Raw genomic sequence first — 115,343 nt, 5'->3', positions numbered from 1 at the left:
CTTCCAGCTGCCCGGCGCTCATTTCCTTTACAAGGCGGCCGCGGTCAAGAAAGCCGTAATGGGTGGCCAGCCGGGAAAGCTCGTCGAGAATATGGCTGGAAATCAGAATTGTAATCTGATGCTCCCGATTTAGCCTTAGGAGCAGTTCCCGCATTTCGATGATCCCCTGAGGATCTAAACCGTTGACCGGTTCATCCAGAATCAGAAAATCGGGGGATCCGGCCAGAGCCAGAGCGATCCCCAGTCTTTGGCGCATACCCAGAGAAAAATTGCGAACCTTCTTTTTTCCAGTGTCGCTGAGACCTACAAGCTCCAGCAGGCGAGCGATTCCTTCAAAGGATGGGAGACCGAGCAGCAGATATTGCTGCTTCAGATTTTCTTCCGCGGTCATATTCTGATAGACAGAAGGAACTTCCACAACCGCGCCGACGCGTCTGCGGATTTTTTCCAGCTCCCGGTCCCCGCTTCTTTTTCCGTAGAGCATATACGTTCCGCCGCTGGGCGTCTGCAGGCCGCAGACAAGGCGGATTAAAGTTGTCTTTCCCGCGCCGTTTCGGCCGACAAGCCCGTAGACAGAGCCCTTGGGCACATGCAGGGAAAGCTGATCCAGAGCCTGAAAACGGCCGTAGGATTTGCTCAAATTTTCGGTAGTTAAAACGTATTCCATTTCTTTACCTCCTGATATTGATGAACGGATTCTAACAGACGGAAGTTAAGAAAGCGGTAAAGAAACAGGTTAAGAAATCGTAAAGATTTATTCATGAGCATGCTCCTCAGACTCGTGCTCCCCGCTGAGTTTAAAGCCGATTCCCCAGACAGACTCAATATAATCCCGGCCGCAGGCGGCGCGGAGCTTTTTTCGGAGGTTGCTGACATGGACTTTCAGGGAACTTTCCATACAGTCCGGCGTTTCCTCACTCAAAGCGTCAAGAATCGCCGCCTTCGTAAACACCTGAGAAGGATTTCCCATCAGCAGCTTTAAGATAGCGAATTCTGTTCGCGTCAGCTTTACCGGAACGTCTCCCGCGAAAACCTCATGGGAAGCGGTATCCAGGGAAAGCCTTTCAAAGGAAAGCCGCGTGCGTCGGGGGCGAGAGGCGGTGTTTCGAAGCTGCACCGTGATTCTGGCCAGCAGTTCTTTCAGTGAAAAGGGCTTGCTCAGATAATCGCGGGCGCCGGAAAGGAGAGTCTCGACTTTGCTGTCAACGCCTGCTTTGGCGCTGATTACAATAACCGGAATTTCTTTGATTTGGGGAAGAAGTTCTTCTCCGGAATATCCCGGGAGCATCAGATCGAGAAGAATCAGATCCGGCGTTTCTTTTTCAAGAAGCAGCAGGGCCTCTGTCCCGGACCAGACCTGCAGAACCCGAAAACCCTCAGCCGTAAGGGCGTCGGACACCATATCGCTGATATGAGCGTCATCTTCAATGATCAAAATGGTCTTCATCTCACTTTCCCCCTTTTTCGTACCAAACATCAGTGCCAATATACCACGATCTTTTCCCGGAGGCAAGCGCGAACCTGCTTTCCGGGGGGCACATTGACAAAATTTCCGTTTTCGTTACAATCTAAAGAAGAGACATGCGGAGTCGACTTACAGGAAAATCAAAAATGGAGGGAAGCGTCATGGATGAAAAAGAAATGAGTATGCAGTATATCAGCGGGTATATCAAGCGGGCGCGAGACGCTCAGGCGGAGTTTGAGAAAATGAGCCAGCAGCAGGTGGACCTGGCGGTAAAAACCATCGGAAAGGTCGTATATGATAACGCCGAATACCTGGCGGAAATCGCGGTGGAAGAGACGGGAATGGGAAACGTACCCGATAAAATCGCCAAGAACCGGCAAAAATCAAAAATCGTCTGGAACAATCTCAGAGGGAAGAAATCCCGGGGGATTCTGGACACGGATGTAGAGACGGGAATTACGCGGATCGCCAAGCCTATGGGGGTTGCGGCCGCCATTACCCCCTGTACCAATCCTATCGTTACGCCTATGAGCAACGCTATGTTCGCGCTGAAATGCGGCAACGCCATTATTATTACACCCCATCATAAAGCGATTCGCTGCAGTACGAAAACCGTGGAGATGATAAACGCGGAACTTGCGAAGCTGGGGTATCCGCAGCATCTGATCCAGATCCTGGATCAGCATTCCAGAGAACATACACAGAACCTGATTTCCTCAGCGGATGTAGTCATCGCTACCGGAGGCGCGGGAATGGTAAAAGCCGCGTACAGCTCCGGCAGGCCGGCGTTGGGGGTAGGCGCGGGAAATGTGCAGTGTATTATTGACGAAGGATACGATTACAAAGAAGCGGTTCCCAAAATTATCGCCGGAAGAACCTTTGACTACGGAATTATCTGTTCCGGCGAGCAGTCTGTGATCTGCCCGGAAAGGGACTATGAGGCGATCCTGGAGGAATTTGAAGCAAACGGCGCCTATGTGGTAAGGGATAAAAAAGAACTGGAAGGCGTGCGAAGCGCATTGTTCCAGGAGGGAAAACCAAACCGCCACTCGGTAGGACAGTCACCGGAAAGGATTGCCGAGCTTGCCGGAATCCGTATTCCTGAAGGCACAAAGATTCTCGTGGCGGAGGCTGAGGGCACCGGACTTACGGACGCGCTGGGGGGAGAAAAGATGGCGCCTGTCATTGCCGCGTATAAGTATAAGACGTTGGATGAGGGAATCCGGATCGCCAGGGAAAATCTGGAGAAAGAAGGAAAAGGACACAGTGTCGCCTTCCATTCCGATTCGGAGGAGCATATTCTTCATGTAGGCGAAGAACTGTGCGTCTCCCGGTTTGTGATTAACCAGATCAGCGCCAGCAGCGCCGGCGGCAGTTTTTACAACGGTCTTGCGCCAACCAATACTCTGGGATGCGGAAGCTGGGGACACAACAGCATTTCGGAAAATCTGGACTACAAGCATCTGATGAATATTTCCAGAATCGCCAGATATATGCCGGATAATTACGTTCCCACGGACGAAGAACTCTGGGGATAGGCATCCGGAAAAAAAGAATACGAACGGAGAAACGCTTCCGCGGTATACACGCGGAAGTCTTTTTTTGATTCTCTTTTGGTTATCTTTAATCATAAAGGGAAAATTTCCGCGTCTTCAGAAGATGGGAACTCGTTTACAGTAGTTGTTGTTTTGTAGGAAAGGAAGGCTGGGATATGGAATATGAAAAATTTTACGGAGAAGCCTATTTCAAATTAAAGCAGACCGAAAGGCGGCTGCGGCAAGTGACTGCCCGTTACGTCTGCTTCCGCGCTGGAATGTGTGAATGACGCGGTCGGAATTCGAATCGTCTGCGCGGATGAAATTGCTTCGATTGATTTTTCCATGCAGACCATTCGGGATCTGATTCAAGAAGCGGAATGAGTGAGCAGCCAAAATAGCAATGCATAATTATTCATTAAAAAGATAAGTTTATTATAAAAAGAGAACAAACTTATAATGAGAAATAAGCAAAAATGAATTTAAGTCTCTGGAATAGAGAGTTTATTAACAAGATTTCTTTTATTCTGAATATAATAATATTTTTCATAATCATACACAATTGAAAGAGAGATAAACTCTTTGTGAAATCTGTAACTTACTACGTCTTCCGCAGTTGGACGAAAAAAGAAACATCGGTGCTTTTATTTATAAGCGTATAAAAAAGAGAGAAATATAGTTTGAAATTCAAAATAGATATATATAGGAAGAAAAGTTTTGCATTGTATACAAAAAATGAATTTGGACAGCAATTTTCTAGAATAACCGTAGCATTTTTATAAATAGTGTGGTAATATAATTCGTGTATGCGACTGAAAAAACTTTGGAAAGGAAGGTTTCAGAAATGGGTCAACAGAAAAGGCATTTGCAAAGTATCAAGGTCAGCCATGAGAAACATACTGCCGCGTGTGAGACTCAGGTAATGCCGATCCCTGATACGGTAAGCATTTCGATGTCTCAGCACATTGGCGCGCCCTGCAGCCCTCTTGTGAAAAAAGGGGACTACGTGAAAGTAGGACAGCCGATCGGTGATACCGATGCATTTGTAAGTGCTCCGATTCACTCAAGCGTTTCAGGAACGGTTACGGGAATTGAACGTATCCGGTCGGTGATGGGCGGAGAAGATCCGATCATTGTCATTGAGACAGACAAAAAGCAGGAGATCTGGGAGGAAGTAAAACCTCCGGAGATTAACAGCAGAGAGGACTTTATAAAAGCTGTAAGAAACAGCGGACTGGTCGGTCTGGGCGGAGCGGCGTTCCCTACGCATATCAAGTACAATCCGCAGAACCTGGAGGAAGTGGATACGCTGATTGTAAACGGCGCCGAGTGCGAACCGTTTATTACTTCCGACCACAGGTTGATGCTGGAAAATACCCAGGATATCATCGACGGAGCGCTCCTTGTGATGGAGCAGCTCGGACTGAAAAAAGGATATATCGGAATTGAAGAGAACAAGCCGGACGCCATTGCGCTGCTGGATAAAATGCTGGCGGAGCAGAATCATCCGGAACTGAAGACCGTAACGCTGCGGGCTCGTTACCCGCAGGGAGCGGAACGAGTACTGGTTTATGAGATTACGGGAAAGAAAATGGACGCGGGCGTGCTGCCGGCACAGTTGGGCGTCATTCTGTCGAATATTACAACGATCGCCTTTGTCGGGCAGTACTTTAAAGACGGTATGCCCCTTGTGTCCAAACGAATTACGGTAGACGGATCCGCGGTGGCGGAGCCGAAAAATATTATCGCCCCTATTGGGACCAGCATTTCGGATATTATCGGATTCTGCGGAGGATATAAGGCAGAGCCGAAAAAAATTCTGATGGGCGGTCCGATGATGGGGAGGGCGGTCTTTTCCGATCGAGTACCTCTTGTGAAAAATAATAACGCGATCCTGGCATTCGCGGGAGAACAGGCGCTGGTTCCGGAGGAAACCGGATGCATCAACTGCGGAAGGTGCCACAAAGCCTGTCCGTTCAAACTCCTGCCGACAGCGTTTGCCGACGCTTATGAAAACCGGGATACAGAAAGATTGAATCAGCTTCAGATTAACCAGTGCATGGAGTGCGGAAGCTGTGCGTATGTCTGCCCGGCCAAACGGCCGCTGGGCTTTATCAACAAACTCAGTAAGGCGCTGGTAAAAGAGGAGGCGAGCAAATAACATGGAAAAACAGTATTATGATAATCTGATCGTATCCTCTGCGCCTCATGCGGTTTCCAGTACGGATACAACGAAGATCATGGGAACGGTGCTGCTGGCCCTGCTGCCGGCGTTTGTGGTGGGAATCTATCAGTTCGGATACCGGGCTGCGGTTTTGACCGTTGTATGCATTGTCTCCTGTGTGGTTTTTGAATGGCTGTATAACAAACTGATGAAAAGAAAGCAGACGGTCGGCGATCTGAGCGCGGTTCTGACAGGCGTGCTGCTGGCCTTTAATCTGCCGTCCAGCTTTCCTTACTGGATGGCGATTGTAGGCTGCTTTGCCGCGATTGTAATCGTAAAACAGCTTTTTGGAGGAATTGGACAAAACCTGGTAAACCCGGCGGTAACGGCCCGTATTTTCCTGCTTCTTTCTTTTACGACGGAGATGACCAGCTGGCCGGTGCCAAGAGGCGCGGACGGCGTGGACGCCACGGTGGGACCGACTCCGCTGGGAATTCTATCCGAAGGCGGGGGACAGATGCCGTCTAATCTGGATTTGTTCCTGGGGAATGTCGGGGGCTGTATCGGCGAAGTCAGCGCGCTGGCCCTGCTGATCGGCGGAATTTTCCTGATTTGGAGAAGAGTGATTTCTCCGCTTATCCCGCTTAGCTATCTGGGCAGTGTGTTTGTGCTGGCGCTGGTGATTCCGGGGCAGGATCCGATTTTCCACCTCTGCGCGGGAGGGCTGATGCTGGGCGCGTTCTTCTGCGCGACGGATTATGTAACTTCTCCGGTGCTTCCAATGGGAAAAATCATCTTTGGAATCGGATGCGGGATCTTCACGATGCTGATCCGGGTGTACGGTTCTTATCCGGAGGGCGTTTCCTTTGCCATCCTGCTGATGAATGTGCTGACTCCGCATATTGACAACTTCTGCATCAGCAGGACCTACAAAAAGGGAGGAGGCAAGAAAGATGAATGAGAAATCAACCTACAAATCTTACATAGCCCCTGCGCTGGTGCTGGTAGTAATCTGTCTGGTTGTAACAGCGGCTCTCGCGGGCACCTACAGTATTACCAACCCGATCATTGAAGCGAATACAAAAGCCGCGGCTGACGAGGCCAGGGCACAGGTTCTGCCTTCCGGAGACAGCTTTACCCAATACGACGGCAAGCTGGTGGAAGGCGTGACGGAATGTTATATCGCGGATAATAAAACAGGGATGGCTGTAACTGCTACGTCATCCAGCTACGGCGGCCTTATTACCGTTATGATCGGAATCGATCAGGATGGAAAAGTGACCGGCGTAACGGTTACCGAGCACGCCGATACACCGGGGCTCGGAACAAAGGCGATGACAGAGGAGTATCTGGCAGGCTATAAGGGCAAGGACGCGCTGGAAGAAGACAATATAAAGAACGACAGCGGCGTGGACTACATTGCCGGCGCGACAATTTCTTCCAACGCCATTTATCAGACAGTAAAAGAGGCTCTGCAGCAGTTTCAGGAATGCGGAGGTGTTAAGTAATGAGTAAACTATCCATTGTAACAAAGGGTATTATCAAAGAAAACCCGGTACTGGTACTGCTTCTGGGAACCTGCCCGACACTGGCCGTAACAACGAGCGCGATTAATGGCCTGGGAATGGGTATTTCCGCAATGGTGGTACTGATCTGTTCCAATATTGTAATTTCCATTTTAAAGAAAGTGATTCCGAGCACAGTGCGGATTCCGTGTTATATTGTTGTAATCGCGGGATTTGTAACTATCGTGCAGCAGCTTTTGAAGGCTTATGTTCCGTCCCTGGACGCCGCTCTGGGACTGTTTATCCCGCTGATCGTAGTAAACTGTATCATCCTGGGAAGAGCGGAAATGTTCGCCAGCAAGAATTCGGTTGTGGATTCGGCGCTGGACGGTCTTGGAATGGGAATCGGCTTTACCCTTGCGTTGGGAATGATGGGGCTGATTCGGGAGCTTCTGGGAAGCGGAACGGCTTTCGGCATTACGATTACGGCAGACGTGCTGTCTCCGATTGGAATTTTCATGCTGGCTCCGGGAGGATTTTTCGTTTACGCGATTCTCATTGCCGCGGTTAACTGGGCGACAAAGGGAAAAGGCGTAAAGAAAAAGGAATTCGGCTGCCAGGGCTGCCCGATGGCGGCTACCTGCGGGGAACGCAGTGAAGAAAAGGAGGCTAGCGCATCATGACAGAAATTATTGTAATCATCATGTCCATTATTCTGGTGGATAATGTGGTATTATCCCAGTTCCTGGGAATCTGTCCGTTCCTGGGCGTTTCCAAAAAGATGGATTCTGCGGTAGGAATGGGGGTTGCGGTAACATTTGTTATGGTTCTGGCTACCGCGGCAACCTGGCCGGTTCAGAAATATCTTCTGGACGCGTATGACATCGGTTATCTGCAGACCGTTGTGTTCATCCTGATCATCGCGGCTCTGGTGCAGCTGGTGGAAATGACGCTGAAGAGGTATATGCCGCCGCTGTATAGCGCGTTAGGGGTGTATTTGCCGCTGATTACGACAAATTGCGCGGTACTGGGAATTACCATCACAAATATTGACGACGGTCTGAATTATGTCCAGTCTCTGTTCAATGCCTTTGGCGCGGGCGTAGGATTCCTCCTGGCAATGCTTCTGTTTGCCGGAATGCGGGGCAAACTGGAAAATTGCAAAATGGTTCCCGAACCGTTCCAGGGTGTTCCGATTACGCTGATTACCGCGTCGATTTTGTCCCTGTCCTTCATGGGCTTTTCCGGTGTCGTAGAAGGCTTGTTCGCGTAAGGAGGGGTGAGAGATGAATATTTTAATACCGGTTGTTATCGTAGTGGTAATCGGTCTGGTTGCCGGCGTGATCCTTACGATTGCTTCCAAGCTGATGTATGTTCCGATTGATCAGCTTGTGGCGGATATTCGGGAAGAACTTCCCGGCGCCAACTGCGGCGCCTGCGGATTCGCGGGGTGCGACGACTATGCCTCTGCTTTGGGAAAGGATAAGGGCGAGACTTTAAGCCCATCTATGTGTCCGGTAGGCGGTCCGGATCTGGCCGCGAAGCTGGCGGAGCTTTTGGGCGTGGAAGCGACAGCGGCAGATCCGAAGGTCGCGACGGTTCTATGCGGTGGAAACGCGGCGGCCGCGAAAAAGCTGATGGATTACGAGGGCATTGATACCTGTAAAGCGGCAAGCCAGTTTTACGGAGGGCAGTGGGCCTGCGGATACGGGTGTCTGGGCCTTGGCGACTGCGCGGCAGCTTGTGATTACGGCGCGATTTGCGTGGCCGACGGTCTTGCGGTTGTAGATCGGGAAAAATGTGTAGGCTGCGGTATGTGTACGAAAGCCTGTCCGAAGAATCTGATCGAAGTGCATAGTAAGAAGGATCTGATTTATGTGGCATGTAAGTCAAAGGCCGCGGGCGCGCAGACGAGAAAGAGCTGCAGCACGGGCTGTATCGGATGCAGGAAATGCGAAAAAGCGTGCAGATTTGACGCGATTGTGATAGAAAACAATCTGGCGAGAGTCGATTTTGAGAAATGTAAGAATTGCGGACTCTGCGCGAAAGAGTGTCCGACCGGCGCCATTGTAAATCTGCGGCCGAAAAAGCAGATTCCGGCAAAGAACGCCGCGGCAGAGGCTTAATTCTTTCCGCTGGGGAAGAGGGCTTTCGGGAGCCGCTTGAGAATCAGATAAGTCAGGATTCCGATGAAGAATCCGCTGATTAGCCCGGAGAATAAAAGAACCGGGAAATAGACGAACAGTTTTATATTGGAGACGATCAGGGCAGCTACCAGTAGCTGCCCTGTGTTATGGGCAACGCCGCCTGCCATGCTGACGCCGGTCTGGGAGAAAAGACCGGTTCTTTTTAGTCCATACATGACAAACAGGCTGAGAATCCCGCCGGCCAGGGAGTATAGCGCTCCGAAAAAGCCGTTGAACAAAAGTCCGGCAACGAGAATACGGACCAGATTGATGGCGAAGGTGTAACGGAATCCAAGGGTGTAGAGAGAAACCAGAATCACCAGATTGGCGATTCCCAGCTTGACTCCCGGCATTCCCGCGTTGAAGGGGATGATTGCTTCGATATAGGAAAAAATAAGCGCCAGCGCCGCCAGCCCCGCGGCCAATGTGACGCGGTACGCGGAAGAGGCGTAAGTTCTGTTTGTGTTCATATGGTTTCCTCCCTGACTGCCTATCGGACGACAGCGTCATACTCCGAACTGTCTCCGCGGATTTCGATGACGATTCTGTTTGGCAGACATGTGATGCTTTGTGATGTCTGTGAGATTTTTCCCTGCTGAATGCAGTCCTGTCCGCTGCAATCGGAAAAGGTCATTGAAACCTGACCGTCTTTTATGGTAATCTTATTAATATGGCCGCTGCGCTCAATGGTAACCGTGCGGTCCTCACTGAGGGGGTAATAGGCATATTCTTCTCCGTCTGCTGTAATGTAGACGGTCTGGCCGGTTTCTCCGCCTGTGAAAAACGCATAAGAAAGAGCCAGTCCGACCACAATCAGTACAGCGGCTAAAATAATATCTGCTTTACGTATCATAAATGAACTCCATGAGGTAAAAAAATATGCGGTTTATAAAAAAAATAACAGTTGTACTTATGTTATGTACGCTTCTCATTATACCACAAACCGGGTGTTCAAACGAAGAACCAGTTTCGGAAAATCAGTTTCTGCTGGATACCGTCTGTACGCTGACCGTGTACGGAATGGGAGAAGCGGATGCTCAGGCAGCGATAGATAAGGCCTTTGAATGCTGCCGGGATTACGAGAATATGCTGAGCAAAACGGTGGAAGGCAGCGATATTTACCGGATTAACCACGCGGGCGGTGAATTCGTCACGGTTGAGCCGGAAACCAGAGAACTGATCGAGCAAGGCATGGAATATGGTGATTTGTCAGAGGGCATGTTTGATATTACCATTGGAGCGGTATCGGAGCTTTGGGATTTCCACGCGGATCATCCGCAGGTGCCGGAAGCCGCGCGGATTGAAGAAGCCGTAAAGACTGTGGACTATAAGAAGATACAGATTAAGGGAAATCAGGTGCGCCTGGAGAACCCTGGGGCGCGGATCGATCTGGGGGGCATCGCCAAAGGATATATCGCCGATCGGATGACAGAGGTGATGGAAGAGGCCGGCGTGGAACACGCCACCGTTAATCTGGGAGGCAACCTGGTAGCCATAGGAGAGCGAGAAGAAGGAAGGCCCTGGCGGATCGGCATCGAGCTTCCTTATTCCAACGGATCGGAGATCCTGGGGAGCGTCGATCTCGCGGACAAGACCCTGGTGACATCGGGCGTCTACGAACGGTATTTTGAACAGGATGGAACGCTGTATCATCATGTACTGGACCCGAATACCGGATATCCCATCGACAATTCTCTGAATGCCGTGGTGATTCTCGGGAATAAGGGCCGATCCATGGAGTGTGACGTCTTAGGCACCGTCTGCCTCGCTCTGGGAGAAGAAAAGAGCCGGAAGCTTCTTTCCCGGATGGAGGGTCTTCAGGCCGCGTTTATTGATAAATCCAATGAAATTACGACATTTAACGGAATGGAGATTACTCCGGCTGAGTAAGGAAACGGGAGGGGATGAGAATGAGATTAAAAACTGGAGGCATATCGGGAATCGGTAATTTTTTCTATCGTAACCGTTATGTTTTTCTGGCCTTTTTCGTGCCGTTTTTTCTGTTGTTTATCGCTTACGCGGCCATGGGATTTTATCCGTTCGGAGAGAACCAGGTCGCGGTAATTGACATGTATCATCAGTACTATCCGTTTATCAGCGAACTGCATGAAAAGCTGCAGAACGGCGGAAGTCTGCTGTACTCCTGGAACGGGGGACTGGGAACGAATTTTCTCGCGCTGATGTCCTACTACGCGGCAAGCCCCCTCTATTTTCTGACGATTTTTGTTCCGGATGCCTGGCTGATGGAAGCGGTGACACTGATCATACTGATTAAGATCGGACTTGCCGGCGCCTTTATGGCGGTGTATCTGAGGGGTATGCACGGAAGATGCGATCTGGCGACAGTGGCCTTCTCTTCTATGTACGCGCTGTGCGCCTATGTGCTGGGCTATTACTGGTGCCTGATGTGGCTGGACGCGGTGGCGATTCTTCCTTTATGTATACTGGGCCTGAATCGGCTGATTGATCGGGGCAGCTTTAAGCTGTATACCATTTCCCTGGCGGCCTTGATGATAACCAATTATTATATCGGCGGAATGATCTGCATTTTTATCTTTTTTTATTTTCCGATCCTGTATTTTTCCAGGAGAAGACGGCCGGGCGCCAGAGGCTGCCTGCAGGTGACGGGAAAGGCGGTACTATGTTCCTTTACGGGGATTTTCATCGCGGGAGTGACGTTGCTTCCGACCTTCCTCAGTCTGCAGAATACCTACTACATTGATTCGGAAATGCCACGGGAAACGACCTTTTATCAGTCCCTTCTGGATCTGTTTACCAATCTGCTGCCCAATGTAGAGCCTACCGTCCGGGAGGGTCTGCCAAATGTGTACTGCGGACTGCTTTCGGTTATTCTGTTTGTGTTTTTTCTGCTCAGCAGACGGATTTCCCTTCGGAAAAAGCTGCTGAACTGCGCGCTTTTAGGGTTCCTGTTTCTTAGTCTCAACTGCAACAAGCTGGATTTTATGTGGCATGGGTTCCATTTTCCCAATCAGCTTCCGTACCGGTATTCCTTTGTAGTCTCTTTCCTGCTGGTAATTCTGGCGTATGAAGCGTTCCTCGGCGTCAAGAGGGTCAGCGGCGGGCAAATCGGCGCGGTATGCGCGGCGGGGACGGCGTATGTTTTCCTTGCCGAAAAGTTCTATGAGGGACAGCTTCGCCCGGAATTCGCTTATGTATGTCTGCTGCTGCTCTTTGCTTACTGTGGGTTCCTGACTGTTTACCGGCTCAAAAAATACCCGGAGACGCTGATGTGCTTTATTCTTCTGGTAATCGTCTCCGCGGAACTGATGAATCAGACTGCTATCGGCGTGGAGACGGTCAGCTATACGGATCGGAATGAATACTTCGCGGAGAGCCGGGAAGTGGAAGAGCTGGTGAGGGAAACCAGACAGAGAGATGATGGGTTTTACCGGATGGAGGTCGCCAATCCGCTGATTCTGAATTCGCCGATGCTGTATCATTATCCCGGGGTATCGGAGTTTTCCTCTACCGTGAACGGTTCGGTATCTTATCTTATGGACCGGATCGGCCTGGAAGCGGAAGACGCGAAAAACCGCTACAATTATGTAATGACCACTCCGGTGCTGAACGCGATGCTGAATGTGAAGTATATCATCAGCAGAGGCAGACCGGTGACCGGCGAAAGCGCTCTGGAACTCGCCGGCGGTAAAAATCTGACCGCTCTTTACGAAAATCCGTATGATCTGTCCGTCGGGTATATGGTAAACTCCGCTGTGGCGGAAGATTGGGATATTGAGCAGACGAATCCCTTCTCCGTGTTGGAGGAGTTTGTGAGACTGGCGACGGGAAGCGGAGAAACGATTTTCCGGCGTATTGATTCTCCGGTTCTTTCGGGAGAAGGTGTTTCTCTGGGAAACTATGAGGATGGGAAAGTGAATTGCGCTTCTGTGGATTCGGGTTCCCAGGGGACAGCAAAGCTTACGTTTACTTCCCGCAGCAGTCAGCAGGTATATGTTTATGTAGAGACTGCCGGCGCGGAGAGCATTACAGCCAGACGGGAAAACGGAGAACTGGTACAGCTGACCGAGGACTGCGGCGCCATCGTAAGTCTTGGAGAGTGTGAAGCGGGAGAACGCATTATCATTGATATTCAGTACGAAACCGGTCAGGCTGGAGATATTACAGCGTATGCCTGCGGGATGGATATGGACGCGTGGGATCGGGCCTACGCGCTACTGGATGATGAAACGCTCCAGGTGGATGCTTACAGCGATACCGAAATTTCCGGAACCATTCAGGTGAAAGAGAACGGCTTCTTTGTGACGTCGATTCCTTATGAGAAGGGCTGGACTTTGGAAGTGGACGGAGAAAAAGTGGAAACGGAAACCTTTGGCGGCGCCTTCCTCGCGGCGCATCTGAGCGCGGGTGAGCATGAGATCTGTCTGACTTACCTTCCGGATGGCTTTATCCCGGGAATTCTCGTCAGCCTCTGCGGAATCGGTATCCTTGTGGCACTTTGCTTTGTGCGGAAACGGCAGAACGGGGATGCTGATAATCATCTGTGTCAGAGTCTGATTCACTCCATTGAAGTAGGCTTTGATGGTATTGAGGGCCGGAGCGACAGCCGCTCCGGCCATGACCGTCAGCAGGGATAGGGATAAAATTGTAAGAGTAAGATTTTTTCGTCTGTTTTCTTTATAAATCATATAAAATCACTTTCCTTTCTGTATTATGCAATAAAAAATCAGAACAGACCGCATATTTGTAAAAGGAGATACGCTCCTTTTTCGAGTATAAAAGAAAAAGCGTAAGTCCGTTTGGACTTACGCTTTCGCTACACAACACTTGAATTATACCATATAGAACCAAAAAATCTCAAATACTTTTTGTGTGCGGCAGGATATTCGTACAGCAAGAACTCTGCGTGAAGGTGAGGGCATGCAGAAAGAAGCAGGGATAAAACATATAGTTAAAAAAATATCAATCACTTTCGTACAATAAAGCGAAAATGGACAAAAATAAAAGTGAATTTTAATCATAGAATTGTAATTCGGGTTTTGCAGAAATTCCGAAAAACCTTTAAAATTATAAAAAGAAAGCAAAAAAGTACATAAGTTAGGCTAGACAAACCGCAATTTGACCAGTAAAATTAAAAATGTGAGAAGAAAAAACGGATAAAGCATAGTAACGAAATTGCGTTAAACTAATAACAACGCATGCCAGAGTATTTCTTTTCAAAAGAACTCTATTCAGGAGGAAATTATGGACAATAAAGAACTGTATCAAAAAATTGATGAAATCATTAGTGCCCACAGCGGTGAAAAACCGATTGTTGCGATCCTGCAGGATATCCAGGAAGAATACCGGTACCTGCCCCGCGAATCGTTCGACTATCTGTCGGAAAAGCTGGGTGTAAGTCTCGCAAAGATTTATAGTATCGCGACTTTCTATGAAAACTTCTCACTTACACCGAAAGGCAAATATGTGATTAAAATCTGCGACGGCACAGCCTGTCATGTGCGGAAATCCATTCCGATTCTGGAAGCCCTGAGAAAAGAACTGGGACTGACAGACGGCAAGAACACAACGGATGATCTGATGTACACAGTTGAAACCGTATCGTGCCTCGGAGCCTGCGGCCTGGCACCGGTTCTGACGGTAAACGATAAGGTATATCCGGCAATGACCCCGGAGAAGGCGGTAGACCTTCTTTCGGAATTAAAGTAGGAAGGGAGCACAAAAATGGCAATTGAAAACAGAGAAATGCTGCAGAAATCCAGAGAAGCTTTTCTGGAACAGATCGATCGTCAGACAAAGAAAATTTATGTCTGCGGGGGAACGGGTTGTGTGGCCGGCGGGTCCATGGAGATTTATGAAAGATTAAAGGAACTGATTGAGGAAAAAGGCCTGAATTGTCAGGTGAACCTGGAAAAGGAAGAAGAGGGGAATCATATCGGCCTGAAAAAGAGCGGGTGCCACGGATTTTGTGAAATGGGACCGCTGCTCCGTATTGAGCCGGCAAAATTATTATATCTGAAAGTTTCATTGGATGACTGCGAAGAAATCGTAGAAAAGTCTATTGTCAAAGATGAGGTGATTGATCGTCTGATTTATTCCAGAGACGGCATCACTTACCCGGTACAGGAGGAAATTCCGTTTTATAAGAACCAGGAAAGAATCGTACTGGAAGACTGCGGACAGATTGACGCGGAATCCATCGAAGAATATATTGCGTACGGCGGTTACAGCTCGCTGGAAAAATGCCTGTTTGACATTACGCCGGACGACATTGTAAAAACAATTTATGACTCCAATCTGAGAGGAAGAGGAGGCGGCGGTTTCCCTGCGGGAAGAAAATGGACACAGGTGAAATCGCAGAAAGACCCGATTAAATATGTAGTCTGCAACGGTGACGAAGGAGACCCGGGCGCGTTCATGGACAGAAGTATCATGGAAGGAGACCCGCATAAAATGCTGGAAGGCATGATGATCGCGGGATACGCGGCAGGCGCGAAAGAAGGATATATCTATGTAAGAGCTGAGTATCCGCTGGCTGTACAGAGATTGGATAAGGCGATTACCGACTGCAGAAAATACGGAATTCTGGGGAAAAACATCCTGGGAACAGGATTCGACTTTGATATTCATATTGTAAAGGGCGCGGGCGCGTTCGTATGCGGTGAAGGCAGCGCGCTGACCACTTCCATCGAAGGGGACAGAGGTATGCCGCGTGTAAAACCGCCAAGAACGGTAGAACACGGACTGTTCGGCAAGCCAACCCTGCTGAACAACGTAGAAACCTTTGCCAATGTGCCGATCATCATTAAAAACGGAGCGGACTGGTATAAAGGCATCGGACCGGAAAAGAGCCCGGGAACCAAAGCGTTTGCTCTGACCGGAAATATTGTGAACACAGGACTCATCGAAGTTCCGATGGGAACCACCTTAAGACATATTATCTTCGACGTAGGCGGCGGCGTAAGAGGCGGAAAGAAATTCAAAGCCGTACAGATCGGCGGACCTTCCGGCGCGTGTCTGACGGAAGAACATCTGGATCTGCCTCTGGACTTTGACAGTCTGAAAAAGGCGGGAGCTATGATCGGTTCCGGCGGACTGGTTGTAATGGATGAAGACACCTGCATGGTCGAAGTAGCGAGATTCTTCATGAACTTCACCCAGAACGAATCCTGCGGAAAATGCGTGCCTTGCAGAGAAGGTACCAGAAGAATGCTGGAAATTTTGGAAAAGATTGTTGCCGGAAAGGGCGAAATGTCCGATCTGGATATGCTGGAAGAGCTGTCCGACACTATCACCTCCACGGCGCTGTGCGGACTGGGTAAAACAGCGGCAAATCCGGTTGTTTCCACGCTGAAATATTTCAGAGATGAGTATATTGAACATATTCAGGATAAGCACTGCAGAACCAAGACCTGCCAGGCGCTGAAGAAAATTTACATCGAACCGTCTCTTTGCAAGGGCTGCAGCCTCTGCTCAAGAGTATGCCCGGTTGACGCGATCAGCGGAAAAGTAAAAGAACCGTTCGAAATCGACCAGAGCAAGTGCATCAAGTGCGGTGCATGTCTGGAGTCCTGTAAATTCAAAGCGATCAAGGAGGCTTAATCACAATGAATACAATGAATAATAAAAAGTTTATGGTAATTGACGGTCTCCCTGTAGCGATTGAGGGAGAGAAAAATATCTTAGATGTAATCAGAAAAGCAGGAATTGACCTGCCGACTCTGTGTTACTATTCAGCTTTATCTACATACGGAGCTTGCAGAATGTGCGTAGTGGAAGGAAAGCATGGTGAAATCATGGCGTCCTGCTCCACTCCGCCACGCTCCGGTATGGAAATAAAGACCAATACACCGCGGCTTCAGAAGTACAGAAGAATGATTCTGGAACTGATGCTGGCGGACCACTGCAGGGACTGTACAACCTGCGAAAAAAACTTTGACTGTAAGCTGCAGGACCTGGCACAGCGCTTTGGTTTGAAAGATGTGCGCTTTGAGCCTTACAGCATCTGGGATGAGAAGGATGAATCCTCTCTTTCCATCAGCAGAGACCCGAATAAATGTATTATCTGCGGGGACTGCGTGCGTATGTGCTCGGAAATCCAGAATGTAGGCGCCATTGACTATGCGTACAGAGGATCCAATATGCAGGTTACCACGGCATTCAACATGCCAATCTCCGAGACGAATTGCGTGAACTGCGGCCAGTGCGCGGCAATCTGTCCAACAGGAGCAATTACAATTAAAAATGACTTAGACGCGTTGTGGGAAGACCTTTATGATGATGATACGATTGTTGTTGCTCAGATTGCGCCTGCTGTCCGAGTTGCGCTGGGAGATGAATTTGACATTCCAAAGGGTACCAATGTAATGGGAAAAATCGTCAGCGCCCTGAGAAGAATGGGATTTGACGAAGTTTACGATACCGCTACCGGCGCGGACTTGACAGTTATCGAGGAAGCGAGAGAACTGATGGCGAAGCTGGAAAAGGGAGATAATAAGCTTCCGCTCTTTACATCCTGCTGTCCGGCGTGGGTACGCTACGCGGAAATCAACCATCCGGAACTACTGGATAATGTTTCAAGCTGCAAATCTCCGATGGAGATGCTGGGTTCTGTTCTGAAAGAACGGGCAAAGCTCAATGAAAAAGGCAAAAAGCCGAAGAAGACAAAGGTTGTGGCGATTATGCCTTGTACAGCGAAGAAATATGAGATTCACAGAGATGATATGACTTACGGTGATGAACCGACGATCGCCCACTCCATTACAACCGTGGAGCTTGCTAACATGATTCGGGAAGCGGGTCTGCGTTTCGAAGAGATTATGCCGGAAGCCGTAGATATGCCGTTTGGAATCGCCAGCGGCGCGGGTATTATTTTCGGCGTAACCGGAGGCGTGACCGAGGCGGTAATCCGTTATGTCATGGGAGAAGAAGCGAGATATCATCTTGCGGATATTTCCTTCACCGGTGTCAGAGGATTTGATGGCCTGAAAGAAGTGAAGGTTCCGTATAAAGACGGAGAACTGTCCATCGCAGTTGTAAGCGGTCTGAAGAATGCGGAGAATCTGATTCAGAAAATCCAGTCCGGCGAAGTACATTATGACTTTGTAGAAGTAATGGCTTGCGAAGGCGGATGTATTGCCGGAGCCGGACAGCCGTTCGTTGTTGACAGAGCAAAACCGGAGCGTTCGGCGGGTATGTATGAGGCGGATCGGATGTCTAATGTAAAACTTTCCGCGGAAAACCCGGTTGCAGAAGCGCTGTACAACGGTCTGCTTGCAGGTGACAAGGCTCACCACCTTTTACATTATAAATAATAAAACACAAAACAGCAGAATACTGCGGGACGCGAAACGCTTTCCGCAGTGTTTTGTTTTTTGCCGTAAATTGGCGCTGCTTATGCGCGCCAATTTTCCAGCAGCTCTCTGACCGCTTCCGGAATATCCTTTAAAGGAATCTGGTTATAGTACAAAACCAGCGGCACGGGACCGGACGGAGCTTTGCGGCCTGTGTTTACGGAGACAGGGGAAACCGCGGGAAACGCGGTGATACCCAGGCTGCGCGCTTCCGCGCAAAGAGCGTCGGCGTTTTTTTGGCTGTTAATCCGGACAATGACGGTAAGGCCGGAGGCGGTGTTGATGGGATCAGTAAAATCCGTTTTCAAGCAGCGCAGAATGGTCTGCAGCTTCTGAGCGTACAGACTGCGCAGCTTTTTTATATTGGTCTGATAAAATCCCTTTTCCATAAACAGAGCGAGAGTCAGCTGCTCCATCTTCGAACAGGTCTGGGTATAGTCATCCCGGATTTTCTGAAAAATTTCCGACATGGCGGGAGGAAGCACCATATAACTGATTTTAATGGAGGGAAAAAGGGTTGCCGAAAAGGAGCCCAGGTATACGACGCTTCCCTTGGTGTCAAGACCCTGCAGCGCGGGGATCGGTTTGCCGAAATAGCGGAGTTCGCTGTCGTAGTCATCTTCCATGATGATACTGTTGTTCTGAAACGCCCAGTCCAGCAGCTCGTACCTGCGTCCGATGGGCATGACGGCGCCGGTAAGAACCTGATTAGAAGGGCTTACATAGACCGCGGAACGGATATTGGAGGGCAGCTTTTCGATACGGATGCCTTCCTTGCCGACTTTTACGGGAGTGATGGCGAAGCCTCTGTCGCGGAAAATGTTAATGACCGGTATATAGCCAGGATCTTCCACCGCGATGTGATCGATGGACATGGCCTTCAGAATATTGGTAAGCTGGTTTGTCAGCTGCTGTGTACCCGCGCCGATTACAATCTGCGAGGACGTGCAGGAAACGCCTCTGGACTGATAGAGGTATTTGGCGATTTCGTACCGCAGCGCTTTTTCGCCCTGGGGATCGCTTTCAAAGAATAGCAGCGGTGAATATTCGGTGATAACCTTGTTTACACATTTTTTCCACTTATTAAAGTCAAAGCAGTCCGGATCGTAATAGAATTCCGGTTCCTGAGCCTCCAGAGTCTGATCCAGGGGTGAACTGTCCATTTTTTTTAAGACCGGTACAGTTCCAGGTGTACGGACATTGTCCGCGTAGTAACCAGACTGAGGCCGGCTGTAAATATAACCTTCAACCGCGAGCTGGCTGTAAGCAAGCTCTACGGTCGTCATACTGAGCCCCAGTGATTTGGAAAGACTGCGGAGAGAAGGAAGTTTTTCTCCTGTGGAAATTTCTCCTGAAAGAATCGCGTTCTTTATGTAATCGTAAAGCTGAAGATAATAAGGCCGTTTGGAGGTCTCGTCAATATTGGGAATAATCGCTTTCATATAATCTCCTTACTGTACCCGAAAAAATAATTATTTTTGTACATTTATCTGTATACACTTTTCCTGTATTATAATACGCAGAGACAAATTAGTAAAGTGAGGACAGAAAGAATGAGGAATACGACTCGTACAGCTAATCTGGTAATGACGGCGCTGATGATTGGAATTATTATTGTATCAATTATGTTTATCCGCATTCCGATCCCTGGTACCCAAGGATATGTGCATTTGGGAGACGCGATGATTTTCCTGTCGGTATTGATACTGGGCTGGAAAAATGGAGCGATGGCCGCGGCCATTGGCGGAGCACTAGGGGATATTATGGGAGGAGCGCCGGTCTGGGCGCCCTGGACCTTTGTAATTAAAGGCGTAATGGCGATTATTCTGGGAATGTTTTTAAATGCGGCGATAAAAAAAGCCCGTCTGCGCTTTGCGGGTATTTCCGTGCTGGAATTGCTTGGAATGGTGCTGGCCGGTATTTTTATGGTGGCCGGATACTACGTGGCGGAAGGCGTTATCGTCGGAAATTGGGTCGCGCCGGTAATCGGAATTCCATGGAATGTGGGGCAGTTTGTGGTGGGAATTATTGTTGCGGAAATTCTGGCCGCGGCTCTTTATAAAACACCGGCCCGCCGTTATTTCGCGTATCGGCTTGATAAAAAGTACGAATAAAGTGACGTTTATTACATTTCGAGGGAGATTTGTTACAATGTGAAAATTAAATGAAGAAAATATGATAAAATAAAACTTCAGAATCTCAAAATGATATTTACAGAATAGGACGTGACAAGAGACGAATGAAGAAAGTGCTTATATGTGATGATGATATTTTCTTTGCGGAGGGTATAAAGCAGGATGTCCTGGAAATCATGGGAAGGGAGAATCTGCATGTAGAAACTTTTGTCCTGGAAGAGCAGCTGGAGTTTTATGTTGCGGAGCATCCGGATGAACCGGCGATTGTAATGCTGGATGTAAAACTGAAGAATAACAATGGCGTCAATGTGGCGAAAAATCTTCAGCGAGCAAATCCGGATACGCAAATCATTTTTATGTCCGGATACGATGATTATTATTTGGATGTCTACGAAGTGGAGCATATTTATTTTTTGAAAAAGCCTGTGAAAAGACAGCGCCTGAAACAGGCGCTATCTCGCGCTATACAGCGTTTGGAGCAGATAAAAGAGGCTAATTTTCATATGCCGGGGAGAATTGGAACAGAGCAAATCCCCCTCAGCATTATTTTATACTTTGAAAAAGAAAAACGGAAAATCCATATCCACTCTACGGAAAAAAGATATTCTTTTTATGGACGCTTTGAAGAAATTGAAGAGCAACTGGACGAGCGTTTTTTGCGATGCCATAATAGCTATATTGTGAATATCGCGAAGGCGCAGAAGCTTTCCGATAAAAAGTTTTTCTTCGAAAACGGCAGGGCAATTCCGATCAGTAAATCCTATTACGGACAGGCAAGAAATAAATTTTTGGAGTATCTGAGCAACAGCCTGTAAAAGGGAATGGATTTACGCGGGAAGCACCAGCATGGCCTGTACTTCAAAAGAACCTTCAAGATCACGGAACGTCAGAGAACCATCATACTGATTGGTTATTTGACGGAGAATCGGGAGCCCGATGCCGTGATCTTTTTTTTCTTTTTTGCTTGTTTTCATCTGTGACTCCAATGGTTTGAGATGGATGTTTTTCGTATTTTCCGTTTTTACAATCCATACGGATTTGCGAATATAACTGCGGACTGATATCCGAGGCGCCTTATGTCCGGAAGCGGCGGCCGCTTCGATGGCGTTGTCCAGGAGATTCCCAAGGAGGGAGGTGATTAAAAGCTCGGAAAGCTCCCCATCCGGAATTGCCTGTATTTCCAAAGTGAAATGGATTCCCAACTCGCTGCAGCGCTTTTTCTTTGTGAACAGTAATGCGTCGACGGTTTCGTTTCCGGTAAAGGTATTATTTAACAGCGCGTCGCAGTCGGCGAGAAAAGCGGTTTCTTCCTGAGAAAGCCGGGTTCTGTCCGAATTTGTATGGAAAACGCGGATCGCGCGGCGGATCTGGCCGATAACGGAGACCGCTTCCTCAAAAAAGGAACCGGTATACTCCGTATAACCGCCAAAAGACTCCCATTTTTTTAGAAAAAAATCCTTTTCGCGGATGCGCTTTCGGTAAAGGATGAGAGCGATTGCCAGAGCGGCTGACGCGAAAAGCGAAAGAAACAGAAGTGTTCCTAAAAATTCAGTATAAATTCCCATTGGTCGTCTCCTTCCTTCCAGTGTGGATGAATTTGATGGCGGTTTGAAATCTGGGAAATGACTTCCCAATAAATATCTTTTTTTATGCGCCTGAGGGTTCTTTTGGAAATCTGATTTTTGGAAAAAAGAATCTCCAGGCTGTCCATATTGCGGCAGACCCGGGCAGCATGTTCGGGAATCCCTGGGTGCTGGAGCAGACGTTCCAGCGCGGAGCAGAACGCGTGGTGCTCCTGAGGGGTGAGACCGGGAAGCTTCCAGTTTTCCCATTTTGGGTCAGGCGCCGCCTGTTCCTCAATCCGGGTACAGAAGTCCAGAAGGGAATCCTCATACTGGCGGAGCTTTTCTTCGCGACCGCTTTCTTTTAACGCGGAAAGCACGGATAAATGATTGGCAAGGTCATGACGCAGCCCGCGGAGCATGGTCTGTGTCTTACTCATGGAAGCATAGTAGTTATGCTGAAGCTCGAGCTGCGCCTGTACCAGGCGGCTTGTCTGCTCAGCGGCGCGGGCGCTGGCGATGGACAGGGCGATGGCAATGAGCAGAGCAAGGATAAAGGAAAGAAGGAAAAGCGCCATGCCGATGTTGAGTGTGGCGGAAATCCCGCCGATAAAATAATCCGGAGTGTTCAGATCGGTAATGGATAAAAGGGCGCTGGCGTTTTCAAACAGCAAAATGATCCAGGCGATGAAAAGGGGCATACGCTGAAGTTTTTTCTCCCAGCGGGCCGCAAACCTTTTCAACAAGAGAGCAGTCAGAAGATAAGCGATAAAGGTACAGGCGCAGTCCGGAAAGTCAGAAATGGTGACGGATTCCATGGGCGAGGGCCATCCGGCAAGTTTTCGGATGAGTGAGCAAAGGAAGAGGGCGGGGAGACTGGCATAGTCAAGGAGCTGCCAGATGGCAAAGCTGCGAACAGGATTCCCCTTTGCGCAGAGCTGCAATACCAAAAGGAACAGTGCGAAAAAGATCAGAGATGAAATAATTTCGTAGCCAGCGCTGTTAAAAAAGTGATCTTCGTATGGAAGGTAGATGGTTGTATACATGGATTCCGCGTTCCATAAAAACAGAAGAGCGATATAAAGAACGCAGGAACGTTTTTTAGGGCGCTTTGGCTCAAAAAACCACAGGAAAAAAGCAGTCTCGAATCCAATATCAAAGAGAGCGTAAATGGCCAGGTAAACAGCTGTGCCTGCTGGTATAAGTTCCATGGGAAGTTCCTTTCTTCAATTTGAGATACATCATTCTATGACTAATTCGCGGGGGTTTGAAATATTCCGCTGCGCACAAGATAATTGGCCGCGACAATTTCCTCTTTCAGCAGCCGGAATACGTTCTTTTCTGTGAAAACGCTGTCCGCGTCCTTTTTCTGCAGGTTCTCCGCGATAAACAGCACCAGCGTCCGCTGATTCAGCTTGCGCAGAGCGTCTTCCGCGGTATGGATATCGTTGATCTCCGGCAGGGCTGTCCGGGAAACCGCTTTTGCCAGATGCTCATGCAGGGTTTCCTTTGTATAAAGGATTCCAGGGTCAAGTTTGAAGATTTCGGCGCAGGCTTCCGCGCCAGGCAGCTGGTGGCGGGTAAAGGTTCCTTTTACAAAGGAAAACTTTTCTCCGTCAAAAACCCGGAACGCTTTCATGGCGTCCAGATACCCCAGGCGCATGATGCGACGGGTGTTATTTGTATCAAAGACCAGGAAGTTACCCAGATCCCACCTGCTTTCGATGATCAGAAGCTGGGAAACTTCTTTTTCTGCTGATTTTAAATCTTCCTTTCTGACAAAACCTGCTGCGTCCAGATAGACGGCAAAGATCCGATCCGCGTTTTTCTGCAGAGCAAGTTCTACGGGCATAACATCCGCATATCCTCCGTCAATAAAATGGGATTCGCCGATTTCTCTGGCCTGGACCGCGGGAAAACAGGCGGCGCTGGCCAGAATATAATCGTTCAGTCTGCCCTGCGGAATATCCTCTGTAAAAAGGTAATGAGGCTTCAGGGATGGAAATTCGACTGTGACAATACCCAGCTGTACAGAAGAATTTCTTATTTTCTCTTCATCCACATAATCCTTTACGATTTTTTCAAGTCCGCTGGTGCCGGCTCCTCCCTTTGTCAGAATTTCTTTGGCATAGGCAAGGGCTTCGCCGGCGTTCATTCCGCCAATTTCAAAATCGAATCTTGGATGCTTTTCTTTTTTTTCATCAAGATCAAAAACCATGTGGGTTTCCAACTCGTTCCATAGACGGACCGCCAATTCGAAATCGTCCTGCGCCACCATGGCTCCGTTTAACGCGCCGACAGAGGTGCCGGCTGCAATGTGAATGGGAATCCCAAGCTCCCGCAGCGCCTGCCAGACCCCTAGCTCGTACGCGCCCCGCGAGCCGCCTCCACTGAGAACAAAGGCGTTTTTTTTCATATCTGCTGCCTGTTTTCCTTTCCTTTAAAAATCGATACTTACTATCTATCAATATTAACAATTCAGGCAAAAAAATACAACTATTTTTCTTCGGATAAGTGTGTTGAACATAAGTTCCCTATATGCTAAAATAAGAACATAAGTTCTTTTGCGTGGATTAAAAGAAGGAAGTGATAGGAGGCGGCGGCATGAATCTTATGCTGGATAAATTGAAGATTCTCGCGGACAGTGCAAAATATGACGTGTCCTGTTCCAGCAGCGGCGTTGGAAGGCGTAATAACGGTACTATCGGAAGCGGGGCGTCGGAGGGAATTTGCCATACATGGTCGGCGGACGGAAGATGTATTTCCCTTTTGAAAGTGCTGTTTACAAATAAATGTGTCTATGACTGTGAATATTGCGTGAACCGCAGGAGCGCCGACGGGCAGCGGGTTTCTTTTGAGCCGGAAGAGCTGGCGCAGCTGACCATTGAGTTTTACAGGAGGAATTATATCGAAGGGCTGTTTTTAAGTTCGGCAGTGGAGGTATCGCCGGATTATACGGCGGAACGGATTCTTTCTTGCCTGCGGCTGCTGCGGGAAAAATACGGATTTGCAGGCTATATTCACGCGAAAATCATTCCGGGGGTTTCGGAGGAGCTGGTACACGCGATTGGTCTTGTGGCGGACCGGCTAAGTGTGAATATTGAAATGCCCACCAGTAAGAGTTTGGAGTTGTTCGCCCCACAGAAAAAACCAAAACAGATATTCGCGCCTATGCGTCAGATTACGAATACGCTGATTGAGAGAAACGCCTTAAAAGGGCCGGGCACGATGTTCAAAGGGCAAAAGCTGAATTCCGCGGATCATTATCTGGAAGCAGGAAGAAAATCAATTCCGCTAAGGCAGGGGCAGGTCCAAGACAGCCAAAATATTCGTGAGCTGGGTGATGCTGACGGGTTTTCCTCTTCTGCGGGAATACTGATGCTGCGGCGAAGACAAAAAGAAGTATTCGCGCCGGCAGGACAGACAACGCAAATGATTATCGGCGCTGGACAGGAAACCGATCGGCAGATTCTTACCACTACTGAAAATCTATATCATACCTTTAAGATGAAACGGGTTTATTATAGCGCGTATATCCCGGTGCTGCCATCTCCAATTTTGCCGGATGTGTTGACTGCGCCGCCCCTTGGAAGAGAGCATCGCCTGTATCAGGCGGACTGGCTGCTGCGTTTTTATGGCTTTGAGGTTTCGGAAATATTGGATGAAGAAAATCCCAATCTGGATCCGGATTTAGATCCGAAAATATCCTGGGCGCTGCGGCATCTGGATCAGTTCCCGGTAGAAGTGAATAAAGCGTCTATGGATCGGCTGCTGCGCATACCAGGCGTTGGAACCGTTTCGGCACAGAGAATTCTCAGGCAGAGAAAGATCGCGGCAGTGAAGTATGAAGATTTAAAAAAAATGGGAGTTGTGCTGAAGAGAGCAAAACATTTTCTGACCTGTTCCGGTAAGTTTTACGGAGAAAAGACTTTTACGCCGGAAGTCATAAAAAATCAAATATTGCAGATAAACGATGGGATTCAAATGTCAATGTTTGATGAAGGAAAGGGAAGACTGTTGTCTGGAAAAGAAAGGAAAGGTACGGTGCTGAAAAATGGTTGATTATCTGTATGACGGAACCTTTGAAGGGGTGCTGACGTGTATTTATCATCATTATTATTCCGAAAAGGCCAGCGGAATTTTTTTGCGGGAAGAATACCAGTCAACGATGCTGGGCGGATATCAGGAGGTGGAAACGGACGCAGATAAAGCGATAACCGTTTATGAAGCGATTGAAAAGAAAATTTCTTCCGGCGATTTAAAACGGATCTATAAAGTGTTTGCTTCTGACGTGAAGGAAAAGGAGTGCAAAATTTTGAATTATGTGCGCCTGGGATTTGTAAGGGGAGCCTGTATCAGTTTGCTTCACGGGGATCCGATCGTTTTCTCGGCGCAGGAGGCGGAGAAAAGGGTAAACAATGAAGTTCATAAGCTAAAGGGACTGGTCCGCTTTTCCGAATTGGAAAATGGGGTGCTGTACAGCCCGATTGAGCCGCAGTGTGATGTAGTTGAATTTCTGGCGCCCCATTTCTGTGACCGCTTTAAAAACGAAGCGTTCCTTATACATGATGTGAGGCGGGGAAAAGCCCTTGCGGCTTACCAGGGGGAGTGGTATGTCCGGGGATTTACGCGGCGTGAACTTGCCCCCTTTTCCAAGAAGGAAAAGGACTATCAGAATATGTGGAAAACTTATTTTAAGAATATGGCGATTCGGGAAAGGCTTAACCCACGCTGTCAGAAAAACAGGATGCCGATGCGGTATTGGAAGCATCTTACAGAGTTTCATTTGTAAGGGGCTAATTGGACTTTTCCGTTTCCGTACTTTCAAATGTCCGTTTATTACATTTTGCGCACTTTTTATTACAATTCGTGCACAATTGCCGGAAAGATGGTAAAATTATTTTAAGATACGGGGTGCCCGTATTTATTCGTATTTCGTATTATTTTCGTATTTTGTATTAAGGTGTAGAAAAGGACAAAGAGAACAACATGTGGAAAGTGCTCATATGTGATTCGGATCTTTCTTTTTCAGAAGAACTGAAAAGAAAGAGTCTTGCGATTGCAGAGGAAGGGGTACAGGGAGTGAAGTTGTTCAGGGGGAAAGCGGACCTGGAACAATATGTTTCAGCGCATCCGGATGAGGCAAATATGGTGTTTCTGGAGGTGGAATTAGAAGGAGGCTTTGGTATTGAAGCCGGAAAGAAAGTGCTGCAGATGCAGCCAGATTCACAACTTATTTTTATCTCAGCAAAGGATACCTATTACCAGGAGGTATATGAAGTTGATCATGTCTACCTTCTGAAAAAACCGTTTGAAGACGAATGTTTGAAACAGGCGGTCAGGCGCGCGGAGAAAAAACTGGATCAGGCTACTAGAAGGGAATTTGTCATTGCGAACAAGCAGGGGGTTCAGAAGGTTCCTTTGGAACGGATCTTGTATTTTGAAAAAGAAAAACGCAGAATTCATGTACACACAACAGAGGGTGTTGTAACTTATTACGGGAAGTTTGAGGAAATGGACCCACAGGTCGATCGCAGGTTTCTCAGATGCCATAATAGTTATGTTGTTAATATCACTCGGGTACAGTCGATGAACGCGAAAAAATTTCTTTTTGAAGACGGACGGGAAATTCCGATTAGCAAAAGTTATTACGCGGAGATTAAAAGCGCGTACATGAATTATTTAAACGGTGATTTCTAAGTTTTCTTTCCATGTGGAAGCTGTGATAGCTTCCCGGAATTCCTTGACAAACAGGCGGAAACCTGATAATGTAAATTAAAAGCGTGCGGAGACGGATGCTTTCATAAAGAGAACCATAGACAGTTGATACTGGCTGATAAATGATGTGCTAAGGGTTGGGGGCGAAGGCTCTCGGCCTTTTTTTCTTAAGGAGGTAGGAGTATGTATTGCGAAAATTGCGGTGCAAGGATTGATGATGATTCCAGATTTTGTGAGAACTGTGGGGCGCTGGTGGCGGATCCGGAGCCAGAAGATTATGTAGAAGAAGACGCGCAGGCGCTTACGGATCTGGAGCAGCTGATGGAGATGGAAAAGACGGAAGAACCGGAAGAGGCGACAGAGCGGACGGGATTGGATCAGACTATGGTGTTTGTCAAACCGGAGCGGAGGGGGGACGATCATACATACCATTCAGAGCCGAAGGAAGCGGCGGCGTTTGAAATGGAAACCCCTGGGGAATCAGACACAGAAGATAAGGGAGAGGAAGAAAAGCCGGCAATTTCATATGGGCTTTCCGATGATGATATGGAAATTCCGGATGCCTTGAAACCAGAAGGAGATAGCCCTTTATTCTGGCCTGCGCAGCCGGAGCGCGGCAGCTGGGATGCGGAGGATGAATGGGAAGAAGAAGCGGACTGGAAGGCGGAACAGCCTGAGCCGGACTTTAAGGAAGACGCGGAACCTTTGGCAATGTCCGGGGTAGAGGCTGAGGAGTCTGACGCTTTCGAAAACGATGCGGATTCGCAGGAGGATGAAGACTCTGAAGCAGAAGGCGGATTCTTTTCCAGAACAGGGCTGGGAGCCGCGTTGAAGAGCAAATTCCGCACTGAGCCGGAAGAAAAATTGGCGGAAGAGACGGAAGCTTGGGAGAACGAGCCGGAGGAAAATGCGGATTCCTTTGAAACGGAAACTTCGACGGAGCCCTGGGAGTCTCCTGCGCCGGAAGCGCCGGAGGAAACCTGGGATGAGGGACAGGCGTTTGAGTCTGTGTCATCATCTGATGAGCGGAAGGAAGACCAGGAAGAAGCGCCGCTGTTCTGTATGGCTTGTGGAAAACGGCTTCCGCAAGGCGCCGCGTTCTGTGACGCGTGTGGAACGCCAACCGGTGAGGTTGCTCCCCGGCAGCCGCGCAGGAAAAGGGTGGAACCGGGAATGGTTCTGGAAATTGTGAAACATATTTTTGTAAAGCCTATAGGAACGATTGAAAAAGCGGCGTCTGAAAATGCGTTTACGGCTGGAATCGGCTTCTTTATTCTAAAGGATGTGATCCTGGCCGTTGTCGCGGCTGCTCTGACGGGCAGGCTTACGGCAACTCTTGGAATTGCGGGAACTTGGATCGCTGGAGGAGATCCGTTCGGATTTGGAGCGAAGGTGTTCCTGTGCGGCGTTGTGGCTGACGCGGTTTGGCTTGCCCTTCTCTACGCCGCAGGCAGACTGTTCCAAGGAGAATGTTCGCTGAAAGAACTGACAGGGGCTTGCGGGGCGGCAAATATCTTCGGGGCGATCCTAATGCTGATTGCTGTGATTTTGCTGGCAGTTTCCTTGCCTGTAGGAACCTGTGCGGCAATGATCGCCGCGGCAATTTCCGTGATCAGTATGACAACGGCTGTGGAATCTGCATTGACCATTGACAGAGAGCGAAAGTTTTACCTGATTGCCGCTGCAACCGCGCTTTATTTCATTCTGATTTTCCTGGCGGCAATGCTGCTGTTCTAATAAAATATGTCTGAAGGAATTACAGAAAAGAGAGGAACGATTATGAAAAAAGCAATCGCGATTGCGTTGTCTGTATGCATGATTTTTGCCATATCAGCGTGCGGGAATAAACAGGAAAACGGCGAAACCGATTCGGCTCAGAACCAGACACAGAGCCAGAAAACCTTCGCGGGCCGAGTGGCGGATGAATATCATAAGCTGTTAGAAGGGGACGATGCCGTCTATTATTACGAAGCGAATGTTTCGGAGCAAATGGATGAGGAAAGCGAGCCTATGGAAAGCGTAAAAGCAGAAGGGCGAAACGGGGAGGGGACTCTGGTTGTGGCAACCGGTGAATCCGAACCGGAGCTTCGAGAGATTGAAAAAGACGACGCCTATTATACGATAGACGATTCGCAGAAAGCATATACCAAAGATGAACTGGAAGATTACGGGGAGGAAATCGAACTCGAATATGTGACGACTTCCGAGATGGAGCTGGACGGAAAGACCTGGACCTATGATGAATATCAGGATGAATATGAATTGGAAGGCTTTGGGGAAGATGGCGAGACTGTCGAAGTCGATACCTATTTTTACAAAAAACGTTATTTAGTAGATGACAAGGGCGATTTGTACGCGATTGTTATTCTCCAGGAGCAGAAGGGAGAAGATGGCGAAGAAAATCAGCTGATCTACCAAGAAATTGATCGGATTACCAAACTGGAGGATAAGAATGTGCCGGAGGCTTTCTTCGAGATTCCGGAGGATTATCAGGAAGTAGAAATGCTGGATGAATAATGTTGGAAGGCAAAGGGAGGAGGAGTCATAATGGATGCAAGGGTAAAGGAAGTTGTAGAACGCAGCGAGAGAATTGTCTTTTTTGGTGGAGCCGGAGTATCCACGGAAAGCAATATTCCGGATTTCCGTTCGGAAAGCGGTCTTTATCAGGCGGTTTCCCAATATGGAAAATCTCCTGAAACGATGCTGTCCCACTCGTTTTTTATGAATAATATGGAAACTTTTTTTGACTATTATAAAAACAATCTGATCTATCGGGAGGCAGAACCGAATAAGGCGCATATTGCGCTGGCCCGCTTGGAGGAAAAGGGAAAACTGACGGCGGTTGTGACGCAGAATATTGACGGACTGCATCAGAAGGCGGGAAGCAAAAAAGTTTATGAGCTCCACGGTTCTGTGCTACGAAATTACTGCATGGAATGCGGCGCTTTCTACGATCTGGACTACATTATGGACGAGGCGCACTGCAGCGGCAATGTCCCCAAATGCCAAGCCTGCGGGGGTGTGGTAAAGCCGGATGTGGTTCTTTATGAAGAAGCTTTGGACGAAGATGTCATTTCGGGCGCGGTTCATGCGATTTCACAGGCGGATACACTAATCGTCGGAGGCACATCCCTTGTGGTATATCCTGCGGCAGGGCTGATTCAATACTTTCGGGGGAAGGATCTGATCTTGATCAACAAATCGCAGACCCAGTATGACAGTAAGGCTACGCTGGTGATTAATGATTCCATTGGAAAGGTTCTGGGCGACGGAAAGGAATAGGTTTAAAAAAATATCTGAAATTTTCGTCTTTTGTTTCGGGATAAAAAAGGGAATTCTTAAACCGGTTAGATTATGATATAATAGCGACGTATGGTATTGATTTTGCAGAAAGGGGACTGGGTGGATTGAATATTTTAGTAACCAATGATGACGGCATAGAGGCTTCCGGTATTCGGAATCTGGTAAAAGCGCTGTCTCAGACCGCGGAAATTTATGTCTGTGCGCCCCATACGCAGCGAAGCGCGTCCGGACATGGGATCACAGTGGGCAAGCCCATTGAAGTGGAGGAAACGGATTTTGAACATGCGGTAAAAGCTTACGCAACAACGGGAACCCCAGCTGACTGTGTAAAAATTGGGACAAAGATTTTAAACGATCAGGGGATTAAGATCGATATGGTCTTTTCCGGAATTAATCTGGGAGGAAATCTGGGGACGGATACTCTGTATTCCGGAACGGTATCCGCGGCCATTGAGGGGTCGCTTTGCGGAATTCCTTCTGTTGCTGTTTCCGTAAACAGCCATAAGGCAAGTCATTTTGAGCTGGCCTGCGATCTGGCCCTCGGCGCGTGCAGGAACGGCTTTTCAAAAATGAGCGCGCGAACGGTATTGAATATTAACACACCGGATCTTCCGAAGGAGGAGATTAAGGGTGTAAAATATACAAGGCTGGGGATGCGGGAGTACAAGGAGTGGTTCCGCCCAAAAACCGGCGAGAACGGGAAGACGCAGTACTGGTATGAAGGAAACCCGGTCGTTTATGAAGGTCTTCCTGATGATATTGATGTAATATCCATGCAGGATGGATATGCCAGCATTACTCCCCTGCATTACGATTTGACAGACTATGAGCTGGTGGATGAAATAAAGAAATGGAGGCTGGCAGAATGAGCCTGATCAAAAAAGAAGACGCCGTACTGGTAGCGATTGATCTGCAGACAAAGTTGCTGCCAGCCATGGCAGATGCGCGGAATTTGCAGGAGACAGTCGTAAAACTGGCTGAGGGACTCCGTATCCTTAATATTCCGGTGCTTGTGACTCAGCAGTATACAAAAGGTCTGGGACCTACTGTTCCGGAAGTTGCCGAAGCGCTGGGCGCGTTTTCACCCATCGAAAAGATTACCTTCAGCGCCATGGGTGAGCCGGATTTTACGCGAGCCCTGGCGGAAACAGGAAAGAAAACCGTCATTTTGATTGGGATTGAGACCCATATCTGCGTGCAGCAGACCGCTTTGCAGCTGGCGGAAGCCGGTTATAACGTATATGTAATTCAGGATTGTGTTGCTTCCAGAAAGGAACAGGACAATTTGTGCAGCCAGCAGCGAATGGCAGCTGCCGGAATTACTGTTACCACCTATGAATCCATTCTTTACGAATTGATGGGAGGAGCAAAGGCAGATGGCTTTAAGGCTATCTCGGCGATTGTAAAATAGAGATGTTTGTATTTGAAAAAAGCATTCATATAAAAGACAGAGCCGTTTTGGAGGAATATTTGAAGGGATATGACTACCAGACCTCGGGGCTGTCCTTTACTTCGCTGTACATGTGGCGGAATATTAACAATTTCTCTTGGAAACGATCGGGAGACTATTTGCTGCTTGCGGGGGCAAGTCACTTGGAAGAAGAGGGGGCGGCCGAGCCGTTTTTTCTGCCGCCGCTGACAAAGGATGGGAGATATGAGCCTGATGGTGTTCGTAAGGCTGTTCTGGACGCGAAGGAATGTTTTGAAGCGGAAGGGCACGTCTTTCAGATGCGATTGGTTCCAGGGCATATGCTGGGGATGCTGGAAGAAGCGTTCCCGGACCAGATGTATTTTTCGGAGGACCGGCCCAACTACGATTACGTCTACAGGCGCAGCGATCTGGCTGAACTAAAAGGAAGGGACTACCATTCTAAAAAGAATCATCTGAATTATTTTCGAAAGAACTATTCTTATGAATATGTTCCTCTTACATCCGGTATGGCCTGGGAGGCGATTGAATTTGTCCGGGAACTGAACCGAAGTAGAGAGCGTTCTGGGCATGAGTTGGAGCTTCTTAAAATGGAGGAAGACGCAATGGCGGATGTGTTCTGTCATATGGAGGAGGCCGGGTATATGGGCGGCGCGATCCGGATTGATGGAAAAATGCAAGCGCTTACGGTGGGAGGTCAACTGAATTTGGATACGGCGGTCGTGCATATCGAAAAAGCGAACACAAATTTTAGGGGACTTTATCAGGCAATTAACAATGAATTTTGCCGGAATATGCCGGATTCGACGGAATTTGTAAACCGGGAGGAGGACATGGGAATCCCGAATTTACGTAAAGCGAAGCTGTCGTACAAGCCGGTGAAGATGATTGAAAAATATATCGCGGCATTTAAGTAATTTAGCGGCTTTGAAAAAAGTTGTTAAAATATTAACAGATTTTTGCCAAAAACTCTTGCAATTCTGAAAAAGTATGGTAATATTTTAGAAAAAGCATAAGTAACTAATGGTTAAAAATCTAACAAAAGTTATTCTGGCGCATTACGCGCAAACTTTAAGGAGGACATGAAAATGAGAGATGTTGTAATCGTAGGTGCAGCAAGAACACCAATCGGCAGTTTTGGCGGAGCTCTGAAAACCGTACCGGCAAGGACTTTAGGAGCGATCGCCGTAAAAGAAGCTATCAAACGTGCCGGAGTAAAGCCGGAAGACATTGATGAAGTAATCATGGGTACTGTGCTGCAGGGCGGTCTGGGCCAGAACGTAGCAAGACAGATTTCTATGGACGCGGGAATTCCGAAAGAAGTACCGTCCATGACTCTGAACAAAGTATGCGGTTCCGGACTGAGAGCAGTATCTCTGGCTGCACAGATCATCAAAGCTGGAGACGCAGACATCATCGTAGCAGGCGGAGCAGAAAACATGTCCGCAACAGCCTATGCGATGCCGGCAGCAAGATGGGGCGCAAGAATGAACAACGCGCCGATGGTAGACATGATGGTAAACGATGGACTGTGGGATGCATTCAACAACTACCACATGGGAATTACAGCAGAAAATATCGCGGAACAGTGGGGACTGACCAGAGAAGAACTGGACGAGTTCGCAGTAGCATCCCAGCAGAAAGCGGAAGCTGCAATCAAAGCTGGAAAATTCAAAGATGAAATCGTTCCGGTAGAAATTCCGCAGAGAAAAGGCGATCCGATCATCTTCGATACAGACGAACATCCGAAGTTTGGATCCAGCATGGAAAAAGTTGCAAAACTGAAGCCGGCATTCAAGAGAGACGGCGGCGTGGTAACTGCGGCAAACGCATCCGGAATCAATGACTCCGGCGCGGCAGTTGTCGTAATGTCCAAGGAAAAAGCGGATGAACTGGGAATCAAACCGATGTGCACCATCAAATCCTATGCTTCCGCTGGCGTAGATCCGACAATCATGGGTATCGGACCGGTTCCGTCCACAAGAAAGGCTCTGGAAAAAGCAGGCATGACAGTGGAAGATCTGGATCTGATCGAAGCAAACGAAGCGTTCGCGGCACAGTCTGTAGCGGTTGGCAAGGATCTGGGATTCAACAAAGACATCCTGAATGTAAACGGTGGAGCGATTGCGCTGGGTCATCCGATCGGAGCATCCGGCTGCAGAATCCTGATCACTCTGATGTACGAAATGGCTAAGAGAGACGCGAAGAAAGGTCTGGCTACTCTGTGCATCGGCGGAGGACAGGGTACCGCAATGATCGTAGAACGGTAATTTCTAATCGTTTTATCGTCATAAAAACTCAAATTAAAAAGCGGGGAAAGCGCGGCTTACAGGCGGCTCTCTCCGCTTTTTTTTGTGGTTCTTTCGTTATGCCGCGCCTGAATTCGGCGTGCGGTCTTGGTTGAAAATCGTTTGAACGGCGCGGGTATCTTTGAAGAATGGTAAAAGAAGGAGCCCAGCAGAGCCGCCACGGGAAGGATCAGGACGCACCCGCTGCCGCAGAGGGCGATGGAAATGACCTCCTGGGCAAATTCTTTGGAATTAACCATCTGTTCAAAGGAGTAGTATTCCATAAACTGCAAAAACAATGTGAAATACTCTGCCATAAAAATGAAGAACAAAGTGTTGATCGTTGAACCTAGAATATCTTTTCCCACAGAGATGCCGGAAAAGAATAGTTCTTTCCGCGAAAGCCGCGGGTTGTTGAGATGCACCTCATAAAGAGCGGAAGTAACTGCCAGCGCGGTATCGATAATGGCGCCAATGAGCAGCATGAGAAGGGCGGCAATCTGCAAAAGGCACATGTTGATTCCGATTTCCGGCGCATACCCGTTGGACTCTCTTATCTCGTACTGTCCGACAGGGAAGCCCTGTATGGAGGAAAATGTGCCGAGATACCAGAGAAATCCCATCAGAAGGGCGATAACAACCGCCACCGACCAGAAGGCGGCAACGGTCTTTTGGTTGACTTCGTTCTGATAAAACAGCGTAAGCAGGGTTACGCCCAAGCAGGAGACCAGCGCGGTAATCAGGGGATTCGCGCCCTGATAAATGACAAAGATACAAGCTGCCAGAATGGAGGCGTTCCCGGCAAGTGTTACCAGCGCTTTCGCGGTCCGGTCCCCTCCGATGAAAAGTACCAGGAGCACAAAAGCGGCTGCCAGAATCAGGAGCATTTTACGGCACCTCCTTTTCTCAGAAATGCGGACGCCGCGAAAATGGCCAGCGGAATGGTAATGATAATCCCGATACTTCCGGTCAGAAATCTGGCAATCTCAAAGAACGCGTTGTATTTGATCACGGTGAAAAAACTGATTTCGTTTTTCATAGACAGAATAAACACCGGGATGCAGGAAGCGATGTTTGTAAAGAACACCACGTTGATCATGGTGCCGGTAATATCATCAGCAACCTGGCGGCAGGAATGCAGGAGCGCTTTCCTTGAAATGTGCGGATCTTTTCGGATCAGCTCTGCCGAACAGGCTGTAATGGTAACCGCGATATCCATGATAACGCCCAGCCCTCCGATTAAAATTTCGGAGAGAAAGAGCAGGTTGGCGTCGCTTCGCGTATAGGGTTCCGGCAGGTATTCCATGAATTCATAACTGATTTCAGGTCCCAGCCAGATAACCGCCGCGGAGAGGAGTCCGACAAAAGCGACAGCGCCGAGGGTCGCGCACAGAGAGATCCAGGTTCTGCGGTTTGCTCCGTTGATCAGGATCAGCACAATGCAGGAAAACAGAATTACCAGGACAATGCTGAGAGCAAGAACGTTAGGACCGGCGCCATAGAGCATCAGAAGCACGCAGAACAGCGAGATGTTGACGGTCAGGCCGAGGATTGTAAATATCCCCTGCTTTCCCCCTGCGAGAACCAGCAGAGCCAGCAGTACGATCAGCGTCAGGGCCACATAATAGTCCCGTTTCACTCCGGTGACGCTTCCGGTCAGAACTGCGGAATCATCTGTGTTCTCATCTGCGGAATGAATGGTAACAAAAAGGAAGTCCCCTTCGGAATAACGGTCATCATATACAAGCGACTCCTCATAGGTGTTTTCAAGGTGAATGGTCTGACCGCGGAAGTCTCCGTTTTTCACTACTCCGGTCAGAGACTGGTCAACCGATCCGGAACCGCTGGCTTTTTCGGAAACCTCTGTGACCTTCGCGATGGGAGTATCATAGCTTTCGCAGTTATTATATACACATAAAAACAGCAGAATGGAACAAAGCGCCACTGCTGCGGACTGGATTAAGATGCGTTTGCGCCTCATTATTCTTTGGCCTCCTTTTTTCGACAAAAACTACTATAAATCAAAGAAACAGGCGAAAGCAAGCACTTTCGCGATGATCAGAAATTCTTAAGATTTTCGTCAAAAGACTGACACATTTGTTCTCTATAATAAAAACTACAAAAGGGATAAAAGGTTAATTCAAGAAAAAGGGAAAGGGGAAATGTATGAAGCAAAAAGCCGTAGTAATGGCGACGGCGTTTACGATGCTTTTGGCAGTAGGCGTTACAGGACTTGGAAGTGAGGCGCTGCACCAGCATCCTGCGTACACCGGTCAGAATGCCCAGATTGAAATACAGCAGACGCTGACACTTTCCGCACCGGAAACAGAGACGCTGCTTCTGAGTGCGCCGTCCATAGAAAAGAAATAAATAAGATTTGCGAAAAAGGAGCTGAGGGGGCTCCTTTTTCATTGCATTTCCATCCTTACATAGGATATAATAAATAGATATATCATTTCACAGACGGAGAAATACTTAGGAGGAAACGTTATGGCAGATACAGAGAACAAAACAGCGGGCGCGGCAGAAGGCGCGTCAAATTTTATTCATAATATTATCGATCAGGATTTGCAGAGCCATAAATATGGAGACAGAGTGCATACCCGGTTTCCTCCGGAACCAAACGGATACCTTCACATCGGGCATGCGAAATCCATATGCCTGAATTTTTCCACGGCAGAAAAATACCACGGCAAATGCAATCTGAGGTACGACGATACGAATCCGGTTAAGGAGGATATGGAGTATGTCGATGCCATTGAAGAGGATGTAAAATGGCTGGGTTTCCAATGGGACAAACGTCTCTGGGCATCCGATTATTTTGATAAAATGTATGAATTCGCGGTGCGGCTGATTAAAAAAGGCAGCGCCTTTGTCTGCGACCTGAACGCGGATCAGATCCGCGAATACAGGGGAACGCTCAAGGAGCCGGGAAAGGAAAGCCCTTACCGAAATCGTTCGGTAGAAGAAAATCTGAAGCTCTTTGAAGAGATGAAAGAGGGGAAATACAAGGATGGGGAAAAGGTGTTGCGAGCAAAGATTGATATGGCTTCTCCCAATATCAACATGCGGGATCCGGTCATCTACCGCATTTCCCATACAGAGCATCACAATACGGGCGGAAAATACTGCATTTATCCGATGTATGATTACGCGCACCCCATTGAAGACGCCATCGAGGGCATTACCCACTCGATCTGTACCCTGGAATTTGAGGACCACAGACCTCTTTACGACTGGGTCCTGAAGGAACTGGAATGGGAGGCGCCTCCGCAGCAGATCGAATTCGCGCGGCTTAATCTGACCAATACCGTGATGAGCAAACGCCATCTGAAATCCCTGGTGGACGACGGTGTCGTGGAAGGCTGGGATGATCCGAGAATGCCGACCATCGCGGGACTCAGACGCAGAGGGTATACGCCGGAATCCATTCGGGACTTTTGCGAGAGGATCGGCGTGTCCAAAGCCAACAGCACGGTGGATGTGGCGCTGCTGGAGCATTGTGTAAGAGAAGATCTGAAGGAAAAGGTGGAGAGCCGCAATGTGGTGGAAGATCCCATCAAGATCGTAATTACCAACTATCCGGAAGAACAGACCGAGGAAATGGAAATCGAAAACAACCGGGCAGTGCCGGAAATGGGCAGCCGTATGGTTCCCTTCAGCAGAGAACTGTATGTGGACGGCGCCGACTTTATGGAAGAGCCCGTAAAAAAATACTTCCGCCTGTTCCCCGGAAACGAAGTGCGCTTTAAAGGGGCATACTTTATCACCTGCAATGAAGTGATCAAAAATGAGGATGGGAGCATCAAAGAGCTTCACTGTACTTACGATCCTCAGACCAGAAGCGGCAGCGGTTTTGAAGGCCGCAAGGTAAAGGGCACCATTCATTGGGTAGACGCCAAGACCGCGGTGAAAATCAAAATCCGCAACTACGATTACCTGATGATTGAAAATGAAGAAGGCCAACAGATTTTGAATCCGGATTCCCTGAACGAAACCTGGGGATACGCGGAGCCGTCGGTTATGGAGGCTCAGCCGGGAGAGCGGTTCCAGTTCTTCCGCCACGGATACTATATCGCTGACACCAAGCTGACCAACGAAAACGAAAAAGTATTCAACAAAATTGTAGGACTGAAGAGTTCCTGGAAAAAATAAAGGAGTAACCATGGATTATTATAAAGAGTCGCTGAAAATGCACGAAGAACACAGGGGGAAGATGGAAGTCGCCAGCAAGGTGAAAGTGACAAACAAGGATGATTTGTCCACGGCCTATACGCCGGGAGTAGCGGAACCTTGCAGGAAAATCCATGAAAACCCGGAAGATGTATATAAGTATACGAATAAGAGCAATACCGTGGCAGTCATCAGCGACGGATCCGCAGTGCTCGGACTGGGCAATATCGGAGGACTGGCGTCCATTCCGGTTATGGACGGAAAATCCCTGCTGTTTAAAGAATTCGCCGGGATCGACGCCTTCCCTGTCTGTCTGGAAACTCAGGATGTAGATGAGATTGTAAATATCGCTAAGAATATCGCGCCTACGCTCGGCGGCATTAACCTGGAGGATATCGCGGCTCCGCGCTGCTTTGAAATTGAGCGCAAGCTGCAGGAACAGGTAGATATTCCGGTATTTCATGATGACCAGCATGGAACGGCGGTTGTGGTAACCGCGGCGATTATGAACGCGCTGAAAATTACGGGGAAGCAATGGAAAAACGTGAAAGTTGTAATTAACGGAGCGGGAGCCGCGGGAACTGCGATTGCCAGAATGCTTCTGGCGGCGGGAGCGGGAGACGTCATCGTCTGCGACCAGATTGGAGTGCTGGCCAAAGATGACGATCGACTGAATCCCGCGCAGGAAGAACTGGCGAGGATGACGAATCAGAATCTGGTGAGAGGAACGCTGGCAGACGTGATGAAGGGCGCGGATGTATTCGTTGGTGTATCCGCGCCGCGAATTGTGAATGAGGAAATGATCGCCTCAATGGCGAAAGACGCAATCGTGTTTCCCATGGCCAACCCGGAGCCGGAAATTATGCCGGATCTGGCCAAAAAAGCCGGCGCCAGAATCGTAGGTACCGGACGTTCTGATTTTCCGAACCAGATTAACAATGTACTGGCCTTTCCGGGAATCTTTAAAGGCGCGCTGGAGGCACGGGCAAAGCGGATTACCGAGGATATGAAGATTGCGGCGGCCCGCGCTCTTGCCGATATCATTACGGAAGATGAACTGTGCGAAGAATACATCATTCCAAGCGCTTTTCATCCGGGCGTTGCCGACGCGGTAGCAGAGGCGGTAGCCGGAGCCTGGAAGGAATAGCAGCTGTGCATGTTGGGACGCGCATGGTTTTGCATGAAAAGCGGGTGCGGCGGTGGCTACGCGCGAACATTAGCGATGATTTTGAAAAAAGAATTGCGCGATTTAGTAAAAATATTCCATATAAGGGGTGCTTTGGGGGTTTTTTCTCGGAAATCAGGCCGCGAAACTGCAGTTTGGGAGGTATTTCTGGAGAAAAAGGCAGTTTTTCTTTCCTTTTTAGCAATTTGTTCGCGCGCTGCGGCTTTGGATGGAAAAATTGAGGGATTTGTTCGCGCGGTGTATGCAGCCCCGTTTTTTTGGCATTGCAAAGCCCTGCGTATTATGATAAAATTATAAGATCACAAAAATACAGTTTTAGAAAACAGCAAAGAGTAAGGTGGAGGATAGCGTGAGAGTAATACTTGACGGCATGGGCGGGGATCATGCTCCTGCGGAAATTGTAAAGGGAGCGGTGGAAGCTGCCGCGGAAATGAACCATGAAATTTATATAGTAGGAAAAGAAGACGCAATTCGCGGAGAACTGAACAAATACCAGTATAATGAAGAACAAATTAAAGTAGTCCATGCTGGAGAGGTCATCACAAATGAGGACAGCCCAGTAAAAGCGATTAAAAGGAAGAAAGATTCATCGATTGTTAAGGGGCTCACTATGCTGAAGGAAGGACAGGGCGATCTGTTCGTCTCAGCGGGAAATACCGGCGCACAGGTTGTGGGAGGACGGATGATTCTGGGCAGAATCAATGGTATTGACCGGCCGGCCCTGGCCAGTGTTTATCCGTCGCTCGCCGGGGGAAAGGCGGGGCTTCTGGTAGACGCGGGGGCCAGCGCGGAATCCAAACCCCACAATCTGCTGGAATACGGAACCATGGGAAGTATTTATATGGAGAAGGTTCTCGGACGCGAAAATCCGAAGGTTGGCTTGGTAAACCTGGGCGTAGAAGAAGGTAAGGGAACCAGTGTAACAAAGGAGGCCTATCGGCAGCTTTCTCAGGCGCCGATCAACTTTATTGGCAATGTGGAAGCCAGAGAACTTCCCACCGGTGTCTGTGACGTCATTGTCTGCGACGGCTTTGTGGGAAATGTAATTCTCAAGCTGACGGAAGGTCTTGCCTGGAATATTTTGAAACTGATTAAGAAAAAATTCCTGGATGGGGTGAAGGCAAAAATCGGGGCTATTTTCCTAAAGAGCAAACTGGGAGAGCTGAAAGAGGAATTTGATTACTCGGAATACGGCGGCGCGCCGATCCTGGGCGTAGACGGAGCGATGATCAAAATGCACGGTTCTTCCAATGCGAAAGCAGTCAAAAACACCATTCTCAAGGGAATTCCCTATGCGGAAAATAATGTGGTTGCTGTAATAAAAACTGCGATTGCGGATTTGGAGGAGATTATAGCCGGTGAAGAATAGAAAACAATTTGAAGAAGTAATCGGATATAAGTTTAACGACAGGCAGCTTCTCGATAAGGCGCTGACCCACAGCTCCTATGTGAAGGAAAATGGGCAGAGTAAGCTGTATGACAATGAGCGCCTGGAATTTTTGGGGGACGCATTCTTAGATGCGATTATTGGCGAGGCATTGTACAAGCGGCTGCCCAGCGCGGAGGAGGGAAATCTGACGAAAGCGCGGGCGTCAATTGTATGTGAGCGCTCTCTGGCAGAGGCGGGTCGGCGGCTTTCTATCGGTGAGCATATGCTGTTCAGCCGGGGAGAGGAAAAAAGCGGAGGCCGCAATCGGGACTCGATTCTTGCGGATGGAATGGAAGCGGTAATTGGCGCGATCTATCTGGACGGAGGATATGAGGAAGCACAGAATTTTGTCCTGCGGATCTTCCAGGACTCTCTGCAGGCGGCGGGAGAGGGAAAGTTAAGCAATCGGGACTACAAATCAGAAATTCAGGAACATCTGCAGGGGAACGGAATCCTGGATATCCATTATGCGCTGGAAAAGGAAGAAGGTCCGGATCATGACAAACGATTTTCCGTAAGGCTGGAGATCTGCGGAAAGACTGCGGGAAGAGGCAGCGGCAAGAGCAAGAAAGTGGCGGAACAGAATGCTGCCAAGGACGCGATAGAAAGGGGTATGGATGTATTTTAAGCGGATTGAGATGCATGGCTTTAAGTCGTTTGCGGATCCGGTTACGATCGAGTTTCATCAGGGGATTACCTGCGTTGTCGGACCGAACGGCAGCGGCAAGAGTAACATCAGCGATGCCATCCGCTGGGTGTTAGGAGAACAGAGCCCGAAAATGCTGCGGGGCGGAAAGATGGAAGAAGTGATTTTTGCCGGTACTGCGAGCCGAAAGTCCAGAGGTATGGCTGAGGTGACGCTGGTAATTGATAATGCAGAAGGCACTTTGCCGATTGAGTATCAAGAAGTGGCGATTACAAGAAGAATGTTCCGTTCCGGTGAAAGTGAATATTCCATTAACAACCACACCTGCAGGCTGCGGGATATTCGGGAACTGATCATGGATACGGGTATCGGCGTTGACGGCTATTCTTTGATCGGACAGGGAAAAATTTCAGATATTATCAGTAATAAAACGGAAAGCAGACGGGAGATCTTTGAAGAGGCTGCCGGTATTGTCATGTATCGGACCAAAAAGGCAGAATCCGAGCGTAAACTTACAGCCGCTTCGTCCAATCTGGAGCGGGTAAATGATATTATTGGTGAGATTGAAGGCAGAATAGATGGTCTGAAAGAAGACAGCGAGAAGGCAAGGGAATACATAGAACTTCGGGACAGAAACCGGGAACTGGAGATTAATATTACTCTAAAAAATATCGAGACTCTGGAAGCCAGGAACAGGGAACTGAACGCGGAATTGGCGGAAAAAAACGCAAAACTGGAATCCCTTCAGAATGAAAAAGCTTCTGCGGATAAAAAATTGGCGGAATCCAGGAAGAAGAGCGACAATCTTCAGAACCTGCTGGATGAAAGCCGGGAAAAATTGATGCGCAGCACCGGGGAGATCAACGAACTGATCAGCAGAGACCAAATTAATCAGGAGCGCCTGGGAACCATTGACAGCAGCAGACAGCGGATTGCCGGAGAACTTCAGTCTCTGTCAGAAAAACTGAAAAAAGAAAAAGCAAACGCATACAGCGTGAAGGACGCCTGTGCGCAAGCGCAGAAAGAATTGGAACAGATCCAGGACCAGCTGCGGGAGAATCTGCGGCAATATACGGATCTTACAGAAGAAATGTCTATGGCGGCCGAACAAGCGGAACAGTATAAAGACGATATTTTTCAGGCGCACAGCCGTATAAACGCAAAGAAAGCAGAGGCGGCAAGTCTGGAAAATCTGAAGGAAACCCTGGAACGCAGAAAAAAACAAGTGAGCGAAGAAAAAAAGCGGGGAGAGGACAGCAGCCGAGACACGCTGGATATACTGAGCAGACTGCGGGCGGAGCGAAAAGAAAAAGAAGAAGAACTGGAGCAGATGAGAAAAGATCTGAGCGAAAGCCAGAAAAAGCAGGCGGCAGGAGCGGCGGAGGAACAGCGTTTAGCCGGGGAGTTGGAAGAACTTCGCGTTTTGACTGGACAGCTTTCTTCAAGAAAGAAAACCATTGAGGAAATGGAACATAACTACGAAGGTTATAATTTCGCTGTACGCTTTATTATGAAAGCGGGTCTCTCGGGAATTTTCGGAACGGTCGCAGAATTGATTCAAGTCCCGAAAGGGTTTGAAACCGCTGTTGAAACAGCCCTGGGAGCGGCTTTACAGAATATTGTGTGTGAAGACGATAAAAGCGCTCAGACTGCCATTGCCAGGCTGAAAGAAAACCGGGCGGGAAGACTGACTTTCCTTCCTGTTTCTTCGATTCGGGGAGGCCGAAACGGGCAGGCGGAAGTTCTGCGGGGAGAACCGGGATTTCAGGGTCTTGCTACAGAGTGTGTGGAATTTGCCCCCGCGTATCGGAATGTGATGGAATATCTTCTGGGAAGAGTGGTAGTCGTAGACCGAATGGACCATGCGGTGCGCCTTTCCAAAAAGGCGGCGGGTCTGCGTTTTGTAACCTTGGAAGGTGAAATTATTAACGCGGGAGGGGCCATTACCGGCGGACGCTATAAAAATAAGACCGCGAACCTTCTGGAGAGGAAGGCGGAAATTGGGGAGCTGGAAAAGCGGCTGACTCTTGCGGAAGAAAAAAAACAGCGCGGGAGCCGAAAGCTGGAAGAACTGCAGACTGCAGCCAGGGAGGCGCGGCTGCGGATTGCCAGCCAGGAAGAAAGAACGCGGAGTCTGGAAATCGATCTGGCCTCCATTAAAAATGAATACATGGTGCTGGAAAATTCTCTGAGTGATTTTAAGGAACACAGCGGAAGGTGGGAAAAGGAACTGGAGAGTATTCACAGCGAGCAGGAGTCTTCGGACAGAATGATCCGGGAACTGGAATGTCAGATAAAAGGCGATCAGGCGCAAATTGCGGAAAGAGAGCGAGACGCGGAGACTCAGATTCTGAAGCACGAAGCGAAAAAGGAAGAGGCGGAGAAGCTCAGCGAAGCAATTACAAAATTGCGGATTAAAGCGGGAGCCTGCGAAAGCAGAAAGGCAGGCGCCGAAGAAATGACAGAGCGGGTACATCGGACTATCCGTGAATTGGAAGCTGAGATACAGCAAAAAGAGTCACAGGCAGAGCACCTGGCGGGCGAGAAGGAAAGTTTGGAGACAGGCAGCACGGAACTGACATCGATTGTAAAAGAAAAAGAGCAGGAAAAAGCGTATCTTGAGGGCTATATTCAGGATCTGGCAGAAGAAAAGGCGCACGCCGCCAAGGATGCCGAAACCTTCCTTTCCGAGAAAGAGGCTTTGGAGCGACAGGTAGGGAGCTGTCAGGATCAGAAATATGAGCTGGAGGTGAAATCCGCGCGCAGCGAAGCTCAGATGGACTCCTATAAAGAAAAGTTGTGGGAGGACTTTGAGGTTTCCTATATTCAGGCTATCGAATTCAAGAAAAAGGATTTTGCGATGTCTCCTGCTGTAAAAGAAAATCGGCGTATTAAGGCGAGAATGAAAGAACTGGGAGAAGTGAATGTCGGAGCGATTGCCGAGTACGAGACTGTTCGGGAACGTTACGCCTTTTTAACCGGCCAGAGGGAAGATATTCTGCAAGCGATGGACAGCTTAAAACAGATTATAAGAGATATGGACAAAACGATTAAAGCGAGGTTTAAAGAAAGCTTTGATCAGGCAGTCCTATATTTTGAACAAATTTTTTCCGATCTGTTTGGCGGAGGGCATGCGCAGCTGCAGCTGGATGATGAATCCAACCCGTTGGAATCAGGAATTTCCATTATTGCGCAGCCTCCAGGGAAAAAACTGCAGAACATCAATCTGCTCTCCGGCGGGGAAAAAACGATGACGGCCATCGCCCTTATGTTCGCAGTTTTGAAGACAAAGCCGACGCCATTTTGCATATTGGATGAAGTGGAAGCGGCGCTGGATGACGCCAATATTGAGCGATTCGCAAGATATTTGAAAACCTTTGACAATATACAGTTTACCTTGGTAACCCATCAGAAGACAACGATGGAATATGCGGATGTACTTTACGGTGTTACAATGCCGGAACAAGGAATTTCCAAAGTCCTTTCCCTAAACCTGGGGGACGGATTTGACGGATAGGAAAGGAGAAACAGGATATGAAATTTGGAAAGAAAAAAGGATTTTTCGGGAGACTGTCCGAGCGGATCGGGGATGTTATTTTAGCAAGGCCGACCATTGACGAAGACCTGCTGGACGATCTGGAGGAGGTCCTGATTACTTCCGATATCGGTATGGAAACAACCATGCATATTATTGAACAGCTCAGAAGTGATATTAAGAGTGAGCGGATCCGTGAACCGGAGCAGGTAAAGGAACAAATAAAAGCAATTATCGCAGGTCTGATCGATAAAGGAGAGCGGCACAAGCTATGCCAGGACATGCCGCTGATTATCCTGATGATCGGTATTAACGGCGGAGGAAAGACAACTTCCATCGGAAAGATTGCGTATAAATGTAAAAAAGAAGGAAAAAGCGTCATGCTGGCAGCAGCCGATACATTCCGGGCAGCAGCTGGGGAACAGCTGGAAATCTGGGGACAGAGAGTCGGCGTAAATGTAGTTCGGCACCAAGAAGGCGCGGATCCTTCCGCGGTCATATTTGACGCGATTCAGTCGGCAAAGGCCAAAAATATCGATGTGTTGATCTGTGATACCGCCGGACGTCTGCAGAACAAAAAGAATCTGATGGACGAGTTGACAAAGATGAATAAGGTAATCGGAAGAGAGTATCCGGAGGCAGCTAGAGAAAACCTTTTGGTGCTGGACGCGACTACAGGAAAAAATGCGGTGTCCCAGGCAAAAGAGTTTAACGAGAGTGCGGATATTACAGGAATCGTCCTCACAAAGCTGGATGGAACCGCGAAAGGCGGAATTGTCATAACGATTGCCGATGAATTTGATATGGCAGTGAAGTTTATTGGTGTGGGCGAAGGGATCGAAGATTTGAAGGAATTCGATCCGAAAGAATTCGCGGGAGGAATATTCGATGAGTAAACCAATTGTGGCGGTAGTGGGACGGCCGAATGTGGGCAAATCCACATTTTTCAATAAAGTGGTGGGAGAGAGAATCGCCATTGTAGAGGATACGCCCGGTGTAACCCGGGATCGGATTTACGCGGAGGCAGAATGGTGCGGCGTATCCTTTGCGTTGATCGATACCGGCGGAATCGAACCTGACAGCAAGGATATCATTCTCTCTCAGATGCGTGAACAGGCGGAAGTAGCGATGGCCGCGGCCGATGTGATTCTTTTCATGGTAGATGGAAAGGAGGGGCTGACGGCAGCGGATCGGGAAGTGGCTATGATGTTGATGAAGACGGGGAAAAACGTAATCCTGGCTGTAAATAAAGTGGATAAGGCACAGCTTCCCGATGATTTTTATGATTTTTACGAGCTGGGTCTGGGAGAACCTATTGCCATTTCTTCCGCCAATATGCTGGGGCTGGGAGATCTGCTGGATCGGATTGTGGAAAACTTCCCGGAAGGCGCGGGAGTTGAGGATGAAGACGTGGTGAAAATCGCGGTTATAGGAAAGCCTAATGTAGGAAAATCTTCTTTGATCAATGAGTTCCTGGGGGAAAAGCGGGTAATTGTATCCCCAATTGCCGGAACCACCAGAGATTCCATCGATACGCCCTTTGAACGGGACGGAGAGAAATATGTGCTGATCGATACAGCGGGAATCCGTAGAAAGAGCAAAGTAAATGAAGATATCGAACGTTACAGCGTGATCCGGGCCATTGCGGCTATTGAGCGGTGCGATGTCTGCCTTCTGATGATCGACGCCGGCGAGGGCATCACCGAGCAGGATAAAAAAATCGCGGGAGTGGCCCATGAAGCGGGAAAAGGTATTGTAGTGGTGGTAAACAAATGGGATACCATTGAAAAAGAAACGAATACAATGAGAAACTTCCGTAAAGACATTGCCGCGGAGCTGACGTTTATGTCCTACGCGCCGTCCGTTTTTATTTCCGTACTGGAACATCAGAGAGTATGGGAAGTTTTGAAGGCTGCAAAGGCAGTTGCCGAAAACCGCGCTATGCGAGTTTCCACCGGACAGCTCAACAGTTTGATTGTAGACGCGACGATGATGAAGCAGCCTCCTGCGGACAAGGGAAAGCGATTAAAAATATACTATGCTACACAGATTGGAATCAAACCCCCTCTGTTTTCCTTTAAAATTAATGATCGGGATCTGATGCATTTTTCTTACGCCAGATATCTGGAAAATAAAATCAGAGAAGGGTTCGGTTTTGAAGGAACATCGATCAAATTTGTATTCAGAGAGAAAGGTGATAAGGAAGATGCCTAGTATTGGTATAATCGGAGGCACAGACGGGCCTTTTGGAGCGGCCTTTCTGGGGATGATGATCATCGCTTATCTTTTGGGAAATATTTCGCCTTCCACCCTGCTTGCGAAAGCAAAGGGAATTGATATTAAAAGTGAAGGAAGCGGAAATGCCGGAACGACGAATGCGCTGCGGGTTATGGGAAAAAAGGCGGGAGCCATTACCTTGGTCGTAGATGTGCTGAAGGGCGTAGTAGCGGTGCTTCTTGGAAACTTAGTATGCGGTCACCTGTGCGCGATGTTCTGTGTTCTGGCGGCTATGCTGGGACATATCTGGCCGGTGTTTTACCGCTTTAAGGGCGGAAAGGGCGTGGCGACGGCCTTTGGCGCCCTGCTGGGTTTGAATCCTTTGCTGGCGCTGGCCGCTCTGGCAATTGTCATTATTGTTGTGCTGATCTCTAAGAGGATGTCTGTCGGATCAATTGTCGTGGCGTTGCTGTTTCCTGTCCTGTGCAAATTCCTGGAACCGGATTTTGTACTTTTGGGCAGTATGCTGGCGATTTTGATTATTGTGAAACACAGAAGCAACATAGCGAGGCTCTTTAAAGGCGAAGAACCAAAGATGAGTATATTTAAGTGAGGAGAAAGAAGATGAAGAATATCGGTGTGATCGGAGCAGGGAGCTGGGGTACGGCCCTGGCCCTTACCCTTAGCGGAAAAGGACATCAGGTAAAAATATGGGATCTGGATGAGACCCATCTTCTGGAGCTTGGAAAAAACAGAGAAAATGTGCGGTATCTTCCGGGAATTCCCTTTCCTTCCAATCTGCGGATTGCGAAGACCCTGCAGGAGGCCCTGAAGGACGCGGATGTCGTTCTTTTTTCTGCTCCCGCGCAGCATTTTAGGAGCGCTCTTGATAACGCGGAGCCATATCTGCGTTCAGATATGATCCTGGTGAATGTGGCAAAGGGAATCGAACAGAAAACGCTGCTGCGAATGTCGGAAATTGCCTTTGAAAAACTACCGGACGCCAGATATGTAACTCTGTCGGGTCCGTCCCATGCGGAAGAAGTGGGCCGGAACCTGCCGACTACCGTGGCGGTGGCTTCTAAGGATTTGAAGCTGGCAGAGGAAGTTCAGGATATCTTTATAACGGATCGGTTCCGGGTTTACACCACAGAGGATGTTGTAGGCGTGGAACTGGGCGGCGCGTTGAAAAATATTATCGCTCTGGGTGCTGGAATTTCAGACGGAATGGGCTTTGGAGACAACGCCAAGGCGGCCCTGATGACAAGGGGCCTTGCGGAAATCAAGCGCCTTGGTGTGAAACTGGGTGCGGATCCGGCGACTTTCGCGGGTCTTACCGGCGTCGGGGATCTGATTGTAACCTGTACCAGCATGCATTCGAGGAATCGGCGCTGCGGTATTATGATCGGAGAGGGAATGGATCCAAAAGAGGCGACAAAGAAAGTTGGAATGGTCGTGGAAGGTATGTTTACCACTGAGGCGGCCTATGACCTGGCAAAGAGAGAGCAGGTGGAGATGCCGATTACCGAACAGCTTTACAATGTCATTAACGGAACGACAGCGGCAAAGGATACGGTGGATCTGCTCATGGGAAGAGAGAAAAAGCATGAGCAGGACTAAAACTTATCATATTACGACCTTTGGCTGCCAGATGAACGAACATGATTCGGAAACCATCGCGGGGATGTTGTCGGAGATGGGATTTTCTCAGGCTCCTGAACGGGATGGAGCGGACGTGGTTGTGATCAATACCTGCAGTGTCCGGGAAAACGCGGATAAACGGTTTTTCGGAACCCTGGGACAGCTGAAGCACATCAAAAAGGATAACCCCGACTTTACCGTCTGCGTGTGCGGATGTATGATGCAGCAGCAACATATTATTGACAGCATCAAGAGCAAATACCCCTGGGTGGACGTGATCTTCGGAACCCACAATATTCATGAATTTCCGAGATTGCTGGAGACCGTACTCAGTGAAAAAGAAAAAATCATCGATGTCTGGGAAAACGGCGGGGATATTATCGAAGGGCTGCCGGCAAAGCGGCTTTACCGGCACAAGGCCTTTGTCAATATTATGTATGGATGCAACAATTTCTGCACATACTGTATTGTGCCCTATACCAGAGGAAGAGAGCGGAGCAGAAAAGCCTGTGATATTCTGGAAGAAGTGCGCCGCCTGACGGAGGATGGCGTGCGGGAAGTGACCCTGCTGGGACAGAATGTCAATTCCTACATGGGAGAAGACGGAACGGATTTTTCGGATCTGATCTATCGGCTGAATGAGGCAGAGGGGCTGGAGCGGATACGGTTTATGACCTCTCATCCGAAAGACCTTTCCGACAAGCTGATTCAGGCGTATCGTGACTGTGAAAAGCTGTGCGACTATATTCATCTTCCGGTTCAGTCCGGCAGCAGTCGGATTCTGAAAAAAATGAACCGGAAGTACACAAAGGACGATTACCTGCGGCTGGTGGAAAAACTAAAGGCGGCGGTGCCCCATATTGCCATCAGTACCGATATTATTACCGGGTTTCCGGGGGAAACGGAAGAAGACTTTGAAGAAACCCTGGATCTGGTGAGACAGGTAGAATATGATTCTGCTTTCACCTTTCTTTACTCGATTCGCAAAGGAACGCCGGCGGCGGAATATGAGGATCAGATTCCGGAGGAAATCAAGCACGAGCGATTTAACCGTTTGGTGGAACTGGTGAATGAAATTTCCGCCAGGAAGAACGCCGCTTATGTGGGAAAAACCGTCAAGGTTCTGGTGGACGGCCCCAGCAAGAATAACAGCGCGGCCCTGGGCGGCAGAACCGAAGGCTTCAAACTCATTAATTTTGAAGGCCCGCAGGACCTGACTGGAAAACTCGTCGATGTGGAAGTGACGGCGGGAAAGACCTTCAGCCTGGAAGGCCGGCTGGAAAAATAAAAAAACGGAATATTAAAGAAACCTCCCTAATATACTGTATTGATTCATAGTCAAAGGCACAGGGAGGTTATTGTTTTGGAAAGTTTAAATATCTATGAAAGCATTGCGAAAAGATCCCAGGGCGATATTTATATAGGTGTCGTAGGTCCGGTCCGCGTGGGCAAATCCACCTTTATAAGGAGGTTCATGGATCTGCTTGTAGTGCCGAATATGAAAAATGTGTATGCCAAAGAACGGCTTTTGGATGAGATGCCTCAGAGCGGATCCGGAAAGACCATCACGACAACGGAGCCGAAATTTGTGCCCGCGGAAGCAGCTGACTTGCAGATGCCGGGCAATATGAACTGCCGGGTTCGCCTTGTGGACTGCGTAGGATATTTAGTGCCGGGAGCGTTGGGCTATGCGGAAGACGGCAAATCCAGAATGGTAGGAACTCCCTGGGATGAAGAAAAGATTCCCTTTGAGGAGGCGGCGGAGCGGGGCACGCGGAAGGTAATTGAAGAACATTCAACCATCGGAATCGCCATTACAACGGATGGGACGACAACGGAAATCCCGCGGCAAAATTATGAAGAAGCGGAAAATCTGGTGATTCGCCAGCTGAAAGAATTGAAAAAACCTTTTATTATACTGGTGAACTCCACAGAGCCGGAAAGTGAGGAGGCACAGGCGCTTGCGGAAGCCTTGCGGGAAACGCACAGCGCTCCGGTTATGGCAGTCAACTGCGCCAAAATGAGCAGTGATGAGCTGAATCGGATCATAGAAAAGGTTTTATACCAGTTCCCGGTCAGCGAAATTTCTTTTGAATTTCCAGGATTTATGGAAGGTCTCGAACCGGATCACTGGTTAAAAGCGTCCGTAATCGAAACCGTCCGCTCCTGGGCGGATTCTTTTCAGAATGCGGAAGATGTACAGAAAACCGCGGGAAATCTTGCTGACGGTCAAATTATAAAGTCTGTCACAGTAACGGATATGGATCTGGGGACCGGTCAGGCAGTCCTGGAAGTGAAAATGGCGGATGGATTGTTCTACAAAGTGATCGAGGAGCTGATGGATGAAAAAGTGGAAAATGACTATGAGTTCTTCCGTCTGCTGCGGGAATTTTCGGCGGCTAAGAAATCCTACGACAAGCTGAAAACAGCCATGGAACAGGTGGAAGCGACAGGCTATGGCATCGTGCAGCCCAAACTGACGGAAATGACACTGGAAGAGCCGGAAGTATTCCGGCAGGGAAGCAAATGCGGAATTCGTCTTACCGCGAAGGCGCCCAGCCTTCATATTATCCGGACGGATATCACGACGGAGGTGGCTCCTATTGTAGGGACGGAACAGCAGTCGGAGGATCTGGTCAAATACCTTCTGACAGAATTTGAAAATGAACCGGAAAAAATCTGGGAAACAAACATTTTCGGAAAAACACTTTATGATATGGTTGCGGAACAGATGCAGAGCAAACTGGCTGGAGTTCCGGAACATATCCGGGTGAAGGTGCAGCGGTCTCTGCAGAAAATCTGTGACGAAGGAAAAGAATATTTCATCTGCATTGTGATATAAAAAGAAAAATGCTTTGTCCCTGGGACAGAGCATTTTTAAATGCAGGAATCCAGGGAAATCGGTCCTGCCAGAACCTCGCGCGCGACGTATAGGGTCATGTCGTCCCGGACCTTTTGCGACCATTTTACTAAGGAAAGCTGGCGGCCGCTGATTTCGATGCCGGTGATACCATAAGGGTGGACGCAGCTTCCTGTATTAAAATGTTGCGGTTTTTCAGAAAATTGTCGTTGGCTGTACCGTTTCCACGGTGACAATCGCTCATAAGAATATAGCGGCTTGCATCAGAGAGTTCCAGGCGGGGAGCTTTCTGAAAATCCCGGTTTAGCCTCGACATATAACTCATACCATACCTCCCATATAGTTTTCTATATGAAGGAGGCAGTCAAAAGGTGAATTACTTTTTGGTCAGATGAACCAATAGCGCAAACAAATCAGAACGCCGGATTGGCTTTCTCAGAAACGCGTCGATTCTAAGATCACGGATGTTTTCAGCGTTTTCACGGTCTTCATCGGAAACAAGCAGAATAAGGGGGATTGTCTTGCCGTCCGGAAGCGCACTGTAACGGACTTCCTTGGCGAGTTCAAATCCGTTCATTCCAAGCATCTTGGATCCAATAAAAAATCCATCAAATCGTCCCTCGTCCGAAGAGGAAAAAAGCTCCAGTGCGTCCGGACCGTTTTCCGTCAGCTCGCAGGTCCCTCCCATTTTTTCGATCTGCTCACAGAGAATCTGCCGATCCATCTCCTGTCCTGCGGCAATGAGAAAATGGCTGCCTCTTATCAATGTATCCTGCGGAGCGGAAATCGGAGAAAGAACACAATAAAAATAAAGCTTACCGCCTTCTTTTTGCTGTACCAGCTGCGCGGAAAGGTTTGTCCACTGATAAGTTCCGTCGCGGCAAAGAATACGGCAATCATAGTGAAAGAGTCGGTTGTCCCTCATAGTGGAGATGATTTCACGGTAAAGCTGGTCCACATAATCCGGATGAAAAATGCATAGAGAATCCTCATCCGTTAAAGTAAGGAGACCACCTTTTTCATAGCCGAACATTTCGTCCGCGGCTCGGTTAAAGTAAAGAAATCGGATTTCGTCCGACACCATGAAGAGACTCACTCCGGAGGATATGCCATCCAGTCGATCCGCCGTATACTGTCTGTTTGTCTCAAATTCGTGAAAAATCGTATTATCCATGTTCTTTTCCTCATAATTACCCTGGTTTTATTATAAGACGTCCTTCCGAGATTGTCAATTTAAGTAAGTGTTTGTTAGAATTTAGGAAATTCCACGCACTCCCTGTATTTTCTGGAAAAACGCGCATACTAACCTTATGAAAAACAAACGAGAGCAGAAAACAACGATTTTGGTAGTGGTGATAACCGCTTTTGTGACAACCTTTACCGGCAGCGCTCTGAACCTGTCGATTCCGGATTTAGGACGGTATTTCGGAGTCAGCGCGGGGGCTGTCGGATGGCTGGTAACTGCCTATATGCTGACCGTAGCGGCTTTATCGGTTCCCTTTGGAAAACTTGCGGACGGGGCCGGAAGAAAACGGATTCTAACTGTGGGGATTCTGATTTTCAGCGCCAGCTCCGGGGCTGCCGCATTCGGAGTTTCCCTTTGGATGCTGATTGCGCTGCGGGTTGTACAAGGGGTCGGAGGCGCCATGATCTTCAGTACGAATATTCCGGTGCTGATCGGCGCCTTTTCCGGAGAAGAACGGGGGAAAATACTGGGCTATTCCATTGCGGCGACCTATACAGGGCTTTCAGCAGGGCCGGTTCTCGGAGGGCTTCTCAACTATCATCTGGGATGGCGCTCGATTTTTGTACTGACGGCCCTGATTGGAGCCGTTGCTCTATTTCTTGCCTGGCTACGGCTGCCCGCAGATAAAAAGAACACTTCCCGCCGGCAGCCGCGGGATATCTGGGGAAACCTGCTGTATGTGGCGATGATTACTCTGACGATGTACGGCCTTTCCGAACTGGATCGGGGGCCGCTTCCTTTTCTGGTGACCGGCGTGGGGATCGGGATCGGCGTCCTGTTCGTGTACCGTCAGCTGCATACGGAATATCCTGTAATACAGGTTCGGATGTTCCGCAAGAATCCGGCCTATGCCTGCGCCAACGCGGCGGCGCTTTTGAATTATGGGGCGACGTTTGCCATCAGCTATCTGCTGTCCATTTATTTGCAGGCAGTGAAAGGGTACAGTTCCCAGACAGCAGGATTTATTCTGATTGTGCAGCCGGCGCTGATGGCGCTGCTGTCACCTCTCGCGGGCAGGATTTCCGATCGCTTTTCTCCATTTTGGCTGTCTTCAATCGGAATGGCGCTGTGTGCCGGGGGATTGTTTCTTTTTGCCGGAATCGGTGAAACGACTTCTCTGTTTTTCACCTTTGCGGCGCTGGTGATCACCGGCATTGGATTCGCCTTTTTTTCCTCTCCCAACACCAATGCGGTGATGTCCTGCGTAGAGGAAAAGGATTATGGGGTGGCGTCCTCCATTTTGGCGACTATGCGATCTGTGGGACATACCTTAAGTATGGTTGTGGTTACCGTTGTAGTCCGCTTGTACATGGGGGAAAAGGCGCTGGAGGACGCGGGAGCGGAACTGCTGACAGAGACGATGCATACAGCCTTTATTTTGTTTGCGGCGGCATGTACAGCAGGCGTATTTATTTCATTAAAGCGAAATCCATCTGAAAAACAGGATTGACAAGCCGCCTGGCAGAGTGGTAATATTAATGCATATAAATACGAAACCGAAGATGAGGGAGTAAAGCTGAGGGACGGTTTCCCAGCGAATCCGGGGTGGTGAGAGCCGGACAGACGACAGTTTCAGCAAATGGGCCTCTGAGGGCGAAGTGAACGGCAAAGGAAAACGCCAAGTAGCGGAGACGCGGAGCCGGCGTAACGGGCGAAGAGTGTGATGGCACTCTGCAGAGAGGATGCGCGCAGCATCAAACAAGGTGGTACCGCAGGTTGACACTTGTCCTTGTAAAGAGGATAAGTGTTTTTTTGTGAACTCCTTCTGACAGAGGACATCCGAAAAAAGCAGAAAAGGAGATAGAAAAAATGAAAATGAAACGTGTGGCAATGTTACTGGCGCTTGTAATGGCTCTGACCGGGCTGCTGGCAGGATGCGGTTCCGGCGGAGATGGAGAAAGCGGCGACTCGACCATTAAGATCGGACTGGTTCAGCTGGTAGAGCATCCATCTCTGGATACCATTCGGGAAAGCATTATCAGCCAGCTTGAGGAAGAAGGCTACATCGATGGGGATAATGTAACCATCGATTATCAGAACGCCCAGAACGAACAGGCGAATCTGAAAACCATCTGTCAAAACTTTGTAGCGGACGAGAGCGACCTCATTATCGCGATTTCTACGCCGGCAGCGCAGGTGGCTTATGGAGAGACAAAGGATATTCCAATTATTTTCTCCGCAGTAACGGATCCGGTAGCTGCGGGACTTGTAGAGGATTTTGACGCTCCGGGAGGAAACATTACCGGAACTTCGGATCTGGTCTCCGCGGATCGGATTATGGAACTGGCACTCCAGATTACGCCGGATATCAAGACCATCGGGGCGCTCTATAATTCCAGCGAAGTGAACTCCGCCTCCGTTATCGACGACCTGAAAGCGTACGCCAAGAAAAACGGTCTGAAAGTAGAGGAAGCGGCGGTTACGAATTCCAGCGAAATTCAGCAGGCGGCCCAGAGCCTGGCGGGAAAATGCGACGCGGTATTCTCGCCCATTGACAATACGGTGGCAAGCGCTATGTCGGTAGCGTCAAAAGTATTCACCGACGCCAAGATTCCGTTTTATGTAGGCGCGGATTCCATGGTAGCGGACGGAGGTCTTGCGACTTACGGCATCAATTATGAGAGCCTGGGCGCGGAGACCGCCAAAATGGCGGCGGAAGTGCTGGGCAGCGCGGATCCTGCTTCCATGCCGGTGCGGGTGATGGATGATATGCAGGCTTATGTGAATCAGAATACCGCGGAGGCCATCGGAATCACCATTCCGGAAGATGTGCTGAAAGACGCGGAAAATTTAGGAGAGTAAGCGATGATAACAGCAGATGCGATTTTAGGTTCTGTTGAACTGGGAATGATCTACGCGGTTCTGGCGCTGGGGGTGTTTTTATCCTTCCGTACGCTGAACACGCCGGATCTGACCGTGGATGGGAGCATTGTCACGGGAGCCGCGGCTTCGGCGATGCTGTGCAGCATGGGAGTGAATCCGTTAATCGGGCTGGCCGCGGCTTTCGCGGGCGGCGCCTGCGCGGGCGCCATTACCGCGCTTCTAAATACAAAACTGAAAATACAGCCTCTTCTGGCAGGAATCCTGGTGATGCTGGGCGTGTATTCGATTAATCTGCGGATTATGGGAGGCAGAGCAAATCTGCCTCTGACCACCAGCGACACCCTTTATTCCAAAGCCGCCGAGGTGTTTCCGGCGGAATGGGCGTCGATGATCGTAGGCGTCATTGTGCTGGCTTTGATCATCGCGATTTTCTTTTTCTTCCTGAAAACCCGCGTCGGATTCGCGCTACGGGCGACGGGGGATAACGAGGATATGGTGCGGGCCTCCGGAATCAGCAGCGACAATATGAAGCTTCTGGGACTTTCCGTTTCAAACGGGTTTGTGGGTCTTTCCGGCGGGCTGCTGGCACAGTATCAGGGTTATTCGGATATCGGAATGGGAACCGGCATGGTGGTCATCGGTCTGGCTTCCGTAATTATCGGAGAAGTAATTTTCGGAACCAGCAATCTGCTGCGGCGCCTGATCGCGGTCGCGCTGGGGGCCATCGTTTACCGGATCATTTTAGCCATTGCGCTGACCTTCGGCATGCAGGCTTCGGATATGAAGCTGGTTTCCGCGATCATTGTCATTATCGCCCTTTCTTTGGGCGTGTTGGGAGAAAGCTTCTCCCTGCGGAAAAAGAAAAGAGGTGCGGGAAATGCTTGATATAAAAGGACTTACGAAAATTTTCAGCCCCGGTACGATCAACGAGAAGACCGCGCTGGATCATGTGGACCTATCTCTTGCGCCCGGTGATTTTGTAACCATTATCGGCAGCAACGGAGCAGGGAAGTCCACGCTGATGAACTGCATCGCGGGCGTTCATCCGGCGGACGGAGGGACCATTGTTCTGGACGGGCAGGATATTACCAGGCTTCCGGAACACAAGCGGGCAAAACAGATCGGCAGAGTGTTCCAGGATCCGCTGAAGGGGACGGCCTTTGATATGACCATCGAAGAAAACCTGTCCATCGCATATAACAAAAACAGAAGCCGGGGACTCCAGTGGGGAATCAGCAGAAAAGACCGGGAACTGTTCCGGGAAAAGCTGCGTCTGCTGGATATGGGGCTTGAGGATCGCATGAAGGAAAAGGCGCGTCTTCTTTCGGGGGGGCAGCGTCAGGCGCTGACGCTGTTTATGGCGGTAATCGCGGATCCCAAGCTTTTGCTGCTGGATGAGCATACGGCGGCGCTCGACCCCGCGGCCGCGAGAAAAGTGCTGGAACTGACCGACCGCTTTTCGGAAGGGGAGGATATGTGCACGTTGATGATTACCCATAATATGAAGGCGGCTCTGGAGCATGGGAACCGGACGATTCTGATGATGGACGGAAAGATTGCCCTGGATTTGCAGGGAACGGAGCGGGAAGCCATGACCGTGGAAAAACTCATTGAAAAATTTGAAATCAATAATGACAGGATGCTCCTGTAGATGCTATACTGAAAAAAACAGACTCAAGAGGAGTGTATGATGGTTGACTGGTTTGGGATGTGGGGGGATATTCCTTACTTTACAGAATTTATAACAACACTGTTCATCGTAAATCTGCTGATTGCGTTTACGATTATTTTTCTTGAACGAAAGAACCCTTCAGCCGCCCTGGCCTGGATTATGATTCTATTCCTGCTTCCCATAGCAGGAATTGTTTTATATTTTCTTTTTTCCCAGAATATCGCGCGGAAAAAGATTTTCCGCCTGACCAGTTCCGAAGAGCGGGCGCTGAGTGAAAGCCTGCGTATCCAGCTGGAAGATATCAAATCCGGAAACTTTTCTTTTGTGAATCCGGAGGCGGAAGAGTGGAAAGATCTGATTCATCTGAACGGACTGTACGGAGGATCCTTTTATACGCAGAATAACAGCGTGTCGATTTTGACCGGAGGCAAACATAAATTCCGTTCCCTGATGCGGGATATTAAGAATGCCAAAAGCTCCATCAATATTATGTATTTTATCATTAAAAACGACGCGGTAGGGCGGAGATTCCTTCAGGCCCTGACGCAGAAAGCGCGGGAGGGGGTTGAGGTTCGCTTGCTACTGGACGCGATGGGGAGCCGCCAGATTAACGACCGGGTCCTGGGCGATTTTATCCGGGCGGGAGGGAAGCGGGCCTACTTTTTCCCGCCAAAGCTGAAATTTATCAATGTCCGTTTTAATTACCGCAATCACAGAAAGCTGGCAGTCATCGACGGGAGTATCGGCTATATCGGCGGCTTTAATATCGCTAGAGAGTATCTGGGGATGAAAAAGAAGTTCGGCTTCTGGAGAGATACCCATTTGCGGGTGACCGGAAACTGTGTCCACGATATTAACGCCCGCTTCCTTCTGGACTGGCGGTTCGCTTCAAAAGAAAAGCTTGTCCTTTCCCAGGCATTTTACAGCGACGTCATCGATGGGGGAAAGAGCGGAGTGCAGATTGTCAGCAGCGGTCCCGACTCCCAGCGGGTGGCGGTAAAGCGGGCCTATATGAAGATGATCACTTCCGCGCGGAAAAACGTTTATCTGCAGACACCCTACTTCGTACCGGACGAAAGTATTCTGGAATCGCTGAAAATGGCGGCCCAGAGTGGTGTGGACGTCCGAATTATGATTCCCTGTATGCCGGATCATATTTTTGTTTACTGGGCGACCTATTCCTATGTGGGTGAGCTGATCCAGTCGGGGGGCAGAGCGTATATTTATAATAACGGATTCCTGCACGCGAAGACTCTGATGGTGGACGGCGAAGTGGCAAGCGTGGGATCCGCCAACTTTGACAGGCGCAGTTTTGTTTTGAATTTCGAAGCGAATGCCATTATCTATGACGCGCGGGAAGCGCGAAAGCTGGAGGCGATTTTTGAAAAGGATATGGAATCCTGCCACGAACTCACAAGAGAACTGTACGCGGAGCGTTCTCTCTGGATTCGGTGCAAGGAAGGGGTCGCCAGGCTACTTTCGGATATTCTGTAGCCTTGCGATCCCCTTTAGTTGCTTATTCTGGGATGCAGAGATTCGTCCCAATCCGTAGATTATAAGGATCAATATCGGGGTTTGCCCGCATCAGAGCATCCAGGCTGATGTGGTGCATTTTCGCGATCATATAAAGGGTATCGCCCATTTTTACCGTATGGACTGTTTTGCAGCCGGCGGGCACACCGCCCTGGGGCTCTTCCGACTCTTCCGGCTCAACCTCGGGCAGAGGCTGGGGAACGGGAGTGTTCTCCGCAGGGCCGGGGATGCAGAGCTTTGTGCCGATCCGCAGATTATAGGGGTTTCTTACCCGGTTTGCCCGCATTAACAGATCCACTTCCACCTGATAGCGCTGGGCAATGGAATAAAGGGTGTCGCCGGCCCGTACCGTATAGACATCGGTACAGATATAATGATTTGCCATCAATCAGATTCTCCTCTCCGGTCCACAGGGACCCATTTCTTAATTATTGTATTCAAAAAAAACGCAACATGTGATAGAATAAGGGTTACAATCGTAAGAAAGAAAGGATGAGGGATTTGAGAAGAAGAATTGACCCTGTATTTTTGATATTTCTGGTGCTGATGCTGTTTACTTCGCTGAGACGGTATTCGAGTCCGGCGGAATGGTTCATTCAGACCATCCTGATTATACCGGGGGTTGTTATCGGCCTGTCGTTTCATGAATTCGCCCACGGCTGGGTGGCGTGGAAGCTGGGGGATCCGACGCCGAAATTTCAGGGGAGAGTGACGGTGAATCCGAAAGCGCATATTGACCCTATCGGTTTTGTGGCGCTGCTGTTCGCGGGATTCGGCTGGGGGCAGCCGGTGGAAATTAATCCCAATAATTTTAAACACCGCAGGCGGGATGAGCTGCTGGTATCCCTGGCAGGGGTGGTGATGAATCTGATCGTGGCAGTGGTGTTCGCGCTGATTGTAAAGCTGCTTTTTATGGTGACAGGCGTGGATTTTCTGACCGGCGATTTCGGGAATATTCTGTGGACCATTTTGTACTATGTCATTTACATCAATCTGGTGCTGATGATCTTCAATCTGATTCCGGTGCCGCCGCTGGACGGATTTTCCATTATCAGCGAAATTTTCAATATTAAACATACCAATCTGTATTATACGATTTACAACAATGGATTTTTCATTCTGATGGCGCTGATTCTGTTTGATATTACGGATCTGATTCTGACGCCGGGCGTGGAGTTTTTTATGACTCTGCTGAACAGACTTATTTTTATGTAACAGGAGAAACTATGAACTATCTGGATCATTTGAATCCGCAGCAAAGAGAGGCAGCTCTGCACACAGAGGGGCCTCTCCTGATTTTAGCGGGCGCGGGAAGCGGAAAAACGAGTACCATGACCCACCGGATCGCGTATCTGATTAAGGAAAAGGGCGTGAGCCCCTATCGGATTTTAGCGGTGACCTTTACCAATAAGGCGGCGGGAGAAATGCGGGAGCGGGTGGAAGCCCTGATCGGAAGCGGAATTAACATGTGGATTCTGACCTTCCATTCCGCGTGTTTGCGGATTTTAAGAAAACACGCGGGACTTCTGGGCTATGATACGGATTTTGCCGTGTACGACCCGGCGGATCAGAAGGCGGCTATGAAGTCGATCGTAAAGGAACTGAATCTGGACGATAAGCGGTATACACCGGCTTATTTTTTGAGCGTAATCAGCGACTGCAAAGAAAAGGCCCTGGGTCCGGACGACTATCTTCGCGCCTACGGCGAAGATCCGAAAACAAAGATTGTTCATCAGGTATACCGGGATTACGAAAAACTGCTGAAGAAAAACAATGCCATGGATTTTGACGATCTGCTGCTCAATACGGTGCGCGTTTTTCAGAAGGACGAGGCGGCGCTGCTGGAATATCAGCAGCGGTTTGAATATATCATGGTGGATGAGTATCAGGATACGAATTTTATCCAGTACACCTTTGTGAAAATGCTGGCGGAAAAAAACGGCAATATCTGTGTGGTGGGAGATGACGATCAGTGCATCTACCAGTGGAGAGGCGCGGATATCCGCAATATTTTAGAGTTTGAAAAAGACTTTAAGGACGCGAAAATAATAAAGCTGGAACAGAATTACCGCTCTACGGGAAATATTCTGGCAGCTGCCCATTCAGTGATTGAGAAGAATTATGGGAGAAAGGATAAAAAACTCTGGACCGAGAAGGAGCCGGGCAGTAAGATTACTTATTACCGGGCGGACGATGAGCGGGATGAAGCCCGCTATGTGGCGCAGGAAATTGACCGTCTGAAGACAAAAGACCGCAGGTACAGTGATTTTGCCATTCTCTACCGTACCAACGCCCAGTCCCGAACCTTTGAGGAAGCACTGTCCAGGCGGGACATCCCTTACCGCGTACTGGGCGGACTGCGGTATTACGACCGCAAGGAGGTCAAGGATATTGTCAGCTATATGCGGCTGGTGCAGAATCCTTCCGATGATTTGGCGCTGCTGCGGATTATTAACGAGCCCAAGCGGGGAGTAGGGGCAAAGACTGTGGACAAGCTGCAGGCGCTGGCAGGCGTGCGGGGCGAAAGTCTGTTTCAGACGCTGACCGATGAAGAGGTGGTGGGCAGTCTGTCCGCAAAAGCGGCCGCGGGCCTCCGGCAGATGGTGGAGACGATACAGGAATACAGCCGGGAGCAGGAAAATCTCAGGGTGTCGGATATTTACGACGGCCTGCTGGTGCAGACCGGATATCTGAAGGCTCTGGAAGACCAGAACACCCTGGAGGCAGAGGGGCGTATTGAAAACCTTATGGAATTCAAGTCGGTTATTTACAACTATGAAAAGGACGACGGCCAGCTGTCGCTTTCGGACTTTATGGAACGAATCGCCCTTTTGTCGGAAGTGGATAACCACGATGAAAACGAAAACGCGGTGGTTCTGATGACCATGCACAGCGCCAAAGGCCTGGAATTTCCTTTCGTGTTCCTGCCGGGCATGGAGGACGGACTGTTTCCGGGATGGAGAGCGTTTGACCGGGAAGACGGACTGGAAGAGGAGCGCCGGCTGTGCTACGTGGGAATGACCCGGGCCAAGGAACGTCTCTGGCTGACAAGCGCCAGCATGCGAACCCTTTATGGAAAGACCGACTTTACCAGAGAGTCCCAGTTCCTGCGGGAAATGGATAAAAAACTGCTGGACGGGGACGCTGTATTTGAGAAAAAGAAAGATTCCAGGACTCCGATATCCCTGGACGGATACAGAGGGGCAAAACCGGCGAATCCTTTTGAACAGCTGAAATATGTCAAGCGGCAGGTAAAAGAGAGAAGGGAGACTGGGGCGGAAGCGTTTCAGCCCGGAGAGGAAGTGGTGCATCCCAAGTTCGGCAGGGGCGTCGTCGAAAAGACAGACGGGAAAATCATTCAGGTGTCCTTCCGGGACGGTTCGCTGAAAAAACTGGCGGCAGGCATCGCGCCTCTTTCCCGGTACATACCGGAAGAGGGAAAGGAATAGAGATGGAAGATAAACGGAAAGAAATTCAGGAAAAAGTCGATCTTCTCAATGAGGCTTCCAGAGCGTACTATCAGGAAAGCCGGGAGATGATGAGCAATTTTGAATATGACCGGCTCTACGATGAATTGGTAAAGCTGGAGAAGGAGACCGGGATCGTCCTGGCGTCAAGTCCGACGGTCAACGTTGGATATGAGGTGCAGAGCGATCTGCCCAAGGAACGGCATCCGTCTCCCATGCTGTCCCTGGACAAAACAAAAGAGCCGGAGGAGATGGTACGTTGGCTGGGGGAGCAGAAAGGCGTGCTTTCCTGGAAAATCGACGGTCTGACCATTGTACTCACTTACCGGGACGGGACGCTGTATAAAGCGGTTACCCGGGGAGACGGCGAAGTGGGGGAAGTGGTTACGCCTAACGCCAGGGTGTTTCAGAACATCCCGCTTACCATCCCCTTCCAGGGAGAGCTTATCCTGCGGGGAGAAGCCTGTATTCGCTACTCAGACTTTGAAACCATCAACGAGACCATCGACGATGTGGACGCCAGATATAAAAACCCACGGAACCTTTGCAGCGGCAGCGTGCGGCAGCTGGATAACCGGATCACAGCAAAGCGTTGTGTACGCTTTTACGCCTTTGCCCTGGTCAGCGCCCAGGGACTGGAAATGAGGACCAGATCCCAGCAGTTTGACTGGCTGTCCGGACAGGGATTTGAAGTTGTGGAGCACCGCCTTGTGGATCGGGAGAATCTGCGGCAGCAGATCGAATGGTTTGCCGAGCATGTGGAGATAAACGACGTGCCTTCCGACGGACTGGTGCTGATTTTTGACGACATCGCCTACGGAACCTCTCTGGGATCTACATCCAAGTTTCCACGGGACTCCATCGCTTTTAAGTGGCAGGATGAGACGAAAGACACGACCTTGACGGAAATCGAATGGAGCGCGTCAAGAACCGGGCTGATCAATCCGGTTGCCATTTTTGAACCGGTTCAGCTGGAAGGCACGACCGTAAGCCGCGCGTCTGTTCATAACGTCAGCATCTTAAAGGAACTGGAGCTGGGAATCGGCGACCGGATACGGGTATACAAGGCCAATATGATCATTCCGCAGATTGCTGAAAATCTCACCAGAAGCGGCAGCCTGGAAATCCCAGAAACCTGCCCTGTCTGCGGACAGAAAGCCGTTATTAAAAAGGATACGGATGTAGAAGTGCTGTACTGCACCAACCCGGACTGTCTGGCAAAACAGATTAAATCCCTGACCCATTTTGTCAGCAGGAACGCCATGAATATCGACGGTCTGTCGGAAGCCACGCTGGAAAAATTCGTGGCAAGAGGGTATATCCGGGAACTGGCGGACCTGTTCCGTTTGAAACAGTACCGCAATGAAATCACGACTATGGAAGGATTCGGGCAGAAATCTTTTGAAAATCTGATGAACGCGCTGCAGCGGGCGAAAAAGACAACGCCCGCCAGACTACTCTACAGCTTGGGAATTCCGGGAATCGGGGCGGCAAACGCGAAGGTGATCGCCAGAGCGTACAAGAATCAGTGGGCTGCCATTGAGAACGCGTCGGAAGAAGAACTGGTAAAAATTGATGGGATTGGCGAGGTCATGGCTGCCGGATTCGCCGCTTTTTTCGCGGAGGAAAAGAACCGTCGGATTGTCCGGGATCTGCTGCGGCAGCTTGAGCTGGACGAAAGCTTTGAGGAGACGGGCGAGCGGAGGCTTGAAGGAAAGACCTTCGTAATTACCGGTTCTCTGAACCACTATGAGAACAGGGAGGCTCTGAAAGCGGCAATCGAGGCGGAAGGCGGAAAAGCCGCGGGTTCGGTCAGCAAAAAGACCGATTATCTGATTAACAACGACGCGGCGTCGGCTTCCTCAAAAAACAAAAAAGCCAAGGAACTGGGAGTCCCCATTATTACCGAAGAAGAATTTTTAGAACTACTGAAGTCAGGAGATGAAACAAATGCTTAAAACAGGAAAACTGGACAGCGATCTGCTGGAAAAAATTGTATTCAACAACATTAAATTCAGACGGCCGGAGGTTCTGACACGTCCGGGGATCGGCGAGGACTGCGCGGTTGTGGATTTCGGATCCTATGAGTGCATCATGTCAACCGATCCCATTACGGCGGCGATCAGTGAGATCGGCAGGCTTTCCATCCACATTTCCTGTAATGATATTGCTTCCAACGGGATTCAGCCTCTTGGAATTATGCTGGCTGTCATGCTTCCGGAAGGTACGACGGAAGAGGAAATTGAAGAAATGATGCGCCAAGCGGGGGAGGCTTCCGAGGAACTGGGAGTTGAGATCATCGGCGGACATACGGAGATTACACCGGCAGTCACCAAGCCGGTCATCGTTTCCACCGCCGTCGGCCGCGGCGAGAAGTGGGCGTCTCAGCATACGGAAAACATGAAGCCCGGAGATTACATCATGATGACGAAATACGCGGGCCTTGAGGGGTCGGGCGTAATTGCCTGCGATTTTGAAGAGCAGCTTCGGGAAATCCTGACCCGGGAAGAAATAGAAGAAGCCAAAGGTCTCCTGAATCAGGTGAGCGTTGTGAAAGAGGGGGTGGCGGCAGGAAAAGTCGGAACCCACGGAATGCATGATGTAACGGAAGGCGGCGTTCTCGGCGCGGTGTGGGAAATGTGTCAGGTGGCGGGAACCGGAGCCTGTCTCCAGGTGGATCAGATACCGCTGAAACCGGTGACAAAAAAAATCTGCGATTATTTTGATATCGATTATCTGCGCCTGATTTCCAGCGGATGTATGATTATCATGACGCCTCCCGATAAAAAGGAGGAAATGGAAGCGGCTATGGAAAAAGCGGGGGTAAAGCTTTCCTGCATCGGCGTTATAAAAGAGGCTTCCGAGGGGATACGTATGGAAATTGACGGAGAATCCATGGAAATCGCTCCGCCTGCCAGCGATGAGTTGTATAAAGTAGTGGGGCACTAAGAAAAAATTAAATCTTTAATTTTTCTTTAATTTTTCTCCCGTATCATAAAGCCATAATCGAAATTGCTTATGAAGAAGTGGAGGAATAACATGGAAAACAGAATGAGAATGCTGAGACTGCCGGTCGCGGTCGTAATCATCCTGGCAATGGCCCTGAGCCTGATCGCAGTTCCGTCCTTTGCGGCGGCACCGCATAAAGAAAGAGTGAAATATCTCGGAAACGGTAAAGTGGAAGTTGAGTTTGATGATGATGTGGATTACAAAAACAGACGGACAAAGGTGATTGTAAGAGACACATCGGGTAAACGGTATAAAGTTTCTGTTTATAAAAAAGATGATGACGAGCTTCGTTTCCGCATTAAAAAGTTTAAGAAAGGGAAGACCTACCGCTTTACGATTAAAGGCGTCAGAGATGAAGATGCCCGTGACCGCAGATTTGGGAACGTTAAAGGGAAAGTAAGAATTAAAAAAACGGTAAAGAAAAAGGTTACAAACATTTCCAGAACAAAGGCGAAGAATATCGCGTACGCTGACGCGAAAAAGCGTACCGGAGCGACTTCCTTCTATGACCTGGACATTGATAAAGACAGAGATGACGGTGTACTGATCTGGGAGGTGGATTTTAAATCCCGCGGATACGAGTACAAATATGATATCAAGGTAAAGGGTGGAAAGATCCTGAAGAGGGATATCGATCGTGATGATGATTACTGGGACGATAGAGACGACCGTGATGACAGAGACGACAGAGATGACTGGGACGACGATTGGGATGATTAAAATCCGAGAAAGCACATACGAATAGAATTGAAAAAACAGAGCCGTTTCCCTTGCTTGACGCGGAGAAGTCTGTAAAAAAGCAGAAAACGGCTCTGTTTTTTTGTTCTCTCTGAGGGCGGGGGAGAGCGCCAACATTAGCCTGAATAGAGGTAAGGGATTGCGCGTACCGCAAACATTTTTCAGAATGAAGCTGCAAGATTGCGGATTTCAACAGGAATGGCGTGTATTTCGGAAAGCTTTGCGAAAAAGAAGCGAAAAAACGCAGCTTTTTTCTTTGGTTTTGCGATTTGTTTGCGCAGGCCGACTCTTCAATCGAATTTTCCATGATTTGTTCGCGCGCCGCGGCGCCCGGCAAGGGGGAACCTATGGCGCGTTTTAAAGCGGCGCCGGGTCTGTCTGGCGCAAAGGCTGAAAACTGGGTCTTGACGAAGCCTGAGAAAACCAATATAATAGAAAAGCATGAAATTGCCTTTTGAAAGCTCCGTCTGGTATGGTTGGGGTCCTGCGCAATAAGACTCTGTGAACCTTGTCAGGTCCGGAAGGAAGCAGCAATAAGCGGAAGTTCTTATGTGCCGCAGAAAAGCCTTTGCTAGCGCCTTGCGGAGCTTTCAAAGGGCAATTTATTTTTATAGTCAGGGAGAGGGATTGTAATGTATACGGCGCTTTACCGGGCTTACCGCCCGGAAGTTTTTGATGAGATTCTCGGACAGAATCATATCACGAAAATCTTGAAAAATCAGCTTGCGACTGATTCCGTAAGCCATGCTTATCTCTTTTGCGGAACAAGAGGAACCGGAAAAACCACAACTGCCAGAATCCTGGCAAAGGGAGTCAACTGTACCTCAGAGGGAGAGCGGCCCTGTGGTGTTTGCGCCAACTGTCGGTCTATAAAGGAAGGTACCTTTATGGATGTGATTGAAATTGACGCGGCTTCCAACAACGGAGTGGAAAATATCCGGGAACTGCGGGAAAGCGTAAAATATCCGCCTGCGGTAGGCAGAAAGAAAGTTTATATTGTGGATGAGGTGCATATGCTTTCCACAGGTGCGTTCAATGCGCTTTTGAAAACGCTGGAGGAGCCTCCGGAAAATGTTATGTTTATTCTTGCGACCACCGAACCGCAAAAGCTTCCGGCTACGATCCTTTCACGGTGCATGAGGCTGGACTTTAAGCGCGTGCCGGAAGAGATTCTTGCCGAAGGAATGGCGAAGATTTGTGAACAGAAGGGAATTGAAGTTTCGCGGGGAGCGCTCCGCTTGATAGCCGCCAATGCGGACGGTTCCGTAAGGGACGGGCTCAGTATTTTGGATCAGTGCATTTCCGGCGGACAAAAACATGTGGAAAGGGAAGATGTTTTGGAATTCCTGGGAACTGCCGGTGAAGAAGTGTTCCTGGAGCTGACTGAGAAGGTGCTTCTGCGCCAGCCTTCGGAAGCGCTCCTTCTGTTGGAGCAAATTTTGGCGGACGGCAAAGATGTCCGCCAGTTTATGAAAGACTGGCTGGCCCATTACAGGAATCTGCTGATTACGAAGTTTATCAAAAAACCGGAAGACATGCTGAATTTGTCTCCAGAAAATGTGGAACGAATCCGCAGACAAAGCGACAGCCTTGATCTGGCGGATATCAACCACGGGATTATCGAAATCTCCAGAACTATGGCGGAGGCCAAATGGTCTACGCAGCCGAGGATCCTTTTGGAGCTGTGTATTGTTAAAATGGCGACCGGTTTGATAGATTCCGGAATACAGCAGCAGGTAGCGACACAGGTGAGAAGAGAATCTGTGCAGGCGGCGCAAACTGGAACGCAGATGAGAGAAGCGCCAAAAGCGCCGGCGGCGGAAATACGCGGGCCGGAAGGAGACGAACCGGGGAAACCGCAGCGGGATTCCTTTGACTGTGACGCTCTCTGGCATGCGATTTTTGAAGAGGCGGAAGCTTCAAGAGGCAGCTTTAATCTGATTCGGAGCGGAACGATACTGACCGCAGTCGGAGATGATTTTTTCTCTGTAACCGCGTCGAATGCCGCGGTTGCCGATTATGTAGAGAGCAATCGAAGAACTCTGGAAGATTTGATGGAAAAACATACGGGAAAACGCAGGGCTCTTCAATGCAGCCTGGAAGGAAGCGCCAAAAACGAAAATAGGATTGATACAGAAAAAATTGCGCGTACAGCGGGACAGAAACTTGGACTGAATATTGAGATTGAATAGGAGGAAACAATGGGAAAAGGCATGAGAGCCGGCAAGAAACCAAAAGCCGGCGGTATGGGAAATATGCAGAAACAGATGCAGCAGATGCAGCAAATGCAGAGAAAAATGGATGAGCTGCAGAAAGAAATCGACGCGATGGAAACGACCGCGACTTCCGGTGGCGGCGCGGTGACCGTTACGGTAACCGGAAAGAAAGAGATCAAAAGCATCGAAATCCAGCCGGAAGTGGTAGATCCGGATGACATTGAAATGCTGCAGGATCTTCTGATGGTAGCGGCTAACGAGGCGCTCCGACAGATGGAAGAGATTTCTCAGAATGAAATGAGCAAACTGACGGGAAGTCTGGGAATTCCGGGGCTGTAAACGATGAAGTATTATGCGAAACCGCTGGCGAGGCTGATTAACGAGCTTTCCAGGCTTCCGGGGATCGGTGGAAAGACCGCTCAGCGGCTGGCGTTTCATATTCTTTCCATGGAGGAGAAGGAAGCGCGCGCTCTGGCGGATTCTATCATTGAAGCAAAACAGAAGATGACATACTGTTCGGTTTGTGGAAATCTTACGGATACGGATCCTTGTGTCATTTGTTCGGACCCTTCGAGAGACAGAAGCGTAATCTGCGTAGTGGAGACGCCAAAAGATGTAGTGGCCATGGAAAAAATTAAGGAGTACAACGGACTTTATCATGTTCTCCACGGAGCGATTTCTCCCATGGAAGGGATCGGTCCGGAAGATATTAATCTAAAGCAGCTTATTGTAAGGCTGCAGAATGAGGATGTGCGGGAGTTGATTCTGGCAACAAATCCAAATATAGAAGGGGAAGCTACAGCGATGTATATTGCCAGATTGATTAAACCTTCCGGAATCAGAGTCTCCAGAATCGCGCATGGAATTCCGGTGGGAGGCGATCTGGAATACGCGGATGAAGTTACGCTGTTGAAGGCAATGGAAGGCCGCAGAGAATTATAGTGGAATGAGAAATAAAAAGCAGTCAAGTCATGAAAGGCAGGCTGCTTTTTTGCATCTCAACGCGGCCCGGCGCATAAGCTGTTAGGGGGAGGGAGATTTATGAGTTTTGGTTTGGAAGTTGGAATTTTTGCCGCGTATGCCGCGGGTCTGTTTCTTATTTACATATTAGGAAAACTTTTGATTGTGCCCTTGAAGTGGGCGGGACGTTTGGCGCTGAACAGTTTGATCGGAGGCGTACTGATTTTGTTGGTTAATGCTGTGGGAGGATACTGGGGAATTTTTCTACCGCTAAATCTGTTAACCGCAGTAATAGCAGGAGTCCTGGGGATTCCCGGAGTTCTTTTCCTGTTGATTTTTTTTAATTTGTGAAATCTCAAAAATAAGAAATTTGTGTTTGAAAATGAGAAAAACCTCAGAATTATTGACTTTATTGTAGAAATATGAAAAAATAGAATGGTCCATTGAATTGACAGAATAAAGAGAAACCTTTTTCCCTTGGAAGGGTTCTATCTGCGGAAGGGATGGACAAATCATACATATGGGGCATATGTATAAAAAGGGAGGCAAAGATATGTCAGAAGAAAAAAATGTAAAAACATCAGGCGAATCCCAAGACCTAAAGCGAGGGATTAAAGGCTGGCAGGTATCCTTTATTGGTTTGGGCGGTGTAATCGGTTCCTGCTACTTCCTGGGTGTAGGTACTTGCGTAGGAACGATGGGACCTGCGGTTCTGATTGCGTTTGCAGTAGTTGGCGTTATTGTTTATGGATTGATGATTGCTTATGCGGAGTTGTTGGTAAATCTTCCACGGAAAGGTTCCTTTGTAGCTTATACCAATGAATTCCTGGGTGAGACATTGTCCACGGGAATGGGCTGGGCATTCTGGTTTAACTGGGTATGCTATGTTCCTTCCGAGGCGGTAGCGGTTGCCACAGTATTGCGGTATCTGACCGGAATCCAGAGCGGTGTGTTCTTCGCGGTATGCGCACTGGGTGCTCTTGCGGCCATTACGATTATCAATCTGTGCGCGGTTGACATGTTTGCGAAGATTGAATCCGGTCTTGCAATCACAAAAGTATGCGTAATTATTTTATTTGTTATTTTGGCATTCGGTATCTGGGTAGGCCTGTGGGGAAGCGATCACTTCCTGGGCGGAGAAGTAAACTTCGGCAGCGGGGCTAGCTTTGGAGAAGAACTGTTCCCGTTAGGGCCTATGGTAATGTTTACATCTATGACCGTTGTACTGGTAACTTTCCAGGGTACAGAGATTGTAGGACTGGCGGCGGCGGAAGCACAGGATCCGGAACATTCCGTTCCAAAGGCCTGCAAGAGCGTAACCTACCGTGTAGCGCTGCTGTATATGCTGCCGATTCTGCTGGTTATCCTGGTTTATCCATGGAATCAGGGAACAGAAGATAATCCGATCTTCGCGGATATCATGAACCGTTACGATATGGGGATTTTCGGACTGATCATGTCGGCGGTTGTGCTGATTGCGGCGTTCAGCTGTGCGAACACCGGATTCTATGGTACAGTAAGATGTATGTTCGGGCTGTCTATTGAAGGTCTGGCGCCGAAATTCCTCGGAAAACTGAATAAAAGCTCGAATCCGAGAAACGCGGTTCTGTTCACGCTGGCGTTTATGTGGGTTGTACTGATTATCGGTCTGATTTCTCAGCTTTCCGGAGCGTTGACTTCTCTGTATGAAAACCTGCTGTCCCTGTCCGGATTTACTGGAACACTGGCATGGGTCGGCATTTGCGGAGCGCAGCTGGTATTCAGAAAGAGACTGAAAGCGAGAGGCTATGATCCGGAAACATGCCTGAAAGCGCGGGTAAGAAAAGGACAGACCTGGCTGCCGGTATTTTCTATCGTTGTACAGCTTGCGTGCCTGGTTATGATGGCATTCGGCGAAGGTCAGCTGATTCCGTTCTGCATCGCGGTAGCGGCGGTTGTTGTTCCGATGATTGTACGTGTAATCGCGAGAAAAACGGGTCATGTTCGTGACATTAACGCGTTGAATTCAGATGAAAAGTCATTTGATGAACTTTTCCCGGATTTGAATAAGTAAAAAAAGTATTAAAACCAAGGGGCTTAAAACCGTACCGTTTTTGTGAAACGGTACGGTTTTATTGATTAAAAACTCTAAGACAGTGAATTTTGGGCTGTTTTAGAGTTTTTTTTAATATCAAAAATTAGTAAATTTATTCGATTTATCTTATTGCTAAGATTGGAAAAAATCACAAATGAGAAGTTTCTTAAAAAAGTTGACAGAGGAATTAAAATGTGAAAAAATAAAAAAGTCCCAAAAGACTGAAAATTTTAATTGCTTTTATCCCCCTGCAACGGCAGATATCAGACGGAGGGACAAATCTAATCATATTTTTTAATATGTGAGAAGGAGGCAAATGTATGTCAGAAGAGAAAAAAGTCGTGCAGACGACGGGAGAATCGCCTCAAGAACTAAAGCGAGGTATTAAAGGCTGGCAGGTAGCGTTTATCGGTCTGGGCGGCGTAATCGGTTCCTGTTATTTTCTGGGCGTAGGCTGGTGCATCCAGGTAATGGGACCTGCTGTATTTCTTGCTTTCGCCGTGGTAGGCGTTATTGTATTCGGTCTTATGATTGCTTATGCGGAATTACTTGTGAACCTGCCCAGAAAAGGAACGTTCGTTGCCTATACCAATGAATTCCTGGGGCCGACGATGTCCGTGGGAATGGGTTGGTCGTTCTGGTTTAACTGGGTATGCTACGTACCTTCGGAAGCGATTGCGGTTTCTTATATTCTGCAGGAGCTTACCGGAAACAACAGCAGCATCGCATATGTGGCGTTCGCTGTCGGCGCTTTGGCGGCTATTACGATTATCAATCTGTGTTCGGTTGACGTATTCGCCAAAATTGAGTCAGGCCTGGCAATCACAAAAGTTATTGTAATTATTTTGTTTATTTTACTTGCGTTCGGCATTTGGGTCGGCATCTGGGGAAATCCGGAAGGAGCGGCTGTAAAGGCAGTAGAAGACGGCTTCAAGGGATTGGGCGTGAACTTCGGAAGCGGAAGCATTTATCACGACATCTTCCCGAACGGATTCTCGGTTGTGCTGATTATGATGGTCGTTGTGCTGGTTACCTTCCAGGGAACGGAAATCGTCGGTCTGGCCGCTGCGGAATCACAGAACCCGGATAAATCGGTGCCAAAGGCATGCAGAAGCGTTACATATCGTATCGTAGGATTGTACCTGGTTCCGATTCTGCTGGTACTGCTGGTACTCCCGACCGAATTCGCCACAGACGCGACGCCGGTATTTTCAGATATTGCCAAAGCATACGGGTTTGAATTCTTTGGAATTATATTCCTGGCGGTAGTTCTGGTAGCGGCATTCAGCTGTGCGAACACCGGATTCTACGGTACGGTAAGATGTATGTACGGACTTTCCGTTGAAGGTCTCGCGCCGAAATTCCTTTCCAAACTGAGCAAGAACGCGGCGCCGCAGAGAACGGTATTATTCACACTGGCATTTATGTGGATTGTTCTGATTTTGGGTCTTGTTTCGGAACTGACCGGGTTCCTGTCAAATCTGTACGGAAGTCTGCTGTCCATGTCCGGATTTACCGGAACGCTTGCCTGGGTAGGTATCATCGCTTCTCAGAAACGTTTCAGGGCAAGACTGAAAAAGCGTGGGTATGATGCGGATTCCTGTCTGAAAGCAAGAGTTTCGAAAGGGTTGAGTTGGGTTCCATGGTTCGCGATGATTGCGCAGCTGATTTTCCTGATCATGCTGGCGTTCGGCGATATTCTGGATCCGTCCGGAGACGCGGGAGGCGGTATCGTTATCTTCTCCATTGCGACTGCGGCAGTTGTAATCCCGATGATTGTGTATCAGATTGCGAAAGCGAAAGGAAAAGCGGGAAAAATTTCATCTCTTGGCGCGGATGAAAAGACGTTTGATGAAACGTTCCCGGATCTTACGAAATAAGATAGACGGTTCAGAGGGGAATAAGAGCGAGAATATTATTTTGAGATTAAAAGAGAACAGAATTGCTGTTCTCTTTTAATTTTTCTAAATTTATTGATAATTCAAACGATAAGTGTATAATAGGAAGTGAACTGATATAAAAATTCTATTTTGTTTCAAGGAGGTGAAAACATGAGCGAGCAGAAGTCTTCGACAATGGTCGATGTTGGTGAGCATGGATTAAAAAAACATGACTTAAAAGTATCAACTGTCGTATTCATGATTTTTTGTCTTGTTTCAGCGGGATGTTATGGTATTGAAGAGATGATTCCTGAATGCGGACCGGGGCTGACGATTGTTATGTTGTGTGTGCTTCCGTTTATCTGGGGGCTTCCCTTTGGACTTGTGGCTTCGGAGTTGGGATCTGTAAGACCTCAGGAAGGCGGATATTACAAATGGGTACAGGAGGCTCTTGGCGAATTTTGGGGATTCCAGGCAGGATGGTGGAGAACGATTTCCATCTACATTGATAACACTTTATATGTAATTCTTGCTGGTGGATACGCGGCCGCGGCCTGGGACTTATCCCCGGTTGCGGAGTTTGCTGTGAAGTTTGTAATGATTCTGATCTTTACCATTATCAACATCCGTGGCGTAAAAGACGTAGGGGTTGTAAGTACGATTCTGGCGATTCTGGTAATGGCGGCCTTCGCGATGGTGGCAATTTGTGGTTTCCTCAATTGGGGCGGAGGCACAGATATCAGCTTCCAGCTTACATCGGAACCTGCGGAAGGACTGTCGGATTGGTTCTTCTATATCGCGGGAGGAATTTCTATCTGTATGTGGATGTATTCCGGATATGAGTCCATGTCTACAATTGCCGGGGAAGTTTCCAATCCTCAGGTTATTCCGAAAGGAACCTTGATCACGATTCCGCTGATTATGGCCGTATATATTCTTCCCACTACAGCCGGGCTGGGTTCGATGGGAAGATGGTCGGAATGGGGCGCTGACGCGGGTACTGTCGGGTATGCCGATGTTGTTACAACGTTCTGGGGGCCGGCTTTCGGAATCATATTTACGGTTGTGGCGATTCTGGCGCAGTGTTCGATTTATAACACATATATCGCGTCTGGCTCCAGGGGCTTTTTCACTCTGGCAGACGACTACTTGTCCCCGCCGGTGCTGGTAAAGTGCGATAAAAAGCATGGAGTTCCATATATTGCGGTTCTGTCAGTAGGAATTGCCAATATTATTATGTGCATGCTTCCTTTCGGTCTGATTATCGTATTAGATGTAAGCCTGTTGGTCGCTTCCTATATTCTGGTATACATTTCCGCGATGGTACTGAGGAAGAAGATTCCGGATGAAGAATACAAATTCAAGATTCCGGGCGGGTACGGATTTTTGAGCGTTATCTGTATCGTTCCGATTTGCGTGGCGCTGTTCGCGTTCCTGATTAATGGTTCGGACTATTTTGTCGGGGGTATGATCGGGCTGATTACCGGACCGATTCTGTATTTTATCTGGCGGAGGCGTTACGGCGGGCTGACAAAGAAAGATCCGCAGCGTTTCCCGGTTAATGAAAAAACAGGTCTTGCGGTCGGGGATACCAGAAGGCTTGCCTTCCTGTTCCTTCTGATGACCGTTATGAATGGTATCGCATGTATCTTTATGCCCTGGTATGAGGGCTGGGGCACGGAAGATATGTGGGGCGCCGGAGACTACTTTGACGGTCTGTTTGAAGATGGGAACGTAATGACGATCCTGGGAACCATTCGGACGGTTCTCTATGTTCTGACTGCTGTTACCGCGATTCTTACCATTGTGTTCTACTTTGTTTCAAAGAAGGTAGAGCCGGAAAAGCATAAATAATTCCTGAGAAAAGGGGTGAACGGAGCTGCCGCCAAAGAGGATTTTTTCGCAGCGGCGGGCTCCGTTTCCTTATGGGAATTCGTTGATTTTTTATCAATCGTAATCTCAGAAAAGAGATTTTTGATGAGGATGTGTAGATGTTATAGGGAAGCTTGTGAAGGAACGACGAAAGAACGGAAGATCTTTGAATTGAGATTATAAGAGAATGCAGAGAATGGAAAAACGGATTTCTTGCAAAGAAATCTTTTTTTTGAGATTTTTTTGCAAAAAAAATCGAATTGTAGGAAATTCAACGGGAAACGGACGAAAGGCAGATTTTTCAGAAAGTTAAAAATATAAGGCAACCGCTTGTTATTGCTTGATTATATAGTATAATGAGGTGTGAGAAGTTGCACTCATGAAAAAAGTTTTATTATTAGGAGGATAAAATGGGCACTATATTTTTTCTAATCTTGTTTCCATTAGTTGTGGCCTTTGTTCTTTTAGTAGTTAAAGCTGACGCGGCAAGAGGCGCGATCGTTAAATTTGCGGCAATCGTAATTGCGGCAGCGTCTATCTATCTTGCAGTACAGTATTTCAGAACGGGAGATCAGTATTTTGATTTCCATAACGAAGCTGTGAACTACATCATGATGGTAATTGAAGCCCTGCTGGCTATCTATATCATCATCACAGGCATTCGGCACAAGAAATACCTTGCATCAGTTTTTGCCATTATTCAGACTCCGCTTCTGATATGGTTTGAACTTACTAAGGGACATCACATTGAAGTAGTCAGCAACATGTACATAGACCGCCTCTCTGTGATTATGGTACTCATTATTGGAATCATCGGTACTTTGATTTGTGTATACGCGCTGGGATACATGAAAGACTTCCAGCATCACCATGCAGGTGAGAAGGACAGAAGACCTTGGTTCTTCTTCGTTATGTTTTTATTCCTGGCGGCAATGTTCGGTCTGGTTACATCGAACAACCTGATCTGGATGTATTTCTTCTGGGAAATCACAAGCCTGAGTTCGTTCTTCCTTATCGGATACACAAAGACAAAGGAAGCAACAAACAATGCTTTCCGCGCGCTGATTATGAATCTGCTGGGCGGGCTTGGATTCGCAGTAGGTATCCTCATTCTGGGATTTGTTTACAATACCCTGGAGTTGAGCACAATGATTGCATACGGAACAATGTACTCCGGTATCATGGCGATTCCGGCGGCGTTCCTGGCATTCGCTGGGATTACAAAGGCTGCTCAGATGCCGTTCAACAGTTGGCTGCTCGGCGCGATGGTAGCGCCTACACCGACATCTGCGTTGCTCCATTCGTCTACAATGGTTAAAGCCGGCGTATTTTTGATTATAAAGCTGGCTCCGTGTCTGGGAATGGGAAATTTCGCAGGCTTGATGGTAATGACAGTCGGGGGCGTAACATTCCTGTTAGCGTCTTTCGCGGCGATTTCACAGAGCAACGGAAAGAAAGTGCTGGCATATTCTACAGTCGCGAACCTGGGCTTGATCGTAGCCTGTGGTGGAGTTGGAACAGCCGGCGCGGTATGGGCAGGTATCATGCTGATTATCTTCCATGCTATTACAAAATCCCTGCTGTTCCTGTGTGTAGGTACGGCAGAACATAATATCGGAAGCAGAGATATTGAGGATATGGACGGACTTTTTGGAAGAATGCCTCGTCTGGCAGCTTTCATGATGATCGGTATCTCGGCAATGTTCCTGGCACCGTTTGGAATGCTGATCGCAAAATGGGCATCCATGACTGCGTTTGCGGACTCCGGAAATATTCTGTTGGTTGGAGTCATCTGCTTCGGCAGTGCGGCAACTGCTTTCTACTGGACAAAATGGCTGGGTAAAATGAGTGCAATCGTAGCAAATACGGAAAATATCCAGCAGAATGTGCATAAGGAAGAGTGGTTTGTACAGGGAACATTAGTAGTTCTGACAATTGCGGCAGTGCTTGCTTTCCCGATTATTTCGAGCGGAATGCTGGTACCATATCTGGAAGGCGTATTTGGAGGTCTATCTTCCATGGCGCTGTCTGCGGACAACATGATTATTATGTGCATTATGGTAGCGGTGGTACTGCTTCTGATTGTATTCTTCTTCGGAAGAACAAAGAAGAAGATTGTGCCGATTTATCTGGCTGGCGCGAACGAAGGAGACAATCTCCGGTTCCACGGCTCGATGGACAAACCGGTTACTATGTCTTTGAGAAACTGGCATATGGAACGTTATTTTGGCGAAAGAAAGATGAATATTATCGGGTGTACTGTGTCCGCAGTCGTAATCATCGCCGGACTCGGCCTGATGATTGGATCTCTGGTTACAATCGTGACAGGAGGTGCTATGTAAAATGATACAGACAATTATATGTGTAGTTGCATACCTGGTACTGGCGCCTCTCGTGGGAGGAATTCTGGCGGGACTGGATCGTATTGTTTCCGCGAGGATGCAGAGAAGAGTCGGTCCGCCGCTTCTGCAGCCTTTTTATGATGTGTTTAAGCTGAGATCGAAGCAATCCGTTACAGTCAATAAGGTACAGGACTTTTATGTGGCCTGCTTCTTTATCTTTGTTCTGGTAACGGGCGGAATTTTCTTCGCTGGCGGAGATCTGCTGCTGGTTATCTTTACGCTGACTCTGGCAAGCGTATTCCTGATTGTGGGAGCTTTCTCATCCAACTCTCCATACTCTCAGGTCGGAGCTGAAAGAGAACTACTGCAAATGATGGCATATGAGCCAATGGTATTGCTGACCGCAATCGGTTTTTACCTGGTAGACAGAAGCTTTAATGTATATGATATTGTTACGGATTCCGCAATGGATGTACTTCCGCTGATCGGCGTGTTCCTGGGATTCGTATTCATCCTGACGATCAAGTTCAGAAAATCACCGTTTGACCTGTCCATGTCTCATCATGCGCACCAGGAACTGGTAAGAGGTCTTACGACGGAATTCTCCGGAAAGACCCTGGCTCTCATTGAGGTTGCGCACTGGTACGAGAATATTTTCCTGCTGGGATTTGTATTCCTGTTCTTTGCCAACGGAACGATCTGGGGGACAGTAATCGGTGTGGTTGTATGCTTGCTGGCGTACTTCCTGGAAGTTCTGATCGATAACAGCTTTGCGAGAATGAAGTGGCAGGTAGCAATTAATTCCGCTTGGATTGTCGCGGCGGTTTTAGGCGTAATTAACCTGTTCATTGTATATCTGATATAAGGAGGTGCGGCGAATGTCATATGTAGCAAAATCACCATGGGTCATCCACTATGACGGTTCGAGCTGTAACGGCTGTGACATAGAAGTGCTGGCATGCCTTACACCTATGTACGATGTTGAGCGGTTTGGGATCATCAATACAGGCAACCCGAAACATGCGGATGTGTTCCTGGTAACAGGATCGGTAAATGAGCAGAATAAGGCGGTTGTAAAACAGATTTATGATCAGATGGTGGAACCAAAGGTTGTAGTCGCAGTTGGAATCTGCGCAAACAACGGTGGCGTTTTCAGAGAGTGTTATAATATTATGGGCGGCGTAGATACGGTCATTCCCGTTGACGTGTATGTACCGGGCTGCGCGGCAAGACCGGAGGCCATTATTGACGGCGTTGTAAAGGGCCTGGGCGTTCTGGAAGAAAAGAGAAAGGCGATGGACAGCGGCATGCCTGCCGCGACATCGGCGGAAGATAATGCCGGAAAGGAGGAAGCTTAAATGAGATCTTATAAGGAACAGGTTATTGAACCCGTTACAGCTTCTGACATTCTGAGCAAGGCGAGAGATCGGAAGGCCGAAGGTTATCGGCTGGTACAGATCTGCGCGACAAAAGTTTCCGAAGGCTTTGAGATCCTGTATTCGTTTGATAAGGATCATGAGTTAAGCCATTTGAAGCTGACAATTCCTGAGGAAGAGGAAGTACAGAGCATTACGGGAGAATACTGGGGTGCGTTTATCTATGAAAATGAAATGCACGACCTCTTTGGAATCAAGATCGTAAACAGCGAACTGGATTATGGCGGGCATTTCTTCAAACTTTCCCAGCCTACTCCATGGAATCCAAAGAACTAGGAAAGGAAGGTAGAGGTTAATATGGCTAAAAGAACTATTATTCCTTTCGGACCGCAGCATCCGGTGCTTCCGGAGCCGATTCATCTTGATTTGGTACTTGAAGATGAAGTGGTAGTAGAAGCGATTCCGTCTATTGGATTTATTCATAGAGGGCTGGAAAAGCTGGTGGAAAAAAAGGAATATACCGAAATGGTATACGTTATAGAGAGAATCTGCGGAATCTGCAGCTTTGGACATGGCTGGGGATATTCTGCGGCAGTGGAAGGCGCTATGGGCGTTGAGATTCCGGAGAGGGCTCAATATCTGAGAACGATCTGGCATGAGTTATCCAGATTGCATAGCCACCTCTTGTGGCTGGGGCTTCTGGCTGACGCCTTTGGCTTTGAAAGCCTGTTCATGCACTGCTGGAGAGTCAGAGAAACGATTCTCGACCTGTTTGAAAAAACAACAGGCGGCAGAGTTATTTTCTCAGTTTGCAAAGTCGGCGGACTGAGGAAGGATATCGATAATGAAACTCTCAAAGAAATGGTAGATACACTTAACGGAATTGAAAACGATATTCGCGACTTGACGAATGTATTTATCAATGACAAGTCTGTTAAAAACAGATTGTGCGGCGTAGGCGTGCTTTCAAAAGAAGACGCTATTGATCTGAGCGCGACCGGTCCGGTAGCAAGAGGATCTGGTCTGGTTCAGGATATACGCCTGAACGGGCCGGGGGTCTATGATAAACTGGACTTTGAACCGGTTGTAGAGCAGGCGGGAGATTGTTACGCGAGATGTCTGGTAAGAATCGGAGAAGTGTTCCAGTCGATCAAACTGATCGAGAAAGCGGTATCTCAAATTCCTGATGGACCGATTGATGTGCCGGTAAAGGGAAATGTAAAGGGAGAATTCGCTGTAAGACTGGAACAGCCACGAGGCGAAGGGTTTTATTATGCGAAGGGCGCGGATTCCAAATTTTTGGAAAGAATCCGTGTGAGAACGCCAACCAACATGAATATTCCATCTCTTGTTAAGATGCTACAGGGCTGCGAACTGGCGGACGTACCAATGATGGTACTGACTATCGACCCATGCATCAGTTGTACAGAAAGGTAGGTGAGAGCGATGGCAACTTTTAAAATTGGAAAAGTCGTAATGAAAAGTTTGTTCAAAAAGCCTGCGACTCTCATGTACCCAGTAGTACCGAGACAGTGGGAGGAACGGACAAGAGGTCAAATCAGCATTTCCGAAGCGGACTGTATTGCCTGCGGGATCTGCGCGAAAAAATGTCCGGCAAACGCGATTACGGTAGACAGAAACAAGAGTACTTGGTCAATTCAGAGAATGCAGTGTATTCAGTGTAACTGTTGTGTGGAGGTCTGCCCGAAGAGCTGCCTGACAATGGAAAATCAGTATACCGAGCCGGGTCCGGAAAAGGTAGTCGATACCTTTGAAATTCCGAAAAAGGAAAAGAAAGCGGCTCCGAAGAAAGATGGAGCTGCGGGCGGAGACAGCGCTGCCGGCGACGGAGGCCTGACCTGCAAGCTGGAAGACTGCATTTACTGCGGACTGTGCGCGAAGAACTGTCCGTGCGACGCGCTGACAGTTGACCGGAAGGAAAAAGTCTGGAAGGTTGACAAAGACGCCTGCGTAGAATGCGGCGCCTGCATTGAAAAGTGTCCGAAGAAGTGCCTGTCTCTGGGCGGTGAAGCCGCTGCGGAGGAAGCTCCTGCGGATAAGAAAGATGCGGGAGAAAAGGCTGCGGAAGCAGCGGAACCGGAATACAGCTGTCCGGAAGGCGAAGAGGGTCTGCGCTGCAAAGTCAGCGATTGTATCTACTGCGGACTGTGTGAAAAAGAATGTCCGGCAGATGCGCTGAAAGTGGACCGCAAGGCAAAAAGCTGGGAAGTGGACAAAGATGCCTGCATTTCCTGCGGAGCCTGCGTGAACAAGTGCCCGAAAGAATGCCTGGAGCTGATTTAAGACAGAACATAACCCAAAGAGCGACTGCGAAGGAGCGGCCGCTCTTTTTTTACGGCTGCTGCGCGCCCGGCGGGAACAGGGCGGCAGGCCTGCCCCTTGCGTCAGGTTTTGATTGACAGAAGCGACGGTTCCTGTTATCATTAAAAATGACAATAATACTTGTCAAAATGCAAATCATATTTGTCAAAAGGAGGGGGACGCATGGTGCTGAAAAACAGACTGAAAGCCTATCGGGCAGAGCTGGGTCTGAATCAGCAGGAGTTTGGAAAACGGGCTGGCGTTTCCCGTCAGACCATCAGTCTCATCGAACGGGGCGACTACTCCCCGTCCGTAACCCTGGCGCTGAAAATCGCCGGAGTTTTAAATGTGTGTGTGGAAGATGTATTTTATTTAGGAGGAAAAGAAGATGAAGAAACAAAGCATTTTTGAAAAAGTATTAAGGATTCTGCCTCTGGTTCTTTTTTTCGCAATCTTGATGGGAATGTACTTTTGTGCTGTCTGGAATGCTGCCGGAGCAGAGGGAGCTTTGGGGAGCCTGCGGGTGCTTTTCCTGCTGTGCGTAGGGATATGGACCCTGTATCTTCTGTTTTTTGGAATTTGGATGCATGGATTTCTGCGAAAAATAAAGGCTGCTGCCCGTCAGAAATCCGCAGCCGCGGAATTTTTTGATGCAGTGGAAGAACGGAGAGAAACCGTTTTATACCTTTATGAACTTACGACGTTTCTCAGCATACTGCTTTGTTTTCTTACTTTGTATTTTTCTACCAGGTTTGAAATGGGCTACCTTTCAGTGATTCTGCCTTTGCTCAGCGCCTGCCTGTTTTTTATTATTATTCTTGAAATCCAGATGCGGAGATTGAAAAAGGGGATGCGGCTTTATTTTCCAAAACAGAAGGGTAATGTATACGGAAGCGGCTGGTTGGGATTCAGCCTGGGCGAATGGATGCAATCCAGCGATGAAGGGGAGCAGATGATCGTCTATAAAGCGGTGTATCGGACCTATCGGAAAGTAAAAGCGGCCTGCGTGTTTCTGTTCGTTTTTTTTGGAATGCTGACTGTATGCGGCGATCTGTCACCCGGTCCCATGATGGTGGCGGCCCTCTTCCGGGGGATGCTGACCTGCATATTCTATTATGAACGAAAGCGTCTGAGAAACGCGGCCTGGGAGAAGGACTGAAAATCCCCTCTTGACGTGAAGCGGAGAAAAGCATATAATAAGTACGGAACTGCGGAAATCCCCGCAGTTTTAAATTGGAAAAAATCCTTGACATTGCAGGCATGGTAATATACAATTATCAAGCGACTTTATGATGAAAATTATCAGGCAGAGCTTTTCTCGGCTCTGAATTTTGAGTTAACGGAGGACAATCAAAAATGAGAGTGAAAGTAACATTGGCTTGTACGGAATGCAAGCAGAGAAACTACAATACAATCAAGAACAAGAAAAATGATCCGGATCGGATTGAACTGAAGAAATACTGTAAATTCTGCAAGAAACATACGGTTCATAAGGAAACCAAATAAAGGAGCGGCGTCATGGCAAAGGAAAAGAAGGACAAAAAGGAAGTTGCGAATAAAAGAAGAACTCCCGCAGTCCCTCCTAAGAAAAAAAGAGGCAGCCTGAAAGATTATTTCAAGGGTGTCAAGGTGGAAATGAAGAAAGTAGTATGGCCGACAAGAAAGGAGCTGGGCTCCTATACGGTGGTCGTGCTGGTGACGTGTGCGGTATTTGCCCTTGCCTTTTGGGGAATTGACAGTGGATTCCTGGCAATCCTGAGGGGCCTTTTGGGTATTACTATGTAATAAAAAAGGACAGAAGGTACAATGGGAGAGAACGAAAAGGATACGATCATGGAAACGGCTGCGGCCGAAGAAAACATGCCGGAAATCCGTTTTGATTCAGAAGGTAAGGAATCCGAGGAGCTGGAAGGGACAGCTCTGGAGCCGGAAACAGAACCTTCCGAAGAAGGTTCCGATGCGGAGTCCGCGCAGGAAGAAGTGCAGGAGGAGGCTCCGCCTAAAAAGCTGGATCTGGAGGGCCTGGAAGGCCTACGGGGCGACGGTGTGGCAAAGTGGTATGTGGTGCATACCTACTCCGGACATGAGAACAAGGTAAAAGTAAATATTGAAAAAATTGTTGAAAACCGGGGCATGCAGGACTTGATCCTTGAAGTTGTTGTACCTACGGAAGACCGGGTAGAAATCAAAAATGGACAGCGCAAGATTAAGACGCGCAAGATGTTCCCCGGATATGTAATCATTAAAATGATTGTTACCAACGAATCCTGGTACCTGGTGAGAAATACCCAGGGGGTTACCGGTTTCGTAGGTCATGGCTCCGACCCGATCCCTCTTTCTACAGAAGAGGTGAGAAGAATGGGTATCGAAAAAATATATATCGACCTGGACGTGAAAGTCGGCGACAGTGTAAAGGTTATCAACGGACCATTCGAAAGCTTTATGGGAGTAGTAGAAGAGGTCAATATGGAAAAACAGACACTGAAAGCCAGAATTTCCATGTTCGGGCGGGATACGCCTGTGGAGCTTGACTTCGCACAGGTAGATAAAATCTAAAAGAAAGGAGAATACACATGGCTAAGAAAATCGAAGGTTATATCAAACTTCAGATTCCGGCCGGCAACGCAAATCCGGCGCCTCCAGTAGGACCGGCTCTCGGTCAGCACGGCGTGAACATTATGGATTTCTGTAAGCAGTTCAACGCGAAGACGCAGGATCAGCAGGGAATGATCATTCCGGTAGTAATTACAGTTTACGCCGACAGATCCTTTTCCTTTATCTGCAAAACACCGCCTGCCGCAGTACTCTTAAAGAAAGCCGCAGGACTTGACACTGCTTCCGGCGAGCCTAACAAAAACAAGGTGGCTACGCTGACAACAGCACAGGTTGAGGAAATCGCAAAAACGAAGATGCCGGATCTGAACGCAGCAAACCTTGAATCAGCAACTTCGATGATCAAGGGAACTGCAAGAAGCATGGGAATCGTTGTAGAAGACTAAGAAGGTGGGAGGCAAAAGCCGCTGGTACCACAAGGAGGTTTAAAATGCCAAAGAGAGGCAAGAATTACAAAGAATCATTAAAGAATTACGACAGACAGACACAGTATGATGTTCCGGAAGCAATGGACATCGTAACCAAGAACGCGAAAGCGAAATTCGATGAAACAATTGAAGCTCACATTCGTCTTGGTGTAGACGGAAGACATGCTGACCAGCAGGTTAGAGGCGCAATCGTACTTCCGCATGGAACAGGAAAGACAAAGAAAGTACTGGTATTTGCTAAAGGCCCGAAAGCAACCGAAGCGGAAGCGGCAGGCGCTGACTATGTAGGCGCGGAGGAAATGGCTCAGAAGATTCAGTCGGAAGGCTGGTTTGATTTTGACGTTGTAATCGCGACTCCGGATATGATGGGTGTTGTAGGACGTCTTGGTAAAGTGCTGGGACCGAAAGGCCTGATGCCGAATCCGAAGTCTGGTACTGTTACGATGGATGTGGAAAAAGCAATCCAGGAAGTAAAGGCAGGTAAGGTTGAATATCGTCTCGACAAGAGCAATATTATTCACACTCCAATCGGAAAAGCTTCTTTCGGAAAGGAAAAGCTGGCAGATAACTTCAATGCGCTGTTAGACGCTATAATCAAAGCGAAACCGGCAGCCGCGAAGGGACAGTACCTGAAGAATGTAACAGTAGCTTCCACGATGGGGCCTGGAGTAAAAGTCAACGCGCAGAAGCTTGGCTAAACAGAAAATTAATAACGAATACGAACCGTAGACAGCGGGGGCCGCATATAGACGCAGGCTTAATCATCCCGCCGAGGTACAATATAAATGAGTGTATATTGGCCTTGTTTTGTCTCAAAACAAGGCCTTTTCATTTACATCGTACCACAAACCAAAATATCTCAAGAAAGGAGAGATTGTATGTCAAAAGCAGCATGGCAGGAAAAACAGGTAATCATTGACGAGATTAAAGAAAAGCTGGACAAAGCGGAGTCTGCTGTAGTAATCGATTACATGGGAATTACAGTTGCGCAGGCGGACGCTATGAGAAAAAAGCTTCGCGAAGCGGATGTAGACTACACCGTTTACAAGAACACGCTGGTAAAGAGAGCGATCGAAGGCACTGCTTACGAATCTCTGGGTGAAGTCCTGGAAGGTCCGAGCGCGTTCGCGATCAGCTATGAAGACGCGACAGCGCCGGCCAGAGTTCTCAACGAAGTGATGGAAGAATACAAAAAGATGGAATTTAAGGCAGGTGTCGTTGAAGGCGAATTCTACGACGCGGAAGGCATTAAACAGATTGCCAAAATTCCGTCCAGAGACACACTTATCGCGAAATTCATGGGCAGCATTCAGTCCCCGATTACAAACTTCGCGCGTGTTCTTAATCAGATTGCGGAAAAAGGCGGAGCTGACGGCGCGGAAGCCGCGGCTGAGCCGGCAGAAGCATAAAAATTGTTTGAATAAAAAACGAACGTTTTATAAAAAGAAAGAATTTTATGGAGGTAAATTAGAATGGCAAAATTAACAACAGCGGAATTTATTGAAGCGATAAAAGAATTATCCGTACTGGAATTAAACGAACTGGTTAAAGCTTGTGAAGAAGAATTCGGCGTATCCGCGGCAGCAGGCGTAGTTGTTGCGGCAGGAGCAGACGCAGGCGCGGCTGGCGGAGCGGACGAACAGAGCGAATTCAACGTAGTTCTGGCTGAAGTAGGCGGCGAAAAGATCAAGGTTATCAAGGCGGTAAGAGAAATCACCGGCCTGGGACTGAAAGAAGCGAAGGAACTGGTAGACGGAGCTCCTTCCAACGTAAAAGAAGGCGTGGAAAAGGAAGAAGCGGAAGCAATCAAGAAGCAGCTGGAAGAAGTTGGCGCAAAAGTAGAACTGAAATAAGAGCGCTGAATAATGTGCAAACATGGGCAGGCGGGAATCGACCCGTCTGCTTTTTATATACTTCTCTTTTGATTAAGCTTGGGGAATATGGGAATAATATGTTATAATGAGGATGTTTATAGAGAAGGAGGTGGCATCGTGAAGATTGAGGCGATTAAGATAAAAAATTATAGGGTCTTTCAGGATGTAAAAGTAGAAAATATTCCCAATATGGCTGTGTTTTTAGGCATGAACGGCACCGGAAAGACTACTTTTTTTGATGTTTTTGGTTTCTTGCATGATGCACTTCAGACAAATATTAGGGCAGCCCTCGCAAAAAGAGGAGGATTTCGTGAAGTCCTTTCACGGGGACAGACGGGTGATATTGAATTTGAAATTAAGTTCAGGCCTTCTGAAGACGAACCGCTGATTACCTATCAGCTGGCGATTTGTCTGAATGACAAGCGGCAGCCGGCAATAAAAAAGGAGATCCTGAGACTGCGAAGAGGACAGAGCGGCGCTCCGTGGAAAGTGCTGGAGTTTTCTTTTGGCGAAGGAAGAGCCGCGGAAGGCGAGATCAATACATATGAGGATATTCGCCTGGCTGAACGGAGCAGGCAACAGCTGGATTCGCCGGACATTTTGGCGATAAAGGGATTAGGGCAGTTTAAAGAATTTGTCGCTGTAGCCGAGTTAAGACGGTTGATTGAAGACTGGTATGTTTCGGATTTTCATGTAGATGAAGCTCGCGATGTGAGGGAGGCAGGGTATAGTGAACGAGTTTCTACTTCCGGAGATAATCTGGCGTTAGTGGCAAAATACCTTTACGATAACCATAGAGAGATTTTTTCTGATATTCTTACAAAAATGGAACAGAGAGTTCCGGGTGTAAAAAAAGTGCAGGCACAGGAGACAGAAGACGGGCGTATTGTGCTGCGGTTTCAGGATGGTAGTTTTAAAGATCCGTTCGTTTCACGTTTTGTTTCGGACGGAACGATTAAAATGTTTACTTATCTGGTCCTCCTTAATGATCCGGAAAAGCACGCTTTGCTCTGTGTGGAAGAACCGGAAAATCAGCTGTACCCCAGACTGTTGGAGGAATTAGCAGAAGAATTTCGCATTTATTCGGTGCTCGGGGGACAGGTATTTATTTCAACCCATTCCCCGGATTTTCTGAATGCGGTTGAACTGGAAGAATTGTATTGTCTAATCAAAGAAAACGGATATACGAAAATTTATAAGGCAGCGGAAGATGAGCAGATAAGGCGTTTGTGGGAAGCGGGAGATTTACTGGGCGATCTTTGGCGGCAGGATTTGCTTTCGGACGGAGTGGAAAAATTATGAACCTGGTATTTTTAGTAGAAGAACGATCGATGAAAGAATTGTTGAATGGTATCTTGCCAAAGATATTACCAAAAGCTATTTCTTTTCAAATCATTCCACATGATGGAAAGTCGGATTTACAGAGATCGATTTCCAAGAAAATGGCAGGTTGGAATGTCCCCGATACTAAATTTGTAATTCTGCATGATCAGGATAGCGCAGACTGCAAAGAACTGAAACAGAAGCTGCGTAGAATCGTAGAGCAGACAGGGAAAGAAGCCGTGATCCGTATTGTTTGCAGAGAACTGGAATCTTGGTATTTTGGTGATTTAAGAGCGGTATCCTTAGCCTACAACGAGAATCTGGAGCCTCTTGCAAAAAGAAAAAAATATCGAATTCCGGATGAAATCGGAAATCCGAAAGAGGAGCTGAAAAAAATAATTCCGGTGCATCAACAAATATCAGGAGCAAGACGGATTGGCCCTCTTATGAACATAGACGCGAATACTTCGGAAAGCTTCAGGCAGTTTGTTCAGGGGGTACGGCATCTGACGAAAAAAGACCTTACATAAATGAGCGGAAAGTTTTGCCGCTCATTTTCAATATGAGAAAATCTAAATTTGGGGAATTTGAATTTGGAAAATTCTCCAAAAAACTTGTTGACAAATTGACATTCGCATGGTATCATAGTAGACTGCCACGCAAATGTAATTTGTTAAAAATATAAGGAGTGATAATATGCCAAAGCCAGTAAAATTAGGTAGAAAAGATCGAATGACATTTTCTAAGATTAACGAAGTCGCGGAAATGCCAAATCTGATCCAGATTCAGACGGATTCCTACGATTGGTTTATCAAAGAAGGCCTTCAGGAGGTCTTTGAAGACATTTCGCCAATCAAGGATTACGCGGGAAACTTAGTGCTTGAATTTATCGACTATTCCTTAAACGATCCTCCCAAATATGAGCAGGAGGAATGTAAGGAGAGAGACGTAACATATGCAGCTCCACTAAAAGTTAAAGTAAGACTGATCAATAAAGAAACAGGGGAAGTAAAAGAACAGGAAGTGTTCATGGGGGACTTCCCGCTGATGACAGAAAAGGGAACCTTTATCTATAACGGCGCGGAAAGAGTTGTGGTTACACAGCTGGTTCGTTCGCCGGGTCCTTACTATGCGGTAGAGATAGACAAGTCGGGTAAAAATTTATTTTCGACTACCATTATTCCAAACAGGGGAGCATGGCTTGAATATGAGACAGACTCCAACGAGATCATCTCGGTAAGAGTTGACCGTACGAGAAAGCAGCCTGTCACAACACTCCTTAGGGCATTGGGAATGGGATCGGATCAGGAGATTATTGACACGTTCGGGGAAGATGCGCGGCTGAGACGAACGCTGGAAAAAGATGCTACCGATAACTACGAAGATGGTTTGAAAGAGATCTATAAAAAACTGAGACCAGGCGAGCCTCCTACTGTGGAGAGCGCGGAATCTCTGCTTCATTCTCTCTTCTTTGATCCGAAGAGATATGACCTGGCGAAAGTAGGAAGATATAAATATAACAAAAAACTCGGATTGTTTAACCGGATTGCGGGTAAAGTAGCGGCAGAGGCCGTTACAGATCCCAACACGGGAGAGATTCTTGCGGAAGCGGGCGAGCGGATCGACGCGGAACTGGCCCGCCAGATTGAAAATGCCGGTGTCCATCATATCTTCGCGTACGGAAGCGATGAGGAAACGGTTACAAAAGTAATCGGTAACCAGTTCGTTGACATTAAAAACTATGTAGAAATCGATCTGTCCGATACGAAAATTCCGGAAAAGGTTTATTATCCGGTTCTCATGGAAATTCTGGAAGAACAGGAAGGACAGGATGAAAAAGCGCTGAAAGAGGAATTGATCGCGCGTAAGAACGAGCTTTCACCAAAACATATTCTGATTGCGGATATTATCGCCTCAGTCAGCTATATTCTGAACCTGAATTATGGAATCGGAGAAACCGATGACATTGACCATCTGGGCAACCGGAGACTGCGGACAGTTGGCGAACTGCTGCAGAACCAGTTCCGGATCGGCCTAGCCAGAATGGAGCGAACCGTAAAAGAACGAATGACAACCCAGGACATTGAAATCGCGACGCCGCAGGCGCTGATGAACATTCGTCCGGTAACCGCGTCCATTAAGGAATTCTTCGGAAGTTCCCAGCTTTCTCAGTTTATGGATCAGACGAATCCGCTGGCAGAACTAACCCATAAAAGAAGACTGTCCGCTCTGGGACCGGGTGGCCTTTCCAGAGAAAGAGCCGGATTCGAAGTACGTGACGTCCACCATTCTCATTATGGAAGAATGTGTCCTATCGAGACGCCGGAAGGCCCGAATATCGGGTTGATCGGATCGCTCACCACCTATGGAGTGATCAATGAATATGGATTTATTGAGACTCCTTACCGGGTTGTAGATAAAGCCACAGGAAGGGTAACAGATGAAATTCATTACCTGACCGCTGATGACGAAGAGGATAAAATCGTTGCTCAGGCCAATGAACCGCTGGATTCGGAAGGCCACTTTGTGAATATGAAGGTATCCGCCCGAGGCGTGGGCGGTGAGATCGATCTGTTCCCGAGGGAAATGATCGATTATATGGACGTATCGCCAAAGCAGGTAGTATCCGTTGCTACCGCGATGATCCCCTTCCTTGAAAACGACGACGCCAACCGGGCGCTGATGGGATCCAACATGCAGAGGCAGGCCGTGCCGCTGCTGGTGACCGAGGCTCCGATTGTAGGAACCGGAATGGAGCATAAAGCGGCCAAGGATTCCGGCGTTGTACAGCTGGCGAAACATGCGGGAACTATCGAATTCGTAGACGCGGATCACATTACCGTCCGCAGAGATGACGGAAAGGGCGTTGATAAATATAAGCTGCTTAAATTCAAACGTTCCAACCAAGGAACCTGCATCAACCAGAGACCGATTGTCTGCCACGGAGAGCATGTAGAAGAAGGCGAAGTAATTGCCGACGGACCGTCCACTGACAACGGTGAAGTAGCTCTGGGCAAGAACCTGCTCATCGGATTTATGACATGGGAAGGCTACAACTACGAGGATGCGATTATCCTGAATGAACGGTTGATTATGGAGGACGTCCTGACGTCCATTCATATTGAAGAATATGAATCCGAGGCCAGAGATACGAAACTGGGACCGGAGGAAATCACAAGAGACATTCCGAATGTGGGAGAAGATGCTCTGAAAGATCTGGACGAAGAAGGTATTATTCGGATTGGCGCGGAGGTAAATGCTTCTGATATTCTGGTCGGAAAAGTAACGCCGAAAGGCGAGACCGAACTGACGGCAGAGGAACGCTTGCTGAGAGCCATCTTTGGAGAAAAAGCAAGAGAAGTAAGAGACACTTCCCTGCGCGTACCTCACGGTGAGACTGGTATTGTCGTTGATGTAAAGACCTTCTCCAGAGAAAACGGCGATGAGTTGCCGCCGGGCGTTAACAAGCTGGTGCGCTGCTATATCGCGACTAAGAGAAAAATCAACGTGGGCGACAAAATGGCGGGTCGCCACGGAAATAAAGGTGTTATCTCCAGAATTTTGCCGGAAGAGGATATGCCGTTCATGGAGAACGGTCAGTCTCTGCAGGTTATGCTGAACCCGCTGGGCGTACCGTCCCGAATGAATGTAGGGCAGGTACTGGAAGTTCATCTGGGACTTGCGGCAAAGAGAAAAGATTGGTATATTGCGACTCCGGTATTCGACGGAGCCAATGAAAAAGATATTATTCAGCTTCTCGATGAAGTAGGCGTGGACGAGAGCGGTAAGCTGACGCTGAGAGACGGGCGTACAGGGGAAGAATTTGATAACCCGGTAACCGTCGGCTATATGTACATGCTCAAGCTTCACCATCTGGTTGATGACAAGATTCACGCGAGAAGTACGGGTCCGTACTCTCTGGTTACCCAGCAGCCTCTGGGCGGTAAAGCTCAATTCGGAGGCCAGCGTTTCGGAGAGATGGAAGTGTGGGCGCTGGAGGCCTACGGCGCGGCTTACACACTGCAGGAAATCCTGACCGTAAAGTCCGACGATATCGTGGGCCGTGTGAAAACCTACGAAGCGATCGTCAAAGGGGAAAATATTCCGGAACCGGGTATTCCGGAATCCTTCAAGGTACTCATCAAGGAAATGCAGAGTCTTGGACTTGATGTAAAAGTGCTGACCGAAGATAATGAAGAAATCGAAATCAAAGAAGCTCCGGAAATGGAGGGGCTGTCCGCGATCGAAGATATTATTGATTCGGATTCCGATGTGGCGGATGAAGAAGAAATCTTTGAAGACGGAGGCTTTACAGAAGAAGGGCCGGAAGATGACAGTATGGAGGAAGACATGGAAGAGCCCGTGTTTGATTCGGATGAACGGTTATAGGGAAGGAGAAGTGACCAATGAGTGAAAACAATAACTATGAGTTAAATAATTTTGAGTCCCTGCAGATCGGTCTGGCATCTACGGAAAAGATTCTGGAATGGTCGCATGGCGAGGTTACCAAACCTGAAACCATTAACTACAGGACCTTAAAACCTGAAAAAGAAGGCCTTTTTTGCGAACGGATTTTCGGGCCGCAAAAGGACTGGGAGTGTCACTGTGGAAAATATAAGAGAATCCGCTATAAAGGCATTGTCTGTGACCGCTGTGGCGTTGAAGTAACAAAAGCGAAAGTAAGAAGAGAGCGTATGGGACATATCAAACTGGCCGCGCCGGTTTCCCATATTTGGTACTTCAAAGGAATTCCGTCACGCATGGGACTGGTACTGGACATTTCTCCGAGAAATCTGGAGAAGGTGTTGTATTTCGCGGCCTATATCGTAATTGATCCGGGCGAAACGGAATTTGTATATAAAGAAGTGCTGACGGAGCAGCAGTACCGGGAAGCGAAGGATAAATACGGAAACGGCTTCCGCGCCGCTATGGGGGCGGAAGCTGTCCGGGAACTCCTGACTCATATCGATCTGGACGAACTGTCCGCGGAGCTGCGTGAAAAGCTGAAAGGCGCTACCGGACAGAAGAAGATTCGAATCGTGCGGCGTCTGGAAGTTATTGAAGCGCTGCGTTCTTCCGGCAACAAACCGGAGTGGATGATTCTGGAAGTTATTCCGGTTATCCCGCCGGATCTGCGTCCGATGGTACAGCTGGACGGCGGAAGATTCGCCACCTCGGACTTAAACGATCTGTACCGGAGAGTGATTAACCGGAACAACCGTTTGAACCGTCTGCTGGAACTGGGAGCTCCGGATATTATCGTAAGAAACGAAAAGAGAATGCTTCAGGAAGCGGTGGACGCGCTGATTGATAACGGCAGGAGAGGAAGACCGGTAACCGGTCCGGGATCAAGACCTTTAAAATCCCTTTCCGATATGCTGAAAGGGAAGCAGGGGCGTTTCAGACAGAACCTGCTGGGCAAGCGTGTTGACTACTCCGGCCGTTCCGTAATCGTAGTAGGTCCGGAACTGCGGTTCTGGCAATGCGGGTTGCCAAAGAAAATGGCTTTGGAACTGTTCAAGCCGTTTATTATGAAAAAACTGGTGGAAAACGGTTACGCCCATAACATCAAGAGCGCCAAGAGAATGGTGGAAAAAGTACGTCCTGAGGTATGGGACGTTCTGGAAGGCGTTATCAAGGAGCATCCGGTTATGCTCAACCGTGCCCCGACCCTTCATAGACTGGGAATCCAGGCTTTTGAACCGGTACTGGTAGAAGGTAAGGCGATCAAGCTGCACCCGCTGGTATGTACGGCCTTTAACGCGGACTTCGACGGCGACCAGATGGCGGTGCATGTACCCCTTTCCGTAGAAGCTCAGGCAGAAGCCAGATTCCTGATGCTTTCGGTTAACAACATCCTGGCGCCGAAAGACGGATCTCCGATTACGACGCCGACACAGGATATGATTCTGGGAAGCTACTATCTGACCCATCCGGGTGTGGAAGAGAGAAACACGGCGGCGGAAAAGGGAGACGGCAAAATTTTCACAGATATCGACGAAATGCTGATGGCTTACCAGAACCATGAAGTGGGTCTTCACGCGAAAGTAAAAGTACGGATGTATAAGGATGAAGAAGATACAAGAGGCCGGCTGGTAGAGTCCACGGTGGGAAGATTTATTTTCAACCAGCAGATTCCGCAGGACCTGGGATTTGTAGACAGAGACGCGGATCCTTACGCACTGGAAATTGACTTCCTCTGTGACAAGAAAAAGCTGGGTCAGATTATCGACCGGTGCTATCGGATGCACGGCAACACCGGAACAGCCATCATGCTGGATTATATTAAAGATATGGGATTCCATTACTCCACGAGAGCCGCTATTACCATCGGTATCTCGGATATGGAAATTCCGGAAGCAAAGAAAAGCATCATCGCGGAATCCGAGAAGATGGTTGATAAATACGAAAAAGCGTTCCGCAAGGGTCTTGTATCCAATCAGGAACGTTATGAGAAAGTTATCGAGATCTGGAATAAAACGACAGACGATGTGGCCGACGCGCTGATGGATTCTCTGGGAACCCTGAACAATCTGTTTATCATGGCTCACTCCGGAGCGCGAGGCAGTAAAAACCAGATCCGCCAGATCGGCGGTATGCGTGGTCTGATGGCGAACGCGACCGGTAAAACCATCGAAATGCCGATCAAGGCAAACTTCCGTGAGGGACTTTCCGTATTGGAATACTTTATTTCCTCCAATGGAGCCAGAAAGGGTCTTGCCGATACGGCGCTGCGTACAGCCGACTCCGGATATCTGACAAGAAGACTGGTTGACGTTTCCCATAACGTAATTGTCCGCGAATTTGACTGCGGTACTGATGAGGGAATCGCGGTTCGGGCCTTTACCGACGGAAAAGAAGTCATCGAATCCTTGAAACTGCGTATTATCGGAAGAACGTCACTGACGGATATTTATCATCCGGAAACTGGCGTGATGATCGTAGAGCAGAACGAGGAAATCACGGAAGAACAGGCTCAGGCCATTGAGGACGCTGGCATTGAATCCGTTGCCATCCGTTCGGTTATGACCTGCCACAGCAAATCGGGAATCTGCGCCAAGTGCTACGGCAGAAACCTGGCAACCGGTGAATCGGTCAATATCGGAGAGGCAGTCGGCATTACAGCGGCTCAGTCCATTGGAGAGCCGGGTACGCAGCTTACCATGAGAACCTTCCATACCGGCGGTGTCGCAGGTTCGGATATCACCCAGGGTCTTCCGAGAGTTGAAGAGCTGTTTGAGGCCAGAAAGCCGAAAGGTCTTGCCGAAATCTGTGAAGCGGATGGAACGGTTGTTTCTATCGAAGCCAGAAAGGATAACAAGACGCAGATCAAAGTGCGCGGCGAAGAGGAACGGGAGTACATTGTACCTTACGGCGCAAGACTGAGCGTCAAAGAAGGCGACTATGTGCTGGCTGGACAGAATATTACCAGAGGTCCTCTGGATCCGAAGGATATCCTTCGCCTTAACGGTGTAGAGGGAGTTTATCAGTACCTGCTGAAAGAAGTACAGCGTGTATACAAGCAGCAGGGTGTAGACATTAACGACAAACACGTTGAAGTTATTGTAAGCCAGATGCTTTCCAAATGTAAAATTACAGACGCGGGAGATACTTCTCTGCTTCCGGGCGGACAGTACAGCAAGTTCGAGATTGAAGAAGCAAACGCAGCTCTCGATGAAGATCAAGCGCCGGCGCAGTATGAGCGGATCCTGCTGGGAATTACGAAAGCGTCCCTTGCGACTAACTCCTTCCTGTCGGCGGCATCCTTCCAGGAAACAACGAGAGTCCTGACTGACGCGGCGATCAAAGGAAAGAACGACAAGCTTCAGGGTCTGAAGGAAAATGTAATCATCGGTAAACTGATTCCGGCAGGAACCGGTATGAAGCGGTATAAGAATATCGAATTGGATTACGGTGTGAATACCGCGCTGATGGAAGCCTATACGGCCATGATGGCAGAGGAGGAAGAGGAAGAAGATGATTTCCTCGCAGAAGCTCCGGCACTGGAAGGTGACGAAGGAGAATCTTTTGAAGAAACACAAGCGTTTGAAGAATCTCAGTTAGAGGCTGACTCGTTTGACGGTGAAATGGCGGAAGACGAAGCAGCAGAAGAGGATTCGGACTTTGATATGAAAGAAGCAGCTTTCGGAGAAGAAGGAAACGAGATCTTTGATGAAGAAGATAGCGAGAATTAAATTGACTTTTTGCGGAAGACTGTGATAAAATTGACTACGGTTTCGGGCTTTTTTATAAAAGCCCGAAATTAAAGTGTTTAAAAGGTTTTAAACCTGTTTGTGGGTTTAAAATAAATGAAACAGCCCAAAAGGGCGTAACAAAGAAAGGAGAAAAGAATGCCTACTATCAACCAATTAGTACGTCAGGGCAGAACCAGCAGCGTGAAAAAGTCAACTGCGCCGGCTCTGGGTAAGGGAATGAACTCACTGAAGAGAATTCCGACCGATGTAAATTCACCGCAGAAGAGAGGCGTATGCACTTCTGTAAAAACGGTTACCCCGAAAAAGCCGAATTCCGCTCTTAGAAAAGTTGCAAGGGTTCGCCTTACGAATGGTATTGAAGTAACCGCGTATATTCCTGGTATTGGTCATAATCTGCAGGAACACAGCGTTGTGCTGATTCGCGGCGGAAGAGTAAGAGACCTTCCTGGTGTAAGATACCATATCGTTCGTGGAACGCTTGACACTGCTGGCGTAGCGGACAGAAGCCAGGCTCGTTCCAAATACGGTGCGAAGCGGCCTAAAAAGTAGTAATCGGTAAGAAAAAGTGTTCTTGATCATAGATAGATAATATATGTCATGAGCGCCGCGGGGGCGATTGCGGGATAAGGCTTTCGTCCACGAGTACCGAAAGCACACTCGCCCGTTTCCATTCGAGTTATCCGGTTACGGGGAGAGTAACTTTTCAAGAGACCATGAAAAGCGAAGTTAAAATCAGGCAAGGAGGGAAGAGAAGTGCCAAGAAAAGGAAATATACCAAAGCGTGAAGTGCTTCCTGATCCAGTTTACGGAAGTGTCGTTGTAGCAAAGCTGATTAACAGCATCATGCTGGACGGCAAAAAGGGAGTTGCGCAGAAGATCGTTTACGATGCTTTCAAGAAGGTGGAAGATACGACCGGTGAAAATCCGCTGGAAGTATTCGAAAAGGCAATGAATAATATCATGCCGGTTCTGGAAGTAAAAGCAAGACGTGTCGGCGGTGCCAACTATCAGGTTCCGGTAGAAGTACGTCCGGAAAGACGTCAGACCCTGGGACTGAGATGGCTGACCAAATATACAAGAGCCAGAGGTGAAAAAACTATGGCTGAAAGACTTGCGAAAGAGCTGATCGACGCGTCCAACAATACAGGTGGATCCGTAAAGAAGAAAGAAGATACGCATAAGATGGCTGAGGCGAATAAGGCGTTTGCTCATTACCGCTGGTAAATGGCTTGTTAAAATCGTCCCTAACTGCGTTAGCTGCGAATTCTGCGGTGCTCACGTACCATTTTACGTACGCTCCGCTCCTCGAATTCTTGCTGCCTTGTTATGAACGATTTTTCCTGCGCCATTTGGAAAAGCAGATGGCGGGAAAGCCTGCGGAAAAGCAGAATGTATATAGGCTTAGTCAAAATGTAAAACAAAAAGGTAGAAGGGAGGATATGATGCCTAGAAGTTTTCCATTAGAAAAAACTAGAAACATTGGTATTATGGCGCATATTGACGCCGGTAAGACCACAACCACAGAACGAATTCTTTTCTATACCGGAAGAACCCACAAGCTGGGCGAAACCCATGAGGGCGCGGCCACCATGGACTGGATGGAACAGGAACAGGAACGTGGTATCACTATCACCTCTGCTGCTACTACAGCACAATGGAAAGATGTAAGAATCAATATTATTGATACACCGGGACACGTGGACTTCACCGTTGAGGTAGAGCGTTCACTGCGTGTTCTGGACGGTGCGGTTACCGTACTCTGCGCAAAGGGAGGCGTTGAGCCTCAGTCGGAGACCGTTTGGAGACAGGCGGAAAAATACGGCGTACCGAGAATGATCTTTGTCAACAAGATGGACATCATGGGTGCGGACTTTTACAGAGTCGTGCAGATGGTAAAAGACAGACTGAAGGCCAACGCAGTGCCGATTCAGCTGCCGATCGGTTCCCAGGATGACTTTGTTGGAATTATTGACTTAGTAGAGATGAAGGCAGAGATTTACAAAGACGATCTTGGAAAGGAATTCTCCGTTGAGGAAATTCCGGACGACCTGAAAGATGTTGCCCAGGAATGGAGAGACAAGCTCCTGGAATCCGTTGCGGAAACAGACGAAGAGCTGATGATGAAATTCCTGGAAGGCGAAGAACTGACAAAGAAAGAAATTAAAGGCGCGATCCGTAAATGTACGCTGGCAAACGAAATGATTCCGGTAACATGCGGTTCCGCTTACAGAAACAAGGGTGTTCAGATGATGCTGGACGCGGTTGTTGACTATATGCCGTCTCCGCTGGATATTCCACCGATTAAGGGTGTTGTTCCGGGTACGGAAGAGGAAGAAGAACGTCCCGCGGATGACAAGGGACCATTCGCCGCTCTGGCGTTTAAAATCATGGCAGACCCGTTTGTAGGTAAGCTGGCTTTCTTCCGCGTATACTCCGGAACCCTGAACTCCGGTTCCTATGTGTACAACTCCACAAAGGGAAAGAAGGAGAGAATCGGAAGAATCCTGCAGATGCACGCTAACAAGAGAGAAGAAATTTCCGAAGTTTACTCCGGAGATATCGCGGCTGCAGTTGGTCTGAAAGATACAACGACAGGAGATACCCTGTGTGATGAAAAGCATGAGATTATTCTGGAATCCATGGAATTCCCGGATCCGGTAATTGAAATCGCCATCGAGCCGAAGACAAAGGCCGGACAGGAAAAAATGGGTATCGCTCTCGCCAAGCTGGCGGAAGAAGACCCGACTTTCAAGACTTACACCAATGAAGAAACCGGTCAGACTATCATCGCCGGAATGGGAGAACTCCATCTGGAAATCATCGTTGACCGTCTTCTGCGTGAATTCAAGGTAGAAGCCAATGTCGGCAAACCGCAGGTTTCCTACAAAGAAACCATTACGCAGAACGCGGATGTGGATCACAAGTACGCCAAACAGTCCGGCGGACGTGGTCAGTACGGTCATGTTAAAATTAAAATTTATCCGAGAGAGCCGGGTGAAGGCTTTGAATTCAAAAACTCTATCGTCGGAGGTGCGATTCCGAAGGAATACATTCCAAAGATCGAGGAAGGAATCAAAGAAGCGATGCAGACCGGCCCGGTTGCGGGATATCAGGTTGTCGATGTAGGCGTAGAGCTGTACGACGGTTCTTACCACGAAGTCGACTCCTCGGAAATGGCATTTAAAATTGCCGCTTCCATGGCATTCAGAGAAGCCTGCAAAAAAGCGAAACCGGTACTCCTCGAACCGATCTTTAAAGTGGAGGTTACGGTTCCGGAGGAATACATGGGCGATGTAATCGGCGATATCAGTTCCAGAAGAGGAAGAATCGAAGGATCGGATATGAACAACGGCGCAGTTGCGGTCAGAGGATTCGTTCCGCTTTCCGAGATGTTCGGATACGCAACCGACCTGCGTTCCAAGACACAGGGCCGCGGCGTCTATGTAATGCAGTTTGACCACTTTGAAAAACTGCCGGATAGCTTAGTAGAGTCAATTAACAAATAAGTAAAGGAGAAATTAAGAAATGGCAAAGGAAAAGTTTGAAAGAACGAAACCGCATATTAATATCGGAACCATCGGTCACGTAGACCACGGAAAGACAACACTGACAGCGGCCATCACAACAACGCTGCAGGAAAGATATCATCTGGGAGAAAAAGTAGCGTTCGACCAGATCGACAAGGCTCCGGAAGAAAAAGAAAGAGGAATCACCATCGCGACCGCGCATGTAGAATATGAAACACCGAACAGACACTACGCGCACGTAGACTGCCCGGGACACGCGGACTATGTAAAGAACATGATCACAGGAGCGGCGCAGATGGACGGAGCGATCCTGGTTGTAGCAGCGACAGACGGACCGATGCCGCAGACCAGAGAGCACATTCTGCTGTCCAGACAGGTAGGCGTACCGTACATCATCGTATTCCTGAACAAGTGCGATATGGTAGATGACGAAGAGCTGCTGGATCTGGTAGAAATGGAAGTAAGAGAGTTGCTGGATGAATACGAATTCCCGGGAGATGACACACCGATCATCCGTGGTTCCGCACTGGGCGCGCTGGAAGATCCTGCAGGTCCGTGGGGAGACAAGATCATCGAACTGATGGAAGCAGTAGACAGCTACATTCCGGAACCGCAGAGAGACAATGACAAACCGTTTATCATGCCGGTAGAGGACGTATTCTCCATTACAGGCCGTGGAACGGTAGCAACAGGAAGAGTAGAAAGAGGAAGCCTGAAGGTCGGCGAAGAAGTAGAAATCGTAGGACTGACAGACGAAAAGAGAAAAGTAGTAGTAACGGGAATCGAAATGTTCCGTAAGCTGCTGGATGTAGCGGAAACCGGAGACAACATCGGAGCGCTGCTGAGAGGCGTGCAGAGAGATGAAATCGAAAGAGGACAGGTACTGGCGGCGCCGGGAACGATTCATCCGCATACAAAGTTCACAGGAGAAGTATACGTACTGAAGAAGGAAGAAGGCGGAAGACATACACCGTTCTTTAACGGATACAGACCGCAGTTCTACTTCCGGACAACCGACGTAACAGGGGATCTGCAGCTGCCGGAAGGAACCGAGATGTGCATGCCTGGAGATAACATCTCCATGACGATTTCCCTGATCACACCGATCGCCATCGAAGAAGGACTGAGATTCGCGATTCGTGAAGGCGGAAGAACCGTAGGATCCGGAGTTGTATCTGGAATCATCGAGTAATTCGGATTACAGAAGAGAAAAGAGAAATTCGGGCAGGCCAGGCGGCCTGCCTGTTTTTTTATCCTGCGATATTGACGAAATGGCAAAAGTGTACTAGACTAAGGGATAGCAAAGCTTTGAGGAGAATAACGACTATGAAAACACTCACGATTGGAGAGTTGGAATTGGGTAGTGGGATGCCCAAAATCTGTATTCCTTTAACAGGGAAGTCGCAGGAGGAAGTTCTGAAGGAAGCGCGGCAGGCGGAAGAACTGCCGTGTCAGCTGGTAGAATGGCGCGCGGACTACATGCTGGCAGAGATGAAAGATATGACGCTCAGACAGAAAGGGGACGAGCTGAAGCAGGTTCTGAAATACTTGAGAATGGAGTTGGATCTGCCGATTATCTTTACGATCAGGACGAAAAAAGAAGGCGGCCAAGCGGAGCTATCAAAGAAAGAGTATTTTTTTATTAACCGTTTGATTGCGGAGGCCAGAATCGCGGATGTTATGGATATAGAGGCGTTTGACGCTCCGGGAAAGGTGGATGAACGGTCAATTCGTAAATTTATCGCTCTGGCGCACAAGCATCATACCCATGTCTTACTGTCCAATCATGATTTTGAGGGGACACCGGATTTGGTGGAGATGATGACCCGGTTCTTTGTTATGCAGGAGCTTGGCGGAGATCTGATGAAGTTGGCAGTTATGCCAAAGAAGGAGGAAGACGTATTTTGTCTTCTTGAGGTGGCGGCTCTGATGAGGGATACGTATGGGGAAATTCCTTTTATTGCCATTGCTATGGGCAAATTAGGGGCTACTACCAGGATTTGTGGAGGAGAGTTTGGAGCCGTCATTACCTTTGCATCGGGTGCCGAGGCTTCCGCTCCGGGACAGCTGGATGCAGTGACGCTGCAGAACTTCCTTCTGCAGTATTACCAAAAGGATAAAGAGGGAAAGAGAGATACAGAATAAATGGAAGACATGATTCGGATAGAAGATCTGGTATTTGAATATACCAGAGATGAGGATCAGCAGCCTGTCAGCGCAATCCAGAATGTTTCCCTGAATATCGAAAAGGGAAGCTTTACTGCGATTATTGGACGGAATGGATCCGGAAAATCGACCTTGGCAAAAAATATTAACGCCTTGCTGCTTCCAAGCAGCGGGGCTGTTTATGTTAACGGATTCGATACCAGAAAAGAAGAGCAGGTCTGGGATATTCGGCAGAGTGCGGCGATGGTTTTCCAAAACCCGGATAACCAGATTGTTTCCTCTATTGTGGAGGACGATGTAGCCTTTGGGCCGGAAAATCTGGGGATTCCTCCTGAAGAAATTCGCAGGCGGGTGGATAATGCGCTGAACAGTGTAAATATGTACGAACATCGAAAGAAAGCGCCTCATCTCCTCTCCGGCGGGCAGAAACAGCGAATCGCGATTGCGGGGGCGATTGCCATGCGGCCGGAATGCATTGTGTTTGACGAGCCTACCGCGATGCTGGATCCGAAGGGTCGCAGTGAGGTCATGTCGATTATAAAGGAACTCCATGGGGAGGGAATCACCGTCGTCCTGATTACGCATTTTATGGAAGAAGCGGCCCAGGCGGATCGTATCGTTATTATGGATCAGGGAAAAATCGCGCTGGACGGCACGCCATGGCAGGTTTTTTCAAGGGTTGATGAACTCCGCAGGCTGAATCTGGATGTGCCTCTTCCTGTAGAATTGTGCTGCCGGCTGCGGCGCCGGGGAGTCGAAGTACCCGATACTATCATTACTATGGAAGAAATGGTTGAATTTTTATGTCAATACAAGTAAAGCATTTAACACATATATACAGTGAGGGGCTGCCTCAGCAGTCTGTCGCTCTGGAAGATGTTACGTTTTCCGCGGAGGATGGGCAGTTTGTAGGAATTATCGGGCATACCGGTTCCGGTAAATCTACCCTTGTCCAGCATTTAAACGGAATTCTGAAACCCAAATCCGGACAGATTATTGTCAGTGGAACCGATATTACGGCTGAAGGAGTGGTTCTGCGGGATATACGAAAAAAAATTGGATTGGTGTTTCAGTATCCGGAATACCAGTTGTTTGAGGAAACCGTAGAAAAAGATGTGGCTTTCGGACCCGGAAATCTCGGGTTGGGAGAGGATGAGATCCGGAGACGGGTTAAGGAGGCTATTGAACTGGTGGGTTTGGATTATGAGGAAATCCGTAAACGTTCTCCTTTCGATTTGTCGGGAGGACAGAAACGGCGGGTTGCTATTGCCGGCGTCATTGCCATGAAACCGGAGGTGCTGATCCTGGATGAGCCGACAGCGGGATTGGATCCGAAAGCTCATCGGGATGTACTGCAAATGATTGAAAAGGTCCATTCTCATGAAGGAAACATCATTTTTCTCATTTCTCACAATATGGATGATATTGCCAGAATGGCGGATAAAATCCTGGTTATGGACAATGGCAGACTCGCGATGCAGGGGACGGCGGAAGAAATTTTTTCACAGGAAGAAAAACTGGCGTCCATGGGACTCGCGCTCCCGTCCTCCGCGCAATTGATGAAGCTGGCAAGAAAAAAGGGCCTGCCGTTTGATGGGAATTTTTTGCGGATCGAGGATGCGGAAGAGGCTCTATACCAATTTTTAAAAAAGGATTAATTAAGAAATGATACGAGATATTACGCTGGGGCAGTATTACCAGGCAGAGTCCTGGATTCACAGACTGGACCCGAGACTGAAAATTATAGCTACGCTGGTATATATCGCGGCGCTTTTCGTGGTAGATGATTTTTTGGGATTTATCATTGCGGCAGTTGTGCTGGGAGTTGTCATCGCGGTTTCAAAAGTCCCGCTGAAATTTATACTGCGGGGGTTGAAGCCGATTTTTCTCATCATTCTTTTTACCTTTGTTCTGAATCTGTTTATGGTGCAGGGAAAAGTACTCGTACATGTCTGGATTTTCAGCATTACAGAAGAAGGCCTGCGGATGGCGGTATTTATGGCGGCGCGCCTGATCCTTCTGATTATCGGATCTTCTCTTTTGACACTTACTACAAAGCCTATTAGTCTGACAGATGGAATTGAAGCGTTACTATCCCCGTTTCGCAGGATTGGAGTGCCGGCTCACGAATTGGCTATGATGATGACGATTGCCTTACGGTTTATTCCGACCCTTCTGGAAGAAACGGATAAGATTATGAAGGCGCAGCAGGCTCGGGGAGCTGATTTTGAGAGCGGTAACATGCTGCGGAGAGCGAAAAGTCTGATCCCAATTCTGGTGCCGCTGTTTATCAGTGCTTTTCGGATCGCGCAAGAACTGGCAATGGCTATGGAAGCGCGTTGTTACCGGGGTGGGAAGCACAGAAGCCGCATGAACGGAATGAAATTTGTCGGGCGGGATTTGGTTGCGACAGTTTTATTGGCGGCATTCCTGGCAATGATGATTGCAGAGCGGATAGTATTATAATATATGAGAGTTCGAAAGGCTGCAGGAGGACGATGAGACAGAGAAAAGCAAAAAATATGGAAGAACGCATGGCAGCTTTGCGTTGTTATCAAATTCAGGATCCTTTTTCCTGGAAAAGCAGATGGGCACAGGCCTTTGAGAAAGAAGGGCCTGTTTATTTAGAACTGGGCTGCGGTAAGGGGCAATTCCTGACAACACAGGCGTTGCGAGATGTTAGCAAGAATTTCGTCGGAATTGAGGGACAGGACAGCGTGCTGCTGCGAGCCCTTGAAAAAACAGACGAAAAGGAAATCGCAAATATACGATTTGCGCATCTTTTTGTCAGAGATATCCGAGATTTGTTTGATGAGGGTGAACTGTCGGGAATTTATCTTAATTTTAGCGATCCGTGGCCGAAAAAGCGGCATATGAAAAGGCGGCTCACCTATGGGGAATACCTGCTCCGCTATCGGCAGGTTATCAAAAAAGATGGGTTCATTGCTATTAAAACAGATAACGATGATCTTTTTGATTTTACCTTAGAAGAGATTCAGCGGACAGGGCTTGAAATCAGGGAAATGACGAGAGATTTACATAACAGCAGTTATAAAGCGAAAGAAATTACGACCGAGTATGAAGATAAATTCCGCGCTGCCGGCAATCCGATTCATTATGTTATGGTATAAAAGCTAAGGCGTGTGAATTTGTGTCCAAAAGTAGCTTGCTGCGCACTAGGAAAAAAGGAGGCATGCCATTCCAATCCGTTTTCAGCAGAACCGCGGAGGCAGCCTCTTTCCTAATTTATAGCCCTTTGATATAATCTACAGGATTCACATAAGCGCTGTCCTTTGTCATTTCAAGGTGCAAGTGGGATTCCTCCATAATTTCAAAGAGGGCCGTTTCTCCGACTGCTCCAATAATCTGTCCTTGCTGTACTACATCGCCCATTTCCGCAAGCCCCTGCTCGGCAAGATTCGAATAAGTAGAAATAATGCCATTTCCATGGTTAATTTCCACTGTCATACCATAGCGGTCATCTTCCGAAACTTTTGTTACCGTGCCCTCGGCAATCGCTTTGACTTTTGTGCTTAAAGGCGCGGCAAGATCCACTCCCGGATGGGTCATGTATTGATCCAGTGTTTTCGAATAAATCGGCATATCCATGGAATATTCCATCTGTATTCTGCCGTCCAGCGGCGGGGCATAGTCTGGGGTTCCCTCTGAACTACTGCTATTGTTTTCTGTATCCGTATTTTTATCCTTACTGTCCACCACAGGAGTACGTACGGCTGCTTCTCTATCTTCCGTATTCTCTGTGTTTTCCGTTGTCTGCGCCGTTTCCATATTCGTTCGTTCGGCATTTATCTTATTGAGACTGGATTTTACCGCGAATACAGAGGTAAGCGCTACAACGCAGAAACATAGGACCAACGCCAACGCTGCTCGATCTTTTTTCTTTTTTTGTTCTCGCATAAGATTCACCTCCAATATTCTTTATTATCGCCAGCCTTGAAAATTTTCATACGGTGAATTGCTTGTAATTAAAGGAAGTTCGTATTATAATAAATGAGTTCAAATTTTTATGAGGAGAAAAATAATGTCTGATTATATTTTGGCAAAGCAAAATGGAAGAACGATTCCACTTGAAGATAAAATTTTTGGCATCAGCAGCAGAGCCAAGGCCATGATTGCGGAAAAAGGAGCGGATAAGGTCATAAACGCGACAATCGGTTCCCTGTTAGATGACGAGGGGAAGCTGGTTGTGCTTTCTTCAGTCGTGGATACGATGAAAACCCTCAATCCTGTGGATTTTGCGGATTACGCGCCGATTGGAGGGACGCCTCAGTTCCGGGAAGCAGTGAAAAAAGCGGCTTTTGGCAGCTTTCAGCCATCCTGCTTTACAGAGGCGGTTGCTACTCCGGGTGGAACAGGCGCGATACGTAATACGATCTCCAATTACTCTCGGATGGGGGACAAAATTTTAACTTCAGATTGGCACTGGGCGCCGTACAACACGATTGCGGGCGAATTGGGGCGCTGCATAGACACCTATCCAATGTTTGATGAAAACGGAATGTTTCATGTAAACGCTTTTGGAGAAAAGGTGAGAGAATTGATAGCAGAGCAGAAGAGTCTGGTGATCATACTCAATACTCCGGCCCACAATCCAACCGGTTATTCGCTTACTTTGGAGGACTGGAGCGGCGTGTTGAATGTACTTAGAGGCGAAGCTGGAAAAGCGGAAAGCATTGTGCTGCTGGTAGACGCCGCGTATATTGATTTCGCAGGTGATGAGGAGGAATATCGGAGGTTCCTGCCGGAACTGGAGAAGCTTCCTGAGAATATTCTTCCTATTATCGCGTATAGTTTATCCAAAACCTATACCCTTTATGGAACAAGATGTGGAGCTATGATTTGTATGGCGCAGACGGCAGAAGTCGCGGCTGAGTTTAGACGCGTATGTGAGTTTTCCTCACGGGGATCCTGGTCCAACAGCGCGAAACTGGCACAGGTAATTTTATCGAAGATTTACGCGGACGAGGAGCTTTTGAAAAAGGTTAATGAGGAACGGGCGGAATATCGGGAAATGCTGATTCAGAGAGGACGGGCCTTTGAAGAAGAGGCACAGAAGGCGGGGCTTGAAATCGTGCCTTTTGACGCGGGGTTCTTTGCTTCGATTCCATGTGACAACCCGGACGAAATCAGCAGAAAGCTGGAGAAAGAAGGTCTGTTTATCGTTCCTCTGGCCAAGGGGCTGCGGGTCTCGGTGGCGTCTGTTTCGGAAGCCGCGTGCAGAAAGATTCCGGCGATGGTGAAAAAGGCTATGGCAGAGTAAAAAGGCGGAAAAGTTTATTTGACTATTTTAAGAAAATTATATATAATAAAAAGGTCCCGCATGAGTAAGGGACCTTTTATGCGGATGTGGTTCAATGGTAGAACTCCAGCTTCCCAAGCTGGCAACGGGGGTTCGATTCCCCTCATCCGCTCCAGGTGGAAAACCCGCTAGAACGCAGTATTTCAAGCGTCTGGCGGGTTTTGTAATTTCTGGTAATTTGTAATTTCCCCGCCCTAAATGGTCTATTTGGGTGGTAAAGTGTTGCAGTTAGTGTTGCACAACTTCGCCTAAATTTTTACATTTTCGTTACTGGTATTGGACGAATTTCTAAATTTATCCAATAGTTTTGAAGCGTTTTCAAGAGATGTTTCGGTGTAATGGGTATAAATTTTTGCGGTTAGGGAAATATCAGAGTGACCCATTAATTCCTTCGCTACGTTAATCGGAACACCTGCATCCTGTAAGTCTGTACAGAAAGTATGTCGTAAACAATAGGGCGTTAAATCATCGGCTACCATGCATGGGGGAATGATTGCGTTTCGATAAATTTTCCCTCCTGCTTGTATATGCATCTCGCGTTTGATTGCCTTCCACCTGCGCCGAATTGCCTCCTTGTTAAGTTGGGTGCCATTGTTCGTAGTAAATAAGAATTCAAATGGATCGATTTCGACCAGTTTAACAGAATCAAGAATTTCCTGCGGTACGGGAACATATCTTGACGCGTGATTCGATTTTTTCCCTGGCTTTTGTTTTGCGGTTTCTACATAGAGCAGCTTTTTCTTAAAATCAAAGTGTGCTTTTTTACACCGTGACGCTTCAATTGGACGGATTCCAGTATAAAGCATCAAACGAAACAACAGCCCGTATTCGTGATTTTGCGTTGCTCTTAAAAACAAGGCTCGCTCTTCATCAGTTAGAGTCCTGTGTGTTCCATCTTCACCGACTGGCACCTCAATCTTTTCTGCCGGATTTTTTGCGATCAGTTCATTTGTTTCAGCTGCGGAAAGCATCTGGTTCAAACATTGATAAATTTTTTTGATTCTGCTTCCTGAAAGCTGATTAATGTTTCGCATGATTTTTTGCAAATGAATCGCTTTTACATCCTTGAGACGCAGAGAGCCGATTACAGGAAGGATATGATTGTTTAAGCGTGTTTGATAGTCCTTATACTGTTCATCGCTCAAAACGGCAATTTTGTACGTCTGCATCCATTCCTGCGCCCAGTCCTTTACAAGCATATTGCTTTCTATGATTTTTCCTTCTTCCAGTTCTTTTAGTCTGAGTGCTTTATTTACTGCGACCTCCTTTTCGTCTTTTCCGCTTACATAATACCGTTTACCTTCAAATGTAAACGCTCCTCTCATATTATCAGCTCCTTTCTGATTTAGGGTATAAAAAATACCGCCTTGTCAAAAGTCGGCTGCAATGATACAATAATCTTGCTTAGGGATAGATTGCAGCATTGCAGCTATCAACATGGCTCCCAGAGATGGGGGCTTTTGTTTTGTTGACTTTTCAGGTATATTTGCTATAATATACTTAACAAGACAGCCGGAAGGTGAATGCAGCTCACCCGCTCCGGCGAACCGTCAGCTTATAGCCGTCAGCTTACCCGAGCAGGACGGCTATTTTTTATGGGCATATAACGCCAGTGTTGAAACTGCACAAAGCATTATCACAAACTGGAATAAATCCGTATATGTAACCATATGCGCCACCCCCTTCCGCAAGACTCGGAGCGAGTGGCAGCACGTCCCCGGCTGCCTTACTAAATTTATTAAGTTATTTGCCCCCGTTGCCAGGGGGCGTTTAGTTTACAAAATTGCGTTAGCTAGTAGCATGTCAAACTTTCTAATATCACATTTTTTATCAAGCATTACCTTTAAATGACCTGCTTTCGTCCATAACTCTACTTCTGCGTTAAAATCTAAAAGTCTTCCTGCGTTTTCAGTAGACCACATGACAATAGAAGAATATGGAAGGGAATAGATTTCAATCTTTTTCCCTTTGATACCTTGAGCATCTCTTACAATTAATCGCTTGTCTGTAAAAATCGCAACGTCACGGAACGTTTTATATGCTGCAACAGGAGTTTCCCCCTGCACTAACAAATTGTTCACATCCTCAGGAATAGAGATTTCTTCCAAAAAAGACCATGTTAACAGAGTTTCTAATTCGTTCGCCATAAGAACCCTCCTAATAAAAAATTAATTTCTCTTATTAATATCCAACTGCTTCAGCGCCATATACGGCTTGTTCGTGTGTATATCCTTCATATTCGAGCTGTTCGATTAACCCATCTCTTGAAAATGATGATACTTCAAGATAGGTTTTTGCGCTTTTAGCGGCTTGTTCCTTCCAGTTAGCACCGCAGTTTTCCACTGCATATTTCGCTTCAGAATCAGTATATCCCTCATACTTTAATTGTTCGATTAATCCACTTTTTGAAAATCCGGAAAATGATAAATAATTTAAAGCAGACGCAAGGGCATTAGCTTCTCCTGTAGTAACGCTTTTTGTTTCTTTGCTTGATTTACTTTCGGTCCCTAAAATTTTATCAAGGCTTTTCTGGATTTGTTCCAGATTTGATTTTGTTGATTCGTCTGAAGTTTTTTCGGCTCCACGATAAACGTATTTAATTGCCTGAGATGTATCCATTCCTAAAGTTCTGTAAGGCTCTTCTCCATTTTCCCAGTACTCAAGCAAATATCCATAATACATTGCCTTTTCCATCGTGGAGTTGTCCTTATAGAAGTCAGGATTGGTGTCAGAAATATATTTTACTAATTTATCTGCCGTTTCCTGATTCATTTTGGACACATTATCTTTTGCCATTTGAGCAATTTCATCAACCCTTTCAGTAGTTCCTTCTTTTGCTGATAAATTAGGTACTTTTGTAATATCAGCATTTTCGTTTAATGCTACTGTGTTTTTCTCTGCATCTTGAGCTGGTGTACTTTCCTCTCCTTCAAGTGCAGTTCCAATTCCTCCAATAACAAAGATAACAACTAAAACGATAAACCACCATCTTTTGTAGATTGGCTTCTTTGGTTTTTTGGGTGATTCGGATCCGCCGCTATGATTGTTGGTAATTTTGGGATCTGCTGTGTTTTGATCTTTACTCATGTTCTAGCCCTCCTAAAAAAAGTAAATAAGATATAATTGCTTAATCCCAATACCCCGTTTTTACCTCGTTCTCAGTTCTATAATTTCCACAGGCAGCCCATAGATCGCTGCAATCTGACTGATGGTATAGTCCTTGTATCCTCTTAAATCTGTATCTGAGATAATTAACTCCGCTGCAAACTTATTTGCTTCAATCTCATATCGACTTCGGGAGAAAAATGTTGTTTGTAAAAATGGAGCATTATGATTCGGGTGCATGACGAGATGACCGATTTCATGCGCCAGTACAAATCGTTCCTCCCATTCTTTTAAATCTTCGTGCAGGAAGATTTGTTTAATCCTCTTCTTATGATGACACAGTCCTCTTGTGCTTTTCCCTAAATCCATATAATGTACGATGATGTTCATATTATCTGCGATATTGTAAGGATTTCGGGTTTTGTACTTTTTGCGGACCTTGTCAGAGTAAAACCTCGTATCTAACAAAGGAATCGCCTCCCTGTTGCTATTGTATCAAAAGTACAGTCCAATTTTCTTCCCTGAATTACTTCCGGTATTTTTTCGGCGTAAATTTTTTCTTTGCCGCCAGAATGGCAGTACGTTCTGCTACTTCGATAGCCGCAAGGATTGCTTCCTGATCCTCTTCATCAAGAGGCTCACCGTCGTACATAATTCCGGTATCCGTGCGAAGCTGATTCTTAAAGTCGTCGAGAGCATTCTTTATATCCCTTTCGTCTTTTTTCGTAAGTTTTGGCTCCCATTCTTTTTCTTTTCCAGTCGTTAAATATTCCAGAGATACACCAAGAAAATCGGCAATCTTTTGTAATTTGTCCTGTTTAGGTGTGTATCGTCCTTTTTTCCAATCTGTTAATGTACTAGAAGCTATACCAGTAGCCCTAGTGACATCGGCTCCCTTCAAATTCTTTTCTTTGAGCAGCCTTTCAAATATTTCGTACATCAGCAGTATCCTTTCAGAAAATCTAAGAAAACCGTAAAAATTCCCTTGACTTTCTCGGAAAACCGAGATATACTATAGAAAACACGGAAATCCGAGAAAATGTATAGTGTTTGAGTTTGTTTGTTAAGTGCATTATATCGGATTTCCGAGATAAAGTAAAGTAAAAAATTAAGAAATCTTAAAAAGGAGGTGATATTTTTGTATGAAAAGTTTGAAGAGCTTTTAGAAGAGAGGCAAACCACAGCATATAGGGTGTCGAGGGATACTGGTATCGCAAGTTCTACTTTTTCTGACTGGAAAAGTGGAAGGAGTAAACCGAAAACCGAGAAGTTAAAAAGAATCGCAGATTACTTCGGTGTACCGATTGAGTATTTCTTAGAAGAGTAAAAGTCAAACGGATTAAGCCTGCAGTACCGGAAAGGAGGTAAGAAAATGCAACATTCAACCCTAATCGGGGAAATGGCAAAGAAAAAAATAACGATTGAGCAAATAGCAAAGCTGCTGAACATTCACAGGAACAGCGTTGCAAACAAACTGGGTGGGTCTACAGCTTTCACGATTGAAGAGGCAATCCAGATTCAGGAAACTTTCTTTCCAGATTGTAGTCTCAAGGAATTGTTCCGGAAGGAGGGATGAAAAGTGGATGAGGCTTTTAAAGAACGCATCACAAAAAAATACGAACAACACAGAGAGCTGACAAAAGAGATTGTACGTGGTCACTTTCCGATTTGGAAAAAATTATATGCAATTTTAATCCTTGCGTACTTCAGGAGTGTCATCCGAAAACATTAATGCATCAGAGATTTGATTAAACAATTCTGTCTCAGCAACAATGATTTTCTTGTCATCATTATTGATTGGCATGACTTCAACCTGTTTATCGGAATCCTGCTCGAACTGTTCAATGGCATTTATTAAATTACATCCGGTAATAGTTGAAATAAGGGCCAAGATATTCAAGATGTAAAATATTACTTTTCCAGCGGGCAATAAAGTACTTTTTATGTCCTGAAATGTAGAGCGGATGGTTTCCTCTTCGGTTTCATCGATCCATTCCTGCTCAGACATATCGTCAACGATGTCCGATGCGGAGTCGATCCATGATTCAATTATTGAATCATCTGCATGGAAGTTGTGTGTGAGATTTATAGGTTGTGTAAGAATAGTATCCCAATCGATGCAATTGTTAAAACGGTCAAGTGATTTCGAGTATTTCTCAAGTACGTTAGACGCAGGGCTGTAAATACCGTTAACAGCTTCAAGGATTGGAAGCTTCGGTAATTTATTAGCAATGCTAATTGCATCTCGAAATGGATCTGTCATTAGATTACGAATCCTATCATAGAATTCTTGATTTTCATTAAGATATTTTGTTAGTGCAGGATTGTGGAATTTATTGATAGCGTCAAGTTGCTTTTGCATTATATTACCAATCATATTGATGTCAGACATTGTTATCCTTTCTTAAAATACACAATATAACAAATAAATACACAATATATTGTACATCATGAAAGAAAAATGTCAATATGCGGAATTACACATTAGACTATCTCTTTGAACAGACAGATTAAACCTACAGTAACGGAAAGGAGGTGAGGTAGATGATCGCAGAAAGATTTTCAAATGGAGTTTTACTAAAAAATGAAGAAAAACAAGAGATTCTTATAAAGATAATGGCAGTAATAAAAAAAGAGCTCCCACCAGAAGCTCAAACAGTTGAAATTATTCAATGTATTTTTGATGATTGCAAAGAGTGGTTAATCAACTCAAAGGTTGAATTATAAATGTTTTTCAACAAGATCCTGCAAAGTATAAGAAATGATTTTTAACTCTTTATCCTTAGTAGAGGCTCTGGTTTGAACATTACATATTTCAGCATTTGGATTGATAAAAAATTCGTCATTATAGGTTTTAGTTGCAGAACGATATGAAATTTTAAAAACAAAAGGTTCCATATCGCTTGTGAATTTCAAGGAATCGATGACGCTTAACACAGATTGACCGGGGGCTACGTACGATCCAGCAGAAGCACTGAAAGGAACATGATCTTCATCAAAGCAATAAGCCTTTAAATTAGAAGAACAATCCAAAGATACGATTTCAGCACCGCTGCTACCAAAATTTTTCAACACAAGATAATATGATGGGTTTTGGAAGTTTGTCACTCTGCCATAGATAGAAATATATGGGCGGGTAGATTGTTCAATCATTTTGCTATTTTGCTTTAATGTAAGAACAACTATGATTACAGAGATTGCGGCGAGAAGAAAAGAGAGAATGCACAATATGATATTTATTGTTGTAGCTAAATCCATTTTTATTACCGTCCTTTTTTAACACATTCTACCACAGTATTAAAGGGGTGAAAAGATTAAAGGAAGGACAATTTTAACAAATTGTTTAAGCAGACAGGATAAAGAAAGGCGCAGTACTGGAAAGGAGGTGAAGCACATGTTACTGAAGAAAGTTTTATCTATCGACCGACAAACCGGAGAGCTTCTGGCAGAGAGATACACAGGAGAAGCAGATATGTCAGAGGAACGATTCTGGAAGCCGTTCGTTGAACTATATAAAGAGGATATGGAGAAGCTTGCAGAACGAATCGCGAAAGGAGGAAAACATGGCAGATAAAGTAGATTTAAGAAAAGTAGAAGAGGCTCTTTCGAGAGCCTTAACAGACCAGTACAGTCAATTCGGACTTGAGATTAAAGCTAAGCTTGTACCGAAAGATGAGGAGGACAAAGATGGAGAAACAAACACTTGAGAGAAAAATGGTAGCTTTTGTCGGGGGGTCTTACTTCATATCTGTTACACAGTTAGCAAAGTTCTTAGGAAAAGCAAAGGAATTTGCCTACAGGCTGGTAAATGGGCTTGAAAAGATACCCGGAGAGGTGAAAGGGACAAAGTATTTTATACCGGATGTTGCGGGGAAAATTATGGAGGTGAAGCGATGAAGTGGTTAGCGCTTGAGATTGTCTTTTCCTTGCTCTTCGGCATCCTGGTCCTGGCCGCGGCGCATTACCAGCGCGGGTACTGGGCGGTTGGTGCAGAGGTGGTGTTGCCGATCGCACTACTCATCATATTGCTAAGAACAGAAAGAGAAATTTAGGGAGGGAGTAAACATGGAACAAATTTATCAGAAGAAAGAGGCCTTTGTTAAACGGGTAAAGCTGGCATTAATCGCAGACGAGAGGAGCAGCGTAGCAGACATTACGTATCAGAGAAACGAACAGGGTTTGGAAACCATAATGGTTTTGTTTAAACTGGGAGGATTTCGCAGAATTAACGTAACCGGAAACAGCAATGGAGCAAATTATATGGAGATCGGAAGGGCTGTTTACGAAGGAGGTGCAAAGGGTGAAATGTTTAAATAATCCGTTACAAGAAAATGCTCCCGCCGGTGCGGCAACACCTGAGCAGGGAGCACGAGAAACTTATCACTTACAGAATAAACCAAAGAAGACGGTTTGTCAAATGGAGAAGAGAAATGAGTAAAACAAAAATTGAAGGTGATTATCGTCAATTTATGGATAAAACATATATCGGTGAGTGGGACTTGCCGGAAAGCGAGGATTTGACGGTGGAAATTGACCACGCAGAAGTGAACGAGGTCAAAAACGAACGGGGAACACAGGAAAAACTGTGTCTGCATCTCAGAGGAGGATATAAGCCTTTGATCCTGAATGCAACCAACGGAGCCAATGTATCCGAAGCTTTAGGGACAAAGGATGTGGCAAAATGGCAGGGCAAAAAAATTATTTTGTACCGAGAAAAGGTATCTGCCTTTGGAAAAACAACGATGGCAGTCCGGGTAAGGACGTACGCGCCAAAAGAAGAGATCTTCTGTGAGGAGTGCGGAGGGGTCATTCAGGCAGCGCACGGGAAAAGTCCGCGGCAGCTTGCTGCGTACACAAAAGAAAAATATGGGAAAGAACTTTGTGCAGCCTGCGCGACAAAGGCGGCGCAGAAAAAAGAAGAACAGGAGGCCA

113 protein-coding genes, 1 tRNA gene, 1 other RNA gene and 1 other annotated feature (1 of these 116 running past the window's edge) are annotated in these 115,343 nt (G+C 47.8%); of the genes, 94 read left to right on the top strand and 21 right to left on the bottom strand.

Annotated features, from left to right (window positions below; all coding sequences use genetic code 11):
* Both H9L42_RS03345 and H9L42_RS03340 read right to left on the bottom strand, forming a co-directional pair.
* Positions 1-667: the 5' portion of an ATP-binding cassette domain-containing protein gene (locus H9L42_RS03345; protein WP_187302034.1), read on the bottom strand. It extends 248 nt beyond the left edge of the window; 667 of the gene's 915 nt are visible here — the first part of the coding sequence; it begins with the start codon at positions 665-667; its stop codon lies off the left edge, out of view.
* Positions 668-754: 87 nt separating this feature from the next.
* A complete protein-coding gene (locus tag H9L42_RS03340; RefSeq protein WP_187302033.1) occupies positions 755-1,447 on the bottom strand; it encodes a response regulator transcription factor in 693 nt (230 codons plus the stop codon).
* A 179-nt stretch (positions 1,448-1,626) separates the two neighbouring features.
* Between H9L42_RS03340 and H9L42_RS03335 the strand changes: the two genes are divergently transcribed.
* The 7 genes from H9L42_RS03335 (at position 1,627) to H9L42_RS03305 (ending at position 8,795) form a co-directional block, all read left to right on the top strand.
* The gene (locus H9L42_RS03335; RefSeq protein ID WP_243235633.1) at positions 1,627-3,003 is read left to right on the top strand and encodes an aldehyde dehydrogenase family protein; all 1,377 of its coding nucleotides are present in this window, start codon (positions 1,627-1,629) and stop codon (positions 3,001-3,003) included.
* 841 nt (positions 3,004-3,844) lie between these two features.
* On the top strand, positions 3,845-5,161 hold the full coding sequence (gene rsxC / locus H9L42_RS03330) for an electron transport complex subunit RsxC (protein ID WP_187302032.1): 1,317 nt from the start codon (positions 3,845-3,847) through the stop codon (positions 5,159-5,161).
* Position 5,162: 1 nt separating this feature from the next.
* Positions 5,163-6,125, top strand: coding sequence for an RnfABCDGE type electron transport complex subunit D (locus H9L42_RS03325; protein ID WP_187302031.1), 963 nt, complete (start codon positions 5,163-5,165; stop codon positions 6,123-6,125).
* Positions 6,118-6,672 carry an RnfABCDGE type electron transport complex subunit G gene (locus tag H9L42_RS03320; protein ID WP_187302030.1) on the top strand — a complete coding sequence of 185 codons (555 nt, stop codon included), beginning with the start codon at positions 6,118-6,120 and terminating at the stop codon, positions 6,670-6,672. The genes H9L42_RS03325 and H9L42_RS03320 overlap by 8 nt, the downstream gene beginning before the upstream one ends.
* Positions 6,672-7,352 carry an electron transport complex subunit RsxE gene (gene rsxE / locus H9L42_RS03315; RefSeq protein ID WP_187302029.1) on the top strand — a complete coding sequence of 227 codons (681 nt, stop codon included), beginning with the start codon at positions 6,672-6,674 and terminating at the stop codon, positions 7,350-7,352. The genes H9L42_RS03320 and rsxE overlap by 1 nt, the downstream gene beginning before the upstream one ends.
* Complete coding sequence (locus H9L42_RS03310) at positions 7,349-7,942, top strand: electron transport complex protein RnfA (protein WP_187302028.1); 594 nt, start codon at positions 7,349-7,351, stop codon at positions 7,940-7,942. Before rsxE ends, H9L42_RS03310 begins: the two co-directional genes overlap by 4 nt.
* A 13-nt stretch (positions 7,943-7,955) precedes the next feature.
* Positions 7,956-8,795 carry an RnfABCDGE type electron transport complex subunit B gene (locus tag H9L42_RS03305; RefSeq protein ID WP_187302027.1) on the top strand — a complete coding sequence of 280 codons (840 nt, stop codon included), beginning with the start codon at positions 7,956-7,958 and terminating at the stop codon, positions 8,793-8,795.
* Here the strand turns inward: H9L42_RS03305 and H9L42_RS03300 are convergent.
* Together H9L42_RS03300 and H9L42_RS03295 are read right to left on the bottom strand one after the other, a co-directional pair.
* The gene (locus H9L42_RS03300; RefSeq protein WP_187302026.1) at positions 8,792-9,325 is read right to left on the bottom strand and encodes a Gx transporter family protein; all 534 of its coding nucleotides are present in this window, start codon (positions 9,323-9,325) and stop codon (positions 8,792-8,794) included. The two genes, H9L42_RS03305 and H9L42_RS03300, sit on opposite strands and share 4 nt — an antisense overlap.
* 20 nt (positions 9,326-9,345) lie before the next feature.
* Complete coding sequence (locus tag H9L42_RS03295) at positions 9,346-9,708, bottom strand: NusG domain II-containing protein (RefSeq protein ID WP_187302025.1); 363 nt, start codon at positions 9,706-9,708, stop codon at positions 9,346-9,348.
* 26 nt (positions 9,709-9,734) lie between these two features.
* On the opposite strand from H9L42_RS03295, the gene H9L42_RS03290 reads away from it, so the two are divergent.
* From H9L42_RS03290 to H9L42_RS03270, 5 genes are all read left to right on the top strand, one after another.
* Positions 9,735-10,745 (top strand): FAD:protein FMN transferase, encoded by a 1,011-nt coding sequence (locus tag H9L42_RS03290; protein WP_187302024.1) that lies wholly within the window; start codon positions 9,735-9,737, stop codon positions 10,743-10,745.
* A gap of 20 nt (positions 10,746-10,765) precedes the next feature.
* Positions 10,766-13,471 (top strand): YfhO family protein, encoded by a 2,706-nt coding sequence (locus H9L42_RS03285; protein ID WP_187302023.1) that lies wholly within the window; start codon positions 10,766-10,768, stop codon positions 13,469-13,471.
* Positions 13,472-14,078: 607 nt separating this feature from the next.
* Positions 14,079-14,543 carry an NADH-quinone oxidoreductase subunit NuoE family protein gene (locus H9L42_RS03280; protein WP_187302022.1) on the top strand — a complete coding sequence of 155 codons (465 nt, stop codon included), beginning with the start codon at positions 14,079-14,081 and terminating at the stop codon, positions 14,541-14,543.
* Positions 14,544-14,558: 15 nt separating this feature from the next.
* Entirely contained in the window at positions 14,559-16,436 is a 1,878-nt protein-coding gene (nuoF, locus tag H9L42_RS03275) for an NADH-quinone oxidoreductase subunit NuoF (protein WP_187302021.1), read from the top strand.
* 5 nt (positions 16,437-16,441) lie between these two features.
* Positions 16,442-18,148 (top strand): [FeFe] hydrogenase, group A, encoded by a 1,707-nt coding sequence (locus H9L42_RS03270; RefSeq protein ID WP_465270638.1) that lies wholly within the window; start codon positions 16,442-16,444, stop codon positions 18,146-18,148.
* Positions 18,149-18,228: 80 nt separating this feature from the next.
* Here the strand turns inward: H9L42_RS03270 and pdxR are convergent, their stop codons facing one another.
* Complete coding sequence (pdxR, locus tag H9L42_RS03265) at positions 18,229-19,629, bottom strand: MocR-like pyridoxine biosynthesis transcription factor PdxR (protein WP_187302020.1); 1,401 nt, start codon at positions 19,627-19,629, stop codon at positions 18,229-18,231.
* Positions 19,630-19,740: 111 nt separating this feature from the next.
* On the opposite strand from pdxR, the gene H9L42_RS03260 reads away from it, so the two are divergent.
* Together H9L42_RS03260 and H9L42_RS03255 are read left to right on the top strand one after the other, a co-directional pair.
* The gene (locus H9L42_RS03260) at positions 19,741-20,301 is read left to right on the top strand and encodes an ECF transporter S component (protein ID WP_187302019.1); all 561 of its coding nucleotides are present in this window, start codon (positions 19,741-19,743) and stop codon (positions 20,299-20,301) included.
* A 125-nt stretch (positions 20,302-20,426) separates the two neighbouring features.
* Positions 20,427-21,137 (top strand): LytR/AlgR family response regulator transcription factor, encoded by a 711-nt coding sequence (locus H9L42_RS03255; protein ID WP_187302018.1) that lies wholly within the window; start codon positions 20,427-20,429, stop codon positions 21,135-21,137.
* A gap of 12 nt (positions 21,138-21,149) precedes the next feature.
* Here H9L42_RS03255 and H9L42_RS03250 read toward each other — a convergent pair whose 3' ends face one another.
* The 3 genes from H9L42_RS03250 to H9L42_RS03240 are packed head-to-tail and all read right to left on the bottom strand — an operon-like array spanning position 21,150 to position 24,300.
* Positions 21,150-21,887, bottom strand: a complete 738-nt coding sequence (locus tag H9L42_RS03250) for a sensor histidine kinase (RefSeq protein WP_187302017.1) — start codon at positions 21,885-21,887, stop codon at positions 21,150-21,152.
* Positions 21,863-23,095 carry a hypothetical protein gene (locus tag H9L42_RS03245; protein ID WP_187302016.1) on the bottom strand — a complete coding sequence of 411 codons (1,233 nt, stop codon included), beginning with the start codon at positions 23,093-23,095 and terminating at the stop codon, positions 21,863-21,865. Before H9L42_RS03245 ends, H9L42_RS03250 begins: the two co-directional genes overlap by 25 nt.
* A 41-nt stretch (positions 23,096-23,136) precedes the next feature.
* Positions 23,137-24,300: a patatin-like phospholipase family protein gene (locus H9L42_RS03240; RefSeq protein WP_187302015.1), complete on the bottom strand. Its 1,164-nt coding sequence runs from the start codon at positions 24,298-24,300 to the stop codon at positions 23,137-23,139.
* 188 nt (positions 24,301-24,488) lie between these two features.
* Here H9L42_RS03240 and H9L42_RS03235 point away from each other — a divergent pair, with 188 nt between their 5' ends.
* The 10 genes from H9L42_RS03235 (at position 24,489) to H9L42_RS03190 (ending at position 34,604) form a co-directional block, all read left to right on the top strand.
* The gene (locus H9L42_RS03235) at positions 24,489-25,946 is read left to right on the top strand and encodes a putative DNA modification/repair radical SAM protein (protein ID WP_187302014.1); all 1,458 of its coding nucleotides are present in this window, start codon (positions 24,489-24,491) and stop codon (positions 25,944-25,946) included.
* Positions 25,939-26,676, top strand: coding sequence for a TIGR03915 family putative DNA repair protein (locus H9L42_RS03230; protein WP_187302013.1), 738 nt, complete (start codon positions 25,939-25,941; stop codon positions 26,674-26,676). Before H9L42_RS03235 ends, H9L42_RS03230 begins: the two co-directional genes overlap by 8 nt.
* A 197-nt stretch (positions 26,677-26,873) precedes the next feature.
* Positions 26,874-27,584 (top strand): LytR/AlgR family response regulator transcription factor, encoded by a 711-nt coding sequence (locus tag H9L42_RS03225; RefSeq protein WP_187302012.1) that lies wholly within the window; start codon positions 26,874-26,876, stop codon positions 27,582-27,584.
* Positions 27,585-27,785: 201 nt separating this feature from the next.
* Entirely contained in the window at positions 27,786-29,339 is a 1,554-nt protein-coding gene (locus H9L42_RS03220) for a zinc-ribbon domain-containing protein (RefSeq protein ID WP_187302011.1), read from the top strand.
* Between the two features lie 42 nt (positions 29,340-29,381).
* A complete protein-coding gene (locus H9L42_RS03215) occupies positions 29,382-30,119 on the top strand; it encodes an LptM family lipoprotein (RefSeq protein WP_187302010.1) in 738 nt (245 codons plus the stop codon).
* A gap of 30 nt (positions 30,120-30,149) precedes the next feature.
* Positions 30,150-30,884, top strand: coding sequence for an NAD-dependent protein deacylase (locus H9L42_RS03210; protein WP_187302009.1), 735 nt, complete (start codon positions 30,150-30,152; stop codon positions 30,882-30,884).
* 125 nt (positions 30,885-31,009) lie between these two features.
* A complete protein-coding gene (surE, locus tag H9L42_RS03205) occupies positions 31,010-31,774 on the top strand; it encodes a 5'/3'-nucleotidase SurE (RefSeq protein WP_187302008.1) in 765 nt (254 codons plus the stop codon).
* Positions 31,771-32,316 (top strand): hydrolase, encoded by a 546-nt coding sequence (locus H9L42_RS03200; protein ID WP_187302007.1) that lies wholly within the window; start codon positions 31,771-31,773, stop codon positions 32,314-32,316. Before surE ends, H9L42_RS03200 begins: the two co-directional genes overlap by 4 nt.
* Positions 32,317-32,375: 59 nt before the next feature.
* Entirely contained in the window at positions 32,376-33,251 is an 876-nt protein-coding gene (locus H9L42_RS03195; protein ID WP_187302006.1) for a DUF2156 domain-containing protein, read from the top strand.
* A 171-nt stretch (positions 33,252-33,422) separates the two neighbouring features.
* Positions 33,423-34,604, top strand: coding sequence for an acetyl-CoA C-acetyltransferase (locus tag H9L42_RS03190; protein WP_187302005.1), 1,182 nt, complete (start codon positions 33,423-33,425; stop codon positions 34,602-34,604).
* A gap of 56 nt (positions 34,605-34,660) precedes the next feature.
* On the opposite strand, the gene H9L42_RS03185 is transcribed toward H9L42_RS03190, so the two are convergent.
* The gene (locus H9L42_RS03185; RefSeq protein ID WP_187302004.1) at positions 34,661-35,509 is read right to left on the bottom strand and encodes a YibE/F family protein; all 849 of its coding nucleotides are present in this window, start codon (positions 35,507-35,509) and stop codon (positions 34,661-34,663) included.
* Positions 35,500-36,603 (bottom strand): YibE/F family protein, encoded by a 1,104-nt coding sequence (locus H9L42_RS03180; protein WP_187302003.1) that lies wholly within the window; start codon positions 36,601-36,603, stop codon positions 35,500-35,502. The genes H9L42_RS03185 and H9L42_RS03180 overlap by 10 nt, the downstream gene beginning before the upstream one ends.
* A 185-nt stretch (positions 36,604-36,788) precedes the next feature.
* On the opposite strand from H9L42_RS03180, the gene H9L42_RS03175 reads away from it, so the two are divergent.
* From H9L42_RS03175 to spoIVA, 13 genes are all read left to right on the top strand, one after another.
* Positions 36,789-36,992: a hypothetical protein gene (locus H9L42_RS03175; protein WP_187302002.1), complete on the top strand. Its 204-nt coding sequence runs from the start codon at positions 36,789-36,791 to the stop codon at positions 36,990-36,992.
* Positions 36,993-37,112: 120 nt separating this feature from the next.
* The gene (locus H9L42_RS03170) at positions 37,113-38,777 is read left to right on the top strand and encodes a glutamine--tRNA ligase/YqeY domain fusion protein (RefSeq protein ID WP_187302001.1); all 1,665 of its coding nucleotides are present in this window, start codon (positions 37,113-37,115) and stop codon (positions 38,775-38,777) included.
* Between the two features lie 10 nt (positions 38,778-38,787).
* Positions 38,788-39,942 carry an NAD(P)-dependent malic enzyme gene (locus H9L42_RS03165; protein ID WP_187302000.1) on the top strand — a complete coding sequence of 385 codons (1,155 nt, stop codon included), beginning with the start codon at positions 38,788-38,790 and terminating at the stop codon, positions 39,940-39,942.
* 9 nt (positions 39,943-39,951) lie between these two features.
* Positions 39,952-40,278 carry a hypothetical protein gene (locus H9L42_RS03160; protein WP_187301999.1) on the top strand — a complete coding sequence of 109 codons (327 nt, stop codon included), beginning with the start codon at positions 39,952-39,954 and terminating at the stop codon, positions 40,276-40,278.
* Positions 40,279-40,330: 52 nt separating this feature from the next.
* Positions 40,331-41,350, top strand: a complete 1,020-nt coding sequence (gene plsX, locus H9L42_RS03155) for a phosphate acyltransferase PlsX (RefSeq protein WP_187301998.1) — start codon at positions 40,331-40,333, stop codon at positions 41,348-41,350.
* Complete coding sequence (gene rnc, locus H9L42_RS03150; RefSeq protein ID WP_187301997.1) at positions 41,340-42,038, top strand: ribonuclease III; 699 nt, start codon at positions 41,340-41,342, stop codon at positions 42,036-42,038. Before plsX ends, rnc begins: the two co-directional genes overlap by 11 nt.
* The gene (smc, locus tag H9L42_RS03145) at positions 42,028-45,573 is read left to right on the top strand and encodes a chromosome segregation protein SMC (protein WP_187301996.1); all 3,546 of its coding nucleotides are present in this window, start codon (positions 42,028-42,030) and stop codon (positions 45,571-45,573) included. The genes rnc and smc overlap by 11 nt, the downstream gene beginning before the upstream one ends.
* A gap of 17 nt (positions 45,574-45,590) precedes the next feature.
* Positions 45,591-46,487, top strand: coding sequence for a signal recognition particle-docking protein FtsY (gene ftsY, locus H9L42_RS03140; RefSeq protein WP_187301995.1), 897 nt, complete (start codon positions 45,591-45,593; stop codon positions 46,485-46,487).
* A complete protein-coding gene (der, locus tag H9L42_RS03135) occupies positions 46,480-47,805 on the top strand; it encodes a ribosome biogenesis GTPase Der (RefSeq protein WP_187301994.1) in 1,326 nt (441 codons plus the stop codon). The genes ftsY and der overlap by 8 nt, the downstream gene beginning before the upstream one ends.
* Complete coding sequence (gene plsY, locus H9L42_RS03130) at positions 47,798-48,421, top strand: glycerol-3-phosphate 1-O-acyltransferase PlsY (protein ID WP_187301993.1); 624 nt, start codon at positions 47,798-47,800, stop codon at positions 48,419-48,421. Before der ends, plsY begins: the two co-directional genes overlap by 8 nt.
* 11 nt (positions 48,422-48,432) lie before the next feature.
* Positions 48,433-49,428: an NAD(P)H-dependent glycerol-3-phosphate dehydrogenase gene (locus tag H9L42_RS03125; protein WP_187301992.1), complete on the top strand. Its 996-nt coding sequence runs from the start codon at positions 48,433-48,435 to the stop codon at positions 49,426-49,428.
* Positions 49,415-50,737 (top strand): tRNA (N6-isopentenyl adenosine(37)-C2)-methylthiotransferase MiaB, encoded by a 1,323-nt coding sequence (gene miaB / locus H9L42_RS03120; RefSeq protein WP_187301991.1) that lies wholly within the window; start codon positions 49,415-49,417, stop codon positions 50,735-50,737. The genes H9L42_RS03125 and miaB overlap by 14 nt, the downstream gene beginning before the upstream one ends.
* Before the next feature lie 75 nt (positions 50,738-50,812).
* The gene (gene spoIVA, locus H9L42_RS03115) at positions 50,813-52,291 is read left to right on the top strand and encodes a stage IV sporulation protein A (protein ID WP_187301990.1); all 1,479 of its coding nucleotides are present in this window, start codon (positions 50,813-50,815) and stop codon (positions 52,289-52,291) included.
* A gap of 127 nt (positions 52,292-52,418) precedes the next feature.
* On the opposite strand, the gene H9L42_RS03110 is transcribed toward spoIVA, so the two are convergent.
* Together H9L42_RS03110 and H9L42_RS03105 are read right to left on the bottom strand one after the other, a co-directional pair.
* Positions 52,419-52,634: a hypothetical protein gene (locus H9L42_RS03110; protein ID WP_187301989.1), complete on the bottom strand. Its 216-nt coding sequence runs from the start codon at positions 52,632-52,634 to the stop codon at positions 52,419-52,421.
* Between the two features lie 51 nt (positions 52,635-52,685).
* Positions 52,686-53,483, bottom strand: a complete 798-nt coding sequence (locus tag H9L42_RS03105) for a PAS domain-containing protein (protein ID WP_187301988.1) — start codon at positions 53,481-53,483, stop codon at positions 52,686-52,688.
* A gap of 136 nt (positions 53,484-53,619) precedes the next feature.
* On the opposite strand from H9L42_RS03105, the gene H9L42_RS03100 reads away from it, so the two are divergent.
* The 5 genes from H9L42_RS03100 (at position 53,620) to cls (ending at position 59,544) form a co-directional block, all read left to right on the top strand.
* Positions 53,620-55,005 carry an MFS transporter gene (locus H9L42_RS03100; RefSeq protein WP_187301987.1) on the top strand — a complete coding sequence of 462 codons (1,386 nt, stop codon included), beginning with the start codon at positions 53,620-53,622 and terminating at the stop codon, positions 55,003-55,005.
* A gap of 359 nt (positions 55,006-55,364) precedes the next feature.
* On the top strand, positions 55,365-56,357 hold the full coding sequence (locus tag H9L42_RS03095) for an ABC transporter substrate-binding protein (RefSeq protein WP_187301986.1): 993 nt from the start codon (positions 55,365-55,367) through the stop codon (positions 56,355-56,357).
* 3 nt (positions 56,358-56,360) lie between these two features.
* Positions 56,361-57,263, top strand: coding sequence for an ABC transporter permease (locus H9L42_RS03090; protein WP_207734911.1), 903 nt, complete (start codon positions 56,361-56,363; stop codon positions 57,261-57,263).
* The gene (locus H9L42_RS03085) at positions 57,256-58,029 is read left to right on the top strand and encodes an ABC transporter ATP-binding protein (protein WP_187301985.1); all 774 of its coding nucleotides are present in this window, start codon (positions 57,256-57,258) and stop codon (positions 58,027-58,029) included. Before H9L42_RS03090 ends, H9L42_RS03085 begins: the two co-directional genes overlap by 8 nt.
* A gap of 36 nt (positions 58,030-58,065) precedes the next feature.
* Positions 58,066-59,544 carry a cardiolipin synthase gene (gene cls, locus H9L42_RS03080; RefSeq protein WP_243235632.1) on the top strand — a complete coding sequence of 493 codons (1,479 nt, stop codon included), beginning with the start codon at positions 58,066-58,068 and terminating at the stop codon, positions 59,542-59,544.
* Between the two features lie 22 nt (positions 59,545-59,566).
* Here cls and H9L42_RS03075 read toward each other — a convergent pair whose 3' ends face one another.
* The gene (locus tag H9L42_RS03075; RefSeq protein ID WP_187301984.1) at positions 59,567-59,968 is read right to left on the bottom strand and encodes a LysM peptidoglycan-binding domain-containing protein; all 402 of its coding nucleotides are present in this window, start codon (positions 59,966-59,968) and stop codon (positions 59,567-59,569) included.
* Positions 59,969-60,084: 116 nt separating this feature from the next.
* Between H9L42_RS03075 and H9L42_RS03070 the strand changes: the two genes are divergently transcribed.
* The 41 genes from H9L42_RS03070 to trmB all read left to right on the top strand — a co-directional run bounded on the left by H9L42_RS03070 (position 60,085) and on the right by trmB (position 105,117).
* Positions 60,085-60,798 carry a site-2 protease family protein gene (locus H9L42_RS03070; RefSeq protein ID WP_187301983.1) on the top strand — a complete coding sequence of 238 codons (714 nt, stop codon included), beginning with the start codon at positions 60,085-60,087 and terminating at the stop codon, positions 60,796-60,798.
* Positions 60,799-60,809: 11 nt separating this feature from the next.
* Positions 60,810-63,032: an ATP-dependent helicase gene (locus H9L42_RS03065; RefSeq protein ID WP_187301982.1), complete on the top strand. Its 2,223-nt coding sequence runs from the start codon at positions 60,810-60,812 to the stop codon at positions 63,030-63,032.
* A gap of 2 nt (positions 63,033-63,034) precedes the next feature.
* Positions 63,035-65,008: an NAD-dependent DNA ligase LigA gene (gene ligA / locus H9L42_RS03060; RefSeq protein ID WP_187301981.1), complete on the top strand. Its 1,974-nt coding sequence runs from the start codon at positions 63,035-63,037 to the stop codon at positions 65,006-65,008.
* Entirely contained in the window at positions 65,001-65,999 is a 999-nt protein-coding gene (locus H9L42_RS03055) for an AIR synthase family protein (RefSeq protein ID WP_187301980.1), read from the top strand. The genes ligA and H9L42_RS03055 overlap by 8 nt, the downstream gene beginning before the upstream one ends.
* 90 nt (positions 66,000-66,089) lie before the next feature.
* The gene (locus tag H9L42_RS03050; RefSeq protein WP_187301979.1) at positions 66,090-66,779 is read left to right on the top strand and encodes an Ig-like domain-containing protein; all 690 of its coding nucleotides are present in this window, start codon (positions 66,090-66,092) and stop codon (positions 66,777-66,779) included.
* Positions 66,780-67,199: 420 nt separating this feature from the next.
* Positions 67,200-67,417: signal recognition particle sRNA large type (ffs, locus tag H9L42_RS03045), an RNA gene on the top strand.
* Between the two features lie 12 nt (positions 67,418-67,429).
* The gene (dnaX, locus tag H9L42_RS03040; protein ID WP_187301978.1) at positions 67,430-68,989 is read left to right on the top strand and encodes a DNA polymerase III subunit gamma/tau; all 1,560 of its coding nucleotides are present in this window, start codon (positions 67,430-67,432) and stop codon (positions 68,987-68,989) included.
* Between the two features lie 9 nt (positions 68,990-68,998).
* The gene (locus H9L42_RS03035; protein WP_207734910.1) at positions 68,999-69,352 is read left to right on the top strand and encodes a YbaB/EbfC family nucleoid-associated protein; all 354 of its coding nucleotides are present in this window, start codon (positions 68,999-69,001) and stop codon (positions 69,350-69,352) included.
* A 3-nt stretch (positions 69,353-69,355) separates the two neighbouring features.
* Entirely contained in the window at positions 69,356-69,955 is a 600-nt protein-coding gene (gene recR / locus H9L42_RS03030) for a recombination mediator RecR (RefSeq protein ID WP_187301977.1), read from the top strand.
* A 99-nt stretch (positions 69,956-70,054) separates the two neighbouring features.
* Positions 70,055-70,324 (top strand): pro-sigmaK processing inhibitor BofA family protein, encoded by a 270-nt coding sequence (locus H9L42_RS03025; RefSeq protein WP_187301976.1) that lies wholly within the window; start codon positions 70,055-70,057, stop codon positions 70,322-70,324.
* A gap of 202 nt (positions 70,325-70,526) precedes the next feature.
* A complete protein-coding gene (locus H9L42_RS03020; RefSeq protein WP_187301975.1) occupies positions 70,527-72,026 on the top strand; it encodes an amino acid permease in 1,500 nt (499 codons plus the stop codon).
* A 341-nt stretch (positions 72,027-72,367) separates the two neighbouring features.
* Positions 72,368-73,927, top strand: a complete 1,560-nt coding sequence (locus H9L42_RS03015) for an amino acid permease (RefSeq protein ID WP_187301974.1) — start codon at positions 72,368-72,370, stop codon at positions 73,925-73,927.
* Positions 73,928-74,098: 171 nt separating this feature from the next.
* Positions 74,099-75,781 carry an APC family permease gene (locus tag H9L42_RS03010; protein ID WP_187301973.1) on the top strand — a complete coding sequence of 561 codons (1,683 nt, stop codon included), beginning with the start codon at positions 74,099-74,101 and terminating at the stop codon, positions 75,779-75,781.
* Positions 75,782-76,209: 428 nt separating this feature from the next.
* Complete coding sequence (locus tag H9L42_RS03005; protein ID WP_187301972.1) at positions 76,210-78,141, top strand: NADH-quinone oxidoreductase subunit 5 family protein; 1,932 nt, start codon at positions 76,210-76,212, stop codon at positions 78,139-78,141.
* Position 78,142: 1 nt separating this feature from the next.
* Positions 78,143-79,006, top strand: a complete 864-nt coding sequence (locus H9L42_RS03000; protein WP_187301971.1) for a respiratory chain complex I subunit 1 family protein — start codon at positions 78,143-78,145, stop codon at positions 79,004-79,006.
* Between the two features lie 13 nt (positions 79,007-79,019).
* Entirely contained in the window at positions 79,020-79,499 is a 480-nt protein-coding gene (locus H9L42_RS02995) for an NADH-quinone oxidoreductase subunit B family protein (protein WP_187301970.1), read from the top strand.
* Positions 79,500-79,853, top strand: coding sequence for an NADH-quinone oxidoreductase subunit C (locus H9L42_RS02990; protein WP_187301969.1), 354 nt, complete (start codon positions 79,500-79,502; stop codon positions 79,851-79,853).
* Between the two features lie 21 nt (positions 79,854-79,874).
* A complete protein-coding gene (locus H9L42_RS02985) occupies positions 79,875-80,954 on the top strand; it encodes a hydrogenase large subunit (RefSeq protein ID WP_187301968.1) in 1,080 nt (359 codons plus the stop codon).
* A gap of 9 nt (positions 80,955-80,963) precedes the next feature.
* Complete coding sequence (locus H9L42_RS02980; protein ID WP_187301967.1) at positions 80,964-81,821, top strand: 4Fe-4S binding protein; 858 nt, start codon at positions 80,964-80,966, stop codon at positions 81,819-81,821.
* A gap of 201 nt (positions 81,822-82,022) precedes the next feature.
* Complete coding sequence (locus H9L42_RS02975) at positions 82,023-82,250, top strand: helix-turn-helix transcriptional regulator (RefSeq protein ID WP_187301966.1); 228 nt, start codon at positions 82,023-82,025, stop codon at positions 82,248-82,250.
* Positions 82,228-82,998, top strand: coding sequence for a DUF3169 family protein (locus tag H9L42_RS02970; protein ID WP_187301965.1), 771 nt, complete (start codon positions 82,228-82,230; stop codon positions 82,996-82,998). Before H9L42_RS02975 ends, H9L42_RS02970 begins: the two co-directional genes overlap by 23 nt.
* Positions 82,999-83,195: 197 nt before the next feature.
* Positions 83,196-83,345 (top strand): 50S ribosomal protein L33, encoded by a 150-nt coding sequence (rpmG, locus tag H9L42_RS02965; RefSeq protein ID WP_187301964.1) that lies wholly within the window; start codon positions 83,196-83,198, stop codon positions 83,343-83,345.
* A gap of 12 nt (positions 83,346-83,357) precedes the next feature.
* Positions 83,358-83,624: a preprotein translocase subunit SecE gene (gene secE, locus H9L42_RS02960; RefSeq protein WP_187301963.1), complete on the top strand. Its 267-nt coding sequence runs from the start codon at positions 83,358-83,360 to the stop codon at positions 83,622-83,624.
* A 228-nt stretch (positions 83,625-83,852) separates the two neighbouring features.
* Entirely contained in the window at positions 83,853-84,395 is a 543-nt protein-coding gene (gene nusG / locus H9L42_RS02955) for a transcription termination/antitermination protein NusG (RefSeq protein WP_465270644.1), read from the top strand.
* Between the two features lie 17 nt (positions 84,396-84,412).
* A complete protein-coding gene (gene rplK, locus H9L42_RS02950; protein ID WP_187301962.1) occupies positions 84,413-84,838 on the top strand; it encodes a 50S ribosomal protein L11 in 426 nt (141 codons plus the stop codon).
* A gap of 44 nt (positions 84,839-84,882) precedes the next feature.
* Positions 84,883-85,578 carry a 50S ribosomal protein L1 gene (gene rplA / locus H9L42_RS02945; protein ID WP_187301961.1) on the top strand — a complete coding sequence of 232 codons (696 nt, stop codon included), beginning with the start codon at positions 84,883-84,885 and terminating at the stop codon, positions 85,576-85,578.
* A 7-nt stretch (positions 85,579-85,585) separates the two neighbouring features.
* Positions 85,586-85,720, top strand: a sequence feature (ribosomal protein L10 leader region).
* A gap of 38 nt (positions 85,721-85,758) precedes the next feature.
* The gene (rplJ, locus tag H9L42_RS02940) at positions 85,759-86,289 is read left to right on the top strand and encodes a 50S ribosomal protein L10 (RefSeq protein ID WP_187301960.1); all 531 of its coding nucleotides are present in this window, start codon (positions 85,759-85,761) and stop codon (positions 86,287-86,289) included.
* Between the two features lie 63 nt (positions 86,290-86,352).
* Positions 86,353-86,733: a 50S ribosomal protein L7/L12 gene (rplL, locus tag H9L42_RS02935; RefSeq protein ID WP_187301959.1), complete on the top strand. Its 381-nt coding sequence runs from the start codon at positions 86,353-86,355 to the stop codon at positions 86,731-86,733.
* Positions 86,734-86,871: 138 nt separating this feature from the next.
* Positions 86,872-88,056 carry an AAA family ATPase gene (locus H9L42_RS02930; RefSeq protein WP_187301958.1) on the top strand — a complete coding sequence of 395 codons (1,185 nt, stop codon included), beginning with the start codon at positions 86,872-86,874 and terminating at the stop codon, positions 88,054-88,056.
* Positions 88,053-88,607 (top strand): DUF4276 family protein, encoded by a 555-nt coding sequence (locus H9L42_RS02925; RefSeq protein WP_207734908.1) that lies wholly within the window; start codon positions 88,053-88,055, stop codon positions 88,605-88,607. Before H9L42_RS02930 ends, H9L42_RS02925 begins: the two co-directional genes overlap by 4 nt.
* Positions 88,608-88,773: 166 nt before the next feature.
* Positions 88,774-92,466, top strand: a complete 3,693-nt coding sequence (gene rpoB, locus H9L42_RS02920; RefSeq protein ID WP_187301957.1) for a DNA-directed RNA polymerase subunit beta — start codon at positions 88,774-88,776, stop codon at positions 92,464-92,466.
* A 17-nt stretch (positions 92,467-92,483) separates the two neighbouring features.
* Positions 92,484-96,272: a DNA-directed RNA polymerase subunit beta' gene (gene rpoC / locus H9L42_RS02915; protein WP_187301956.1), complete on the top strand. Its 3,789-nt coding sequence runs from the start codon at positions 92,484-92,486 to the stop codon at positions 96,270-96,272.
* 156 nt (positions 96,273-96,428) lie between these two features.
* Positions 96,429-96,842, top strand: a complete 414-nt coding sequence (gene rpsL / locus H9L42_RS02910) for a 30S ribosomal protein S12 (protein ID WP_187301955.1) — start codon at positions 96,429-96,431, stop codon at positions 96,840-96,842.
* Positions 96,843-97,046: 204 nt separating this feature from the next.
* Entirely contained in the window at positions 97,047-97,517 is a 471-nt protein-coding gene (gene rpsG / locus H9L42_RS02905; RefSeq protein WP_187301954.1) for a 30S ribosomal protein S7, read from the top strand.
* 218 nt (positions 97,518-97,735) lie between these two features.
* Positions 97,736-99,799 carry an elongation factor G gene (gene fusA, locus H9L42_RS02900; RefSeq protein WP_187302149.1) on the top strand — a complete coding sequence of 688 codons (2,064 nt, stop codon included), beginning with the start codon at positions 97,736-97,738 and terminating at the stop codon, positions 99,797-99,799.
* A 19-nt stretch (positions 99,800-99,818) separates the two neighbouring features.
* Positions 99,819-101,012 carry an elongation factor Tu gene (gene tuf / locus H9L42_RS02895; protein WP_187301953.1) on the top strand — a complete coding sequence of 398 codons (1,194 nt, stop codon included), beginning with the start codon at positions 99,819-99,821 and terminating at the stop codon, positions 101,010-101,012.
* Between the two features lie 134 nt (positions 101,013-101,146).
* A complete protein-coding gene (gene aroD, locus H9L42_RS02890; protein WP_187301952.1) occupies positions 101,147-101,965 on the top strand; it encodes a type I 3-dehydroquinate dehydratase in 819 nt (272 codons plus the stop codon).
* Positions 101,966-102,805, top strand: coding sequence for an energy-coupling factor transporter ATPase (locus H9L42_RS02885; RefSeq protein WP_187301951.1), 840 nt, complete (start codon positions 101,966-101,968; stop codon positions 102,803-102,805).
* Complete coding sequence (locus H9L42_RS02880; protein ID WP_187301950.1) at positions 102,790-103,644, top strand: energy-coupling factor transporter ATPase; 855 nt, start codon at positions 102,790-102,792, stop codon at positions 103,642-103,644. Before H9L42_RS02885 ends, H9L42_RS02880 begins: the two co-directional genes overlap by 16 nt.
* Before the next feature lie 7 nt (positions 103,645-103,651).
* Positions 103,652-104,452 (top strand): energy-coupling factor transporter transmembrane component T family protein, encoded by an 801-nt coding sequence (locus tag H9L42_RS02875; RefSeq protein WP_187301949.1) that lies wholly within the window; start codon positions 103,652-103,654, stop codon positions 104,450-104,452.
* Positions 104,453-104,484: 32 nt separating this feature from the next.
* Positions 104,485-105,117 (top strand): tRNA (guanosine(46)-N7)-methyltransferase TrmB, encoded by a 633-nt coding sequence (trmB, locus tag H9L42_RS02870; protein WP_243235630.1) that lies wholly within the window; start codon positions 104,485-104,487, stop codon positions 105,115-105,117.
* Positions 105,118-105,232: 115 nt separating this feature from the next.
* Here trmB and H9L42_RS02865 read toward each other — a convergent pair whose 3' ends face one another.
* Positions 105,233-105,904, bottom strand: coding sequence for a M23 family metallopeptidase (locus H9L42_RS02865; RefSeq protein WP_187301948.1), 672 nt, complete (start codon positions 105,902-105,904; stop codon positions 105,233-105,235).
* Positions 105,905-106,028: 124 nt separating this feature from the next.
* Between H9L42_RS02865 and H9L42_RS02860 the strand changes: the two genes are divergently transcribed.
* Positions 106,029-107,267 carry a pyridoxal phosphate-dependent aminotransferase gene (locus tag H9L42_RS02860; protein WP_187301947.1) on the top strand — a complete coding sequence of 413 codons (1,239 nt, stop codon included), beginning with the start codon at positions 106,029-106,031 and terminating at the stop codon, positions 107,265-107,267.
* Positions 107,268-107,347: 80 nt separating this feature from the next.
* Positions 107,348-107,421 (top strand) — tRNA-Gly (locus H9L42_RS02855).
* A 133-nt stretch (positions 107,422-107,554) separates the two neighbouring features.
* Here H9L42_RS02855 and H9L42_RS02850 read toward each other — a convergent pair.
* From H9L42_RS02850 to H9L42_RS02830, 5 genes are all read right to left on the bottom strand, one after another.
* The gene (locus H9L42_RS02850; protein WP_187301946.1) at positions 107,555-108,631 is read right to left on the bottom strand and encodes a tyrosine-type recombinase/integrase; all 1,077 of its coding nucleotides are present in this window, start codon (positions 108,629-108,631) and stop codon (positions 107,555-107,557) included.
* Between the two features lie 450 nt (positions 108,632-109,081).
* Positions 109,082-109,453, bottom strand: coding sequence for a PH domain-containing protein (locus H9L42_RS02845; protein ID WP_187301945.1), 372 nt, complete (start codon positions 109,451-109,453; stop codon positions 109,082-109,084).
* Between the two features lie 34 nt (positions 109,454-109,487).
* Positions 109,488-110,393, bottom strand: a complete 906-nt coding sequence (locus H9L42_RS02840; protein ID WP_187301944.1) for an Ltp family lipoprotein — start codon at positions 110,391-110,393, stop codon at positions 109,488-109,490.
* A gap of 60 nt (positions 110,394-110,453) precedes the next feature.
* Positions 110,454-110,879 (bottom strand): ImmA/IrrE family metallo-endopeptidase, encoded by a 426-nt coding sequence (locus H9L42_RS02835; RefSeq protein WP_187301943.1) that lies wholly within the window; start codon positions 110,877-110,879, stop codon positions 110,454-110,456.
* A gap of 58 nt (positions 110,880-110,937) precedes the next feature.
* On the bottom strand, positions 110,938-111,351 hold the full coding sequence (locus H9L42_RS02830; RefSeq protein WP_187301942.1) for a helix-turn-helix domain-containing protein: 414 nt from the start codon (positions 111,349-111,351) through the stop codon (positions 110,938-110,940).
* Positions 111,352-111,549: 198 nt separating this feature from the next.
* Here H9L42_RS02830 and H9L42_RS02825 point away from each other — a divergent pair, with 198 nt between their 5' ends.
* Positions 111,550-111,738 carry a helix-turn-helix domain-containing protein gene (locus H9L42_RS02825; protein WP_187301941.1) on the top strand — a complete coding sequence of 63 codons (189 nt, stop codon included), beginning with the start codon at positions 111,550-111,552 and terminating at the stop codon, positions 111,736-111,738.
* Between the two features lie 45 nt (positions 111,739-111,783).
* Positions 111,784-111,987, top strand: a complete 204-nt coding sequence (locus tag H9L42_RS02820) for an XRE family transcriptional regulator (protein ID WP_187301940.1) — start codon at positions 111,784-111,786, stop codon at positions 111,985-111,987.
* Positions 111,988-112,101: 114 nt separating this feature from the next.
* On the opposite strand, the gene H9L42_RS02815 is transcribed toward H9L42_RS02820, so the two are convergent.
* The gene (locus tag H9L42_RS02815) at positions 112,102-112,803 is read right to left on the bottom strand and encodes a hypothetical protein (protein ID WP_187301939.1); all 702 of its coding nucleotides are present in this window, start codon (positions 112,801-112,803) and stop codon (positions 112,102-112,104) included.
* A 152-nt stretch (positions 112,804-112,955) separates the two neighbouring features.
* On the opposite strand from H9L42_RS02815, the gene H9L42_RS02810 reads away from it, so the two are divergent.
* A complete protein-coding gene (locus tag H9L42_RS02810) occupies positions 112,956-113,138 on the top strand; it encodes a hypothetical protein (protein ID WP_187301938.1) in 183 nt (60 codons plus the stop codon).
* Here the strand turns inward: H9L42_RS02810 and H9L42_RS02805 are convergent.
* Positions 113,133-113,669, bottom strand: coding sequence for a hypothetical protein (locus H9L42_RS02805; RefSeq protein WP_187301937.1), 537 nt, complete (start codon positions 113,667-113,669; stop codon positions 113,133-113,135). The genes H9L42_RS02810 and H9L42_RS02805 overlap by 6 nt on opposite strands.
* 136 nt (positions 113,670-113,805) lie before the next feature.
* Here H9L42_RS02805 and H9L42_RS02800 point away from each other — a divergent pair, with 136 nt between their 5' ends.
* The 6 genes from H9L42_RS02800 to H9L42_RS02775 all read left to right on the top strand — a co-directional run.
* Positions 113,806-113,985 carry a hypothetical protein gene (locus tag H9L42_RS02800; RefSeq protein ID WP_187301936.1) on the top strand — a complete coding sequence of 60 codons (180 nt, stop codon included), beginning with the start codon at positions 113,806-113,808 and terminating at the stop codon, positions 113,983-113,985.
* Positions 113,975-114,118, top strand: a complete 144-nt coding sequence (locus tag H9L42_RS02795) for a hypothetical protein (protein ID WP_187301935.1) — start codon at positions 113,975-113,977, stop codon at positions 114,116-114,118. The genes H9L42_RS02800 and H9L42_RS02795 overlap by 11 nt, the downstream gene beginning before the upstream one ends.
* Positions 114,099-114,308, top strand: coding sequence for a hypothetical protein (locus tag H9L42_RS02790; protein WP_187301934.1), 210 nt, complete (start codon positions 114,099-114,101; stop codon positions 114,306-114,308). The genes H9L42_RS02795 and H9L42_RS02790 overlap by 20 nt, the downstream gene beginning before the upstream one ends.
* Complete coding sequence (locus H9L42_RS02785; protein WP_187301933.1) at positions 114,305-114,463, top strand: hypothetical protein; 159 nt, start codon at positions 114,305-114,307, stop codon at positions 114,461-114,463. Before H9L42_RS02790 ends, H9L42_RS02785 begins: the two co-directional genes overlap by 4 nt.
* Positions 114,464-114,476: 13 nt before the next feature.
* Positions 114,477-114,728 carry a hypothetical protein gene (locus H9L42_RS02780; RefSeq protein ID WP_187301932.1) on the top strand — a complete coding sequence of 84 codons (252 nt, stop codon included), beginning with the start codon at positions 114,477-114,479 and terminating at the stop codon, positions 114,726-114,728.
* Positions 114,729-114,841: 113 nt separating this feature from the next.
* Positions 114,842-115,343: hypothetical protein (locus H9L42_RS02775; RefSeq protein ID WP_465270637.1), on the top strand; the 502-nt coding region annotated here is incomplete at its 3' end.

This window comes from Zhenpiania hominis (assembly GCF_014333425.1).
Lineage (GTDB): Bacteria > Bacillota > Clostridia > Peptostreptococcales > Anaerovoracaceae > Hominibacterium > Hominibacterium hominis.
Note: the sequence above shows the minus strand (reverse complement) of the source record. Positions and strands in the feature narration are given on the sequence as shown.

Bases quoted from the DNA above. Each gene is read 5' to 3' on its own strand.
- H9L42_RS03340 (WP_187302033.1), bottom strand. From the start codon at position 1,447: ATGAAGACCATTTTGATCATTGAAGATGACGCTCATATCAGCGATATG.
- H9L42_RS03335 (WP_243235633.1), top strand. From the start codon at position 1,627: ATGGATGAAAAAGAAATGAGTATGCAGTATATCAGCGGGTATATCAAG.
- rsxC (WP_187302032.1), top strand. From the start codon at position 3,845: ATGGGTCAACAGAAAAGGCATTTGCAAAGTATCAAGGTCAGCCATGAG.
- H9L42_RS03325 (WP_187302031.1), top strand. From the start codon at position 5,163: ATGGAAAAACAGTATTATGATAATCTGATCGTATCCTCTGCGCCTCAT.
- H9L42_RS03320 (WP_187302030.1), top strand. From the start codon at position 6,118: ATGAATGAGAAATCAACCTACAAATCTTACATAGCCCCTGCGCTGGTG.
- rsxE (WP_187302029.1), top strand. From the start codon at position 6,672: ATGAGTAAACTATCCATTGTAACAAAGGGTATTATCAAAGAAAACCCG.
- H9L42_RS03310 (WP_187302028.1), top strand. From the start codon at position 7,349: ATGACAGAAATTATTGTAATCATCATGTCCATTATTCTGGTGGATAAT.
- H9L42_RS03305 (WP_187302027.1), top strand. From the start codon at position 7,956: ATGAATATTTTAATACCGGTTGTTATCGTAGTGGTAATCGGTCTGGTT.
- H9L42_RS03300 (WP_187302026.1), bottom strand. From the start codon at position 9,325: ATGAACACAAACAGAACTTACGCCTCTTCCGCGTACCGCGTCACATTG.
- H9L42_RS03295 (WP_187302025.1), bottom strand. From the start codon at position 9,708: ATGATACGTAAAGCAGATATTATTTTAGCCGCTGTACTGATTGTGGTC.
- H9L42_RS03290 (WP_187302024.1), top strand. From the start codon at position 9,735: ATGCGGTTTATAAAAAAAATAACAGTTGTACTTATGTTATGTACGCTT.
- H9L42_RS03285 (WP_187302023.1), top strand. From the start codon at position 10,766: ATGAGATTAAAAACTGGAGGCATATCGGGAATCGGTAATTTTTTCTAT.
- H9L42_RS03280 (WP_187302022.1), top strand. From the start codon at position 14,079: ATGGACAATAAAGAACTGTATCAAAAAATTGATGAAATCATTAGTGCC.
- nuoF (WP_187302021.1), top strand. From the start codon at position 14,559: ATGGCAATTGAAAACAGAGAAATGCTGCAGAAATCCAGAGAAGCTTTT.
- H9L42_RS03270 (WP_465270638.1), top strand. From the start codon at position 16,442: ATGAATACAATGAATAATAAAAAGTTTATGGTAATTGACGGTCTCCCT.
- pdxR (WP_187302020.1), bottom strand. From the start codon at position 19,629: ATGAAAGCGATTATTCCCAATATTGACGAGACCTCCAAACGGCCTTAT.
- H9L42_RS03260 (WP_187302019.1), top strand. From the start codon at position 19,741: ATGAGGAATACGACTCGTACAGCTAATCTGGTAATGACGGCGCTGATG.
- H9L42_RS03255 (WP_187302018.1), top strand. From the start codon at position 20,427: ATGAAGAAAGTGCTTATATGTGATGATGATATTTTCTTTGCGGAGGGT.
- H9L42_RS03250 (WP_187302017.1), bottom strand. From the start codon at position 21,887: ATGGGAATTTATACTGAATTTTTAGGAACACTTCTGTTTCTTTCGCTT.
- H9L42_RS03245 (WP_187302016.1), bottom strand. From the start codon at position 23,095: ATGGAACTTATACCAGCAGGCACAGCTGTTTACCTGGCCATTTACGCT.
- H9L42_RS03240 (WP_187302015.1), bottom strand. From the start codon at position 24,300: ATGAAAAAAAACGCCTTTGTTCTCAGTGGAGGCGGCTCGCGGGGCGCG.
- H9L42_RS03235 (WP_187302014.1), top strand. From the start codon at position 24,489: ATGAATCTTATGCTGGATAAATTGAAGATTCTCGCGGACAGTGCAAAA.
- H9L42_RS03230 (WP_187302013.1), top strand. From the start codon at position 25,939: ATGGTTGATTATCTGTATGACGGAACCTTTGAAGGGGTGCTGACGTGT.
- H9L42_RS03225 (WP_187302012.1), top strand. From the start codon at position 26,874: ATGTGGAAAGTGCTCATATGTGATTCGGATCTTTCTTTTTCAGAAGAA.
- H9L42_RS03220 (WP_187302011.1), top strand. From the start codon at position 27,786: ATGTATTGCGAAAATTGCGGTGCAAGGATTGATGATGATTCCAGATTT.
- H9L42_RS03215 (WP_187302010.1), top strand. From the start codon at position 29,382: ATGAAAAAAGCAATCGCGATTGCGTTGTCTGTATGCATGATTTTTGCC.
- H9L42_RS03210 (WP_187302009.1), top strand. From the start codon at position 30,150: ATGGATGCAAGGGTAAAGGAAGTTGTAGAACGCAGCGAGAGAATTGTC.
- H9L42_RS03200 (WP_187302007.1), top strand. From the start codon at position 31,771: ATGAGCCTGATCAAAAAAGAAGACGCCGTACTGGTAGCGATTGATCTG.
- H9L42_RS03190 (WP_187302005.1), top strand. From the start codon at position 33,423: ATGAGAGATGTTGTAATCGTAGGTGCAGCAAGAACACCAATCGGCAGT.
- H9L42_RS03185 (WP_187302004.1), bottom strand. From the start codon at position 35,509: ATGCTCCTGATTCTGGCAGCCGCTTTTGTGCTCCTGGTACTTTTCATC.
- H9L42_RS03180 (WP_187302003.1), bottom strand. From the start codon at position 36,603: ATGAGGCGCAAACGCATCTTAATCCAGTCCGCAGCAGTGGCGCTTTGT.
- H9L42_RS03175 (WP_187302002.1), top strand. From the start codon at position 36,789: ATGAAGCAAAAAGCCGTAGTAATGGCGACGGCGTTTACGATGCTTTTG.
- H9L42_RS03170 (WP_187302001.1), top strand. From the start codon at position 37,113: ATGGCAGATACAGAGAACAAAACAGCGGGCGCGGCAGAAGGCGCGTCA.
- H9L42_RS03165 (WP_187302000.1), top strand. From the start codon at position 38,788: ATGGATTATTATAAAGAGTCGCTGAAAATGCACGAAGAACACAGGGGG.
- H9L42_RS03160 (WP_187301999.1), top strand. From the start codon at position 39,952: ATGTTGGGACGCGCATGGTTTTGCATGAAAAGCGGGTGCGGCGGTGGC.
- smc (WP_187301996.1), top strand. From the start codon at position 42,028: ATGTATTTTAAGCGGATTGAGATGCATGGCTTTAAGTCGTTTGCGGAT.
- ftsY (WP_187301995.1), top strand. From the start codon at position 45,591: ATGAAATTTGGAAAGAAAAAAGGATTTTTCGGGAGACTGTCCGAGCGG.
- der (WP_187301994.1), top strand. From the start codon at position 46,480: ATGAGTAAACCAATTGTGGCGGTAGTGGGACGGCCGAATGTGGGCAAA.
- plsY (WP_187301993.1), top strand. From the start codon at position 47,798: ATGCCTAGTATTGGTATAATCGGAGGCACAGACGGGCCTTTTGGAGCG.
- H9L42_RS03125 (WP_187301992.1), top strand. From the start codon at position 48,433: ATGAAGAATATCGGTGTGATCGGAGCAGGGAGCTGGGGTACGGCCCTG.
- miaB (WP_187301991.1), top strand. From the start codon at position 49,415: ATGAGCAGGACTAAAACTTATCATATTACGACCTTTGGCTGCCAGATG.
- H9L42_RS03110 (WP_187301989.1), bottom strand. From the start codon at position 52,634: ATGAGTTATATGTCGAGGCTAAACCGGGATTTTCAGAAAGCTCCCCGC.
- H9L42_RS03105 (WP_187301988.1), bottom strand. From the start codon at position 53,483: ATGGATAATACGATTTTTCACGAATTTGAGACAAACAGACAGTATACG.
- H9L42_RS03100 (WP_187301987.1), top strand. From the start codon at position 53,620: ATGAAAAACAAACGAGAGCAGAAAACAACGATTTTGGTAGTGGTGATA.
- H9L42_RS03095 (WP_187301986.1), top strand. From the start codon at position 55,365: ATGAAAATGAAACGTGTGGCAATGTTACTGGCGCTTGTAATGGCTCTG.
- H9L42_RS03090 (WP_207734911.1), top strand. From the start codon at position 56,361: ATGATAACAGCAGATGCGATTTTAGGTTCTGTTGAACTGGGAATGATC.
- H9L42_RS03085 (WP_187301985.1), top strand. From the start codon at position 57,256: ATGCTTGATATAAAAGGACTTACGAAAATTTTCAGCCCCGGTACGATC.
- cls (WP_243235632.1), top strand. From the start codon at position 58,066: ATGATGGTTGACTGGTTTGGGATGTGGGGGGATATTCCTTACTTTACA.
- H9L42_RS03075 (WP_187301984.1), bottom strand. From the start codon at position 59,968: ATGGCAAATCATTATATCTGTACCGATGTCTATACGGTACGGGCCGGC.
- H9L42_RS03065 (WP_187301982.1), top strand. From the start codon at position 60,810: ATGAACTATCTGGATCATTTGAATCCGCAGCAAAGAGAGGCAGCTCTG.
- ligA (WP_187301981.1), top strand. From the start codon at position 63,035: ATGGAAGATAAACGGAAAGAAATTCAGGAAAAAGTCGATCTTCTCAAT.
- H9L42_RS03055 (WP_187301980.1), top strand. From the start codon at position 65,001: ATGCTTAAAACAGGAAAACTGGACAGCGATCTGCTGGAAAAAATTGTA.
- H9L42_RS03050 (WP_187301979.1), top strand. From the start codon at position 66,090: ATGGAAAACAGAATGAGAATGCTGAGACTGCCGGTCGCGGTCGTAATC.
- dnaX (WP_187301978.1), top strand. From the start codon at position 67,430: ATGTATACGGCGCTTTACCGGGCTTACCGCCCGGAAGTTTTTGATGAG.
- H9L42_RS03035 (WP_207734910.1), top strand. From the start codon at position 68,999: ATGGGAAAAGGCATGAGAGCCGGCAAGAAACCAAAAGCCGGCGGTATG.
- recR (WP_187301977.1), top strand. From the start codon at position 69,356: ATGAAGTATTATGCGAAACCGCTGGCGAGGCTGATTAACGAGCTTTCC.
- H9L42_RS03025 (WP_187301976.1), top strand. From the start codon at position 70,055: ATGAGTTTTGGTTTGGAAGTTGGAATTTTTGCCGCGTATGCCGCGGGT.
- H9L42_RS03020 (WP_187301975.1), top strand. From the start codon at position 70,527: ATGTCAGAAGAAAAAAATGTAAAAACATCAGGCGAATCCCAAGACCTA.
- H9L42_RS03015 (WP_187301974.1), top strand. From the start codon at position 72,368: ATGTCAGAAGAGAAAAAAGTCGTGCAGACGACGGGAGAATCGCCTCAA.
- H9L42_RS03010 (WP_187301973.1), top strand. From the start codon at position 74,099: ATGAGCGAGCAGAAGTCTTCGACAATGGTCGATGTTGGTGAGCATGGA.
- H9L42_RS03005 (WP_187301972.1), top strand. From the start codon at position 76,210: ATGGGCACTATATTTTTTCTAATCTTGTTTCCATTAGTTGTGGCCTTT.
- H9L42_RS03000 (WP_187301971.1), top strand. From the start codon at position 78,143: ATGATACAGACAATTATATGTGTAGTTGCATACCTGGTACTGGCGCCT.
- H9L42_RS02995 (WP_187301970.1), top strand. From the start codon at position 79,020: ATGTCATATGTAGCAAAATCACCATGGGTCATCCACTATGACGGTTCG.
- H9L42_RS02990 (WP_187301969.1), top strand. From the start codon at position 79,500: ATGAGATCTTATAAGGAACAGGTTATTGAACCCGTTACAGCTTCTGAC.
- H9L42_RS02985 (WP_187301968.1), top strand. From the start codon at position 79,875: ATGGCTAAAAGAACTATTATTCCTTTCGGACCGCAGCATCCGGTGCTT.
- H9L42_RS02980 (WP_187301967.1), top strand. From the start codon at position 80,964: ATGGCAACTTTTAAAATTGGAAAAGTCGTAATGAAAAGTTTGTTCAAA.
- H9L42_RS02975 (WP_187301966.1), top strand. From the start codon at position 82,023: ATGGTGCTGAAAAACAGACTGAAAGCCTATCGGGCAGAGCTGGGTCTG.
- H9L42_RS02970 (WP_187301965.1), top strand. From the start codon at position 82,228: ATGAAGAAACAAAGCATTTTTGAAAAAGTATTAAGGATTCTGCCTCTG.
- rpmG (WP_187301964.1), top strand. From the start codon at position 83,196: ATGAGAGTGAAAGTAACATTGGCTTGTACGGAATGCAAGCAGAGAAAC.
- secE (WP_187301963.1), top strand. From the start codon at position 83,358: ATGGCAAAGGAAAAGAAGGACAAAAAGGAAGTTGCGAATAAAAGAAGA.
- rplK (WP_187301962.1), top strand. From the start codon at position 84,413: ATGGCTAAGAAAATCGAAGGTTATATCAAACTTCAGATTCCGGCCGGC.
- rplA (WP_187301961.1), top strand. From the start codon at position 84,883: ATGCCAAAGAGAGGCAAGAATTACAAAGAATCATTAAAGAATTACGAC.
- rplJ (WP_187301960.1), top strand. From the start codon at position 85,759: ATGTCAAAAGCAGCATGGCAGGAAAAACAGGTAATCATTGACGAGATT.
- rplL (WP_187301959.1), top strand. From the start codon at position 86,353: ATGGCAAAATTAACAACAGCGGAATTTATTGAAGCGATAAAAGAATTA.
- H9L42_RS02925 (WP_207734908.1), top strand. From the start codon at position 88,053: ATGAACCTGGTATTTTTAGTAGAAGAACGATCGATGAAAGAATTGTTG.
- rpoB (WP_187301957.1), top strand. From the start codon at position 88,774: ATGCCAAAGCCAGTAAAATTAGGTAGAAAAGATCGAATGACATTTTCT.
- rpoC (WP_187301956.1), top strand. From the start codon at position 92,484: ATGAGTGAAAACAATAACTATGAGTTAAATAATTTTGAGTCCCTGCAG.
- rpsL (WP_187301955.1), top strand. From the start codon at position 96,429: ATGCCTACTATCAACCAATTAGTACGTCAGGGCAGAACCAGCAGCGTG.
- fusA (WP_187302149.1), top strand. From the start codon at position 97,736: ATGCCTAGAAGTTTTCCATTAGAAAAAACTAGAAACATTGGTATTATG.
- tuf (WP_187301953.1), top strand. From the start codon at position 99,819: ATGGCAAAGGAAAAGTTTGAAAGAACGAAACCGCATATTAATATCGGA.
- aroD (WP_187301952.1), top strand. From the start codon at position 101,147: ATGAAAACACTCACGATTGGAGAGTTGGAATTGGGTAGTGGGATGCCC.
- H9L42_RS02885 (WP_187301951.1), top strand. From the start codon at position 101,966: ATGGAAGACATGATTCGGATAGAAGATCTGGTATTTGAATATACCAGA.
- H9L42_RS02880 (WP_187301950.1), top strand. From the start codon at position 102,790: ATGTCAATACAAGTAAAGCATTTAACACATATATACAGTGAGGGGCTG.
- H9L42_RS02875 (WP_187301949.1), top strand. From the start codon at position 103,652: ATGATACGAGATATTACGCTGGGGCAGTATTACCAGGCAGAGTCCTGG.
- trmB (WP_243235630.1), top strand. From the start codon at position 104,485: ATGAGACAGAGAAAAGCAAAAAATATGGAAGAACGCATGGCAGCTTTG.
- H9L42_RS02865 (WP_187301948.1), bottom strand. From the start codon at position 105,904: ATGCGAGAACAAAAAAAGAAAAAAGATCGAGCAGCGTTGGCGTTGGTC.
- H9L42_RS02860 (WP_187301947.1), top strand. From the start codon at position 106,029: ATGTCTGATTATATTTTGGCAAAGCAAAATGGAAGAACGATTCCACTT.
- H9L42_RS02850 (WP_187301946.1), bottom strand. From the start codon at position 108,631: ATGAGAGGAGCGTTTACATTTGAAGGTAAACGGTATTATGTAAGCGGA.
- H9L42_RS02845 (WP_187301945.1), bottom strand. From the start codon at position 109,453: ATGGCGAACGAATTAGAAACTCTGTTAACATGGTCTTTTTTGGAAGAA.
- H9L42_RS02840 (WP_187301944.1), bottom strand. From the start codon at position 110,393: ATGAGTAAAGATCAAAACACAGCAGATCCCAAAATTACCAACAATCAT.
- H9L42_RS02830 (WP_187301942.1), bottom strand. From the start codon at position 111,351: ATGTACGAAATATTTGAAAGGCTGCTCAAAGAAAAGAATTTGAAGGGA.
- H9L42_RS02820 (WP_187301940.1), top strand. From the start codon at position 111,784: ATGCAACATTCAACCCTAATCGGGGAAATGGCAAAGAAAAAAATAACG.
- H9L42_RS02815 (WP_187301939.1), bottom strand. From the start codon at position 112,803: ATGTCTGACATCAATATGATTGGTAATATAATGCAAAAGCAACTTGAC.
- H9L42_RS02810 (WP_187301938.1), top strand. From the start codon at position 112,956: ATGATCGCAGAAAGATTTTCAAATGGAGTTTTACTAAAAAATGAAGAA.
- H9L42_RS02805 (WP_187301937.1), bottom strand. From the start codon at position 113,669: ATGGATTTAGCTACAACAATAAATATCATATTGTGCATTCTCTCTTTT.
- H9L42_RS02800 (WP_187301936.1), top strand. From the start codon at position 113,806: ATGTTACTGAAGAAAGTTTTATCTATCGACCGACAAACCGGAGAGCTT.
- H9L42_RS02795 (WP_187301935.1), top strand. From the start codon at position 113,975: ATGGCAGATAAAGTAGATTTAAGAAAAGTAGAAGAGGCTCTTTCGAGA.
- H9L42_RS02790 (WP_187301934.1), top strand. From the start codon at position 114,099: ATGGAGAAACAAACACTTGAGAGAAAAATGGTAGCTTTTGTCGGGGGG.
- H9L42_RS02785 (WP_187301933.1), top strand. From the start codon at position 114,305: ATGAAGTGGTTAGCGCTTGAGATTGTCTTTTCCTTGCTCTTCGGCATC.
- H9L42_RS02780 (WP_187301932.1), top strand. From the start codon at position 114,477: ATGGAACAAATTTATCAGAAGAAAGAGGCCTTTGTTAAACGGGTAAAG.